This is a genomic window from Pseudomonas sp. NPDC012596, assembly GCF_042902325.1.
GTDB lineage: Bacteria > Pseudomonadota > Gammaproteobacteria > Pseudomonadales > Pseudomonadaceae > Aquipseudomonas.
The window spans coordinates 54,479-146,585 of the sequence record NZ_JBIBEB010000017.1 but is presented as its reverse complement, the minus strand read 5'-3'; the positions used below and the strand labels follow the sequence as shown (position 1 = coordinate 146,585).

At 59.2% G+C, this 92,107-nt stretch carries 85 protein-coding genes, 1 pseudogene and 2 riboswitches; of the genes and pseudogenes, 42 read left to right on the top strand and 44 right to left on the bottom strand.

From position 1 onward, the window contains the following. From ACFY68_RS20185 to gspG, 3 genes are all read right to left on the bottom strand, one after another. Nucleotides 1–230: hypothetical protein (locus tag ACFY68_RS20185; protein WP_387530872.1), on the bottom strand; the 230-nt coding region annotated here is incomplete at its 3' end. A gap of 18 nt (nt 231–248) precedes the next feature. Further along, complete coding sequence (locus tag ACFY68_RS20180) at nt 249–1,439, bottom strand: type II secretion system F family protein (RefSeq protein WP_387530869.1); 1,191 nt, start codon at nt 1,437–1,439, stop codon at nt 249–251. Nucleotides 1,440–1,450: 11 nt separating this feature from the next. Beyond that, nucleotides 1,451–1,876 (bottom strand): type II secretion system major pseudopilin GspG, encoded by a 426-nt coding sequence (gene gspG, locus ACFY68_RS20175; protein ID WP_346614303.1) that lies wholly within the window; start codon nt 1,874–1,876, stop codon nt 1,451–1,453. 192 nt (nt 1,877–2,068) lie between these two features. Between gspG and ACFY68_RS20170 the strand changes: the two genes are divergently transcribed. The 4 genes from ACFY68_RS20170 to ACFY68_RS20155 all read left to right on the top strand — a co-directional run bounded on the left by ACFY68_RS20170 (nt 2,069) and on the right by ACFY68_RS20155 (nt 7,394). After that, on the top strand, nt 2,069–2,662 hold the full coding sequence (locus ACFY68_RS20170) for a transglycosylase SLT domain-containing protein (RefSeq protein WP_346614302.1): 594 nt from the start codon (nt 2,069–2,071) through the stop codon (nt 2,660–2,662). Nucleotides 2,663–2,760: 98 nt separating this feature from the next. After that, on the top strand, nt 2,761–4,221 hold the full coding sequence (locus tag ACFY68_RS20165; protein ID WP_387530864.1) for a sensor histidine kinase: 1,461 nt from the start codon (nt 2,761–2,763) through the stop codon (nt 4,219–4,221). Nucleotides 4,222–4,504: 283 nt separating this feature from the next. Continuing rightward, nucleotides 4,505–6,001, top strand: a complete 1,497-nt coding sequence (locus tag ACFY68_RS20160) for a sensor histidine kinase (protein WP_387530861.1) — start codon at nt 4,505–4,507, stop codon at nt 5,999–6,001. Then, nucleotides 5,970–7,394: a sigma-54 dependent transcriptional regulator gene (locus ACFY68_RS20155; RefSeq protein ID WP_346614299.1), complete on the top strand. Its 1,425-nt coding sequence runs from the start codon at nt 5,970–5,972 to the stop codon at nt 7,392–7,394. The genes ACFY68_RS20160 and ACFY68_RS20155 overlap by 32 nt, the downstream gene beginning before the upstream one ends. A gap of 64 nt (nt 7,395–7,458) precedes the next feature. Here the strand turns inward: ACFY68_RS20155 and ACFY68_RS20150 are convergent, their stop codons facing one another. The 3 genes from ACFY68_RS20150 to ACFY68_RS20140 all read right to left on the bottom strand — a co-directional run bounded on the left by ACFY68_RS20150 (nt 7,459) and on the right by ACFY68_RS20140 (nt 9,853). Beyond that, nucleotides 7,459–7,761, bottom strand: coding sequence for a hypothetical protein (locus ACFY68_RS20150; RefSeq protein WP_387530885.1), 303 nt, complete (start codon nt 7,759–7,761; stop codon nt 7,459–7,461). Between the two features lie 87 nt (nt 7,762–7,848). Then, nucleotides 7,849–9,201: a GntP family permease gene (locus tag ACFY68_RS20145; RefSeq protein WP_387530858.1), complete on the bottom strand. Its 1,353-nt coding sequence runs from the start codon at nt 9,199–9,201 to the stop codon at nt 7,849–7,851. A 112-nt stretch (nt 9,202–9,313) separates the two neighbouring features. Continuing rightward, on the bottom strand, nt 9,314–9,853 hold the full coding sequence (locus ACFY68_RS20140; RefSeq protein WP_346614297.1) for a gluconokinase: 540 nt from the start codon (nt 9,851–9,853) through the stop codon (nt 9,314–9,316). 206 nt (nt 9,854–10,059) lie between these two features. Between ACFY68_RS20140 and ACFY68_RS20135 the strand changes: the two genes are divergently transcribed. From ACFY68_RS20135 to ACFY68_RS20110, 6 genes are all read left to right on the top strand, one after another. Continuing rightward, entirely contained in the window at nt 10,060–11,079 is a 1,020-nt protein-coding gene (locus ACFY68_RS20135) for a LacI family DNA-binding transcriptional regulator (protein WP_387530856.1), read from the top strand. A 190-nt stretch (nt 11,080–11,269) separates the two neighbouring features. Beyond that, on the top strand, nt 11,270–11,557 hold the full coding sequence (locus ACFY68_RS20130; RefSeq protein WP_387530853.1) for a helix-turn-helix transcriptional regulator: 288 nt from the start codon (nt 11,270–11,272) through the stop codon (nt 11,555–11,557). A gap of 228 nt (nt 11,558–11,785) precedes the next feature. Continuing rightward, complete coding sequence (locus ACFY68_RS20125; RefSeq protein WP_387530851.1) at nt 11,786–13,144, top strand: primase-helicase family protein; 1,359 nt, start codon at nt 11,786–11,788, stop codon at nt 13,142–13,144. Beyond that, nucleotides 13,137–13,595: a hypothetical protein gene (locus ACFY68_RS20120; RefSeq protein WP_387530849.1), complete on the top strand. Its 459-nt coding sequence runs from the start codon at nt 13,137–13,139 to the stop codon at nt 13,593–13,595. Before ACFY68_RS20125 ends, ACFY68_RS20120 begins: the two co-directional genes overlap by 8 nt. Before the next feature lie 113 nt (nt 13,596–13,708). After that, on the top strand, nt 13,709–14,821 hold the full coding sequence (locus ACFY68_RS20115; RefSeq protein WP_387530847.1) for a hypothetical protein: 1,113 nt from the start codon (nt 13,709–13,711) through the stop codon (nt 14,819–14,821). Nucleotides 14,822–14,875: 54 nt separating this feature from the next. Continuing rightward, complete coding sequence (locus ACFY68_RS20110) at nt 14,876–15,751, top strand: hypothetical protein (protein WP_387530844.1); 876 nt, start codon at nt 14,876–14,878, stop codon at nt 15,749–15,751. 45 nt (nt 15,752–15,796) lie between these two features. On the opposite strand, the gene ACFY68_RS20105 is transcribed toward ACFY68_RS20110, so the two are convergent. From ACFY68_RS20105 to ACFY68_RS20085, 5 genes are all read right to left on the bottom strand, one after another. Then, entirely contained in the window at nt 15,797–16,249 is a 453-nt protein-coding gene (locus tag ACFY68_RS20105; protein ID WP_387530841.1) for a hypothetical protein, read from the bottom strand. A gap of 3 nt (nt 16,250–16,252) precedes the next feature. Further along, nucleotides 16,253–17,218, bottom strand: coding sequence for a hypothetical protein (locus ACFY68_RS20100; protein WP_387530838.1), 966 nt, complete (start codon nt 17,216–17,218; stop codon nt 16,253–16,255). Then, nucleotides 17,215–17,817 carry a hypothetical protein gene (locus tag ACFY68_RS20095; RefSeq protein WP_387530835.1) on the bottom strand — a complete coding sequence of 201 codons (603 nt, stop codon included), beginning with the start codon at nt 17,815–17,817 and terminating at the stop codon, nt 17,215–17,217. The genes ACFY68_RS20100 and ACFY68_RS20095 overlap by 4 nt, the downstream gene beginning before the upstream one ends. Continuing rightward, nucleotides 17,814–19,103 (bottom strand): hypothetical protein, encoded by a 1,290-nt coding sequence (locus tag ACFY68_RS20090; protein ID WP_387530832.1) that lies wholly within the window; start codon nt 19,101–19,103, stop codon nt 17,814–17,816. The genes ACFY68_RS20095 and ACFY68_RS20090 overlap by 4 nt, the downstream gene beginning before the upstream one ends. 382 nt (nt 19,104–19,485) lie before the next feature. Then, the gene (locus ACFY68_RS20085) at nt 19,486–20,781 is read right to left on the bottom strand and encodes a tyrosine-type recombinase/integrase (RefSeq protein ID WP_387530829.1); all 1,296 of its coding nucleotides are present in this window, start codon (nt 20,779–20,781) and stop codon (nt 19,486–19,488) included. A 157-nt stretch (nt 20,782–20,938) separates the two neighbouring features. Between ACFY68_RS20085 and ACFY68_RS20080 the strand changes: the two are divergent. Both ACFY68_RS20080 and ACFY68_RS20075 read left to right on the top strand, forming a co-directional pair. Next, nucleotides 20,939–21,721: pseudogene (locus ACFY68_RS20080) on the top strand (PAS domain-containing protein); the annotation flags it as partial. Between the two features lie 42 nt (nt 21,722–21,763). Then, nucleotides 21,764–22,258, top strand: a complete 495-nt coding sequence (locus ACFY68_RS20075) for a methyl-accepting chemotaxis protein (protein ID WP_387530882.1) — start codon at nt 21,764–21,766, stop codon at nt 22,256–22,258. Here the strand turns inward: ACFY68_RS20075 and ACFY68_RS20070 are convergent. The 7 genes from ACFY68_RS20070 to ACFY68_RS20040 all read right to left on the bottom strand — a co-directional run bounded on the left by ACFY68_RS20070 (nt 22,233) and on the right by ACFY68_RS20040 (nt 28,769). Beyond that, a complete protein-coding gene (locus ACFY68_RS20070) occupies nt 22,233–25,508 on the bottom strand; it encodes a transporter substrate-binding domain-containing protein (protein WP_387530826.1) in 3,276 nt (1,091 codons plus the stop codon). The genes ACFY68_RS20075 and ACFY68_RS20070 overlap by 26 nt on opposite strands. 13 nt (nt 25,509–25,521) lie before the next feature. After that, nucleotides 25,522–26,136, bottom strand: coding sequence for a response regulator transcription factor (locus ACFY68_RS20065; protein WP_346614293.1), 615 nt, complete (start codon nt 26,134–26,136; stop codon nt 25,522–25,524). Nucleotides 26,137–26,360: 224 nt separating this feature from the next. Continuing rightward, complete coding sequence (locus ACFY68_RS20060; protein WP_387530822.1) at nt 26,361–26,603, bottom strand: DUF1272 domain-containing protein; 243 nt, start codon at nt 26,601–26,603, stop codon at nt 26,361–26,363. Nucleotides 26,604–26,669: 66 nt separating this feature from the next. Beyond that, complete coding sequence (gene cobM, locus ACFY68_RS20055) at nt 26,670–27,422, bottom strand: precorrin-4 C(11)-methyltransferase (protein ID WP_387530819.1); 753 nt, start codon at nt 27,420–27,422, stop codon at nt 26,670–26,672. 31 nt (nt 27,423–27,453) lie between these two features. Next, nucleotides 27,454–27,846, bottom strand: a complete 393-nt coding sequence (locus tag ACFY68_RS20050; RefSeq protein ID WP_387530880.1) for a cobalamin biosynthesis protein — start codon at nt 27,844–27,846, stop codon at nt 27,454–27,456. Between the two features lie 17 nt (nt 27,847–27,863). After that, nucleotides 27,864–28,574 (bottom strand): CbtA family protein, encoded by a 711-nt coding sequence (locus tag ACFY68_RS20045; protein WP_346614289.1) that lies wholly within the window; start codon nt 28,572–28,574, stop codon nt 27,864–27,866. A 9-nt stretch (nt 28,575–28,583) separates the two neighbouring features. After that, entirely contained in the window at nt 28,584–28,769 is a 186-nt protein-coding gene (locus tag ACFY68_RS20040; protein ID WP_387530816.1) for a CbtB-domain containing protein, read from the bottom strand. A 107-nt stretch (nt 28,770–28,876) separates the two neighbouring features. Beyond that, nucleotides 28,877–29,099: riboswitch (cobalamin riboswitch) on the bottom strand. Nucleotides 29,100–29,250: 151 nt separating this feature from the next. Next, a riboswitch (cobalamin riboswitch) is annotated at nt 29,251–29,462 on the top strand. Between the two features lie 99 nt (nt 29,463–29,561). Between ACFY68_RS20040 and cobW the strand changes: the two genes are divergently transcribed. From cobW to ACFY68_RS20020, 4 genes are read left to right on the top strand one after another with little or no spacing between them, the layout of a single operon-like run. After that, a complete protein-coding gene (cobW, locus tag ACFY68_RS20035; protein WP_387530813.1) occupies nt 29,562–30,632 on the top strand; it encodes a cobalamin biosynthesis protein CobW in 1,071 nt (356 codons plus the stop codon). Nucleotides 30,633–30,635: 3 nt separating this feature from the next. Beyond that, nucleotides 30,636–34,397 (top strand): cobaltochelatase subunit CobN, encoded by a 3,762-nt coding sequence (cobN, locus tag ACFY68_RS20030; protein WP_387530810.1) that lies wholly within the window; start codon nt 30,636–30,638, stop codon nt 34,395–34,397. Between the two features lies 1 nt (nt 34,398). Next, nucleotides 34,399–35,400 (top strand): ATP-binding protein, encoded by a 1,002-nt coding sequence (locus ACFY68_RS20025; protein ID WP_387530807.1) that lies wholly within the window; start codon nt 34,399–34,401, stop codon nt 35,398–35,400. Nucleotides 35,401–35,432: 32 nt separating this feature from the next. Further along, entirely contained in the window at nt 35,433–36,065 is a 633-nt protein-coding gene (locus ACFY68_RS20020; RefSeq protein WP_387530804.1) for a VWA domain-containing protein, read from the top strand. A 106-nt stretch (nt 36,066–36,171) separates the two neighbouring features. On the opposite strand, the gene ACFY68_RS20015 is transcribed toward ACFY68_RS20020, so the two are convergent. Continuing rightward, on the bottom strand, nt 36,172–36,438 hold the full coding sequence (locus ACFY68_RS20015; RefSeq protein WP_346614284.1) for a hypothetical protein: 267 nt from the start codon (nt 36,436–36,438) through the stop codon (nt 36,172–36,174). Between the two features lie 163 nt (nt 36,439–36,601). After that, a complete protein-coding gene (locus ACFY68_RS20010; RefSeq protein ID WP_387530802.1) occupies nt 36,602–36,787 on the bottom strand; it encodes a hypothetical protein in 186 nt (61 codons plus the stop codon). On the opposite strand from ACFY68_RS20010, the gene ACFY68_RS20005 reads away from it, so the two are divergent. Continuing rightward, nucleotides 36,782–38,107, top strand: a complete 1,326-nt coding sequence (locus ACFY68_RS20005; RefSeq protein WP_346614282.1) for a sigma-54 dependent transcriptional regulator — start codon at nt 36,782–36,784, stop codon at nt 38,105–38,107. The genes ACFY68_RS20010 and ACFY68_RS20005 overlap by 6 nt on opposite strands. Before the next feature lie 36 nt (nt 38,108–38,143). Here the strand turns inward: ACFY68_RS20005 and ACFY68_RS20000 are convergent, their stop codons facing one another. The 10 genes from ACFY68_RS20000 to ACFY68_RS19955 form a co-directional block, all read right to left on the bottom strand. Further along, the gene (locus tag ACFY68_RS20000; protein ID WP_387530799.1) at nt 38,144–40,345 is read right to left on the bottom strand and encodes an LTA synthase family protein; all 2,202 of its coding nucleotides are present in this window, start codon (nt 40,343–40,345) and stop codon (nt 38,144–38,146) included. A gap of 133 nt (nt 40,346–40,478) precedes the next feature. Further along, nucleotides 40,479–41,759, bottom strand: coding sequence for a hypothetical protein (locus ACFY68_RS19995; protein ID WP_387530796.1), 1,281 nt, complete (start codon nt 41,757–41,759; stop codon nt 40,479–40,481). A gap of 46 nt (nt 41,760–41,805) precedes the next feature. Beyond that, nucleotides 41,806–42,552, bottom strand: a complete 747-nt coding sequence (locus ACFY68_RS19990) for a hypothetical protein (protein WP_387530793.1) — start codon at nt 42,550–42,552, stop codon at nt 41,806–41,808. A 32-nt stretch (nt 42,553–42,584) separates the two neighbouring features. Further along, the gene (locus ACFY68_RS19985; protein WP_346614278.1) at nt 42,585–43,265 is read right to left on the bottom strand and encodes a C39 family peptidase; all 681 of its coding nucleotides are present in this window, start codon (nt 43,263–43,265) and stop codon (nt 42,585–42,587) included. Nucleotides 43,266–43,332: 67 nt separating this feature from the next. Then, a complete protein-coding gene (locus ACFY68_RS19980) occupies nt 43,333–44,829 on the bottom strand; it encodes a heme utilization protein (RefSeq protein ID WP_346614277.1) in 1,497 nt (498 codons plus the stop codon). A 49-nt stretch (nt 44,830–44,878) separates the two neighbouring features. Beyond that, a complete protein-coding gene (locus ACFY68_RS19975; protein ID WP_387530789.1) occupies nt 44,879–45,457 on the bottom strand; it encodes an adhesin in 579 nt (192 codons plus the stop codon). Nucleotide 45,458: 1 nt separating this feature from the next. Further along, the gene (locus ACFY68_RS19970; protein WP_346614275.1) at nt 45,459–45,896 is read right to left on the bottom strand and encodes a hypothetical protein; all 438 of its coding nucleotides are present in this window, start codon (nt 45,894–45,896) and stop codon (nt 45,459–45,461) included. 297 nt (nt 45,897–46,193) lie between these two features. Further along, on the bottom strand, nt 46,194–46,745 hold the full coding sequence (locus ACFY68_RS19965) for an AAA family ATPase (protein ID WP_387530786.1): 552 nt from the start codon (nt 46,743–46,745) through the stop codon (nt 46,194–46,196). Beyond that, the gene (gene pnuC / locus ACFY68_RS19960) at nt 46,742–47,320 is read right to left on the bottom strand and encodes a nicotinamide riboside transporter PnuC (RefSeq protein WP_387530783.1); all 579 of its coding nucleotides are present in this window, start codon (nt 47,318–47,320) and stop codon (nt 46,742–46,744) included. The genes ACFY68_RS19965 and pnuC overlap by 4 nt, the downstream gene beginning before the upstream one ends. Before the next feature lie 111 nt (nt 47,321–47,431). Continuing rightward, nucleotides 47,432–49,066, bottom strand: a complete 1,635-nt coding sequence (locus ACFY68_RS19955) for a methyl-accepting chemotaxis protein (protein WP_387530780.1) — start codon at nt 49,064–49,066, stop codon at nt 47,432–47,434. A 299-nt stretch (nt 49,067–49,365) separates the two neighbouring features. On the opposite strand from ACFY68_RS19955, the gene ACFY68_RS19950 reads away from it, so the two are divergent. Together ACFY68_RS19950 and ACFY68_RS19945 are read left to right on the top strand one after the other, a co-directional pair. Then, entirely contained in the window at nt 49,366–50,196 is an 831-nt protein-coding gene (locus ACFY68_RS19950) for an undecaprenyl-diphosphate phosphatase (RefSeq protein ID WP_387530777.1), read from the top strand. Between the two features lies 1 nt (nt 50,197). Beyond that, nucleotides 50,198–50,626 (top strand): DUF1294 domain-containing protein, encoded by a 429-nt coding sequence (locus tag ACFY68_RS19945; RefSeq protein ID WP_387530774.1) that lies wholly within the window; start codon nt 50,198–50,200, stop codon nt 50,624–50,626. 11 nt (nt 50,627–50,637) lie between these two features. Here ACFY68_RS19945 and ACFY68_RS19940 read toward each other — a convergent pair whose 3' ends face one another. The 9 genes from ACFY68_RS19940 to ACFY68_RS19900 form a co-directional block, all read right to left on the bottom strand. Then, nucleotides 50,638–50,997 carry an MmcQ/YjbR family DNA-binding protein gene (locus tag ACFY68_RS19940; protein ID WP_387530771.1) on the bottom strand — a complete coding sequence of 120 codons (360 nt, stop codon included), beginning with the start codon at nt 50,995–50,997 and terminating at the stop codon, nt 50,638–50,640. A gap of 135 nt (nt 50,998–51,132) precedes the next feature. After that, nucleotides 51,133–52,056, bottom strand: coding sequence for a LysR substrate-binding domain-containing protein (locus ACFY68_RS19935; protein WP_387530768.1), 924 nt, complete (start codon nt 52,054–52,056; stop codon nt 51,133–51,135). 365 nt (nt 52,057–52,421) lie between these two features. Further along, entirely contained in the window at nt 52,422–53,774 is a 1,353-nt protein-coding gene (locus ACFY68_RS19930) for an OprD family porin (RefSeq protein ID WP_387530765.1), read from the bottom strand. Between the two features lie 173 nt (nt 53,775–53,947). Then, nucleotides 53,948–55,102, bottom strand: coding sequence for an acyl-CoA dehydrogenase family protein (locus ACFY68_RS19925; RefSeq protein ID WP_387530762.1), 1,155 nt, complete (start codon nt 55,100–55,102; stop codon nt 53,948–53,950). Between the two features lie 73 nt (nt 55,103–55,175). Beyond that, nucleotides 55,176–56,525 carry an MFS transporter gene (locus ACFY68_RS19920; RefSeq protein ID WP_387530759.1) on the bottom strand — a complete coding sequence of 450 codons (1,350 nt, stop codon included), beginning with the start codon at nt 56,523–56,525 and terminating at the stop codon, nt 55,176–55,178. A 72-nt stretch (nt 56,526–56,597) separates the two neighbouring features. Then, a complete protein-coding gene (locus ACFY68_RS19915; RefSeq protein ID WP_387530756.1) occupies nt 56,598–57,443 on the bottom strand; it encodes a fumarylacetoacetate hydrolase family protein in 846 nt (281 codons plus the stop codon). An 18-nt stretch (nt 57,444–57,461) separates the two neighbouring features. After that, on the bottom strand, nt 57,462–57,674 hold the full coding sequence (locus ACFY68_RS19910) for an acetyl-CoA carboxylase biotin carboxyl carrier protein subunit (protein ID WP_387530753.1): 213 nt from the start codon (nt 57,672–57,674) through the stop codon (nt 57,462–57,464). 28 nt (nt 57,675–57,702) lie between these two features. Next, nucleotides 57,703–59,235 (bottom strand): acyl-CoA carboxylase subunit beta, encoded by a 1,533-nt coding sequence (locus ACFY68_RS19905; protein ID WP_387530750.1) that lies wholly within the window; start codon nt 59,233–59,235, stop codon nt 57,703–57,705. Next, nucleotides 59,232–60,008, bottom strand: coding sequence for an enoyl-CoA hydratase/isomerase family protein (locus ACFY68_RS19900; protein ID WP_387530747.1), 777 nt, complete (start codon nt 60,006–60,008; stop codon nt 59,232–59,234). Before ACFY68_RS19900 ends, ACFY68_RS19905 begins: the two co-directional genes overlap by 4 nt. 185 nt (nt 60,009–60,193) lie before the next feature. Between ACFY68_RS19900 and ACFY68_RS19895 the strand changes: the two genes are divergently transcribed. The 3 genes from ACFY68_RS19895 to ACFY68_RS19885 are packed head-to-tail and all read left to right on the top strand — an operon-like array spanning nt 60,194 to nt 62,948. Continuing rightward, nucleotides 60,194–61,585, top strand: a complete 1,392-nt coding sequence (locus tag ACFY68_RS19895; protein ID WP_387530745.1) for an acetyl/propionyl/methylcrotonyl-CoA carboxylase subunit alpha — start codon at nt 60,194–60,196, stop codon at nt 61,583–61,585. Nucleotides 61,586–61,594: 9 nt separating this feature from the next. After that, nucleotides 61,595–61,996 carry a cupin domain-containing protein gene (locus ACFY68_RS19890; protein WP_387530742.1) on the top strand — a complete coding sequence of 134 codons (402 nt, stop codon included), beginning with the start codon at nt 61,595–61,597 and terminating at the stop codon, nt 61,994–61,996. A 4-nt stretch (nt 61,997–62,000) separates the two neighbouring features. After that, nucleotides 62,001–62,948: a hydroxymethylglutaryl-CoA lyase gene (locus tag ACFY68_RS19885; RefSeq protein ID WP_387530739.1), complete on the top strand. Its 948-nt coding sequence runs from the start codon at nt 62,001–62,003 to the stop codon at nt 62,946–62,948. A 47-nt stretch (nt 62,949–62,995) separates the two neighbouring features. Here ACFY68_RS19885 and ACFY68_RS19880 read toward each other — a convergent pair whose 3' ends face one another. Continuing rightward, nucleotides 62,996–63,592 carry a TetR/AcrR family transcriptional regulator gene (locus ACFY68_RS19880; RefSeq protein WP_008089187.1) on the bottom strand — a complete coding sequence of 199 codons (597 nt, stop codon included), beginning with the start codon at nt 63,590–63,592 and terminating at the stop codon, nt 62,996–62,998. A gap of 34 nt (nt 63,593–63,626) precedes the next feature. Then, complete coding sequence (locus ACFY68_RS19875) at nt 63,627–64,394, bottom strand: SDR family NAD(P)-dependent oxidoreductase (RefSeq protein WP_387530736.1); 768 nt, start codon at nt 64,392–64,394, stop codon at nt 63,627–63,629. 265 nt (nt 64,395–64,659) lie between these two features. On the opposite strand from ACFY68_RS19875, the gene ACFY68_RS19870 reads away from it, so the two are divergent. From ACFY68_RS19870 to ACFY68_RS19855, 4 genes are all read left to right on the top strand, one after another. Continuing rightward, nucleotides 64,660–66,180, top strand: coding sequence for a class I adenylate-forming enzyme family protein (locus ACFY68_RS19870; protein ID WP_387530733.1), 1,521 nt, complete (start codon nt 64,660–64,662; stop codon nt 66,178–66,180). 8 nt (nt 66,181–66,188) lie between these two features. Next, the gene (locus tag ACFY68_RS19865) at nt 66,189–66,965 is read left to right on the top strand and encodes an enoyl-CoA hydratase/isomerase family protein (protein ID WP_387530730.1); all 777 of its coding nucleotides are present in this window, start codon (nt 66,189–66,191) and stop codon (nt 66,963–66,965) included. Between the two features lie 125 nt (nt 66,966–67,090). After that, on the top strand, nt 67,091–67,945 hold the full coding sequence (locus ACFY68_RS19860) for an acyl-CoA thioesterase (protein ID WP_387530727.1): 855 nt from the start codon (nt 67,091–67,093) through the stop codon (nt 67,943–67,945). Between the two features lie 114 nt (nt 67,946–68,059). Further along, on the top strand, nt 68,060–69,409 hold the full coding sequence (locus tag ACFY68_RS19855; RefSeq protein WP_387530724.1) for a carbohydrate porin: 1,350 nt from the start codon (nt 68,060–68,062) through the stop codon (nt 69,407–69,409). Between the two features lie 70 nt (nt 69,410–69,479). Here ACFY68_RS19855 and ACFY68_RS19850 read toward each other — a convergent pair whose 3' ends face one another. Beyond that, entirely contained in the window at nt 69,480–70,442 is a 963-nt protein-coding gene (locus ACFY68_RS19850; RefSeq protein WP_387530722.1) for a LysR family transcriptional regulator, read from the bottom strand. A 189-nt stretch (nt 70,443–70,631) separates the two neighbouring features. Here ACFY68_RS19850 and ACFY68_RS19845 point away from each other — a divergent pair, with 189 nt between their 5' ends. The 14 genes from ACFY68_RS19845 to ACFY68_RS19780 all read left to right on the top strand — a co-directional run bounded on the left by ACFY68_RS19845 (nt 70,632) and on the right by ACFY68_RS19780 (nt 89,175). After that, on the top strand, nt 70,632–71,138 hold the full coding sequence (locus ACFY68_RS19845) for a nuclear transport factor 2 family protein (RefSeq protein ID WP_387530719.1): 507 nt from the start codon (nt 70,632–70,634) through the stop codon (nt 71,136–71,138). A 38-nt stretch (nt 71,139–71,176) separates the two neighbouring features. Then, nucleotides 71,177–72,274, top strand: a complete 1,098-nt coding sequence (locus tag ACFY68_RS19840) for an alkene reductase (RefSeq protein ID WP_387530716.1) — start codon at nt 71,177–71,179, stop codon at nt 72,272–72,274. A 247-nt stretch (nt 72,275–72,521) separates the two neighbouring features. Further along, a complete protein-coding gene (locus ACFY68_RS19835; RefSeq protein WP_387530713.1) occupies nt 72,522–74,036 on the top strand; it encodes an aldehyde dehydrogenase family protein in 1,515 nt (504 codons plus the stop codon). A gap of 135 nt (nt 74,037–74,171) precedes the next feature. Beyond that, on the top strand, nt 74,172–76,556 hold the full coding sequence (locus ACFY68_RS19830; RefSeq protein ID WP_387530711.1) for a membrane-bound PQQ-dependent dehydrogenase, glucose/quinate/shikimate family: 2,385 nt from the start codon (nt 74,172–74,174) through the stop codon (nt 76,554–76,556). A gap of 391 nt (nt 76,557–76,947) precedes the next feature. Continuing rightward, nucleotides 76,948–77,424 (top strand): nuclear transport factor 2 family protein, encoded by a 477-nt coding sequence (locus ACFY68_RS19825; RefSeq protein ID WP_387530708.1) that lies wholly within the window; start codon nt 76,948–76,950, stop codon nt 77,422–77,424. Nucleotides 77,425–77,426: 2 nt separating this feature from the next. Further along, the gene (locus ACFY68_RS19820) at nt 77,427–78,500 is read left to right on the top strand and encodes an MsnO8 family LLM class oxidoreductase (protein WP_387530705.1); all 1,074 of its coding nucleotides are present in this window, start codon (nt 77,427–77,429) and stop codon (nt 78,498–78,500) included. Beyond that, entirely contained in the window at nt 78,490–79,218 is a 729-nt protein-coding gene (locus ACFY68_RS19815) for a hypothetical protein (protein ID WP_387530702.1), read from the top strand. The genes ACFY68_RS19820 and ACFY68_RS19815 overlap by 11 nt, the downstream gene beginning before the upstream one ends. 497 nt (nt 79,219–79,715) lie before the next feature. Further along, nucleotides 79,716–80,846 (top strand): efflux RND transporter periplasmic adaptor subunit, encoded by a 1,131-nt coding sequence (locus ACFY68_RS19810; RefSeq protein WP_387530699.1) that lies wholly within the window; start codon nt 79,716–79,718, stop codon nt 80,844–80,846. Nucleotides 80,847–80,856: 10 nt separating this feature from the next. Next, nucleotides 80,857–84,009 (top strand): efflux RND transporter permease subunit, encoded by a 3,153-nt coding sequence (locus ACFY68_RS19805; protein WP_387530696.1) that lies wholly within the window; start codon nt 80,857–80,859, stop codon nt 84,007–84,009. Further along, on the top strand, nt 83,999–85,423 hold the full coding sequence (locus ACFY68_RS19800) for an efflux transporter outer membrane subunit (RefSeq protein ID WP_387530693.1): 1,425 nt from the start codon (nt 83,999–84,001) through the stop codon (nt 85,421–85,423). Before ACFY68_RS19805 ends, ACFY68_RS19800 begins: the two co-directional genes overlap by 11 nt. Nucleotides 85,424–85,633: 210 nt before the next feature. Beyond that, nucleotides 85,634–86,848, top strand: coding sequence for an MFS transporter (locus ACFY68_RS19795; RefSeq protein WP_387530690.1), 1,215 nt, complete (start codon nt 85,634–85,636; stop codon nt 86,846–86,848). A gap of 443 nt (nt 86,849–87,291) precedes the next feature. Further along, nucleotides 87,292–87,441, top strand: coding sequence for a hypothetical protein (locus tag ACFY68_RS19790; RefSeq protein ID WP_387530687.1), 150 nt, complete (start codon nt 87,292–87,294; stop codon nt 87,439–87,441). Continuing rightward, entirely contained in the window at nt 87,432–88,166 is a 735-nt protein-coding gene (locus tag ACFY68_RS19785) for a glucose 1-dehydrogenase (RefSeq protein WP_387530684.1), read from the top strand. The genes ACFY68_RS19790 and ACFY68_RS19785 overlap by 10 nt, the downstream gene beginning before the upstream one ends. A gap of 88 nt (nt 88,167–88,254) precedes the next feature. Continuing rightward, nucleotides 88,255–89,175, top strand: coding sequence for a LysR family transcriptional regulator (locus ACFY68_RS19780; protein ID WP_387530681.1), 921 nt, complete (start codon nt 88,255–88,257; stop codon nt 89,173–89,175). Nucleotides 89,176–89,313: 138 nt separating this feature from the next. On the opposite strand, the gene ACFY68_RS19775 is transcribed toward ACFY68_RS19780, so the two are convergent. After that, entirely contained in the window at nt 89,314–90,414 is a 1,101-nt protein-coding gene (locus tag ACFY68_RS19775) for an alkene reductase (protein WP_387530678.1), read from the bottom strand. 190 nt (nt 90,415–90,604) lie between these two features. Between ACFY68_RS19775 and ACFY68_RS19770 the strand changes: the two genes are divergently transcribed. Together ACFY68_RS19770 and ACFY68_RS19765 are read left to right on the top strand one after the other, a co-directional pair. Continuing rightward, a complete protein-coding gene (locus tag ACFY68_RS19770; protein WP_387530675.1) occupies nt 90,605–90,928 on the top strand; it encodes a LysR family transcriptional regulator in 324 nt (107 codons plus the stop codon). A 313-nt stretch (nt 90,929–91,241) separates the two neighbouring features. Then, the gene (locus tag ACFY68_RS19765) at nt 91,242–91,574 is read left to right on the top strand and encodes a winged helix-turn-helix domain-containing protein (protein WP_387530672.1); all 333 of its coding nucleotides are present in this window, start codon (nt 91,242–91,244) and stop codon (nt 91,572–91,574) included. Between the two features lie 17 nt (nt 91,575–91,591). Here ACFY68_RS19765 and ACFY68_RS19760 read toward each other — a convergent pair whose 3' ends face one another. Beyond that, complete coding sequence (locus tag ACFY68_RS19760; protein ID WP_387530670.1) at nt 91,592–92,035, bottom strand: cupin domain-containing protein; 444 nt, start codon at nt 92,033–92,035, stop codon at nt 91,592–91,594. Between the last annotated feature and the right edge of the window lie 72 nt (nt 92,036–92,107).

Here is a 92,107-nt window from a genome sequence, read left to right as displayed (position 1 = left end):
CGCGAAGCGCCGCGCGGGCGGCGCTCGATCTCAAAGGCGCTGAAGATCCCAAGGCAAGCGCTTCGCGAAGCGCCGCGCGGGCGGCGCTCGATCTCAAAGGCGCTGAAGATCCCAAGGCAAGCGCTTCGCGATGCGCCGCGCGGGCGGCGCTCGATCTCAAGGGCGCTGTAGATCCCAAGGCAAGCGCATCGCGAAGCGCCGCGGCGCTCGATCTTGAGAACGAAAAACATTCCCCGGCGCGCAGACCTTCAATGAATACTCGATGCCAGCTCGAAGATCGGCATGTACATCAAGATCACGATCACCCCGATCAGCAAGCCGATAAAGGTCATCAGCAGCGGTTCGAACAGCTTCACGAACCACTCCACCCAGCGCCCGATTTCCTGGTCATGAAAATCCGCGCAGCGTTCGAGCATTTCCCCCAGGTTCCCCGATTGCTCCCCCGCCCGCAGCAGCCGCAGCGATACTGGGGTCACCAACTGCCCGGCCTCCAGTGCTTCCGACAGCGGCAGGCCTTCCCCCACCCGTTGGCTGGCCTGCGCCAGACCTTGCGCTGCGGCGCTGCCGAGCAGCCCGCGGGCCATGCCCATGGCCGTAAGGATGGGAATGCCGCCCTGCAGCAGAATGCCAAGCGAACGGTAGAAGCGCGCCAGCTCATACATCATCAAACGTTGATGCAAGGCCGGCATGCGCCGTATCTGGCGTGATACCCAACGCCGCAGTAGCGGGTTGCGACGCAGCAGCACCAGCGCACCGAGGGTGCCGGCCGTGGCCAGGGCCAGCGGCAATTGATGGGCATGCAGGAACATGCCGATCTGCATCAGCATGCGTGACAGCCACGGCAGTTCACTGCCCATGCCCTCGAACACCAGGCTGAAACGCGGCACCACATAGCCGAGCAGAAACAGCACCACGCCACCGCCGACCAACAGCAGCAGCATCGGGTACACCGAGGCGCCCACCAGCTTCTGCCGAACCAGGTCCAGCCGCTGGCGATAACCGATATAGCGGTGCAGGGCGTCACCCAAGGCGCCCGTGCGTTCACTGGACTGCACCAGTGCCACGTATAACGGCGGGAACACGCGCGGCTGCTGGGCCAGCGCCTGGGACAGCGAGCGGCCCTCGTACAGCTGGCGAACCAGCGCAGCCAGAACCTTGCGCGCGGCCCCGGGCGGGGCTTTTTCCGCCAGGCTTTCCAGGGCATCGATCAACGGCAAGCCCGCGTGCAGCAGCGTGGTCAGTTCCTGGCTGAACAACACCAGGTCGAACGCGGCCTGGCGGCGCCAGGCGATACCGCGCAGGGCGCCGCCGTGGCCGCGCACGCTGACTACCCGCAAACCTTGGCCCTCGACCTGGCGGCGCGCCTGCTCAGCGTCCTCGGCATCAATCTGCAATTGCACCACGCCCTGTCTGCCCAGGGCCTTGAGGCTGTAGCGCATGGCCGTGCTCCTCATTGCCAACTGTTGATTTCGGCGTTCTCACCGTCACCGCCGGGCTGGCCGTCCTTGCCCATCGACAGTAAGTCGTACTCGCCGCCGTTTTCGCCAGGCTGGCGGTAGATGTATGCCCGGCCCCATGGGTCTTGCGGCACCGCTTTCTGCAGGTAAGGGCCAGACCAGCGGGCCTCGCCGCTGGGTGCAGCCACCAGCGCCTGCAGGCCCTGTTCGCTGTTGGGGTAGTGGCCGACTTCCAGGCGGTACAGGTCCAGGGCCTTGCCCAGGCCTTCGATCTGCGCCCGGGCCACCTTGGCCTCCGAGCGGCCGAGCTGGCTGAAGTATTTGGGTGCGACGATGCCGGCCAGCAAGCCGAGCACCACCAGTACCACCAGAAGCTCGAGCAGGGTGAAGCCAGTTTGGCGGTTGGGTGTGCGCTGCATGGTGAAGCCCTCCTGCATGGGGGCATGCTTGCCCAGGGTTTGGCTGCTCCATGCAACAGCCGTGCACGTCTGCCTCGGGGCCTTGCGCCATGCGCCATGGCAAGCGGCACAGTGCTTGCGTCATCCCCGTAAAGCCCGGGTTTTCCGGGGCATTTCCCCCACATCGGGGGCACCGGCGGGGAGGCGACCGACATGCGTGGGATTATCCTGGGACTGATCTGGCTGGCAGGGGCAAGCGCCCAGGCCGACGTGTACATTTCCATCGATGCCAAGGGTGGCTACGTACTGACCAACGTCCACCGGCCCGGGCGCCACTATGAGCGGGTGATCAGCGAACCCCTTGCCCAGGCCGGCCCGGCCAATGCGCAGCTGATCACTGGTCGGCCGTACGCGGCCCTGGTGGCCACCGCGGCACGCAAGCACAACGTGCCGCAGGCGCTGCTGCATGCGCTGATCAAAGCCGAGTCCGGTTACAACCCCAAGGCGCGCTCGGCAGCGGGGGCGGTGGGGCTGATGCAGCTGATGCCCGATACGGCGAAGGAGATGGGTGTCGAAGATGCCCTGGACCCTGAAGACAACGTGCTGGGCGGCGCGCGCTACCTCAAACGCATGCTGACGCTGTTCGACAACGACATCACCCTGGCGGTGGCCGCCTACAATGCCGGCCCCGATGCAGTAATGCGCCGGGGGGCGGTGCCGCCGTTCGCCGAAACCCGGCGTTATGTGCCCAACGTGCTGCGCGAGTACCGCAAGTTGCAGGGGCTGGCGGCCGATTCGCCACTGTGACTGCAGGGCACCTTGCATCGGCATGATGGAAATCAGTGCCATGGTTTCCCCAACTCTGGGCTATACCCTTTGACAGGTGCTCAGCAGTGGAAGCCACCATGGACATCGCTCCCCGTACCGAGGTGCCAGAGGCACCTGCCGGCGCTGAAGCCGGCACCTCGCGCAAACCGTTCAACCTGCTGCGCTGGTACGCCTGGGTGAGCCTGGCCATCATCGTTTCGGTGGCGGCCGGGCTTGGGTTGATCTCAAGCCGTTTCATCATCAACGAAAGTGTCGAGCGCGACGCGCTGCTTACCGCCCAGTTCATCACCTCCATCGCCGACGCAGAAGTGCGCCATGTGTCGATCCCCAACGTGCGCACCATGGGCGAGCTGCTGGACCCACGCACTGACCGTTCCACCTTGCCAGGCGTGGACCCTGAAGCGCGGCGCAAGGCCCGTGGAGAATTTCTCGACCATATCGCCCACCTGCCGGACATGCTCCTGGCCAATATCTATGCACCTGACCGCACGGTGATCTGGTCGAGCAACCCGGCGCTGATGGGCAAGCTGATCGATGGCGATGACGACCTCGACCGGGCTTTCGAGTACAAGCAGCGGGTCTCGGCCAGTTACCACCCCTTCGAGCAGGCCCGCGCCGAGCAGAAATTCGTGACCCCACCCGAGCAGTTGTTCATTGAAAATTACATCCCGCTGTTCGACGCCGATGGCGAGCGGGTCACGGCCATGGTGGAGATCTACAAGGAGCCCCACGACCTGATCGTGCGTATCGAGCATGGTCTGGTGCGTATCTGGCTGGCGATGACCGTGGGTGCCGGGCTCGTCTATATCGGCCTTTACGGCATCATGCGCCGCGCCGCACGGCTGATGGCGGTGCAACAGAAACGTCTGATCAGCAACGAAACCTATGTGGCGCTGGGCGAGGTGTCCTCGGCCGTGGCGCACAGCCTGCGCAACCCGTTGGCGAGCATCCGCTCCAGTGCCGAGTTGGCCCAGGTGTTCGATGAGGGGCCCGCACAGCGCAATATCGATGAAATCATCATCCAGGTCGACCGCATGTCGCACTGGATTCGCCAACTGCTCCAGTCGCTGCGGCCATTGAACGATGAAGCGGTCGCGGTGGACCTGCACCAGGCCTTGCAGGAGAGCCTGCAGACCTTTGCCGCAGCACTGGCTCGCAGCGGCGTGACCGTCGACCTGCAACCGTTACCCGCAGTGCAGGTGCTGGGCCAGCCGGTACTGCTGCGGCAGATTTTCAACAGCCTGATCGACAACGCCCTGGAGTCGATGGAGCAAGGTGGCCGGCTGCGGGTGGCGGTGGTCAAGCAGGACCGTCGCAGCGTTACCTTGCGCTTGTCCGACACCGGCAGAGGCATGAATGAACGCCAGCAACGCATGGCATTCCGACCCTTTTTCACCACCAAACAAGGCGGGTTGGGGGTTGGGCTGGTGCTGGTGAGGCGCATCATGGAACGCTTCGGTGGGTCGGTGAGGTTGAGTAGCAGCGTGGGGCATGGCACGCGCGTTTCCCTCAACTTCAGACTGGCTCTATCTTCATAATTGTTATCAGGAAGTCTGTGTAATCAATTGATTAAAAAGGTTTATTACATGTTTGGGGTATAAAGACCCAAATGTGGGGGCTGTTTCTCGAATCCAGGTTCGAAGTGTTCTATAAGCAGCTGATATATATAGATATTGTATTTTCAGGTACCCATGGCTGGTTTTTTGCAGCGCTACCTAGGCGACAAATGGAGGCTGCGGGCTGGCTGGCGAAGTGCTATCAACTACGCACGGTAAGCCCACGGGTGCGACCTTGAACGCAATCTTGCGCGGGAACGAAGCGATGCAGACGCTGGAAACCGAATTCCCCGACAAGACCCCGGCACAGCCTGGCAGCGGCTTCGCTGCCCCGCTTCGCGAGTTCAACCTGCTGCGCTGGTTTTCGGTGATCAGCCTGCTGATCATTGCCTCGGTGGCAGGCGGCCTGGGTTACGTCTCGACGCGTTTCGTGGTGCGTGACAGCGTGGAGCGCGACGCCATGCTCACCGCCCAGTTCATCCAGGCCATGGCCCAGGCCGAGGTGCGCCATTCGCAGCTGCCGCCCGGCACCACCATGGGCGAATTGCTCGACCCACGGCTGGACCATCAACACCTGCAGGTCAGCCCCGCGCTGGCCGAGTCGACCCGCGTCGAATTTCTCGACCATGTCGAGCACTTGCCCGACACGCTGCTGGCCAACGTCTATGCCCGCGACCGTACCGTCGTCTGGTCGACCAACCCGGCACTGGTCGGCAAGCGCATCGCGGCCGATGGCGAGCTGGAGCATGCATTCCGCTCGCGCAAGGCGGTATCGGCCAGTTACCACAAGGCCGAAGAAGACCGCGAAGAGCAGAAGTTCCAGCGCGCCCCGCAGTACCTGTTCATCGAGAACTACGTCCCCCTGTTCGACAGCCAGGGCGAGCAGGTGATGGCGATGGTCGAGATCTACAAAGAGCCCCAGGACCTGATCCGGCGTATCCAGCGCGGTTACGTGCTGATCTGGGCCTCGACCTTGCTGGGCGGGGCACTTATCTACTTTGGCCTGTTCTGGATCGTGCGCCGTGCTGCGTCCATGCTGCGCCACCAGCAGGACCGCCTGGTGGCCAGCGAAACCTATGTGGCCCTGGGCGAGATGTCTTCGGCGGTGGCGCACAGCATGCGCAACCCGTTGGCCAATATTCGCTCCAGTGCAGAGCTTGCCCAGGAAATCGCCAACCCCCAGGCGCAGCAGAACATTGTCGACATCATCAGCCAGGTCGACCGCATGTCGCGCTGGGTGCGCGAACTGCTGGTGTCGCTGCGCCCCACCAGCGACATCGCCGAAGCCGTGGACCTGGTGGCAGCCATTGACGATACCCGCCAGGCCTTTGCCCAGCAGATCGAGCGCAACGGCGTGCGCTTCACCTTCGAGGGGCCGCAGGCGCAATGGGTGGCCAGCCAGCCGCTGCAGTTGTCGCAGATTCTCAACAGCCTGTTTTCCAATGCCATCGAAGCCATGCCAAGCGGCGGCCAGTTGCGTGCTCAGGTCAGTGTGCGGGATGGCCAGTGGGTCGACTTGCTGCTCAGCGACACCGGCAAAGGCATGACCAAGCAGCAGGAGCGGATGGTCTTCAAGCCGTTTTTCACCACCAAGCAGGGCGGCCTCGGTGTAGGCCTGGCGCTGGCCAAGCGCATCATGGAACGGTTCGGCGGCTCGGTCAGCCTGAGCAGCCGCGAAGAGGAAGGAACCCGCGTCAGCCTCACTTTCAATATTGCAGCGGGAGGGGAACATGGAGCACAGCATCCTGGTAGTCGAGGATGATGAAATCCTTGCCAACAACATTCGCACCTACCTGAGCCTCAAGGGCTTCGAGGTGACCGTGTGCAACAGCGCAGAGCTTGCGTTGGAGCAGATCAAGCGCATCCAGCCCGACGCGGTGCTCACCGACAACTCGCTGCCCGGCATGAACGGCCACGACCTGTTGCGCACCCTGGTGGCGCAGGCGCCGGAGCTCAAGGTGATCATGATGACCGGCTACGGCAACGTCGAGGATGCCGTGCAAGCGATGAAGGAGGGCGCGTTCCATTACCTGACCAAACCCGTGGTGCTCGCTGAGCTCAAGCTGACGCTGGAAAAGGCCCTGGCGACCGACCGCATGGAGCGCACGCTGTCGTTCTACCAGGAGCGCGAGGCGCAGAAGTCGGGGCTGCAGGCCCTGATCGGCGAGTCACCGGTGATGCTCACGCTCAAGCACACGCTGCGCCAGGTGCTCGATGCCGAGCGCCGCATGGCCAGTGACGACCTGCCGCCAGTGCTGGTCGAAGGCGAAACCGGCACGGGCAAGGAGCTGGTCGCCCGTGCCTTGCATTTCGATGGGTCGCGCAGCAAGGGGCCGTTCATCGAGTTCAACTGCGCATCGATCCCCGCCAACTTGCTGGAAGCTGAGCTGTTCGGGCATGAAAAGGGCGCCTTCACCGATGCCAAGGAGCGCCGTGTGGGGCTGGTCGAGGCCGCCGATGGCGGCACGCTGTTCCTCGATGAGATCGGCGAGATGGACCTGGTGCTGCAGGCAAAGCTGCTGAAGCTGCTGGAAGACCGCAGCATCCGCCGCATCGGCGCCGTCAAGGAGCGCAAGGTCGATCTGCGGGTGATCAGCGCCACCAACTGCAACCTCGAGCAGATGGTGCAGCAGGGCAAGTTCCGCCGAGACCTGTTCTTCCGCTTGCGCATCATTGCCCTGAAGGTGCCTCGGCTGTTCGCACGTGGGCAGGACATTCTGATCCTGGCCCGGCATTTCCTGGCCCACCACGGGCGCCGCTACGGCAAGCCGAACCTGCGCTTCAGCGCCGAGGCCGAAGCACTGATGCTAAGTTACAGCTGGCCGGGTAATGTGCGTGAGCTACGCAACATGCTGGAGCAGACCGTGTTGCTGGCGCCCAATGAAGTGGTGCAGGCGCATCAGCTCAACCTGTGCCTGACCTTGGTCGACGAGCCGCTGGCCCAGCCCACCGCCACACTGTATGAAATGCCGCGGCATGAACCGGAGCCTGGCACCAGCTTGCCGGACATGGAGCGTGACCTGGTGTGCAAGACGCTCGATCGCACCGATTGGAACGTCACCAAATCGGCGCGGATGCTCGGCCTTTCGCGGGATATGCTGCGCTACAAGATCGAAAAACTGGGGTTGACCCGGCCTGACAAACGTCAGTGGTGAGCGGTATCCGGTCGGGTTTAGTCCGGCCCCTTGGCGGGTGAACCCGCGAAGGGGCCGATGAGGTCTAACGCTGACCACCATCCGAGCCGGCACCGCCCTGGCCACCCGTGCCCTCCGAGCCCGTGCCATCCATACCCGGCAGGTCGCGGTTGTCATTCTGCCTGGCGGGCGGGCTTTCCGGGTCATTGCCCTGTATGCGCGGGTCGGTGTCCCGCGGCATGGGTTTTTCGATCGGGTTGAGGGTGCTGTCGACACCCGGTTTTGGTGCCGGGTTGTGCGGGTCGTCCGGGTAGGTCGGGCCGGTGCCAACCGCCAGGGCCAGCGGGGCGGCGAGCAGGGTGGCGAGCAACAAGCTGGTGCGGATCATCATGGGCAGGCTCCTTTGCGAGGGTAGGGCACGTATGTCTGTTCGGCCCTACCCGCCGCACCAAGGTGCCATTACTCCGATCAGCGGTCACACCACCGTCGACAGCGCCATGATGAAAATGATGCCGACCACCGACAGGATGGTCTCCATCATGCTCCAGGTCTTGAAGGTTTCGGCCACCGTCATGTTGAAGTACTGCTTCACCAGCCAGAAACCGGCATCGTTGACGTGGGACAGGATCAGCGAACCAGCGCCGGTGGCCAGCACCAGCAGTTCCCGGTTGACCCCGGGTACCAGGTCGATCACCGGTGCGACGATGCCTGCACCGGTGATGGTCGCCACCGTCGCCGAGCCCGTGGCAATACGGATCACCGCCGCCACCAGCCAGGCCAGCATGATCGGCGAAATTTCCGCCTGCACCGCCATCTGCCCGATCACGTTACCGACACCGGTGTCCACCAGCATCTGCTTGAAGCCACCGCCAGCGCCGACGATCAACACGATGGCTGCGGTGGGTGCCAGGCTCTGGTCGAGCATCTTCATGATCTGCTGGCGGGTGAAGCCACGCGCCGAGCCGAAGGTGTAGAAGGCCAGCAACAAAGCAGCGAGCAGGGCGGTGATCGGGTGGCCGATCAGGTCCATCCACTGGCGCACGATGTGTTCGGCTGGCAGCACCACGTCAGCGAAGGTCTTGAGCAGCATCAGTGCCACGGGCAGCAGTACTGTGACCAGGGTGATGGTGAAGCTCGGCAGGTTGCTCTGATCGGACTCCTTGGCAATCTGGTCCATCAGTTCCTGCGACGGGTTGCCGGGGATGTAGCGGGAGATGAAGTTACCGAACAGTGGGCCGGCAATAATCGCCGTAGGCAGCGCCACCAGCAGGCCGTAGAAGATGGTCTTGCCGATGTCGGCCTTGAAGATGCCGATCGCCAGCAGCGGGCCTGGGTGCGGCGGCACCAGGCCGTGAACCACGGAAAGCCCTGCCAGCAGCGGGATACCGATCTTGATCAGAGATACCCCGGAGCGCCGGGCGACGATGAACACCAGCGGAATCAACAGCACGAAGCCGATTTCGAAGAACAGCGGGATGCCCACCAGAAACGCGGCGAACATCATCGCCCAGTGCACGTTCTTCTTGCCGAAGGCGCGGATCAGGGTTTGCGCGATCTGGTCGGCGCCGCCGGAGTCGGCCATCAGCTTGCCAAGCATGGTGCCCAGCGCGAGGACGATGCCGACGAAGCCGAGCACGCCACCAAAACCGTCCTGGAACGATTTCATGACCTTGGCCACTGGCATGCCGGACGTCAGGCCGAGAAAGCCCGCAGCAATGGTCAGGGCAACGAAGGGGTGGACTTTGAAATGGGTGATCAGCAGGATCAGCCCGATGATGGTTACCAGGGCGTCGAGCAGCAGGTAGGTATCTGTAGCCAGTCCGAACATGGTTTTAAGGCCTCGGTCTTATCGTTGTTTTTGGCGTTGCTTTTAATTGAACTTTCGCCGTTTCAGGGCGTCGAGACAGCGCTGTCTTTGGTGAGCCGGATAAACCGCCAGGTCAGGCGGTCCGCGCCAGGTTCCGCTCACCGCAGGGCTTTAGCCAGGCGTCTACCGACTCGGCCAGCGCTTCGATGGGCAACGTGGCATCCAATGGCAGCGTCAACGGCTCGCCATGGGGGGACTCGAGGGCGGCGAACTGGCTGTCGATCAGGCTTGCCGGCATGAAGTGGCCAGGGCGTGCGAGCACGCGCTTTTCAGCTTCGGCAGGGGTAAGCTCGAGGAACACGAACACCAGCCCCGGCATTGCCTCGCGCAGGGTGTCGCGATAACGGCGCTTGAGGGCCGAACAGGTGAGGATCGGGCGCTCGCCATCCTTGACCGTGGCCTGCAGCTCCTGGCCGAGGCGCACCAGCCAGCCGGCTCGGTCGTCGTCGTTGAGGGGGGTGCCAGCACTCATCTTCTTGATGTTTTCGGCAGGGTGAAACGCGTCGCCTTCGATCAGGCGGCCGCCGCTTCTGGCGGCAATGGCAGCACCGACGCAGCTTTTGCCGCAACCGGCCACGCCCATCACCACAATGGCGGACAGGGGAGAATTCATCAGTACCTCCTGCGGGGCGAGGTAGCGCTGTCTCGTCGTGGACGAAAGGCTACTCCCCGGTGTTATTGATCTTGTCGTTACGCAGTATGGACGCTTGGCAGAAGGCGTGTAGCGGCCACCACCAAAGATTACATTGCCTGCGTCCTGAGACAGCGCTACCTTAGTGGCCGTTCCCCTCCCATGCAAGTAGTAAAATTACAACATTCATGTCCCGATCAGGCTCCCGCACTACCGGCCGTCCCACCCTGGCAGAAGTCGCCAGGCTTTCCGGGGTTTCCCCGATTACCGCCTCCCGCGCGCTGCGCGGCGTCAGCACCGTTGCCCCGGAATTGGTGGAAAAGGTGCTGGCCGCTGCAGCCAGCCTGGGCTATGTCGCCAACCCGGCCGCCAGGGCGTTGGCTTCTGCACGTAGCCAGTCGGTGGTGGTGCTGATACCGTCGCTGTCCAACCAGCTGTTCATCGACACCCTGGAGGCCATCCACGATGTCATGCGCCCCCGCGGGCTCGAAGTACTGATCGGCAACTATCACTACGATATCGACGAAGAAGAAAACCTGATCCGCAACTACCTGGCGTACCAGCCGTGCGGCATGCTGCTGACCGGCTTCGACCGCAGCGAGGCTTCGCGGCAAATGCTGACGGCCAGCCGCGTGCCCTGCGTGCACATGATGGAGCTGGGCGGCGAGGCGGGTGCGTTGTCGGTCGGCTTTTCCCAGCAGCAGGCCGGCCGCGCGGCGGCGCAGCACTTACTCGAGCGTGGCCGGCGGCGCCTGGCGTTTATCGCCGCGCAACTCGACCCGCGCGTGATGCAACGGGCCGAAGGCTTCCGTCAGGCTTTGGCCGAGGCAGGCTTGGCCGCGACCGAACTTGAAATCCTCTCGCCGCAGCCCTCGTCCATCGCACTGGGCAGCGAGTTGTTCAGCCAACTGCTGGCGCAGGCGCCGGATGTGGACGGCATTTTCTTCTGCAACGACGACCTGGCCCAGGGCGCGGTGCTGCAGGCGTTACGGCAGGGGATCGAGGTGCCACGCCAGGTGGCGATGGTCGGTTTCAATGATTTGCCGGCATCAGCGCACATGGTGCCGCGCCTGACCTCGATCCGTACGCCACGGGCTGCCGTTGGTCGGGGCGCGGCACACGCGTTGCTGGCCTTGCTCGACGGCAAGCGCGTGTCCACCGAGCAGCAAGACCTTGGGTTTGAATTGATGGTGCGCGAGAGCTCCTGACTTTTCTTTGTCACTAATGACTAAGTGATATCAGTTTGCTTGCACGCTTTCGGCGCCGATCTATGCTCAGGAAACCCCGCGCACAAAGGACCCCGGCGCCATGTTCGACTTTCATCGCGAGTGAGGCACAAGCAAAGGCGGCCTCTCTAACGCGGTACTCCCACTTTAACATGCCATCTCACGAACCCCCATGCATATCACCCTGGGAGTGTCCGAGATGAGCAACCCAAAAAACACTTTGCAAACCCCACCCGTCCTCATTCCTTGGGAAGAGGGCAAACGCCTAGTCGGCGCGTCGTCTGATACCACCATGTACAAGTACATCGCCATGGGGTTTCCGGGGCCTCTGATGGTCGGGCCGCCTCGCGCTAACGGCGCCTCAGGCAAACGCATGTTTGTCAAAACTGAGGTGGACGCCTGGCTGGCAGACCGGATCGCGGAACGCGATGCAGTATATGGCCGTGTACAGCCAGCCTGAAAAAAGAAAACCCCGCACAGGGTACGAGCCTGCCGGGGCGGAGGGGATTACATTATGATTTCCAGTATATCGAGCAGCGCCAGCACTGCAAGTGCTTACTTCGCCGGGCTAAGCACCGTTGGCTTTGGCACAAATCCACCCGCGTCCGCACAGTCTGCGACACCAATTCAACAGGGGCGCCCCAAAACTGGTGCTAGGCAAGTAGGCGCCGAGAATGGCAAGAAGGCTGTGACCATAGACAATGAGTCTCGGGAGCTGCTGAAACAAATCTCCCAAGATTTCGTCATGTTCACTGGGGCCTCGGCACCACTGGCTTACCGCATCGAGACAGGCACCAAACTGAGCAGAGAAAGCTTCGTCCTGTTCTGTAATAAACACTACGGCAACGTGTCTTTTATCAACGAGGTAGGCACGGAGGTGGACCGGGCGTCCGCTGGGGATATCTGGTGGAAGTGGGACGATAACAGTCGGCGTGTGGTTGACACTGTCGTCATGGAGCCAACATCTACGCCAGAGCACGAAGGCGTGCCGGAGGTGTACAACCGCTGGTACACCCTGCGCAAAACCATGGCCATACCGAACTATGACGCCGCCAAGGAGGACGTAGCACCGTTCATTAACCACCTGATGAGCATCAGCGACGGCGACCAGATCGGCGTCATGTACTTCCTGAACTGGCTGGCACAGCTCTACCAGTTCCCCGATACCAAGATCCCTGTAGCCATCATGCTCTACAGCCAGTTCGGCGGCGTGGGCAAGAACCTTGTGCAGAAACTACTTTGCAAGGTGTTCGGCAAACCGCTGGTGTCCGGGGTATCAGGCAAGCGCTTTCAGTCCAATTTCATGGATGCCATCGAGCACAAGCGCATCATCTTCATCAACGAGCTGGCACGCTCCGACCGGGCCGATGGGTACGAAGACTTCAAGACCCAGGTGAGTGAGCCAGAAACCCAGTTCGAAGGCAAGGGCCGGGCAGCCCGAGAAGTCAAGAACATCGCCCACTACATCATCACCACCAACAACATCGACGCGCTGCCGCTGATGCAGAACGACCGTCGTATCGCTGTGCTGATGACCGTCAATCCGCCGCTTGAACCCGGCTACTACGATGATCTGGTCGAATGGATAGATGGGCCAGGCGCGGGCATTGTGGCCAACCTGCTGCGCACTTGGCAGTTCCCGGCAGGTTGGAACCCATACGCTCCAGCACCACAGACCATTGCAGCGCTGACCGTCCAGAAGGAAGCTCGGAACGGCCTCACTACTGTGCTGGACGGATTGATTGAGGAATGCCTGCCGCCATTCGACAAGGACATTGGTCGCACGATGCACCTGTGCGCGCAGCTGTCCACCTTGTATGGCAATTCGTTGCTGAAGGGTATGGCTGTGAACAACAAGACATTGCCCAAGGCACTGGAGGCGCTGCGCGCAGTCAAGATTGGCTCGGGAACCGCAGCGGAGAATAACGCATGGTGCTGGCGTCGGCATGATCGATGGGCCGGCGTCCGACTCAAGGACTGGAAAGCCTACTTGGATGGCAAAGCAACATCCCCTGTACCAGACACTGAGGGTGCCGATCATGAATGACGATATCGCACGCCACTTGGAAAGTATGATGGCCGCGATGCGCTATAGGGGCGCATCTAACATCTGCAAAATCAGACTGGCCAAGAACATACTTGGGCTTTGCGACTCGTCTGTGCGAGCGCAACGGTATGCCTCCGAAGCACGAAGGGTATTAGCCGATCTACAAGGTGGCGCAGATCAGTTAGCTCAAGCCTGTGCAAAGCTGCGCCAGCTCAAGCACCAACTGGGCCTGCGCCATCTCTTTGGCATTCAATTGGACGTGACTGGTCCGAACGACCACCGTTGGCTGGAGCAGACCCTGTGCCCGCAGCCTGTCGATATCCAGCTGGAATGGCTCGACTCGGCGATCAGTCGAGCGCAACGGGTCACTGGCAAGCTACCAGAGCACCTTGGTACCGCCGATGTGCTGACCGCCCTGTGGGAAGCGCTGGAGCGAGGTCACGCTGCATAGCTGCGCGGGCGTAGCCAAGCCTCCCTGACTGTAGTAGCGTTCTGCCCAAATTAATGGAGGATCCGGACTACAGAAGGATCCACTTGATCAGCATGTTGCTCAAGAGACTATCTATGGACGAAGAACTACAAAAGATTCTTATAGTGGCAAATGAAACAGAGGCTATGGCAGATCGTTTCAGAAGTCTGTTGGGCGACACACCCGTGCAAAAGGACCTGAAAGCAGCGTTCGAGACCTTGTTCCAGCATTTGAATCTTCTCGCCGACGCGTATAACGCTGGGAACATGGAGGCGGTACTTCTCCATGCACGAACAGCCGGTGTATATGGGGAAGCGGTAGGGCATGAATCCTCTAAATTAAGCAATAACGATTTTAAGGCAGCTGGAAGGAGACTTCTTGAAAAAGCCGTTGAGCTTAGAATTACCGTAGAATCAAGCCCCCTTGGCTTAGCGCCCCTTCAAAAAATCAAGAGCTCCACTCAAGAGGCTGCATCGCAAAAAGCCGATACCATCAACTATAGCAACGACGGTACAAGACTTAAGGCTTTTATCGACGAACAAGAGAGGCATGATCAGCGAGTCAAGAAACTTTTGAATGAAAATGAGTTGCGAATTGCCAGCCTAACGAGTCGCCTTGAAGATCTCGAAGGAGCTGCGCAAGGAGAGATCGACAAAATTACTTCGACCTATGCGGATGCACTTCGGGAAGTCGGAGTAAAAAAGACGGAGATTGATGGCATACTCGGCCATGTCTCAGGCAGGGCAATCGCCGGCGACTACGAAAAGAGTGCTGCTGAGGAAAAGAAAATGGCTGACCGCCTGCGTTTTTGGTCCTTAGTGTGCATGGTTGTGATAGCTCTATGTTTGATCTATACGCTGATAGGGCATTCGAGTAATTGGCAGGAGTCATTATTCCGCGTTTCCCTGACTTTTTTGCTTTCCGTACCAGCAGCATACCTTGCAAGGGAATCGGCTAAACACCGGGAGCAACAATATCAACACCTGCAAACATCACTTGACCTAAAAGCTCTTTCGCCCTTTGTAGCATCTCTCCCAGACGAGGAGCAGCACAAAATCAAGATCGCTATTGCCTCGAAAATTTTTGCTGGCAGGGATTTTTCCAAGGTCGGGGCCGATCCCTTCCCGATTAATACACAAGAAATAATCATGGAGTTGCTGAAGAAGGTAGAAGTCTCGAAGACCAAGCCGCAGAAAGCATCGGAGTGACACGACAACGACAAGGGCGTTGCTGTGTGCCACGGATAGAGCAAAGGGGTTGCAATGGCGGGTTTGTGGGAACCGGTGGGTGGTGTGTTCTGGAGCACTCCACCTGTAGTGCCGGATGAAGGCTGGGTCTATGGGCCGCCGACCGTTGCGTTGCTGGTCGCAGCCGTAGTTACGGGAGTGGTGCTTGGGCGCATGGTCAGAAAATATCGTGGGCAGGAAGACTGGCACGTACGGCAGCATATAACAGAGATTGGTGGCGCCCTCACTCTTATCTACTTAGTCAGTATCGGAGAGCTGACTTGGGGTCGCATCGACACATTGGGAAGCATGCCCCTCAATGAGGTGGGCGACTTCCTCGCCGGTGCCTTCGGCCCTGTGGCGTTCCTCTGGCTGGTCTTGGGCTTCCTGCAACAAGGGGAAGAACTACGTATGAGCACCAAAGCGCTCAAGGATCAAGCCGACGAGCTCAAGAAAACAGTTGAACACCAAGCCACTATGGCAAGCGTTGCAACCAAGCAGATCAAAGCACAGGAAGCAGCTTTAGAGCTACAGATGCAGGAAGCTGAGCGGGTCGGGCGCGCCAATTTCACCTTCGGTAATACTGGTGCTCGCAACGGAGCAACATTCGCAGGTACCTGGAGCGGCATGACCCTCAGAATTTCCCCTTCAAGTGCTCCTGCTTATGATGTGAAAGCTACGTTTGTTCCACCAATTGGCGATAGCAGCACGGTTACATTTGATGCGATTAACGTCGATAGCAATGGTCATATACAACTCAGATACATTAACCAGGCTGAGGATGTATCTGGAGTACTGACCGTTTCTTACAAAAGCAATGATGGACTGCAGCGGCAGGAAAGGTTTGTCTACACCATCTCTAGCACTGACCGATGGGTGAGAGTCATAAAGCGTCTATCAGACCGGGAGTAAGCCTGGGCGCCGATCATGGCGCCCTTTTCAATTGTGCCCGGCGCCTCAGTGGTCGTTCGCTTGTTGCCTACCTAGAACGCAACCCCGCTGCCTTGCATCAGGCTGTATGCCAACCGCTGCGTTACTGCACCACTTGCGCACGCGGTCGACCACCGTGTCAGTGCACCCCAGCTCGGCGCAGATGGCGGTAACGCTTTTGCCGACGTTCCATAGCTCGATGATCGCCGCGTCCAGTGGCAGCGGATCGGCGTACGGCACCAGTGGTTCCCGCTTCGGTGTAGGCGTCCGCTGGCCGCCCTGGTAGGTGATACCGAGTTCAGCCAGCATCGCGCTACGCATGTCGTCGGGGGACAAGCCCTCGGCCACGGCATCAAGGGCACAGCGTATACCCCTGACAATCGCCCTGCGCTTGGGGCGCAGTTCCATCGGTGCCTGTTCTGCGACCATCTGCAGCTGCTCCAACAGCCGCTCAGCCTGTGCTTCGGTCAGCGAGTTCATGGCTCACACCGGCATCTGCGTGGCACCACGCCGCATCGACTCAAACATCTGGTCGAACTCGTCCTGCGGCATGCTCGCAATGTCCTTGGCAGTCAGTCGGCCCCGCTGATCTGGGGCGCGTCCTGCGGCTGGCACAGTAGACAGGCTGGTGGGCGGTGCCTTGCGCTCTTGCCCTGGCACACGCTGACCAGACGGCACAAAACCGAGCTGCTGCGCGAGGTTCCAGATGGTCCGCGCTGGTGATTCGCCCCGAGACACATGGTCGCGCATAAACTGAATGACCGCTGCGTTTTTCGTCTGCTCTAGTGCCTGCGGGTCGGCGTACGGGTGCAGCTGCCGCATGCGCTCCATTGCCAGCCGGTTCACATGCTCACATGCCTCGTCGTAGTGGCTGCCGACTTCGGCGCGCATTTCGTCTTCCGCCGACGAAATAGCTGGCGCCATCGCCGTGACCTCCTGTTGCAGCTGTGCTGAGAACTGCGCCACACGCTGCTGTGTTTCCAGCTGGTTGCGCATCTGACCAAGCTCGTTTGCCATCTGCGCCTTGACGGCGTTCAGGTGGCCTTCGGGGTCATCCTCAAACGCCGGAATCTGTGCTTCAAGCTGGGCCTGTTGCTGCTGCGCGAGGAACGCTTGCACCTGCTGCTGGTAGGCCTGCAACTGGCCGAGCTGCTGTTGCAACTGTGCGGCCTGATCCTGCGCTTCCTTGCGGCGCATGCGCTCTTCCTGCAGGGCGCCCAGTGGCACAGACTTGTTCTTGAGGCCGGTGGGGTCTACCTGCTCGGCGTCGTCTGGGTCATCGTCATCAGCCAGATGTTGGTCACGCTGCTGGGCGTGGTCGGCATACGCGTCCAAATCATCAGCCAGTCGATCCGGCACAACTTGATCGAGCCCGGCGTCATCGCTGATGCCGGTGGTGCCAGTGGCCTGCGCAGCGAAGGCTGCAACATCAAAGGTTTCGTCACTCATTTCGATTTACCTTTCAGGGATGCGACCGGGCCCGGCACATCGACGGGCGTTTTCTTCTCGCAGGGTGCAACGACGGTGCCCGGGTAGCGCGCAACCAGATCGTCGTGGGCGCGCTGGTTGGCTTGCGCCTGACGCTCTTTAACGGCATCGCGCAGCTCGCGGGCGATCTTGGCTTGCAGTGCCGCTTCCTTGAGGCGTGCACGGTAGCGGTCCATTTCCTCGGCGGTGATCGGCTCGCGGTTGATGCGCGTGGAATCCCAGCCGACAACCGCGCCATGACGCACAGTTACGCGCTCAGCGATCTGGATCCGCTTCGCCCAGAGTAACGCCAGCCCCTCGGCTTGGTGCACAGAGCGGGCGTTCTTCTGCGTGGGGACCTCGGGGCAAAAGTTGCTGACATCCACCAGTGGCTTGTCGAACTGTACGACGTACTCCCGGTAGGCTCCGGCCACCACCACACCGTCCTCGTTCTTTGCCTCTGGACGGCGACTATCAGCGGCGACAGGTACAATTTTGACCCGACTCAGGTCGATGTTGTGTAGCTCGCACTCGTGGCGCAGCTGGCTGAGCCGGCTCACATCAAAGTTCACGTCGTTCATTTCTTGGATACCTCAATGTTGTTGCTGCCCTTGAGGCGGTCGAGCGGTCCGCGTTTTCCTGCTACCACCCACGGGATCATGGCGACCTTGACGGCACTGCGAACCCGGCTGGTGAGTTTGTCCAAGGTTTCCCGGCGCTGGTCGTCGTCCATGCGTTGCCAGGCTGTACTACGCATCAGTTTGGTGGCTGCGCGGTGGATCATCTGGCCGGCCACCTGGTTGCGCTCATACACCTGCTCCGGCGTCATGTCGCGGCGCTGCCCCTTGTAGGAGAAGTAGTCCTGTTGCCTACCGGGCGCCCAGCCAAGGCGAGCGGCTTCTATGCGCACAGGGTCGTCGCTGGGTTTGCTGCGGGTGATTGGCCCGAAGCCATGCCACTGGCGTTCGTTCTCTTCCATTGGTGCGCCGAAGTGGTCCAGCTTGATCGGCAAGGATTCGCGCAGGAACGGCGTTCTGTACTTGAGCTGGTCGGTGAAGCTCTTGAAGTCCGCCTGCCGCTTGTAGTCGTCGCCAATACGGGCGGCTTGTGCGCCAATAGTCCAAGGGTTCGCCAGCGTGGCCCCGGTGCTGTTCACCCAACCGGCGCCGTACCTGTCAGGGTCTGCAATTGCCTGCACAGCTTTTGACAGGCCCTGCAGCCATGTCTTCGACAAGAAGTTGCCGGACAGGGCCTTGGTGAACGCGGCGGCTGTGGTGTCGCCATCCTTGTAGTTCTGGTACACGTCGGCACTGATACCGAACAGCGTTGCTAAGGGCTCAATACGGGCGAAGGAATACCACTCGCCATTGATCTTGATAGACAGCGGCTGGTTCCCGGCAGCGAGCCATGCCCGGCGCTCAGTATCGTCGCTTGGGCCTGCACCAGTCAGTACGCCAGCGGCGGCCCCCATAGCACCGAGGGAGTAGACCAGTGAACCTATTGCCTGCCGTGCCAGTACCTGCTCATGGGCAGCACCGCCAGTGCCAGAGGCCTTGCGTGAATCCTCAAACAAGTAGGTCAGCAACGGGGTGTGCTTCACGTTGTAAGCGAGGATCTTGCCGGGCGTCTTCACGAACGGTGCGACCACGTTGCCTACCCCAAGGGGGATCCTGTTCTTGGCACCGTTGAGCATGTTGATGACAGCGCCGGACTTGTCGGTAAAGGTCTGGAACTCGGCAGCAGCGCGGGCGCCTTCCTTCATCTTGTCGGTGGGGTTGGCCACCAAATCCTTAACCCGGGCACCGAGGGCATCGCCTTTCAGGCCTTCACCGACTGCGGTGCGGTAGGCCAGTGAGTAGGTTTCCATGCCGGCGTTGATCGACTTGAAGAAGGCGTCGGCAGCGCCGAGGGCGCGCAGTGGTACACCCCAATACTTTTGACCAAGGAAGTCACTTCGATAAACATCTCTGATTATCTTATCAAACATATCAAAAATAAGTAGAAGTGCTGTGCTAGAGCGGCTGCGCCCCTTGATATGTTGTGCCTAAGATCGCATCACTTGATGCCTTTACCCCATCAAGAATCTCAGAGCAGGCGTAAATTGTATTCCGACACGGCTTAATAACTAAGTTTTAAGTCTAATTTTACATAAATATTTAAGTTAAGGGCTTGGCTTCCGAGCTTGTGGGGTGTAGCACCACGCTACGCCAATGCTGCGGCCCGAAATCCATCTTTAGTCTGCTGTGTTTCTACCAATTCGCGTCGTAGGCGGGGTTGTAGTTGTTTAGCGTGCCGTGCTCTGTAACTTCGCTCCACAACCCCTCTATGTAATCGGCCCAGCGTTGTAGCATTTCACGTCGTTGCGGCAGGTACGCCGCTCGGTCGTAGGTGGCGCCAAGTGTGCCTGGCATCTTGTGTCCCAGGTGTAGATTCATGATGATCCGGTCCAGCCCCAGAACTTCACCGCCTATCGAGAGCAGGGTGGCGCGAAACCCATGGGCGGTCAGTTCGTCGCTGGTGTAGCCCAGGGCGCGAATCTGTCGGAGCAACGACACGGAAGCGATAGGGCGGCCGGCTCGCTGCGGGGAGGGGAGCACCCAGCCAGTAGGCACAGTTGGTTTGACGGGCTGGCCGAATGGGGTCGACAGCTGTGCAATCTGGCCTCTTGTCTGACGTTCCTGGAGTAGGCGCAATTGGCCGATGGCCTGGTCGGGCAGCATCACGACGTGGTCTTTGTGGGTCTTGGTCATCCGATAGCGCCATTCGCCTTTATCCAGGTCCAACTGCTCCCATCGCATGTGCGTCAGTTCAGCCGGCCGGGGCGCCAAGAGCAGAGCCAGCCACAGCGCCGAGACGACCGTACTGCTGTTTGTATTGTGCAGGCGACCGATGAATTCCTTGAGTGCGTCGACAGTTTCTATCGCCGCGTGGTGCACGGTTTTCGGGCGCTTGACCAGGTTGATGCGGCGGGCGGCGATGTTCTCCTTGAGTACGCCCAGGTCGATGGCGTATTCGAGTATGCCGCGCACCACATTATGTGCCTGCTTGGCGACGGCGGGGTATTGGTCCAGGCCCAGAATTAGGTCGCGCAGCTGGATGTACTGCAGGCGGTCGACCTGGGTGCTGCCGAGGCGCGGCAGAATGTGGTTGTTCAGCACCGAGCGGTAGCCGGCCTGGGTCTTGGCAGCCTTGTCCGACTTGTAGATAAGCCAAAGGTCCGTGACCCGCTGGAACGTCCACTGCTCCTTTTCCAGCTGTGCGGCGATGCGTTCCTTCTTGGCAGCCAGTGGCTTGACGCCTTCGGCCACCAGGGTGCGCGCTTCCTGGCCCAGTTCGCAGGCCCTGGCATGGCTGATATCGGGAAACTTGCCTATCGTGTAAAGGCCGCCGACGCCATGCAGGCGATACCGCAAGCGCCAGACCTTGGCAGTGGGGGTGACATGCAGGAAGACGCCCGGCACTGAGCCTACAGGGTACTTGCCAGGTGTGGTGATATCGCGGGCGTCGGCATCGCTGCTGACCCGTTGTTTCTGGTCTTGAGGCACTGGTGGTATCCGCGTCTGGAGCTGGTATGAAAATGTGCTGAAATACTACCACGGAAACGAGATATTCCGCTGGACAAGTGCGTATATTGGAGTATCTTGGATTCACCAAGCGCCATAAATCAAGGGTTTTATGGGTGGTTAGGGGAGCAGCGACAGGATGTTCGATTTCCATCGCAAGTCAGATTTGATCGAAATTCAGCGCACTCGCCAAGCCCTTGCCGAAGCCCAGGCAAAGCTCGCGGCGATCAGCCGTTCCATGGCAATGATCGAGTTTGCGCCTGATGGCACGATCCTCGACGCCAATGCCCATTTCTGCCAGACCATGGGTTATACCGTCGAAGAATTGCGCGGCAAGCACCACCGGCTGTTCTGCGACCCGGCCTACGTGAAAACGGCCGAGTACCAGCAGTTGTGGCGGGAGCTGGGGGAAGGCAAAGCCATCAGCGGGACATTCGAACGTATCGACAAGGCGGGCCGCGAGGTGTGGCTCGAAGCCAGCTACATGCCGGTGCGTGATGAGCTGCAGCACGTCACCAGCGTGATCAAGGTGGCGTCCGATATCAGCCAGCGGGTAAAGGATGAGCACGAAAGCCAGAGCCTGCTCAAAGCCATCGGCCGCTCCATGGCCGTGGTCGAGTTCAACCCGCAGGGGCGGGTGATCAAGGCCAACCAGAATTTCCTCACGACCATGGGGTACCGCCTGGAAGAGGTAGTTGGCCGCCATCATGGGCTGTTCTGCCTGGCGCATGAGCGCGAGTCGGCCGGGTACCGCGAATTCTGGGCGTCGCTGAACCGCGGCGAATACCACTCGCATCGCTTCGAGCGGGTCAACAAGCAAGGCCAGACGGTGTACCTGGAGGCTTCCTACAACCCGATCTTCGACAGCAAGGGCCGGCTTTACAAAGTGGTCAAGTTCGCCAGCGACATCACTGCGCAGGTCAGCACTCAGCAGAGCGCGGCCGAAGCGGCGCATGCCAGCTCTGTGCAGACCGACGCCTGCGCCCGCAAGGGTACCGAGGTGGTGCAGCAGACGGTGCAGGTTATCGAACAGATTTCCCAGGAGCTGAATGACGCGGCGCGCAGCATCGATGCGGTCAGTAAACAGTCGGATGTGATTGGGCAGATCGTTTTGACTATCCGCGGCATCGCCGACCAGACCAACCTGCTGGCCTTGAATGCCGCCATCGAGGCGGCCCGCGCCGGTGAGCATGGTCGCGGCTTCGCCGTGGTCGCCGACGAGGTGCGCAGCCTGGCTGCAAGGACCAGCAAGGCCACCTTGGAAATTGTCGATGTGGTGCGGCAGAACCATGACCTTTCGCTCACCGCAGTGGCCAGCATGCAGTCGAGCCTGACGCGTACGGGGCGAGGCGTTGCCTTGGCGAACGAGGCCGGCACGGTGATCATGGAAATCCAGCAGGGCTCACGCCACGTGGTCGATGCCATCAGCCAGATCAACTCGACGCTGCAATTGCACTGAGGGCATCCGCCAGTTCGCGCTGCAGGGCCTGCAGGCTGGTTTTAAGCCGCAACTGCAGCGCGTCGGTCGGCAAGCCCTCGGCCTGGGCTTGTTCGATGGCTTCGCAATCGCGCACTACCGCGCGCACCTTGAGCATTTTGGCGCCGCCCTTGATGCGGTGGGCCACCGCGCGCACCGCGTCGCGGTCCGGTGCTGCGCCCAACGCATGCAGCGCGGCCAGGTCTTCGCTGGCGCTTTGCGACAGCTGCTCGAGCAGGCGCCGCACCAGTTGCTCGTCGTCCTGGGTGAGGTGGCGCAGCTCGTTCAGGTTGAAACCGCTCCCACTTGGCACACATGCAGCAGCACCGGGGTGGGCCTGCGGTAGATGGGCTGCGAGGGTGCGCAGGCCGAGTGGCTTGAACAGGCAATCGTCCATGCCGCTGGCGAGGCAGCGCTCGCGCTCCTCTGCTTGAGCATTGGCGGTAATCCCGAGAATCTTGCAGGCGGGCAGACCAAGCGCCTGCTCCTGCTGACGAATCCTGCGGGTCAGGTCGTGGCCATCCATGACCGGCATGCTGCAATCGGTGATCACCAGGTCGAACGCTGCTTGCTGCCATTGATCCAGAGCCGTTTGGCCGTTTTCTGCCAAGGTCACCCGATGGCCCAAGGTGGTCAGCTGTTTTTCCAGCAGCAGCAAATTGGCGGGGTAATCATCCACCACCAGGATGTTCAGCGGGCCGTGTTCGCCTTCCTGGGCCGGCGTTTCGGCCTCGGCGGGGGCGGGCGCTTCGCTGGCGGGAGGTCGAAGTTCGACCAGCACCTTGGTACCTACGCCTTCGACGCTTTGCAGGCTCAGTGTGCCGCCCATCAGCTCGGCCAGGGTCCGGCTGATGACCAGGCCCAGGCCTGCGCCTTGGCGTGCCCGCGGGCCTTGCGCCTGGGCGAAGGCACTGAACAGCCGCGCCTGGTCCGCCGGGCCAATGCCAATGCCGGTGTCGCGCACGCTCAGCTCGACCAGCACGGCATTGCCTGCGGTTGCCGGCTGAATCACCAGGCTGGTTTGCACCTCGCCGCGGTCGGTGAATTTGATGGCATTGCTCAACAGGTTGGAAAGAACTTGCTTGAGCCGCAGGGCGTCTGCCAGTACCCAGGCGGGCGCGTCAGGCAATTCACTCTGCAGGCGTAGGCCCTTGGTTCGTGCATTGCCCTCGAAAACCCTCAAGGTGCTGCGTACCAGTTCAACCAGGTCGGTAGCCGCCGGTTGCAGGGTCATATGGCCGGATTCGACGCGTGAGATATCCAGAATGTCGCCGATCAACCCCAGCAGGCCAATGGCCGAATCGTGCGCGGTCTGCAGCGCCAGGACGTCGCAGCGCCCGGCTCGGCCGTCTTCGAGCGCCAATTCGAGCAGGCCGATCACCGCATTCATGGGGGTGCGGATCTCGTGGCTCATGGTTGCCAGGAAGGTGCTCTTGGTATGGCTCGCCTGCTCTGCGTCGTCTTTCGCCTGGCGCAGTTGTTCGAGCAGCCCGCGGCTCAGTGCCAGCTGCTCCTGCAGCGCGCGTTGGGCTTCTGTGCGCTGGTGGATGAGCTTGCGCAGGTAGCTGTTCCAGAACACCACGCCGGCCAGCACCAGTGCAGACAGCACCAGTACCTGCAGCGCCAGCGTACGGTAATTGCGCCATGGGCTGTCGCTGACCAGGCTGCTGGTGCGCCATCGGTTGATCAATTGGTCCAGCTCCTCGGGCGGGATGCTCAGCAGGGCCTTGTCGAGGATGGCCTGCAGTTGCGGTTGGCCGGGGGCGACGGCGAACGCTGCCATGGCCGGGTTTTCGCCGAGCACACTGGCAATACGCAACTTATCCTTGAAGACGTGGTTGATGTAGTACGTAGCATTGATGTGGCTGCTGTAGGCGACGTCAGCGCTGTCGTTGGCCACGGCTTCCATGAGCCTCAGGGGGTTGTTCACCTCGACGACCTTGGCCTCGGGGTAGCGGCGCTGCACTTCGGCGCGCAAGGGGGAGCCACGCACTACGGCAATGCGCTGGCCATCAAGGTCTCTGGCTTGCACTTGCCACCCCGCCTGGTTGCGCGTTACCAGGACCCGCGGGCTCACCAGGTAGGGGCGGGTATAACGCAGCTGGGCCGCACGCTGCGCGCCGTAACCCAAGGCACCGATCATTTGCGCCTCGCCACGTGCCACCTGCTCGACCATGGTCTGCACGGCATTGCGCTCGATGAACTTGAACTGCAGCCCGGTGCGCAAGCTGATCCGCTTGAGCAGGTCGATGGTAATACCTGTCGGTTGCTGGCGGGCATCGTTGAAGGTCAGCGGGGCGAGTGCCGTGTCGATCAGTACGCTGACCGTCGGGTTGCGATCGATCCAGGCCTGCTCTTCAGCGCTGATCGCTGACAAGTGACGCTCGAGCAGGATGCTGGTGTTGCCGCTGCTCCAGCGGCGCAGGATGCTCAAACGTTCACTTTCGGTGATCCTCGCCAAGGCTGTATCGACCAGGCGACGAAGGCGTGGGTTGTCACTGGCCAAGGCGAAAGAGAAACTGCCGGGAGGCACCTGGCAGAAATGGTCGATTCTCACCAGGCCCTGGTAGCTTTTGCCGATGAGATAGTCGGTACTGATGGCATCGCCCAGGTACGCATCCGCATCGCCCATCTCAACCGCGGCCAGGCCGGCCAGGGTAGAGCGATAGAAACTCAGCTGAGCCTTGGGGTAGCGCGCGCGGACCGTTTCGCCCGGCAAGTAATGATCGACCATTGCCAGGCGCAGGCCGGCGAGGTCTTTGTCGTTTTTCAGGGTGCGCCCTTCGCGGGTAACGATGACCGGCAAGTCGTCGGCGTAGGGCAGGCTCAGGCTTAGCTGGGCATCGGCGGCTTCGAAGCCGTTGGAGCTGCCCAGTAAGTCGATCTTGCCATCACGCAGGGCAGCGATCGCCTCATGGCGGTTGGAAAACCGCCTGACTTCGATCGATATGCCCAGTTGCTCGGCAATCAGCCCGGCATAGTCTGCGCTGAGGCCTTCATAGTCGGCCTGGCTGATGTTGATATCGAACGGCGGGTAATCGGGGCGGGAGCTCCCCAGCAGCAAAACCTTGCGTTGCTGCAGCCATTGCCGGTCTTCGCTGCCCAGTTGCAGCGGTGGCGCAGCACTGATGGAGCGCGCCAGCAGCTGCCGTGGCTCGGCGTCGGCGAGGGTTGCAGGTGAGCAGCAGAGCAGGCCGATGGCCATGAGCAAGCCTGCCAGCGAGCGTTTCATGGCGATTGGGTGCCTACTTGACGTAGTTGCGCGTGGCCAGGTCAACCATTTCCACCAATGATTCAGTCTTGAGCTTGTCCATGATCCGTCCACGGTAAGTGCTGATGGTCTTGGCACTGAGGTTCATGCAATGGCCAATGTTCTTGTTGTTCTCGCCACGAGCCAGGCGCCGCAGTACCTCCATCTCGCGGTTTGACAGGCTGCCCAGCCGCGCTGCCTCGCTTTCCAGCGAATTGCTGTTGACCGACATCTGCGGAAAGGTTGAATAGCCTTTCACCAGCGCCTTGAGTGCAAAGACGACAGCCTCGAGGTCTTCATCCTTGGTCACGAAGGCGCCAATGCCGGCGTCCAGGCAGCGGCGTACGTACAGGTCGGTGGCTTGCCCGGTCAGCACCATGATCCTTGGCACTTTGGGTAGCTGCTGCAGGCGCTTGATCACCTCCATGCCATCAAGCCCCGGAAGCCCGATGTCCAGTACCACCACATCCGGTTGCAGGTTGCGTGCTACCTGGCCAACTTCACTCCCATTGTCGACCTCACCGATAACTTGAAAGCGCTCGCGCTCAAGCAACATGCGCAGCGCGAAGCGGACGGTAGAGTGATCGTCGACGATCAGCACGGTTGTCATGAGGAAAACTCCTGTCGAAATGTGGTCCGTTTCCCGGGGTTGATCAGGAATACGTCTGCAAGGTCTTTCTGCAGCGCAGCACGATACTTCCATTCCGACGCCTTGATAATGGCGAGTATAGATCTGTTGACTAAGCGGGCTGACTTTGTTGAAAAATCCTACAAAAACGGCGGAGGGCGGGCATCGTCAGGGGCATTTCGACGCTGCCTGCCCTCGGTAGCTGCTTATGCGCAGGCGGCGTGAGGCTTCGACACGCGCTGGGTGGAGGCGGGGTTGTTGCTGAGTGCCTGGCCGACGCGCGGTGGGCGGGCCAGCAACTGGCCGGCGCAATTTGGGCAGCGGCCCTGGAAGCGGGTTTCGGCACAGTTGCGGCAGAAGGTGCATTCGAACGAGCAGATCAGCGCTTCAGGGCTGTCGCCCGCAAGATCAATGTCGCAGCATTCACAATTGGGGCGTAGCTCGAGCATGGGCGTGACTCCGGTTCGCGCAATGGAACCTGGAGTCTGCTACGGCCCCTGTCGGGTTGGCAACGGTCAATCACCCGGGCGATAGAGGTGTGCGTGCCCTGCGCGGTACAAGGCTGACGCGGCGAACGGCGCGTCCCCGAGCACGTGGCCGACGAGGATCAGCGCCGTGCGGCGAAAGCCCTTGGCGGCCACCTGTTCGACGATAGTGCCAAGCGTGCCGCGGGCCCAATCCTGGTCCGGCCAAGTTGCACGGTGCACCACGGCGACCGGGCAGTCGAGACCGTAATGGGGCACAAGTTCGTCGACGATACGTGCCAGGTGCTTGACCCCCAGGTGGATGGCCAAGGTACTGCCATGGCGCGCCAGGTCGCTCAGTTGTTCGCCTGCAGGCATGGGTGAGCTGTCGCCGTAACGGGTGAGAATCACCGTTTGCGCGACCTCTGGCAGGGTCAGTTCGCAGCCCAGCAATGCGGCGCTGGCGGCGGTGGCCGTAACTCCGGGGATGATCTGGTAGTCGATATTCAGCTCGCGCAGATGGCGGATCTGTTCCCCGATGGCGCCATACAGGCTGGGGTCGCCACTGTGTACCCGGGCCACGTCCTGGCCTTTTATATGGGCCGTGTGCATGGCCTCGATGATCTGGTCCAGGTGCAGTTCGGCACTGTTGATGACTGTCTCGGCCTGATGGCCCTCGAGCACTGCCGTCGGCACCAGAGAGCCGGCGTAGATGATCACCGGGCACTGACGGATCAGGCGTTGCCCCTTGACCGTGATCAGCTCGGGGTCGCCGGGGCCGGCGCCGATGAAGTAGACCGTCATGAAGATTCCTTGCAGGTAATGGATGTAGCGATTATCCGCCGCAGGCGAGGGCGAGGGTAGCAGGGCCAAGCGATCGCCGCGTCACCTGGAGCCTGGCGTTGCCGTGGTCGAGGTGCGCGAGGGCCAGGGCCGCACTTTCCGCGACACCCCAACAGCCGCTGTGGGCGTGGGCCAGCGCAGAGCGATGGCTGAGCAGGGGCTCGAACGGGTGCAGCTGGCTGGCGGTGAACAGCTTCAACGGTAAGCCGTAACGTTTGGCGAGTTGTTGCAGGCCTGGCTCGTCGGCCTTCAAATCGATGCTGGCAATGCCGCGCAGCGCTGCCAGCGCCAGGCCGTGGCTTTCCAGGGCCTGACGCAGCAGCGTGTCGAGCACGTCCACCGGGCAGCCCCGGCGGCAACCAAAGCCGGCGTACAGTGCCGGCAGTGGGTGCTGGTTTGCCATCAGGCGTGGCTGGAGCGGCGGTACAGCCAGGCGCTGAGCAGGCCCAGGGCCAGCCAGAAGGCGGCATTGGTTACCCAGGAAGCGATCTTGAACTGGGTTTCCAGGGCCTCAGGGGCCAGGCTTTGGTGGACGTCGGGTTGCGGAGCACCGATCACGTGGGGTACTGCCAGCAAGACCACGCCGATCACCTTGAACAGCCAATGCCGGGCGAACACCAGCAGCGCCAGCCCCAGCCCGGTGGCGGCAGCGGTGCCGATCCACCAGCTTTGGCGCTGGCCGAGGTCGGCGGCGGCGGTGCCGGGTAGCTCCGGCGGCAGGCCCAAGGTGGGCGCCAGGCAGAACACGGCGAAGCCGGCCAGCCCCCAGAGCGCACCTGTGCTGACGCGGTTGGGTTCACGCAGGCTGTAAAGCGCAGCGAGGATCAGGGCAAAACCGACTGCGACGACCAGGTTGCCACCGGTGGTGGACAGGATGCGCTGCCAGCCGTCTTCTGGCGACCAGGCCTCGGCGCTGTGTTCATGACCTGCTGCATGTTCGTGGGCAACGGCCGCTTCGCCGTCATGGCTATGGTGCTCGGCGGCGGGGGCTGCCGATTCGTAGGTTTCGGCCTGGAGGATCAGCGGGGCGACCCAGAAGCTTTGCAGCAGGGTCAGCAGCAACGCTGCAAGCAGGCCGCTGAACCCGGCGGTGCGGGCAATGCGCTTGATCATGGGGCGGTCTCAGTGGCAGGGGAATGCGGCGCTGTGGCGGGTGTCGTGGGCGGCGTTGTGCACGGCTTCGATGTGCGAGAAGCCGGCGAAGTAGATCAGGCACAGGCCGAGCAGGCTGGCGCCGGCGGCGATGATGACGCGCTGGCTGAGGGTAACGGGGGTGGCGATGGTGTGTTTGGCGCTGGTGATGGGCATGTCGCGTTCCTCTGCTTTGCTTTTTATAGGGGCAACGGGGCACAGGCGAGCGCGACAGCCCCGGGCGTGGATGGCCCAGGGGAATGCGACAGCGCCCGCCCACCGCGGGGTGTTCATGAACGCCAGGCCGGTCTCCGGGCTTGCGAGGAGGAGCAGGGCTCCTGTGAACGCGTCACCTTCCCATGCCGTACTGCCTGGCACAGTGGTCTAGACGCTTCGCTCGCTTACCGTTGCGGGGGCAGCACCGGAGTTGTCGGGCCCTGGTCGGGCCTGCGACGCACCGGTTTCCCGTTTCACCCCCGTGGGGGCACCTGAACGCAGGGTGTAAGGAGAGCACGGGGCAGGGGTGGCGTCAATTGGTTGATGGGGTTGGGGGGAGGCGGGTGGGGCGCGAAGGGGGTTCCTTGAATGCAGTGGCGGTGCTCGGTCGGGAGGGTGCCACAAATCTCAAGCCATGAGTTGACCACCCGCCACCCCCCGCGTAGCCTTGCCGCTTCGAGGTTCTTCGGCCAAACCGAAGCTAAGACGGGAACGCGGTACAAGCCGCGGCTGCCCCCGCAACTGTAAGTACCGGCAACGGATCGACACAGCCACTGCGCCCAGGCGCGGGAAGGCGTCATCCCGCCAGGCCCTTGTCTGATCAGGGCCTGAACGGTGCAAGCCAGGAGACCTGCCTCGCAACGATTTCGACTTTCAACCGGGCGGGGTGATCCGGTGGCGAACGAGCCCGGCCGGCCTGGCCCGAGGCTTTCGTCCCGCATGCCCGCGCCATCCTGCCAAGGGCAACGCGACATGAAAACACTGGCCAAGCTCCCCGTCACAATCGTCACCGGCTTCCTCGGCTCTGGCAAGACCACCTTGCTCCGGCACATGCTCGACAACGCTCAGGGCCGTCGCATCGCGGTCATCGTCAACGAGTTCGGTGAGCTCGGCATCGACGGCGAAATCCTCAAGCAGTGCAGCATCGGCTGCAGCGAGGAAGAGGCCAGCGGCCGTGTCTACGAACTGGCCAACGGCTGCCTGTGCTGCACCGTGCAGGAAGAGTTCTTCCCGGTGATGCGCGAACTCGTGGCCCGCCGCGGCGACCTCGACCACATCCTCATCGAAACCAGCGGCCTGGCCCTGCCAAAACCGTTGGTACAAGCCTTCCAGTGGCCAGAAATCCGTAACGCCTGCACCGTCGACGCGGTAATCACCGTGGTCGACAGCCCGGCCGTGGCCGCTGGCACCTTCGCCGCCTACCCCGACCAGGTCGACGCCCAGCGCAAGCTCGACCCCAACCTGGACCACGAATCGCCGCTGCACGAACTGTTCGCCGATCAGTTGGCCAGTGCCGACCTGGTGGTCCTCAACAAAGCCGACCTGATCGACGCCGAAGGCCTGGCCAAGGTGCGCGCCGAAGTCGCCGAAGAACTGCCGCCTGCGGTCAAGGTGATCGAAGCCAGCAGCGGCCGCCTGCCGCTGGACGTGCTGTTGGGTGTTGGCGCTGAGTCGGAAGCGCACATCGATGGCCGTCGCACCCACCATGACTCCCACCATGACGGCGACGACGATCATGATGACCACGACCATGACGCCTTCGATTCCATCTCCATCGACCTGCCAGAAGCCGACGAAGCCCTGCTGCTCGACGCCCTGACCCAGCTGGTAGTGGAGTTCGGCATCCTGCGTGCCAAAGGTTTCGCAGCCATCCCCGGCAAGCCGATGCGCCTGCTGGTCCAGGGCGTCGGCACCCGTTTCGACAAGCACTTCGACCGCGCCTGGCGCGCTGGCGAGCCGCGCATGACGCGCCTGGTACTGATTGGCCAGGACCTCGATGCCGCGCAACTGGAAGCGCGCCTGCGCCAAGCCCTGGGCGCCTGACCCATGCACCTGCTGCGGACCCAGCCCGGCGGCTTCGTGCCGGACGACAGCATCGCCGACCTCGGCCAGACTCCCGCCGAGCTGGTGATCCTCTGCAGCGGCGACTCGCACCTGGCACTGCTCGCCGAAACCGCCGAGCAACTGCCAGACGACTTCCCCAGCCTGCGCCTGGCCAACCCCATGCAGGTGCAGAACCATGCCTCGGTCGATCTGTATATCGACGAGGTACTGCGCCATGCCAAGGTAATCCTGGTGTCGTTGCACGGTGGGGTCGGCTATTGGCGCTATGGCGTCGAGCAGTTGGTCGAGCTGACCGCGCGCGGCGTGCAGCTGATCCTGGTGCCGGGTGACGACCGCCCGGACCCTGAGCTCACCGGCCTTGGCACCGTCACCGGTGAACCGGCCGAGCGCCTCTGGCACTACCTGCGCCAGGGTGGCAAGGCCAATGCCGTCAACCTGTTCAAGTGCTTGGCCAACCAGTGGCTGGGCCGCGATTACAGCTGGGATGCGCCGCAGCCGCTGCCGCGCACATCGGTCTATCACCCGGCCAACCCCGCGGCGGCCCTGGAAGACTGGTACGGCGAGTGGCGTCCGGAATACCCGGTGGCGCCGCTGCTGTTCTACCGTTCGCACCTGCAGGCGGCAAACACCGCGTTCATCGACGTGTTCTGCGAACGCCTGCAGGCATCAGGCCTCAACCCGTTGCCGATTGCCGTCGCCAGCCTAAAGGAAAGCGCGTGCCTGGAACAGGTCGAACGCTGGCTGGACGACGTTGGGGCCGAGGTGTTGATCAACACCACAGGCTTTGCTCTGTCCAGCCCGGAGCGCCCCAACCTGCGGCCGTTCCGCCGAGACATCCCGGTGCTGCAGGCGATCTGCGCGCAAGACAACCAACCCGGTTGGGAAGCCAGCGAGCAGGGCTTGGGTGCCCGCGACCTGGCCATGCACATTGCCTTGCCCGAGCTGGACGGGCGCATCATTACTCGCCCGGTAAGCTTCAAGGACATGGCCTGGCGCAGCGAGCGCAGCCAGTCCGATGTGGTCTGCTACCGCGCCCACCCCGAGCGCATGGACTTCGTAGCCGAGCTGGCAAGGCGCTGGGTCGAGCTGGCGCGCCTGCCCAACGGGCAGAAACGCGTGGCGCTGGTGCTGGCCAACTACCCAACCCGTGACGGGCGCATCGGCAATGGCGTCGGGCTCGACACCCCCGCAGCCGCCCTGAACATTCTCAAGGCGCTGCGGGCAGAAGGTTACCCGCTCGACGAACTCCCCGGCAGTGGCACGCAGCTGATTCACCAGTTGCTCGGCGGCGTGACCAACGACCTCGATCACCTCGACCAACGGCCCTGCGCGCAGAGCCTGAGCCTGTTGGATTATCAGGCCGCCTTCGCGCGGCTGCCCGCCGCCAACCAGCAAGCGGTGCTGGAACGTTGGGGCCCGCCCGAGCAAGACCCGATGTACCGCAGCGGCCGGCTGATGGTGGCTGGCCTGCGTTTTGGCCTGACCTTCGTCGGCATTCAACCTGCGCGCGGTTATCAGGTCGACCCCAGCGCCGTGTACCATGACCCCGACCTGGTACCACCACACGGCTACCTGGCATTCCATTTCTGGCTACGCCATGCCTTTGCTGCCGATGCGGTCATCCATGTTGGCAAGCATGGCAACCTCGAGTGGTTGCCAGGCAAGGGCGTGGGCTTGTCCGCCCAGTGCTGGCCAGATGCGCTGCTGGGCCCATTGCCAAACATTTATCCGTTCATCGTCAATGACCCGGGCGAGGGCGCCCAGGCCAAGCGGCGCACCCAGGCGGTGATCATCGACCACCTGATGCCGCCGCTGACCCGTGCCGAAACCTACGGCCCGCTGCGCCACCTGGAGCAACTGGCCGACGAGTTCTATGAAGCGCAGATGCTCGACCCACGGCGTGCCCGTGAGTTGCAGCGCGACATCCTTGAGCTGGTGAAGGCCAACCACATCGACCGCGAGTTGCAGCTGGAAGGCCAGCTGGATGATGCTGCCGTGTGGTTGCCGCGCCTGGACACCTACCTGTGCGACCTCAAGGAATCGCAGATTCGCGATGGCCTGCACGTGTTCGGCGAGTCTCCGCAGGCACGCCTGCGGATCGATACCTTGCTGGCCCTGCTGCGCGTCGAGCGCGCAGATGGGCGCGGCGGCAACGCCAGCTTGCTGCGCACGCTCGCCAAGGCTTTGGCGTTAGGCTTCGACCCCTTGGACTGCGACCTCGGCCAAGCGTGGGAAGGGCCATGTCCCCCCCTGCTGCAAGCCATCAGCCAAGCGCCGTGGCGCACCTTCGGTGATAGCCGCGAGCGTCTTGAATTGTTGGCGTTGCAGGTCATCGAGCAAGCCTTGAACGGCGAACTGCAACTGCCCGCCGAGGCGCAATGGCAGGCGGTACACGAGGTGGTCCAGGCCTTGCGCGAGCAGGTGGCACCCAACCTTGACGCTTGCGGGCCAGCAGAAATCAACGGCCTGCTCGCAGCCCTGGCGGGGCGTTTCGTGCCGGCAGGCCCCAGCGGCGCACCCAGCCGCGGCCGCCTGGATGTACTGCCCACGGGCCGCAACTTCTATACCGTGGATGTACGCAACCTGCCCACCACCACGGCCTGGCGCCTGGGCTTTGCCTCGGCGAACCTGATCCTCGAGCGCCATTTGCAGGACCATGGCGACCACCTGCGCCAGCTCGGCCTGTCGGTGTGGGGCACGGCGACCATGCGCACCGGCGGTGATGACATCGCCCAGGCCATGGCGCTGATGGGGGTAAGGCCGGTGTGGGCCACCGGCAGCCAGCGCGTCGACGATTTCGAGATCCTGCCACTGAGCCTGCTCGACCGCCCGCGGGTGGACGTGACCTTGCGCGTCTCGGGTTTTTTCCGCGATGCGTTCGGCAACCTGATCCGCCTGTTCGATGCAGCGGTGCAGGCCGTGGCGGCGCTGGACGAGCCGGATGACCTCAACCCCTTGGCCGCGCGCGTGCGCAGCGAGCGTGAAACGCTGCAGGCGCAAGGTGTGCAAGCCGAGCAGGCCGCACGCCAGGCCGGCTGGCGGGTATTCGGTGCCAAGCCCGGCGCGTATGGTGCCGGGGTGCAGAATGCAATCGATGGCCGCCTGTGGCACATCCGTGAAGACCTGGCCGAGGTGTACCTCAACCATGGCGGCTACGCGTATGGCGCCAGCGACGAAGGCACCCCCGCGCGGGCCCAGTTCGCCCACCGCCTGGGCCAGGTGCAGGCGGTGCTGCAGAACCAGGACAACCATGAGCACGACCTGCTCGATTCCAACGATTACTACCAGTTCCAGGGGGGCATGCTGGCGGCGTCCGAGACCTTGTCCGGCGAGCGGGTGGCCAGTTATCACGGCGATCACAGCCAGGCCGACCGGCCGCGTATTCGCACCCTCAAAGAGGAATTGAACCGCGTCATTCGCGCCCGCGCCCTCAACCCCAAGTGGATCGACGGTGCCAAGCGGCATGGCTACAAGGGCGCGTTCGAGCTGGCGGCCACAGTCGACAACCTGTTTGCCTTCGACGCCACCACGCACCTGATCGACGACCATCATTACCAGTCGCTGGCCGATGCCTATGTGCTCGACCCGGCGACGCGCGACTTTATGCGCGAGCACAACCCCGAGGCCTTGCGTGACCTCACCGAGCGTTTGCTGGAGGCCCAGCAGCGCGGGCTCTGGGAAGCCCCAGGTGAATACCGGGAGGCCTTGGAGGAACAGCTGCTCGACGGCGAGGAACAGGCTTGAAATGAGTGAACCCGTACAGTTTCCCCTGGCGGCCGTGGTCGGCGCCGACGACCTCAAGCTGGCCCTGTGCCTGACCGCCATCGACCCGAAGATCGGCGGCGTGCTGATCGAGGGCCCACGCGGCATGGCCAAGAGCACCGTGGCCCGTGGCCTGGCCGACCTGCTTGGCGAGGGGCCGTTCGTGACCTTGCCGCTGGGCGCCAGCGAAGAGCGCCTGGTCGGCACCCTCGACCTCGATGCAGCGCTGGGGCAGGGCAAGGCGCAGTTCTCGCCGGGGGTGCTGGCCCAGGCAGATGGTGGCGTGCTGTATGTCGATGAGGTCAACCTGCTGCCCGACACCTTGGTCGACCTTTTGCTGGACGTGGCTGCCAGCGGCACCAACCGGGTTGAGCGTGACGGTATTTCCCATCGGCACAGTGCGCGTTTCGTGCTGATCGGCACCATGAACCCCGAAGAAGGTGAGTTGCGCCCGCAGCTGCTCGACCGCTTTGGCCTGAATGTGGTGCTCGAAGGTTTGCCGGCACCAGAAGCGCGTCAGCAGATCATTCGCCGTCGCCTGGCTTTCGACACCGACCCGCATGCGTTCTGCGAGCAATGGGCCGCCGCCCAGGCGCAACTGCGCGAACGCTGCCAGGCGGCCCGCCAGGGCTTGGCGGCCATCGCCCTGGACGACCAGGCCTTGGCCTGGATCACCGAGCGTTGCTATGCCGCCGGGGTCGATGGCCTGCGTGCCGACCTGGTCTGGTTGCGCGCCGCCCGCGCGCATTGCGCCTGGCGCGGTGGTGAAGTGATCGAGGAGGGCGATGTCGATGCCGTGGCAGAGTTCGCCCTGCGTCATCGCCGGCGTGCGGCGCCAGAAGCCGCTCCACCTTCAGCGCCGCCTGAGGCGGGCGGCCACGATGCGCCCAGCCAGGGCGGGCAGGGCGATTGGGGGGCGCTGCCCGCGCAACCGGTGGCCAGCGGCGCCAGGCGCGAGGTGCCGAACTGGGCAAAAAAGCCCTGAGCATCCGCCCTGCGGGCAAGGTGGCGGATGCCATGCCGCGTGTCGGCAAACTGGCCGGTAGCAGCCGCGGGCGCGTACGTGCAGCGCCGGCTGGCCGCGTGGCCTGGCTTGCCACTTTGCTCAAAGGGCGGCCGCGGCAGCGCCAGGACCTTTGCTGGCAGCAGCGTCAGGCCCAGGCTACCGAACTGTGGCTGGTCATCGTCGATGCTTCGGCGTCCACTCGCCGCTATCAGGCACTGGCACACAGCAAGGGGCTGTTGGCCGAAGTGTTCGACCAGGCGTATCGCCAGCGTGCCCGCCTGGCGTTGCTGACCGCCAGCGGTGCCGGCCCGCAGTGGCAGCGCCATGGCCTGAAAGCCTCGGCAGCTCTTCAGCCGTGGCTGCAAGCCCTGGGCGCGGGTGGCGGCACGCCGTTGATTGCAGCGTTGGAGCAAGCCCGGCACTGGTTGCTGGCGCGGCACAAGGCCCACCCTCAAGAGGTGCAGCGCTGCCTGGTATTCACCGATGGCCGCCTGCAGCGCTGGAATGCCTTGCACCCCATGCCGTGTGCCACGTTGTTGGTGGACATGGAATTGGCGCCGGTTCGGCTGGGGCGCGCGCGGCAGTTGGCCACACAGTTACAGGCCGAATATCAGCATCTTGAACAATTCAGGATAAAAGACTGAAGGCGAGGGTGCGACACTATGTCGCAATGGCAAAAGTTGCCGAAAGGCTGATGGCAAAGTTACACAAGTGCGTGCTGGGCACGCACTTGCAGGCTAACTACCGCTATTACTTCGGCATCGACCAGGGCTGCAGGTCATAGCCTTTCTGGCACAGTTCGGCGCGCACTTCCTCGATCAGGCTAGCCCACTGCGCAGGGTCGGAGTAGATGCGCGAGGACACTTGTTTGCTGCCGATGCGGGTGTTGGTCCGGTCGACCACTGCCAGGCTCAGCTCACCCGTACCGTTGGGTGCGTCCCAGGCAACGCACTGGAAAGGTTCGAAGGCGTGGTCGGCGATCAGCAGTGCTTCGTTGACACGGAGCTGGGCATTCATGGTTCGGTCTCTCTATGGTCCCAAACATCGAAATTCATGTCCGCGTTACTGCAATGGCGCTTCAGGTAATCGCGATCTGCAGTGCGGGGTTATTTGTACTGATGCTCCCTGTTGGGGGTGGAGTCACACAATCACTGTAATTTTTTAACTGTGAAACATTTTTTTAATGTCCTGCGCCGCCTGTGACGCTGATTAAATTGAAAAATTCCCGACTGGCGTAGTGGCCAAACAATTCGGCAGACAGACGGTAGTGGGCGCCGTCAGGTTCGTTGCTACTGTTAAGCAGGCGCCGCAACTTACTGTTTTCACGTAAAAAACCACAATTTGGCGCCAAGGAACGGTCATGCACGAAACCGCCTCCCTTCGTCGCTTGCTCATCGTCGACCCCTGCGACGATTGCCACCGCTTGCTACCGGGCCTTGAGAGTGCCGGCTGGGACGTCCACAGCTGTAGCCTGGACCTGGCGCTGGAGCACCGCTGCGATATCGGCCTGCTGCGCCTGCAGGAGTCGCACCTGCGTCACCCCGACGCGGTAAAAGACATGATCAAGCGCAGCAATACCGAATGGATCGCCGTGCTCAATGCCGAGCAATTGCGCATGCAGAATGTCGGTGACTTCGTCTGCGAGTGGTTCTTCGATTTCCATACCCTTCCGTTCGACGTCTCCCGGGTGCTGGTGACGCTGGGCCGTGCTTTCGGCATGGCGCGTTTGCGCGGCAAGGGGGCGGTGCCTGTCGATGGTGTGGAAGACGAATTGCTGGGGGACAGCCGGCCGATTCTGGAGTTGCGCAAACTGCTGGGCAAACTGGCACCGACCGAATCGCCGGTGTTGATCCGCGGCGAGAGCGGCACGGGCAAGGAGCTGGTTGCACGCACCCTGCATCGCCAGTCGCAGCGCTGCGAAATGCCGTTCATCGCCATCAATTGCGGGGCAATCCCGGAGCACCTGATCCAGTCCGAGCTGTTCGGGCATGAAAAGGGCGCGTTCACCGGCGCGCACCAGCGCAAGGTGGGGCGTATCGAAGCCGCTCACGGTGGTACGCTGTTTCTCGATGAAATTGGCGACTTGCCGCTGGAGTTGCAGGCTAATTTGCTGCGTTTTCTGCAAGAAAAACACATCGAGCGGGTGGGCGGCAGCCAGCCGATACCCGTGGATGTGCGGGTGCTGGCGGCAACGCACGTGGACCTGGAGCGGGCCATCGAGCAAGGGCGATTTCGCGAGGACCTGTATTACCGGCTCAACGTGCTTCAGGTGGTGACAGCGCCACTGCGCGACCGCCATGGCGACCTGTCGATGCTGGCCAACCATTTTTCCCACTTCTACAGCCTGGAAACAGGGCGCAGGCCACGCACCTTCAGTGATCACGCCCTGGCTGCCATGGGCCGGCACCACTGGCCGGGCAATGTACGCGAGCTGGCCAACCGGGTGCGCCGCGGGCTGGTGCTTGCCGAGGGGCGGCAGATCGAGGCGCAGGACCTCGGCTTGCACGTGCTGGAGCAGGAGGAGCAGCCCTTGGGTACGCTGGAGGACTACAAGCACCGGGCTGAACGCCAGGCGCTGTGCGATGTGCTGGACCGGCACAGCAACAACATGAGCATTGCCGCGAAGGTGCTTGGGGTATCGCGGCCAACGTTCTACCGGTTGCTGCACAAGCACCAGATCCGCTGAAACCGTGGCCCCGTGAGGGGCCAGTGCTGCGAGCGTTCAGCTCGACTGGGCTATGTGCCCGTCCGACAGCTCCTCGACCGACTCTTCTTCGTCCGGCAGTGCCGTGATCACGCTGAAATCGCTCACCTCGACCTCACCACCGCCATACCCCAGCAAATGGAAAGAGAACGCTTTGCGCACGGTCGGGTTGTCGAAGCCAAATTCCATTTCCAGCGGCTCATCGGCGGTCACGCGAATCTCGTCCGGCAGCCCCAGCGGCACATCCTGCTCCAGTTCCTTGGCCTTGAGTTGAATGTAGGCGGCATGCTGCGGGTCAAGTACCCGCACCTTCACCCGTACACGCGTCCGAGAGCCCTCGGGCATTTCCAGGTACTGCGCGCCAATCAGGTTGTCGGCCCAGTCGTCGTTGATCTGCGCCTGCAACTGGATGGCCGAGGGGCCACCGAACTGGTAGCGCAGGTTGAGCGGGGTTTGCAGCAGGGACTGGTCGAGAACACCGGCGAGGGCGCCGAGCTGTGGGCCAAGGTTGCTGTCGCCGGCGCCCAGGTACTTGGCCTGGTCAGCGATGAACCCTTCGCTGGCATAACGGCGGCAGCGCTGCTGGAAGTCGCACTCGGTAAACACGCCCTGGCCGTTGTGGTAACGCAACATGCCATTGGTGTAGGAAATCATCTCCCGGCCGGTGTCGTAGTCGCGGAACATCGAGCGCCCGGCCAGCGCCACCGGCATCGGCAGGGCAAAGTAATCGAGCAGGGAGTTGGCCAGGTCCACGTGGCCGTAGGTACCGCGTTTGATGTGCGGCAATTGCGCCTGCTCCGGTGCCAGGGTCAGGTTGAACCCCCAGGAGGAGGCCAGGCGTACGCCATCGATACCATGGGACTCGTCCGACGTCACCACCACCAGGGTGTCCTTGAGCACGCCCTGGCGCTCCAGGTTGTCGAGGAACGCGCCGATGGCGTCGTCCAGGTACGCCACGGCTGCCTGCTTGGGCGTGGCGTAGCGATCCAGGTAGTCTGCAGGCGCCGAGTAAGGCTGGTGGGTGCCCACGGTCAGCAAAGTGAGCATCCATGGGCGCTCCTGCTGCCTGAGCTGGCCGACATAGTCCAGCGCGCCTTCGAAGAACGCCCGGTCATCCTTGCCCCAGGGGAATTCCAGGTAGTTGTCGTTGCTGAACCACTCAAGGCCATGCACCGAGTCGAAGCCGATGTGCGGCATGATCCGGTCCTTGGCCATGAAGCGCAGGCCCGCACCCTGCAGGTAATGCGTGGTGAAGCCGGCCTGGCGCAGTTGGGCAGGCAGGCAGGCTTGGTTGCGCTGGTGCTGGGTGAGCAGCTCCATGCCCTTGGGCGTGCCGTTGGCCAGCTTGTCGTAGTCGCCGCAGAGCATGGCGTACAAACCGCGGATGGTCTGGTGGGTATGCAGCACGTAGTCCGGGGTGTTCATGCCGCGCTCGGCCCAGCGGCTAAGGTTAGGCATCAGGTCTTCGTCAAAGCGGCTGTGCAGGGCCTGGCGGTTGGGCCGTACATAGGCGCCGGGGATGCCTTCGACGGTGATCACCAGCAGGTTACGCGCATTGCCGGGGCCAGCGAGCAGCCGCTGGCCATGCAGGTCGGGCTGGGTCAGCCCGGCGCTTGGCAGCGGTGTAACGGGTGGCGTCTGCCCGGCCCAGCCCAGTGCCTGCTGCTGCAGGTCGGCGACGCCGGCGGACAGTAACTGGTGCGCAAGGTTGTATTGCCGCCACTGGTCGGCATCGGACGGCGCCAGGTGCTGGCTACCCCAGTGCACGCCAAACAGCGCCAACGGGATGGACAGGGCTTTCAGCCCGAATGCGGCGCCACGCTGGCCACGGCTGCGCCAGGCAGCCAGCGCCCAGGCCAGCAAGCCTGCACCCAGGGCCCAGGGCAGCCAGGCGTGGGCCAGGCCACCGCCGGTGGAGTTCTCCATGAACTGGGGGTCGAACAGGTAGCCCAGGTCGGCACTGTTGGGCAGCCGCCCGACCGCACTCACCAACTCGGCCGATGCCACCCACAACGCGGCCCATGCCACCAGCACGGGCAGGGCCAGCCACAGCGGCCGGCGGTGCAGAAGCAGTACCAGCAGGCTGCCAAGCGCGAGGTCCGACACATAGCCGAGCGGGTTGGACCAGCCCAGCAGGGCGCGCGCAGCCAGTGGAACCACCAGCACCAGGGCTGCCAGGGCGACAAGCCGGGTGTGCGAGGGGCCAAGCAGGTTTTTCACGAAAACTTTCCTTAATTGCCGTTAAAACGTCACAAATCTGTGCGCGATGATAACAGGCTGGGGGTCAGGAAAGCGGTGGGCTACAAGGTTGGTTACCAAAAGCCGGGCCCGCGCGGGCCCGGGCATCGAGCGGTCAGAAGTAGTAGGGGAATTTCAGGCTGAAGGAAAAGTCTGGCGCGTCGTCGGTCAACCCGATGGACAGGTTTGGCACGATGGTCAGGTTGTTGGAGGCCGCGAAGGTCATGCCGATGTTGAAGTTGGCGGCGTTGTAGTCGCTGTTGGTGATCGATTGCCAGTCGCCGCCGTCGGGTTTGATCTTGCTCTTGCGCGAGAACTGGTCGGTGACCGAGAACGACATGCTCATTTTTTCGTTCAGGGCGAATGCGATACCGCCACCAATCTGCCAGGAATCACCCAGCTTTACGTCGCCTGGCACCTTGGTATTGACCGTAGGGCTGATGTCGCTGAACGAGTCTTCCATGTTGTAGGTGTAGGACAGGCTGCCGAACAGCACGGCCGGGTCGAACGTCTTGACCAGCGAGATGCCCGGTGTGATTGCCCAGACACCGTTACCGGTCGGGAGGTCTTCAGGCACGGCGAGGTTGTCGTTGCCGGCCACCTGGATCAGCTTGATGCCATACGGGTCCTTGCCGGTTGGCGCCTTGACGCGCAGGGTGGCGACAGCGTCTGGCCAGTTTTCCGACTCGTCGATGAACTTGTAGGCCACGCCGAAGTTGACGTCGCCGATGGTCGGGTCGCGGGTGACCGTACCGTCCGAACTTGCCCCGGCAGCGCCGCCGGCACCGCCGGAGGAGTAGGTCGATTCGCGGTAGACAATGGGTACGTTAATATCGAACTGCCAGCGCTGGTCGACGTTGTAGCGTGCGGTCAGGTCAAGCGTCCAGTTGTCGGCCTTGATGCGGTCGATGTTGATATTGCCGAGGAAAATCGAGTCGAGCGCGAGGAACCCGTTGAGGGTCAAGGCGCGCGTATCGTAATGGGTGTAGGTCAGGCCGGTTTCGACACTGAACTTGCCGCCGCCGAAGAAGCCGCTGGCTTCGTCGTACAGGTTGGACACGCTCTGCGCCGGCTCCGAATTGTCCTGCAGCGATTGCCCATACGAGCTGCCGGTGGTGCCTGGCGCGCCGGAGGCCACGGTCTGTGCACCCTTGACCCCTTCGGCGGGCGATTTGGTCAGGCGTTTCGGTGCGGGCGCTGGCGGTGCCTCTTCCACCTGCTTGAGCCGTTGTTCCAGCACCATCAATGCATTCTGTTGGGCTTCGTAGCGCTGTTTCAGCGCGATGAGTTCCTGTTTGAGTTGCTCGACCTGTGGGTCGGTTGCCGCCTGTAGCAGAGTGGCCGGGGCCAGGGTTGTCAAACAAACGATAGCTCTGAGCGTCAACAAACGGTGCATGGATTAGCCGTCCCTTCTGACTACATACGATGAGACTGAGCGTAGATCAGTATCCGAGATTGCGAAGGCCTTTGAGCTGGTCAAGGTTGGTGCCCACCGATCCGGCCGTGGGCGCGTTGTCACGCAGCACCACATTGAGCGACGTCAGGTTGCTGACGCGGTTGCTGGCGCCCAGCAGGGTGGTGTTCTGCATCAGCCCACCTTGCCCCAGGCGCTGCAGGGTGCTGCCCTGGTTGTCGCTGGCGACGATACTCAGTTGCACCCCCGTGCCGCTGGACGAAACGCTCAGCGAGCCTGCGCCATTGGCACCGACCAGCGTTGAGCCAGCCGCCAGGGCCTGGCCCTGGGGTTGCGTCGCCGGCGCCTGGTTGGCCTTGGTTACATTGATGTCGACATTGTTATGGGCGGTGTTGTAATCGCCGGCAGCCCGCACCACCTGGGTTACCCCTTCGGTGGTGTTGAGGCCGCTGCCCCCTGTGACGGTACCCGTCCCGGCGCTGCTCGATTGCGCGCCGCCACTGCCTTTCTCATTGATCATCGACACATAGAATTGCGGCTTGATGGTGGTTTGCTGAACCTGCATGGCCGACGTTGCGCCGATCACCTCACCATTGGCGTTCTGCCAGGTGCTGGTCATGACGATGCCGAAGCTGACGATGCGCCCGGGCATCACGTAGCGCCCGCGCAGGTTGGCCAGCTCCTGGTCCTTGAGTTCGATCGGTTTGAACGTTTGTGCCTGGGTCGGCAGGCTGGCAGCCATGCAAAGGGCGGCCAGCCAGATAGAAGTCTTCATGGGATGCTCCCGGAGCGTCTTGCCCGCAGTCATTAGAAGAAGTCGCTTTGGATGAAGCCGAAGTCCATCAACTCGGCGTCCTGCACCGGGGTGAAGTTGCTGACGCGGTTCTTGGCGCTCAGCGGCAGTGGCGGGTCGAGCAGGGCGTTGGCCTTGTCGTACCCTTGGCCGATGACGGCAAAGATGATGCCGTTCCAGCCTTTGACGAAGTCATCGAGCTTGAAGCGTTTGTGGCCGAGCACCGGGTCACCGATGTACACCCAGCCTTTGTCGACCTTTTGCATGACCACGAAGTGCTTGTAGCCGCGGATGTCCATCAACACCACCACGGGGATGCGGATGCTGTGCAGCGTGTCAGGGGCCACCTTGTAGCCGCGTGCGCGCATGCCAAGGCTTTCCACGTAGCGCTTCATGTCGAGCATCGAAAAGCCCTGCGTGCGGACCAGGTCCGGGTCGGCGTGTTCCAGCATGCCTTCGATGATCTGATGTTCGTCAACGTCAAGCCAGTAGGCTTGGCGCAGGATGGTTGCCAGCGACGCTGCGCCGCAACTGAAGTCGGTTTTCTGCTGTACCAGGTCGGCGAACTTGCGCTCGCGGATGCTCTGGATGGGCTTGTAGATCACCGCGCCACCGGGCAGGACGGACAACGGCATCTGGGCTGCTTCGCTCACACTGGCCATGCACAGCAAAAACGCCAAGGCGATAATGCGCATGTTCGACGCCCCCCTGCTTTTCTTGTTAGAAAGAGGCCCCCCGAAGGGGGCCCCCAGGCCGCAGTTGTTACATCGAGGTGTTGGAGATGGCCAGCGAGTTGCTTTGCTGGTTGCCTACACCGGCTGCCACGTTGACGCCCAGGTTGCCGCTGCCGCCATTCACCGAGCCACTCAGGGTTGCGGTGTTGGTTACAGGGTTGGCCCAGCCGGTCGGGGTCAGCACTTGGAACGACACGGTGTTGCTCAGGGCAAACTCGCTAGACTCGCTGAAGCTCTTCGAGATGCTGTCCGACGATTCGGATGCTTTCTCGCCAGCTTTCTCGTAGGCCGAAGCGCTCGCCTTTTCCCATGCCGAGGCGTTTGCCTTCTCGTACGACGTATCGCGAGCCTTGTCATAGGACGAGTCGCGGGTACGGTCATACGAAGAGTCGTACGCCTTGTCGAAGGACGAGTCGAAGGACTTGTCGAACGACGAGTTGCTGGCCGACTCGTGCGAGCGGTCGATCGATGCATCCAGCGAAGCGCTGAGCGATGCGTCGAAGTCGGAGCTGCGCGAACGGGTGAAGTTGCCGAAGGTTTGCGACGACGATGCACTGCCGTTGGCACTGGCATCGAGCGAAGCATTCAGCGAAGCGCTAGACGAAGAGCTGTGGTCGCGGCTGGCCGAACCACTGGCATCCCAGCTGTTGGAGCCACTGGCGGTCATGCTGTTGGTGCCGCTGGCGCTGCTGCTGTTGGAGCCGCTGGCGGTCATGCTGCTAGACCCGCTGGCGCTGCTGCTCTTCGAACCGCTGGCGCTGTTGCTGTTGGAGCCAGACGCGCTGTAGCTCGAGCTGGAGCTCTTGTCGACGCTTGCATCGTACGCACCGCTACGCGAGGCCGAGCCACTCGAAGAAGTGGTGAAGGTCAGGGTGTCGAGGGTGTAGGTGCGGTCGGCACGGTTGTTCACTTCCAGGCCAGGGCCGTTCTGGTCGGCCGAAGCGGTGGCGCTCGAGTTACCGATACCTGCGGCATTGTTGGCGATTGCCATGGTATTTTTCTGCTGGTTCAGGTCGCCGCCAGCAATGTTGATACCAATGTTGCCGCTGCTGCCGTCAGCCGAGCCGCTCATGACCGCAGAACTTTGCGTCGACCAGTTGTTGACGACGTTGTTGTTGCTGCGCTGAACCACCTCGGCGCTGGCGGTGGCGGTGCCGAAGACGAAGCTGTTGTCGATGTCGGCGTTATCGGACGAGGTGTTGGCGATGGCCGCGGCGTTGTCCTGCTGGTTGCCGTTACCGGCCGCCACGTTGACGCCGACGTTGCCACTGGCACCCGCGCCGGAGCTGCTCATTTCGGCTTCGTTGATGGTGCCTTCGTTGCGGATGGAGTTACCCGTGCTCCGTTGGGAATCAGTAGCTGTGGCATTGGCGTTGGTATAAACCGCCCTGTCCATCTGCTGGTGATTGTTGTTGTTATTGTGGCCGTGGCCACCGCGTCTATCGTTCTGATCCGCTTGTGCAGCAACAGCCATGACCGCAGCAATTGCGAAAACCAGAGGCTTGATTGCCATCGAGGGTTTCATGGTGTTTCTCCGTCTTCTTTAGGTTAAGTGTTGTTCTTACCTGTTTGGGTCAATTGGCGACCCGTACGCTCAGGGTGTTTGCCGTCTGGTTGCCCACCCCGGCGCTCTGATTCAGCTGGATTACCCCGCGGCTACCGGTGAATGCCTGGTCACCGGTGGTGACCTGGCGATAGCCGGGGGAGGTGTCAGCTGGATCTGAGCTGTTGATCAGCGCCACGTTCTGCTGCAACAGGACGCTGTCATCGATGCTTTGTGGTTGTGTACTGAGGCTGATGCGCAGGGCGTTGGCCTGCTGTGTGCTGGCGCCGGCGCTCTGGTTCACGCCCAGTGCGCCACTGCCATGGCTGAAGGCGTCGCCCTGGATGCTGGCACTGGCGCCGATGTTGGGGTCGACGATGGACTGCTGGCGTTGGCGGATCTGCGTGCTCGCAGCCGCTTCGCGGCCGGTGGCGATCGCCCGGGCATTGGCCTGTTGCTGCAGGTCGCCCGCGGCCTGGTTGACGCTGAAGTTGCCTTGGTACTGGGCGCCGGAACTGTCGATGTTGGCGCTGTTGATCACGGGAACGGGGGATTGGGCGAGGGCCGATGCACTGCACAAGGTGGCGAGGATTAACAGCGTCTGCCTCATCTCATTTGCCTCCGGTCAGGATCTGCAGAGGCGCAAGGCCGCGCTGAACGCTGGAGTTGACCATGTTGGAGATACCGTTGCCCGAGCCAGTGCCACGCCCGGCTGCCATGTTTGGCAGCTGGTTCTGGTTGCTGATGTTGCCGCCCAGGTTGTCGGTCTGTTGGGTGATCAGCGAGGAGATCCCGGTGCCGCTGGTGATGTTGGCAAAGTCGCCATCACTCAGTTCGGTGCTCTGCTTGAGCACGTATGCGGACGGGTTGGCGTTGGCGGTGGTGGGGTAGGGGTCGGGTGCCAGGGGCGCACGGGTGGCCATGCGCGGTTGCACATCGCGGGTGATCACGATGATGCCGTTGTCGGCCTGGACCGGCAGGCTCAAGCCTGAGCCCACTACACAACCCACGAGCACCAGGCGAGCGATGCCTTTGTCCAGTTTCCTCACGACGGCGATTCCTTCTGCGAGCGCTGGCGTGGTGCAGCGTTGCGAGGAGGAGAGCACGAGGCGTGCCGCTTTTTAGAACTGCTTTGATATCAGCAAGTTGCGCCAACTACCTGGGGGCGGTGGGAAATTGTTGTATCAGCGCTGAGACAGATTTCGCTGCAATTGAGGTTTTGCCCGTTATGCACGTTGCCCGAGGAGCATTTCCCGGCAATGTCTCATCCGCTTGACACTCGCCCCGCGATTGCCGAGGAAGCCCGCAAATACGGGGCTCCAGTCGCTATGGGGTGTGTCAGCGGTTTAACACTCGGTGGCACATTCCGGGATTTTTCCCTCCAGCAGGCGCTGTACGGCGCGCAATGCTGCCGCGCTGCGCCGTGGCCAGTCGCCGTCAATGATCTGCAGCTTCTGCCCATGGCCTTGCAGCCAATGCAGGCTGTCATCGAAGAACCTTTGACGGTCAGCCAGGGCAGGCTGGCAGCGCTGGGGGTCGGCCACCCAGCTTACGCCCTGCGGGCTAAGCAGCAAGTGCAGGTCGTACGGGCGTGACAGCAGGGCCTCTTCCAGCCAGGGTGGGCAATCCTGGAACAGCGCGCGGCTCCACAGCATGTTGCTGAGCAGGTGGGTGTCGAGGATCAGCAGCTGCGGCGCTTGCGCCCGTGCCTGGTCTTCCCAGGCCAACTGCCCAAGGGCGATGGGGGTGATGTCGGCGTAGCAGGTGTCACGGCATTGCTGGTCAATGAAATGCCGCACGTATTCGCCGACCACTACACCGCCGAAGTGTGCCTGAATCTCGCCACTGAGCCAGCTTTTACCGCTGGATTCGGGGCCGCACAGCACCACAACCTTCATGCCTGCACCTTGCTTGCCTGCAGGGCCGGGTCACGGCGCCACTCCCGCCAGCCGCGCACGGCAATTAGGGTAAGCACGGCGAAGAAGCCCGCCGTGAAGTAAAGCTGCTGGTGCAGGTACTGGCCGACATAGACCACATCCACCACCATCCACAGCGGCCAGCATTGCACGCGCTTTTGCGCCATCCACAGTTGCGCGACCAGGCTGAAGCCGGTCAACGTGGCGTCGAGCCAGGGCAGGGCGGCATCGGTCCAGTGGGCCATGGCCGCGCCGAGGGCGACGCTGATCACAACGCCTGCGGCCAGCCCGGTGAACACCGCCTGGGTAGCCAGGCGTGACACCACGCGCGCGTCCTGCGCTCGGCCGGGGCGTTTCCACTGCCACCAGCCGTAGAGTTGCAGCACGGCGTAGGCCAGCTGCAGCAGCATGCCCGAGTACAGCTTTACCTCAAAGAACAGCCAGCCATAAATAAGCACCATTACCAGACCGATTGGCCAGCACCAGGCGTTCTGTTTGACGGTGAGCCAGACGGCGGTGACGCCAAGCACGGCGGCGATGAGTTCGAGGCCGGACATCGGCGATCCTTGGAAAGGGGAAGGGCCGCGATTGTAGCCTGTAGGCGCGGCCTTGTGTCGCGAAAGGGCCGCTGCGGCCGCCGCAGCGGCCAGGCCTACAAGACGCGCGCTTTAAACTTTGAACTGCCTCAGCAACAGCTCCAGCTCCTCACTCAAACGGCCCAGCGCCACGCCGGCGTCACTCGACTGGCGCGCCGCATCGGCGGTTTGCTGCGACAACCCAGCCGTGTCCAGCACATTACGGTTGATCTCCTCGACCACATGGGACTGTTGCAGGGTGGCGCTGGCGATGGTGGCGTTGAGCAAGGTGAGGTTGTGCAGGGCCTGGCTGATGGCATCCAGGCTGGAACCGGCCTCGCGGGCCTGTTCGACGGTTTGGCGCGACGCCTCGCTGCTGGTATCGATGGCCCTGACCGCTGCGTCCGACTGCCCTTGCAGGTGCTCGATCATGGTATGAATTTCGGCGGTAGATTGCGCAGTGCGCTGGGCCAGCAGGCGCACTTCATCGGCTACCACCGCGAAACCACGGCCCTGTTCGCCCGCGCGGGCCGCTTCGATGGCGGCATTGAGTGCCAGCAGGTTGGTCTGCTCGGCGATGGAACGGATCACATCGAGCACCCCGCCAATCTTGGTGCTGTGCCCGGCCAGTTCGCGGATCACCTGCACGGCCTGGTCGATGGTCGCCGAAAGCCGGTCGATCTGTTGCAGGCTGCCGTGGATAGCCTGCTGGCCATGCTCCACCTGCTGCTGCGCTGCACGCATTTCGCCGGCGGCCTGTTCGGCGGTCTTGGCCACGTCCTGCACCGCATAGGTGACTTCGTTGACGGCAGTGGCCACCTGGTCCATCTGCATCGACTGCTGCGCGCTGCGCTGTTGCGCCGCTCCGGCATTGTCACCGACACGCCCGGCCGATTGCGCCAGCGAATGCGCCGCGCCCTGCAACTGGCCGACCACACCCTGCAGCTTGCCGTTGAAGCGGTTGAAATGCTCACCGAGGTGAGTGATTTCGTCGCGCCCATGCGTATCCAGGCGCCGGGTCAGGTCGCTTTCGCCGCTGGCGATGTTGCCCATGGCCTGCACGGCGTCCTGCAATGGCTGGGCAATGCTGCGGGCGATCAGCATGACCACCAGCGCCATCAGCACGGCGATACCCAGGCCGGCCAGCGAGGCGTCGCGCAACTGGCGGGCGAACTCGGCCTGCACGTCGTCGATGTACACCCCAGAGCCGATCACCCAGCCCCAGGGCTTGAACAGTTGAATGTACGAGGTCTTGGCCACGGGGTCGCTGGCACCGGGTTTGGGCCAGCGGTAGTTGACCGGGCCAGCGCCCTGGCTGCGGGCCAGGGCGGCCATCTCGTTGAACACGGCAAAACCGTCGGGGTCGCGAATGGCCGAAAGGTCCTGGCCGTCGAGCTTGGGGTTGGCCGGGTGCATGATCATCTTCGGCCCCAGGTCGTTGATCCAGAAGTAGTCGTTCTGGTCATAGCGCAGCGCTCGCACCACCTGCAGGGCCTGTTGCTGGGCGGCCTCGCGGCTGAGCGTGCCGGCGGCCTCAAGGCCCTGGTAATAGGCCAGCACACCGGCCGCGGTCTGTACCACATGGCGGGTTTTCTCGGCCTTGGCCTGGTACAGATCGCCATGGATCTGGCGCAGCATCAGCAAGCCCAGCACCACCAGCATCGCCACGGCCACCAACAGGATCAGCCATAAACGGCGGCTGATCGACATCGACCTCAAGGTCTTCATGAATAGCACTCCGCATTGTTCTTGTTATCAAGGTGCATCCAAGCATGCTTTGGCGGTGCTCCCTAGCCGACTTATGGCTAAGTGCCATTTATTGCCTGATCTGCCAAATACCGCACAAGCCATTGCAAAGCCGCTCTGTTAGGATTTCGGCCGTGCAAGATGAAACCTTTAGGGCACGTGAACTTTTCTACTGGCGTTGGTCCCAACAGTCGCTGTAAAAATGCCGCGCCGCGTGCGGCAATCAAAAGCAAATCAAGAATAAGGGGCCTGCAAGCAGCAGCGCTCCAACCGGGGGAATGATGGATTTTTGGACTGCCTTTCAGGCAATCATCTTGGGTGTGGTCGAGGGGCTGACAGAGTTCTTGCCGATTTCCAGTACTGGCCACCAGATCATCGTCGCCGACCTGATCGGTTTCGGCGGCGAACGCGCCATGGCCTTCAACATCATCATCCAGCTGGCGGCGATCCTGGCGGTGGTGTGGGAGTTTCGGCGCAAGATCCTCGATGTGGTGTTCGGCCTCACCAGCCAACCCGCGGCGCGGCGGTTCACCGGCAACCTGCTGCTGGCGTTCATGCCGGCCGTGGTGCTGGGCGTGCTGTTCGCCGACATGATCCATGAATACCTGTTCAACCCGATCACCGTTGCGACCGCGTTGGTGATCGGCGGGGTGATCATGCTCTGGGCCGAGCGTCGCAGCCACCGTGTAGACGTTGACCACGTCGACGACATGCGCTGGTCGCATGCCCTTAAGATTGGTTTCGTCCAGTGCCTGGCGATGATCCCGGGGACCTCGCGCTCCGGCTCGACCATCATCGGCGGCCTGCTGTTCGGCCTGTCGCGCAAGGCGGCGACGGAGTTCTCGTTCTTCCTGGCGATGCCGACCATGGTCGGTGCAGCGGTGTACTCGGGGTACAAGTACCGCCATCTGTTCGAGCCGAGCGACCTGCCGGTGTTCGCCCTCGGTTTCGTGACGTCGTTCATCTTCGCCATGATTGCGGTGCGCGCGCTGCTCAAGTTCATCGCCAACCACAGCTACGCTGCCTTCGCCTGGTACCGCATCGTCTTTGGCCTGCTGATCCTCGCCACCTGGCAGTTCGGCTGGGTCGACTGGTCGACGGCGCACGGCTGACATGGCACGCACGCAAACCGCACAGCGGCCCGCCGCGCGCAAGGAGGAGGGTGTACGCAATGTGCGCCTGAAGCTGCTGGTGCTGGGGCTGCTGTGCCTGCTACCGCTGGTGGGCGCTGCGCAGATGGCCTGGAGCGGGCAATCGTGGCTGCCGCTGGCCGTGTATCCGGCAGTGAGCCTGATCACTGTCCTGCTTTACTGGCAGGACAAGCACCAAGCCCGTACCCAGGCCTGGCGCACGCCAGAGAAGGCGCTGCACGCCAGTGAGCTGCTGGGCGGCTGGCCTGGGGCCTTGGTAGCGCAGCAGCTGTTTCGGCACAAGACCCGCAAGCTGTCGTACCAGCTGATGTTCTGGGCGATTGTGCTGCTGCATCAGCTGTTCTGGGTGGATCACCTGCTTCTGGGCGGGCGATATCTCGCGTTGGGTTGATGGCCTGCGGCTTACAGCAGCAAGCCTGCCTGCAACCGTTTCGGTAGCCGTCGCACCACCAGCTGGTGCGAGCGCTGCAGCAGGTCGCACAATTCTTCCCGGGCCATGGGGTAGGGCGGTGCCATGCTGACCCACCGCGCCCGCGCCAGGTATGGCGCCGGGCGCACGCCAGGGCGGTCGCAGTAGCCCAGAAACAGCTCATCGGCCACCTTGAACGACAACCCCGCACCCGCCAGGTCAAGCACCGCGAACATCTTGTTGCCGGCCACCGAGAACACCCGGATGCCGCCCCATTTGTAATCTTCCCGCGCGCCAGGCAGGCCCAGGCAGAACGCCGCCACCTGCTCTTCGGTCATCTTCTGCTTAGACATAACGCTCTCCACACGCCTCGAACGACGCTGCCAGGTGGTCGATCCACACCCGCACCGCCGGCAGATAACCGCCCGGTAATGACCAGTCATTGAATGAATTCACGATAGCTGACGAGTAGGTGCTGGTAGAGTCACCTAAAGCGGCCGGTCACCGCAACGATCGAACGCGTGTGCCAAATGATCCAGCCATGCCCTGACAGCCGGCAACACTCCACGCCTGTGCGGATAGACCGCCTGGAGCCAAGCAGGAGCACAGCGCCATTCGGGGAGCATGCGAACCAGCTTGCCGCTGGCCAGCTCGCTTTCACAATGCATTAATGGCAAAACCGTAAACCCCAGGCCCGCCAACGCTGCCTCTTTACGCATTATGAAATCTTCCACGCCCAAACGGGCCGGCATGGCGATCTCGTAACGTTCGCCAGCATCATTAAACAAGCGCATTCTGGCCAACCGATCAGAATCTACTGCCCCCAGGAATGGGAGACCCATCAGCTCTTTAGGATGTAAGACAGGGTGAGCGGCGAGAAAGTCTACGGAGGCAACAACCTCTGTACGGGCCTCGCGTAAGCGCTTGGTGACAAGGTTTGGTTCCTCATCCTCTACTTCGCGAACGCGAAGTGCTACATCAATACCTTCATTGATCAAGTCGACACGCCGATTCACCAAAAGCAGATCGAGCTGGACATGGGGGTACTGCGCTAGGAAATCACAGACCAAGGGATTGAGAAATTGATTTGCTAGCCCGACTGGGCTGCTCACCCTGAGAGGACCTCTCGGTTCACTGGTTGCGCTAGCAATCACCTCATCAGCTTGCTCTGCTTCCAAAAGCATTGCCTGGCAGTGGCGAAGGTACCGTTCACCTAGCGCAGTGAGCTGCAATTTGCGTGTTGTTCGTTGGAGGAGGCGAGCGTTTAGCCGCTGCTCCAGTTCTGCAATTCGCCGGGACAGCCTGGATTTCGGAATACCAAGTAGGCGACCTGCGGCCGCGAAACCGCCAGCCTCCACGACCTTCGCGAAATAAAAGAGATCGCTCAAATTTCGGGGATCACCAATGGGCACTTTGGAATACCTTATGAAGCAAGGGGTGAATGCATGGAGTCGCGTCCATTATGCCTGAGCTCACTAGGCTTGTGCTCACCCCAACCCGGTAAGCCAGAAAGCCTGGCAATTTCAGACATTCCGGCAGGTCTTTTTGTTGGAGCGCCACGCGGCACTAACAGCCGCCTTTGGTAGAAAATTACAACAGCTTGATATTGGCGGTGCTGCTGCCAGCTGCTGGGAACATGACAACTGAGAGTACAAACACAGCGAAAATGTGGTGCGATTATTTCCGCGACCTCCCGGTGAGCAGACCTGATTATCTAGGTACGCGTCAGCGTGATCACAGGAGAACCATAGGAATTGGCCGCCTTTGCGCCCATTTTTCAAAAGACGTTGATGGGAAACTCTGAAATGACTCTGATTTCGTTGATGTCGAGGTAGCGATAACCGCTGGTTGCGCGATGAGTCGACTGCCTGAGCCGGAAGGCCATATCTTTAGCTGGGCCAGACTGAATCACATAGCGGATGTCGAAGTTTCGCTCCCAGTGCTTATTGTCTTTATCAGTGTCGTAGATGTGCCGAGCGGTATAGTAGGGGTTATTGCTATGAGAATTGTCCATGTTGTCCCCCCTGACGTACCTTGCCATAAATGACAGCCCAGGTATTCCTTTTGCTGCGAAGTCGTAGTCATAGCGCAGCTGCCAAGAGCGTTCATTTGCTTCGGTGAAGGTGGCATATTGAACGGCATTGCCGATCGTAATGGTTCCACCCATGGTGCCGAAGCCGATCCAGTCCAGAGGTTCATCTCCGTTAATCTGCTGATGAATCAAGGAAAAAGTATGCGCCCCAGTGGTATATCCTGTTGAAAGTGACCATGCCGTATTGTTGATTGGGCCGGCAAGGCTGCGCCCGTAATCCAAAGTTCGATAGATGTTAAAGTCGAATGCAACGCGTTTACCGGGATCGATTACATAGGTGTATTTCGTGTTGGCGTAGTATTGGTGCCAGGCATTTCTAAGCTGCCCAGCATAAAACGCAAATGACAAGCTGTCGTTCTGGTAGCGGCCACCAACCAAACTCGCAGAATCGTAGGTGATCGCCGTACCACCTCTGCGAAGCGCATAGTCAGTTGTGAATTTGTCGTCGCTGTTGGATGAGTCAACTCCGGTCTGTTTAGTGTAATGCCCTGCCTCAAAGGCAAAATGCGCGAGGTCATTGACGTCGAGTTGCAATCCAGTGGCTGCGCTGGGAAACAGGCGCACCGTATTGACTGCCAGCACTGGCGTCATAGGCATCAGCTCACCATATTTCAAGGTGCTTTTAGATGCGCGGAGCTTCAAGGCTCCCCCAATCCTTGAGTAAATATCACCTGGTTTCCCATCGCTGTCGATGGGTACCAGGCGCAGCCCAGCAGTGCCTCCGCCGCCATCCAGTTTCAAGCCCAGCACTGCATTGGCATCGACTCCCAATCCTATGAGGCCCGGTGTATACCCCGACTGGTAGTCCAACAGAAATCCTTGAGCCCATTCCTGCGCATAGCCGTTCCTCTCACTGGCTGGTTTGAAGGCATTCGTGCCAGTTGCGCTGGAACTGCTATTGCGAAAATCACGGTGGAAGAAGAAATTTTTGTTGGTGATTTTCAGCTTGGAGTCTTCGATCAAAGAGCCCGTAGCCGCGTTTGCTTGCAATGCAATCGCGCAGACGGAGCCCAATACCATTGCACTTTGGCGAGGCATGATTGTACCTTCCTTATTGTTTTTGTTGGAATAGGTAGCGCGCTGTATTTTATAAGCGTTGTTGCGCTCTAGTCAGGTTTAATTTTCAATATGAGAGGGCAAGAGCGACTATGCAAACCTGCCTTCTTATTACTGCTCACTGGCTGGCGGTCACTGTCAGCTTCGGCAGTGGCTTAGAATGAACGTGGCAATTCGAGCCAGCGTTCCCCAAGGAGGTTTGCCAACATGTCGTCGGTCAAGGGCGCGAAAGAGTAGAGACGGATATCGCGGTAGTACCGCTGCATTGGGTATTCGAGATCGAAACCGGCGCCGCCCATGGCTTCCATGCCGACCCGCACAGCGTCATTCGCCGCTTTATTCGCGGCGAGTTTGGCAATGGCGCTGGGAACTTCGATGTTCGCGTGCCCCTGTTCCTCAGCGATTGCTGCCATCTGAGTGGTCAGCCAAGCCTGCTCGAGCGCGACCCCCGCATGCACGAGGCGATGCTGCAGCGCTTGGAACTGACCGATTGGACGACCGAATGCTTCGCGATCCTTGGCATATTCGACAGCGAGTTGCTGTGCGCCTCGTCCGATGCCTGTAGCCACCGCGGCGGCGTTCAGACGTTCTGAATTGAGCGTGTTCAACACCTGAATGAAGCCTTGGTCGACTTCGCCGAGTACGGCTGTTTCGGCGAGACTCACGTCGTCGAAAGCTACAGAACAGGTGTCGTAGCTGTTGATTGCAAAAGTGTTGATCTCGGTGGCCGATACACCTGGGGCTGTTTTGTCGACCAAGAACATGGTGACCCCGCGGGAGCGATGATCGCTCGTGCGGGCCAGCACGATGAGCAGGTCGGCGTGCATAGCGCCACTGATCCAATATTTACTGCCTATCAGTCGCCATCCTTCGTCTACACGCTTGGCCTTCGTCCGCATCGTTTGGAGAATGTCGGTACCTCCACTTTCTTCCGTAAGACAGAACGATGCTTTGATCTCGCCGGCGCAAAGCCTGGCTAGATACCGGTCTTGCTGTTGCGGGGTGCCGTACTGGCGAAGCAGGCGGGTGGCCATGAACTGGACGACGCCAAAAACCGCCATCGATGTGGCCATGCGGCCGAGGGTTTCCAACGTTAACACCTGCAGCTTCGGGGTTCCGCCGGCTCCACCACATTCCTCCTCGATACCAACACCCCATACACCTAGCTCGGCTAAAGCCTTGTGAAGCTCAAAGTCGAACATTTTCGCGTTGTCGAGTTTCTGTACGTGCTCCACGGGTGCCACCCGTTTGATTGTTCCTTCAACCGCATCGCGGTACAGCTGCTCTTCTTCAGAAAGATGCAAGAACATCCGTGTCTCCTTCGGTCGTTTTAGTTGGTGTAATCGAACTCGGGCCTTGAGTCCGGTCGTTGGAGGGACAACGTTACTCAGGCTTGCCTACGGCCAGGGCATGCTTGGGCATGAGCGTAAGCATGCAGACGGCAGCAATTACCATGATCAGGCTGATTGCGTACATGCCGGCGTGGTCTTTGCCGGTCAGGTCACGAGCCACTCCGATGATGGAGGGAGCAGCGAACCCACATAGCGAGCCCAATGAGCTCACCAGGGCGATGCCTGCCGGCGCACTTTTGCCCTTCAGGTAGGTGGCCGGGATAGCCCAGCACACGATGATTGCGCCGCTAAACCCGAACGCCGCCCCGCCCAACAAGGCAAGGGACAAGGGCAGGGAGGTCGACAAGGTGGACAGGGACAGCATCACAGCACCGAACAGAATGCTAATGCAGTAATGCAGTCGTCGTTCCCTGCGCAAATCAGAGCTTCGACCGATCATGATCATGCCCAGTGCGGCGCATGTGAAAGGAATCATCGCGTAAAGCGAGATGTGGGTAATGCTTGAAACACCCAGTTTCTGAATGGTGGTTGGAAGCCAGAAATTGAATGCGTAGGTACCCAGTGCAGAGCTGAAATACAGAAACGCCAACACGTACACTTTAGGGTCAGTCAGGGCACTGAAAATCGCCTCGCCGCTGTGCGGGTTGACCTTCTCAGGATCCAGTGTCGCGCGGTCTCGGGCCATCAGTTCGGTATGCAGGGTCTTTTCGTCTTCATTCAGCCAATGAGCCTGCTGCGGCCTGTCGCATAGCAGAAGAAAGCATGCGATCCCGATGAAGATAATCGGTACTGCTTCCAGCAGAAACAGCCAGCGCCACCCTGCTAGCCCCGATACACCGTTCATGGACTCCATGATCAGCCCCGAAATCGGGCCTCCGAGGATCGGCGCGACGAGTGTCGCGAGCAGCAAAGTTCCGGTAACACGCCCCCGCATGTAACTGGGGAACCAGTAGCTCAGATAGAGGATTACGCCAGGGAAGAACCCCGCTTCGAAGATGCCGAGAAGGAGGCGCAAGATGTAGAGCTGCTGGGCGGTGGTCACCATCATCGTGGCGGCCGACGCGAGGCCCCACAGCACCATAATCCTGGTCATGGTCTTGCGTGCACCGATCTTGTCGAGCAGCAGGTTGCTTGGGATCTCAAACAGTGCGTACCCGATGAAGAAAATTCCGGCTGCAAAGCCATATTGGCCTTCTGTCAGCCCCAGATCGGGAAGCATTTGCAACTTTGCATAGCCGATGTTGACTCGGTCTAGGAAAGCGAAGATGTAGGCCAAAAAAATTAATGGAATGACACGCAGTGCTATCTTTTTGAACAGCATTCGGTTGATAGCGGATGACCCTGGATGGCTCCAGGTAGAAGCATCAATCGTCGATTTCATGGTGAGTCCAGTGTTGTTATTGTGCGGACTTCGAATGAAAGGCGCGCGTGGACGCCTTTCACCATTTAGGTCTTACTCGGCATTGACGGTATTTTTCAGTGTTCCGATTCCCTCCACTTCCACTTCAACAACATCACCAGGTTTCATCCAGAGCGGCGGAGTTCTGAACGCGCCTACGCCGCCGGGGGTTCCAGTTGCAATCACATCGCCAGGCAGCAGCTCAGTGAAGGTCGAGATGTACTCGATCAGATCCGGAATCTTGAACAGCAGGTCATCGAGGCCTTCACGCTGTACCACCTCGCCGTTCAGGCGGGTTTCCAAGGCAAGACTGTTGATGTCGGTAATTTCGTCCGTGGTGACAAGCCAAGGGCCGAAGCTTCCGCTACCAACAAAGTTTTTGCCGGCGGTGAATTGCAGGGTGTGTTTTTGCCAGTCACGGATAGAGCCATCGTTGAACAGGCTGTAACCTGCGATGTGCTCCAGAGCGTTAGCCTTGGAAATGTGCCGCCCGGCCTTGCCAATTACGATGGCCAGTTCGCCCTCAAAGTCGAAGGCGGTGGAAGCCTTAGGCAGAATCAGCGGCTGATCGTGGCCCACCTGGGCGCTCGCAAATCGAGTGAAGAGGGTGGGGTACTTTGGCACCTCCCGTCCGGTTTCAACGATGTGCTTGAGGTAGTTCAGGCCGACGCACAAAACCTTGTCCGGGTTTGGAATAACCGGAAGCCATTGTACCTGCTGTACGTTCAAGACCGGGGCGTCACGCAAAGAGGCGAGTTCGGCCAGACCCTCCCCGGAGTTCAGCAAGGATCGTAAATCGGCGTAGCGATGACCGAGCACTGCGCCGGCGTCCGAGACGGTGTCGTCATTGACGACACCGTACGAACTGCGCCCGTCATGGATGAAGGAGGCAATTTTCATGGACAGTATCTCTCAGGATTATCCAAGGATGATGAGGACGTTCCCGTCATCGACGGTATCGTTCTCGGCGACCTTGATTTCTTTAACGATGCCGGAGTCATCGGCCTCAACAGGAATCTCCATCTTCATGGACTCCATGATGATGACCTCGTCGCCGAAGTTGACCTCTTGACCGACCTGGACGTTGATCTTCCAGATGTTGCCGGCCATCGGAGCTTTGATTTCGCTCATCAGCTAAATCCTTTCTAATTGTCTGGGGTTAAACCGGATAGATGCCGTTGCGGCGATCGATCCGTGGAATCTCACGGCGGCTGTACAGGGCGAAGCGCTGGATCAGTTCATCACGCAGGTCATCGGGATCGATGACTGCCTCGAAGGAGAATTGGTCAGCGGGATCAAAGGCGTTGATGTCCTTTGCGTACGCCTTCTGCTTCTCATCGATGAATGCCGCGCGCGCCTCGCCCTCCATCGCTTGGATCTCGTTGTAGTGAATAGCGTTGATTGCAGCCTCTGGGCCCATCAGGGCCGGCATGGCGCCTGGCAGTGCCAACTGAGCATCCGGCATGGTTGGCCCGCCGGACATACCCAGGTAACCGCCGCCATAACCCTTCCGAACCATGACGGAAATGCGTGGGACTTTTGCCTCGCAGACTGCATGCAGCAGTTTGGCGCCATGGCGGATGATGCCGGCCTTTTCTACAGCGCTGCCGATCATGTAGCCGCTGATGTCCTGCAGGAAAAGGAGCGGAACGTTGAATGCGTTGCAAGCCCAGATAAAGCGGGTTGCTTTGTCGGCGCTGTCGTTGAACAACACACCGCCTTTGTTCTTCGAGTTGTTCGCGATGATCCCTACTGGTCGGCCGCCCAGGTAAGCAAAGGCGGTGTAGATCTCTTTGGCAAACAGGGCTTTCACTTCGAAGATCGAGCCTTCGTCCACGAGTGATTCCACCAGTTCCTTCACGTCAAACGGACGGTTTTGGTCGGGTGGAACAATTTCGGTGATCGAGCGCTTCGAACCGGGCAATTTTGGTTCCCGCAGCGGCGGCAGCTGACTGTTATGGCTCGGGAAGAAACGCAGGTAATCCGCGGCGGCTTTGAGCGCTTCTTCTTCGTTCTGCGCGAGGTAGTCACCCAGGCCACTCATGGCACAGTGCATGCGTGCGCCGCCCATCTGCTCCTCGGTTACTTTTTCACCGATGGCCGCTTCAGCCAAGCGTGGCGAGCCAAGGTAAGCGGTAGCTTGCTTGTCGACCATGATGACCAGGTCGCACAGCGCCGGCACATATGCGGAGCCGGCAGGAGAGGGGCCAAACATCACACAGACTTGTGGTACCACGCCCGAAATCTGCACTTGGGTGTAGAAAATATTGCCCCAGGCGATACGGCCCAGGTAGCAGTCGAACTGGCTATCGATGCGTGCGCCGGCGCTGTCCACCAGGTAGATGATGGGCATTTTGGCGTCGACGGCAATTTCTTGCATGCGCACGATTTTGCGGAAGGTGTGATAACCCCAGGTACCGGCTTTGACAGTCATGTCATTGGCAATGACCGCGACTTCCTGGCCATTGATCTTGCCGATCGCGGTGACCACAGCATCACCTGGCATGCCGCGGGAGGCGCCAACCAGCAGCCCGTCCTCAAGGTATTCGCCATTGTCGAAGAGCATGTTGAGGCGATCGCGAACCAGGATCTTGCCCTGGGCTTGATGTTTTTCTTTGGCTTTGTCGGAACCACCAGCGCGCGCGATTTCGACGCGACGTTGCAGTTCTTTCACATTCTCGTAACCGCTCATGCCTTCACCTCTTTTTTGGCAAAAAATTTCTCGATACCACGTCGCAGCTCTTCGGAGCACATGAAGGCAGGGCGCAGGCCGCGGGCCAGCTCCAAGCCTTCGATAAGGCCAACGGATGAGATTTTGTTAAATGCGTGCTTGCCGCGGCGGACAGTGGCCGGCTCCAGGTGCGTGAAACTTTTCACCTGTTGGTCTACCAGGGCGTCAATCCCATCAGCCGAAGCGACTTGGTTTACCAGGCCCATGCGGTAGGCCTCTTGCGCATCGATGGTGCGGCCGGTCAGCGCCAGATCCAGCGCATGACGATCTCCCAAACGGCTCAGAAGCGCCGGAAGGATGAATAGAGGGAAGAGACCGATCTTCACTTCAGGCGAGCCGAACTTGGCGCCTTCGGTGCAATAAGCGAAGTCGCACGCGGCTACCAGGCCGCACGCCCCGGCCATTGCCGGGCCAACCACGCGAGCGATTACTGGCTTGCTAAGGGTTGGAATCACACTAAACAGACGTTGCCATGGCTCGCCTGTTTCCCAAAGTTGAGTACCACCCGCGTCGACAGTCGAAAGGAACTCGTCGAGGTCACCGCCGGAGGAAAAGCAGTCGCCTTCACCTGTGATCACAATGACTCGAATGTCCTGTTCACCATCCAGCTTCAGCAAGGTGTCGACCAGCGCGCTGGCAGTGGCGGTGGCGATCGCATTTCGCTTGGTAGGGTTGCTCAAGATGATGGTAGCCCGGGGGCCTTGGCGCTCGACCAGAAGCTGCGTTGTGCTCAAGGGATTCTCCTTTTTTGTTTTACTAACCGTTGTTAGTTTTCGAGAATATAGCTAGGCTTTGTTTCCAGCACAAGCCTGGCTGCATTTTTTCCGATATCTACCAAATTGGCCCGTACATAGGGCTTGTAGGCGGAATGGGTGTAGTGCGGCGGGTGACTTACAACTGTTAGTTTTAGGAGATGATCGTGACAGAACAAAAACTACTGATCGCGAATCGCGGCGAGATTGCCTGCCGTGTGATTCGCTCCGCCAAGGCTCTCGGAATTCCTACCGTTGCGGTGTACTCCGAGGCAGATGCTGATTCTCAGCATGTGAAGGCTGCTGATGAGGCTTTTCTGATTGGCCCGTCCAAAGCGGCGGAAAGCTATCTAGATGCGGAGAAGGTACTGCGTGTAGCTAAAGAAAACGGGGTGACGCTGGTTCACCCCGGGTACGGCTTCCTCTCCGAGAACACCGACTTTTCCGACGCTTGCGCCGCCGCCGGCATTACCTTCATTGGCCCAACCGCCGAAGTCATTAAGGCGATGGGCGATAAGCAGCGCTCTCGCCACTTGGCGATCAAGGCGGGTGTCCCAGTTCAGCCGGCTGCTGAAAACGTGACTGCAGACGATCCCGAAGCATTGGTGAATGCCGCGCGGGTTGTGGGATATCCGCTGTTGGTGAAAGCGTCCGCCGGGGGAGGGGGGATTGGCTTGAAGCCTGTGCACTCGCCAGCCGACCTCGTGGATGCTGTGGCTGCTACTCAGCGGATGGCAGAGCGTGCATTCGGTGACGGCACTGTGTTCCTGGAAAAGCTGATTGAGAGTGCGCGGCACATCGAGGTGCAGATATTCGGGTTCGGCAATGGTGAGGCGGTACACCTTTACGAGCGCGATTGCTCGATCCAGCGCCGCTATCAGAAAGTGTTGGAGGAGTCCCCTGCGCCGAATGTGCCAGCCGAGGTTCTGGCGCACATGGCTGATGCAGCGGTGAATCTGGCTAAGCTGTGCCGCTACGATGGCGCCGGCACAGTCGAATTCCTGTATGACGAGAAATCGAAATCCTATTTCTTCCTGGAGATGAATACGCGAATTCAGGTTGAGCATCCGGTCACCGAAGCGGTGACCGGCGTCGACTTGGTTGAAGCGCAGATTCGTCACGCGCTGGGCGAAGATGTTGCCTGCGAGCTGACGCAGCAGTCGATTCAGCGCAATGGACACGCCATCGAGGCACGGTTGTACGCTGAGTCGCCGGAGAAGAAATTCATGCCTGCGCCTGGCCTCATCGAAGAGCTGGAGGTGCCTCAGGTCGAGGGCGTACGGATCGATGGTGGTTTCGTTGCGGGTGATCGAATCACTCCGTTCTACGACCCGATGATCATGAAGATCATTGCTCACGGCAAGGATCGTGCGCAGGCGATTAGGCGTCTGGAAAAAGCGCTGACCGAACTCAAAATTGCCGGTCTCAAGACGAATCGCCACTTCTTGCTTCGCGTACTGGCTGAGCCAGCGTACCTGGAGGCGAAAGTCCACACCCGTTTCATCGATGAGCACAGCGATAGTCTCTTCGCAGTTGCCGCTGAACAGACAGTTCAATAGGAGATAGCCATGGCTGTTACCACCCCAAACGTGCCAGGAATCGAAGGTCTGTCGGAGCTCGCCTCGCGGTACATCAATGTTGAGTCGCTCCCTTGGAAACCCACCCCAACGCCCGGGATCGACATGAAAATCCTCCTGCAGGACAAAGAGAGCGGCCTGCTCACGGCGCTTTTCCGCTGGGCGCCTGGTACGCGCCTGCCGCTGCATGAGCACGTCGAGGTTGAACAGACCTACGTGCTAGAGGGCAGCATCGTCGACGACGAGGGTGAGGTAGTTGCCGGTGACTTTGTCTGGCGCCCGCGCGGCAATCAGCACCTGGCCCGCTCGCCGAATGGCGCGCTGGTGCTTTCCTTCTTCCTTCGCCCGAACAAGTTCCTGGAAGGCGAACACGCAGGCCAGAATCTGGAGTAATGAAATGAGTGACCTCCCCAAGAAAATTTGGATCAATGAAGAAGGGCCTCGTGAAGGCTTCCAGATCGAGGCGAATCCCATTGCGCTCAAGCGCAAGGCTGAGCTGATCGAAGCGCTCGCGGAAACCGGGTTGAAGCAGATCGATTGCGTTTCGTTCGTGAACCCCAAACGTGTTCCCGGGATGGCGGATGCCGATGAGTTGGCTGCCGCCATCCGCAAGAAGCCGGGGGTGCGCTATACCGGTCTATGGTTGAACCAACAAGGGCTGGAGCGCGCTTATAATTCTCAGCTCGATATCATTGGTGCAATTCGGGTTACGGCGTCGGAGAGTTTCTCTGTCAACAACACCAACAAGAACATTCAGCAAACGCTGGATGAGCAGCGCGCTTGGTTGAAGTCGTATGCCGAGCATGACGTCCCGGTCGAGTGGGGCTACGTCATGACAGCGTTCGGGTGTAACTACGAGGGGTATATGCCGATTCCGCAAGTCGTGCGGATGGTTGGCGAGGTGCTGGATCTTGCTGATGAAGCCGATGTGCAGCTAAATGGCGTCTACTTAGCTGATACCGTGGGTTGGGCTAATCCGCTGATGATGGAAAAAACCATCGGCGCGGTGCGAGAGAAATGGCCTGATCTTCCGTTGGCCCTCCACCTCCACGATACCCGTGGTACCGGGCTTGCCAACGTCTATGCTGCGCTCAAATTAGGCGTGGCGAAGTTCGATAGCTCTTGCGCGGGGTTGGGCGGCTGCCCATTCGCGGGACACCGCGGCGCCGCCGGAAATATCTGCACTGAAGACTTGGTGTTCATGTGTGAAGAGATGGGGATAGAGACCGGTGTTGATCTAGACGCCCTGATCAAAGTTGCCCATCTGGCCGAAGACATTTTCGGTCGACAGCTGCCGGGTAAGGTAATGCACGGCGGTAGCCTGAATCGGTACAAGAAGACTTAAACCTTCCAGGTACAGAAAACCCACCATCGCAGGTGGGTTTTTTTACTTTAGGTGGACTTGAATCCGACCATCCTTAGCGACAACTCGATGTGTTGTCGCGCGAGCTCTTCAAGCCCGAGCTTTCCACCAGGCTGATACCAGGTACAAATACCGGTCAGCATGGAAATCAGTGCTTTGGTCGTCAGGTTGCAGTCCGATACATTGAAAATACCCTCTTGCACCCCATCCTCGATGATCTGCCGTACCCGTCGCTCGTACTCGGAGCGAAGGCGGGTCACCATCCGGTAATTGTCCTCATCGAGGCTGCGAAGCTCCATGTTACCGATGAAAACCTCTTTGCGGCGGGCGGTATGAAAATGCAGATGCACACCGACCATTGCCTCAAAACGCTGATAGGTAGTGGGCTGAAGATCCACCTTTTCGGTGAACTCCATCAGCAGGTCGCGCATCACGGCCTTGAGGACCGTGGCCAGGAACTCTTGCTTGTTGCTGAAGTAGTTGTAGAGCGAGGCAGCTTTGATACCCACCTGCTCTGCAAGTGCCCTAAGCGTCATCGCCTCGTAGCCATAGGTGGCAATCAAGTCCACGCCGGCAGTGTGAATGGCTAATTCGGTGACTTCTCGTTTCGCGCCTACGGGTCGCATCAGGTAAATGTCTCTATCAGGGAGGGAGGGCGGCTCAGCGGGTCAGATAACCACCATCCACAGGAACCATCGCGCCAGTAATATAACTTGCCAGGTGCGAGGTCAAGAACACTGCCGGCCCAACCAGTTCGTGTGGTTCGCCAGTGCGTGCCATCGGGACATGGCTGAGGAAAGCTTGCAGCTTGCTGTTGTCTTGACGGGTCTCTTCTGACATCGCTGTCGGGAAAGAGCCTGGTGCAAGCCCATTCACGCGGATGCCGTCTGCGGCGAGCTCGGATGCCAATGCTTTGGTGAATTGCAAGACCGCGCCCTTGGACGTCACGTAACTCGACAGGGAAGCCAGGCCGGAAGTGAAGCTGTGAATGGAGCCAATGTTGAGAATGGAGCCTTTCGTTGCTTTCAAATGGGGCAGAAATGCGTGAGTCGTGTTGAACATGCCCGTAACGTTTACAGCAAGGGTTCGACGCCACTGCTCGGGGCTCTTGTCGCTGGCAAATGGTGCGCGGAACAGTAGCCCTGCATTGTTGATGAGCACCGTGATATTGCCGACCTCGCGCTTAACATGGTCAGCCAGAGCGCGGCAGCCTGCCTCGTCGCATATGTCCAAGGGGAATGCGTGGGCTTTACCACCATTGTCGGATATGGTTTTGGCGGTCGCTGACGCAGTGTGCAGATCAATATCGGTTACGATCACGGTAGCACCCGCAGCTGCAAAGCCATGGGCTAGAGTGGCGCCATTTCCTCGCCCACCTCCTGTGATCAACACGATTGCATCGTCAAGGCGCAGTGACAGGTCGAACATGATGAATCCTCTCTTGTTTTTGGAATAGGAAACTAACGAACGTTATTTTTAGCGCCTTTTGCTTGAAATACAAGGGCTACAGCCTTATTCAGCCTGGTTTTTCACCCTGCCCTCAGCGCATTTGCAGGCAATTTTGTTCTGAAAAGCCTCGTTCTCCCCTCTTGCAAACTAACGCAGGTTAGTTATTCTGAGCGTCCAGACAGCTCGGATGCGACGTGGGTCTCCGCGTGCCAGGGGCTTCAAAACAATTACAAGAGGAATTTTCATGTCTAGCCGTATGCTGCTGGGTGGTCACATCACCCATAACGCCAAGCGCTTCCCCGACAAGGTCGCCCTCATTGACAAGGGGGGGCGCACTACCTACGCCGAGTTTGAAGTCGGTTCAAATCAGGTTGGCCACGCACTTCTGGCCAAGGGGGTAGGCCATGGCGACAAGGTAGCGTTTCTTGCCAGCTCCAGCCGTGAGTGGGTGGAAGCGTTCTACGGTGTCGTCAAGATCGGCGCCGTTGCGGTTCCTTTGAATTACCGAGAGACGCCTGAACAGATTTTGATGATGCTCGAGGACAGTGGCTCGAAGGTCTTGTTCGTTTCCGACCAGCACGTCGAACCCTTTGGCTCGCTGCTTGAATCTCTTGCCCTGCCCGTGTTGAAGCTCGAGTCCTTGGATGCCTTCAAGGGCCCCAGCAGTAACTTGCCGCACACCGCCGATGCCCTCAGTGAACATGACCCCGCCGTGATTCTCTACACAGGGGGAACGACCGGTCGTTCCAAAGGGGTATTGCTGAGTCACTCCAATCTTTTCTGGAACTCCCTCAACGAGATCATCGACACCAATATGGAGGAGGGCGACAACACGCTGATCGCCACCCCTTTGCATCATTCCGCAGCCCTCAATTGCTGGCTGCTACCGCACCTCTATCTCGGTGCTACCGCCACGTTGTTGGAGAAGTACGCAACTGAGGAGGTCTTGCGTGTTATTGATAGGGAGCGTGTCACCAACACATTCATGCCCCCCTCCCTCGCGCGCGAGTTCGTGCTTCACCCATTGGCGAAAGAGTTGGATATAAGCTCGATGTCTCGGTGGTATGTCGGCAGCGGCATTCTGACCGCGAACGACAGAAGCGCAATGAAGGCGTGCATTCCCGGCGTGAAGATCTTCTATCAATACGGTCTTACTGAGGCTGGCCCGATTGCCACCGTGTTGAAAGAGGAAGACTACGACCGCGCCCGCGGTTCCATCGGCCGAGCATTCCAGAATGTGGAAGTGGCCATTTTCGATGATCAGGGTAACGTCGCACCGCCGGGTGAGATCGGCGAGATCGTACTGCGTGGGCCGACGATCATGCTTGGCTATCACAATCGCCCGGACGCGACCGCTGATGCCATTGATCAAGATGGCTGGCTGCATACGGGTGACCTTGCCCATATGGATGCGAACGGCTTCGTGTACTTCTACGACCGCTTGAAAGACATGATCAAGACCGGCGGGCTGAACGTCTATTCGCAAGAGGTGGAGGCGGTACTCGCCAAGCATGAGCACGTGCGCGAGGTTGCAGTGATCGGCTTGAACAATGAGCGCTGGGGAGAGGAGGTCACCGCGATCATCGTCCTGCATGAAGGGGTTGCCGGCAATGCTGAGCACCTTGTCGCTCACGCCCGTGAGTACCTTGCCAGTTATCAACTACCTAAGCGCGTCGAATTCATCGCTTATGAGGAAATGCCGTTCAATCACAACGGAAAAATTCTGAAGCGCGAACTCCGTCAACGTTTTGAGCCCCAGGGCTGAGGGTTACCATGGCAATCGAATTCGAAAAGCAAGGTCGTGTGGCATTGGTGACCATCAATCGTCCCCAAGCGATGAACGCCATTGATCTGAACACGCATTTAGCCTTCCGGGAGATCTGGGCAAGGATCAACCAGGATGACGACATTCATGTGGTCGTGCTCACCGGCGCCGGCACCAAGGCATTCTGCTCAGGTGCAGACATTGGAACGTTCCTGCCATACCTGCGCGAGCGAGCAGTGAAAGAAATCGATGACGGCGATTTCTGCGGTATCAACCGAGGCTCGCCGACGACCAAGCCGATTATCGCTGCCATCAACGGTCTGGCTTATGCGGGTGGGCTTGAACTTGCCCTGGCCTGTGACCTGCGCATTAGCGTGGACTATGCGAAGTTTGCACTCCCTGAGCCTCGCTGGGGCGTGATTGCTGGTGCTGGCGGCGTTACTCGCTTGTCGAGGGTCATTCCCAACGCATTGGCGACTCACATGGTGCTGACTGGCGAGCCCATTTCGGCTGAGCGAGCACTGGCAGAAGGCCTGGTCAGCGAGCTCACGAGTTCGTCGAATCTCTTGGCTCGGGCCTTGGAAATTGCTCACAGCATTACCAGAAATGGCCCCTTGGCTGTTCGCGCGTCTCTGCAGGTGATCCGCCGCGGCGCTGACTGCGGGTTGGATGCTGCGCTGGAATTGGAGCGTACAGCGTTCCGCCGAATTCTTCTGAGTGAAGATTTCAAGGAAGGCATTGCTGCTTTCACAGAAAAGCGCGAGCCCGTTTACAAGGCGCAATGAGTTCGGATTGTAAGCTGTGTTGCATGGACGGCGGATAGGCGGATGGGGGCTTTCGCGAGGCAGTCGTCTCGCGGATAACCAACCACCGAAGCTGTTCATGCACACGCTTTGCGAGGCGAGTGTAGATGAGCACACCGGCACAGAAATTAGCCGCCATTTTCGCGTTGACGGAGGTGGAGGCCAATGTTTTTAGAGGCGAGAGTCAAGACCTGCGGTTACCTCAGCTTTTTGGGGGGCAGGTCTTGGGTCAGGCTTCAATGGCTATGACGCGAACCGTCCTGGCGGACAAACGGCTGCATTCTCTCCACGGCTATTTTGTTCGCCCCGGGCGCGCCAATGCGCCTGTGATGTACGAAGTTGAAACTGTCCAGGATGGTCGAAGCTTCTGCCGAAGGCGTCTGACAGCCTGGCAAGACAGCAAGGTTATTTTCGTGGGGGATGGCTCGTTTCATGTCGTAGAGGACGGGATGCATCACCAGCGTGATGTCCCTGTGGTTCCGCCCCCGGAAACATTACCGACCGAGCTTGAGCTGCTAGCGGGCGACACCGATCTGATGGCTGAAATCCGATCTCGTTACGAGGTGGCAGATGCCATTGAAATTCGCCCGGTTGAGCCAATTGATCCCAGCAGCCCGACTAGGCATGCGCCGAATAAGAGCTTCTGGTTCCGAATCGGTGAAATCGGTACTCAAGATGCGGACGTGCATCGCAGCCTCTTGGGTTACGCCAGTGATACTGCATTACTGATCACGTCGCTGCTGCCCCATGGTGTATCGGACATGCAACGGGACATGCGGGTGGCGAGCCTTGATCACGCCATCTGGTTCCATGGGGATTGCATTGTGGACGACTGGCTCCTGTATGTCACAGACAGTCCGTGGAGTGGTGCCGGAAGGGGCCTTGCACGCGGGTCGATATTTGATCGTCAGGGGCGCTTGGTCGCGTCAGTGGCGCAAGAGGGGCTTATTCGCAAACTCTAGATTGCTCTAACAGCGGCCAGGCAATTTGGGGCGCTGTTTTCATTACAATATGCTCTTCTGACTTCAAAAATAATAATTGGCATCTGCGGGATGTCATTAAAGAAGGGAAATAAAATGAAGTTTACTTCTGCGCCTCACAGTGTGTGCGCAAGTGCTGCCTGCGTGTTGCTTTTTTCTCATCCGAGCATTGGCTGTGCTGCCGATTCGAATGCCTCACCCTGGATGGGTGGGGATTGGAATGGAGTCAAGAGCGGCTTACATGAGCGTGGCTTGGACGTTGATGTGAATTATCGGAGTGATAGCTCATTTAATGCCCGTGGGGGTTTTAATAAGGATAAAAAGCTTGCGTACGCTGATCAATACATGGTTTCAGTTAGCGCGGATCTCGACAAGCTGTTTGCTCTGCCGTCATTTAAGTTTGTCGTGACCCTTATCGATCGTAATGGTGAGGAGTTAGCTAAAGAGCGATTGACCGATCCACGATCAGGCTCTTTGACCCAGACACAAAACGTATATGGGCGGGGTAGCGTTACTCGGTTGTCTCAGCTTTATCTTGAAAAGAGCCTGAGTAAGCCTAACTCGTTTTTCCGAATGGGCCGCTTCGGCCCTGAAGCGTTTGGTCAGTTTGACTGTGATTTTCAGAACCTGATTTTCTGTGGGAACTCGGGCGGCAATTGGCACGGTGATGATTGGTACAATTTTCCTATCGGCCAGTGGGCTGCCGCCGTCAAGTATCAATTGCTCGACGAGTTAGCTTTTCAAGCGGGTTTATTCGAACAGAATCCGACTCTTTTAGAGAATGATAACGCCTTCAAAATGAGTATGAGCGGAGCGGACGGGGCTCTCATCCCAGTCGAGGCTATCTGGACACCGAAAAGCGCGCTGTTTGGTCTTCCAGCCGAACTGAGGGTAGGCGCTTTCTATAACACCACTGATGCAGACGACCTCCGCTACAACGATGATGGCCAAGAACATGCGCTTGAGCCCGATGCCCGCTATCGCTCGCACCGTGGCCGCAAAGGCTGGTGGTATGTTGCAAGGCAAACGGTAGGGTACGTCGCTGATGACCCACTTCGCCAGATCGAGGTGTTCTCAGAAGGGTTCTGGAACGATCGCGAAACCGGCTTCGTCGCCAGGCATTACAACATCGGACTCATCATCAATGGCCCATTCTCTGCCCGGCCTAATGACGCCGTGGGGCTGGCGGTTGGTGGCTTAAGTGTCGCCTCGAATGTCACAGAGCATCAACGTCACATGAACATGTACAACCACCTCACGGATTACGATGATCCGCGCTACACGCCAATACAAACGGATGAGTACAGCAGTGAGATCTATTACGGCGTAAAAGTGACAAGCTGGCTAACGGTGCGTCCCAACCTGCAATACATCGTCCATCCAGGGGCAGTGGAGAAGGTAGACAATGCCTTTTTGCTTGGCCTGATGGTCAGAGCGAGTTTCTAACGTTGCGCTTGAGCAGAGGTGAGTCAGGGTAGCTGAGCGCGGTTCGCGCCAGGTTGCCCTGTCTCCAGTATCAATTAGCCCCGGTGTGAGCGGCTTGGTGCAAGTGACTCAAGAAGCTCTGAAGTTCACGGCTCCTGCCCATTCCCTTGCGCAGGATGATGCCATAGGGCGGTAATCCTTCAATGACATGGCCCTTCAGTACGGTGACGAGACCTGTTCGAACGTGGTCATGAATCACGGCTTCGCTGAGCACCATGACCGCATCTGTAAGCTGGACAAGCTGGAGCATCGCCCAGATCGAGGAGCACTCGATCGTCTTTGACGGAGGCAAGAGATCTTGATCAGCCCACCAGCGTTCCACGGCTTTGCGACCTGGGCTTGCCGCGGGCTGCAACAGCCACGTCCATTTCTGAATGAGCTCCTCCATCTTCGCAGGTGAGTGGGTTGCAAGGGGGTGCCCACTTCGAACTGCCATAACCAGACGATCATTACCAAGCGGTTCAAATTCAAACCTGGAGCGGTCGCTCGGAGTGCCAAGGCGCGCAATAGCGACATCCAAGCGCTCCTGCTCAAGCATTTCGATTAAAAGATCGCTGGTGTCGCTCATCATCCTGATACCCAGGTGAGGCGAGGCACTCTTCATGGTGGCGATGGTTGATACGACTCGGTCTAGCGCGCTTCCCATCACAACCCCAACAGCTAGATGACCGTACCCTCCCTCGGCCCTGGCCGTCAGATCTTCTACACAACGATCAAGGCTATTGAGCGCTGAGTGGGCAAATTTCAAAAGCTCTTCGCCAACGGGAGTGGTCACAACGCCTCGGGGTTGCCGCTCAAACAGCGCGCAGCCAAATGCATCTTCCACTTCTTGCAGCATGCGGGTGAGGGTGGGTTGAGACATATTGAGGGTCTCGGCTGCTCTATGCAGGTTCTGGCAGTTGCCAAGGGTCACCAGCATGTGCAGATGTCGATACTTTAACCGCTTGAAGAGGCTGTAGGTTTTTGGGTTCGGGCTAGCAGCTGAAAGATTCATGGCATTCTGATATTTGTATTTGTGATTCGTTTTACGTATCAATAAAGCAAAAAACTCTATTAGTCAAACATCGCAGGGGTGGCTAGGGTTGCTAGGCGCTTCCGGTCTGCTCCGTCAAGCCGTGGGCCAAACGCGTTGATCAAGGATGCACATTGTTGGATTGCCAATAACAACAAGGAAACGCCACCTATGTCGCCAAAACACTTTAGTCTCGAGCAGCGTCTTGAACGGCTCGAAGACCGCGAGAAAATCAAAGCACTGAAATTTCTATATGCCCACCATTTAGATAATGGTTACGACCCTGAAAAGATCGCCGGGCTCTTTGCCGAGGACGGGGAGTGGATTATCAAAGGTGTGGGTGGTGATGTTCGCGGCCAGGGTGCAATCAAAGAACACTGCAAGAATCTGAGTCGTGGTATTTCGTGGAGTCAACACGACATATTCGCACCGCGTATTGAACTCAGCGCCGAAGGTGATCGAGCTGTCGCTCACTTCAACCTTGTCTGTTTGCTGACCATGCGAAACGAAAAGGTCGCTTGTGAGGCCGAGGCGTTCTTGCTCGCCGGCAACTACACGGATCATCTGGTTAAAGTGAACGGTGAATGGCTCTTCCAGTCCATGACGGGGACTATCGAGCAGTCGTCACCCTGGACGAAGGGCTGGGTTGAAGCGCCTTTCAAAAAAGAGTCTTGGTAAGCCTCGCTTACCCTTGGATGAATTCGCTGAGGTATAAGATGACGCTGTTAACTCCATATGATCTCGCTGGCACCCCGTTGACCTCCCGTGTCGTCATGGCGCCAATGACCAGATCAAGGGCCAAGGACACGGTGCCGAATGCCAGTACCGCTGAGTACTACCGTCAGCGCGCTGGTGCAGGATTACTCATCACTGAGGGGGCTCAGATTTCTCAAGAGGGCCAGGGGTACCTATTTACCCCCGGTATCTTCTCCCCGCAGCAAGTGGCGGGCTGGAAGAAGGTCACCGACGCAGTTCACGAACGGGGCGGTAAGATTTTCATCCAGCTCTGGCATGTCGGTCGGATCTCTCATACCTCCCTACAGCCTAACGGGGACAATCCGGTTTCTTCGGTTGATACCTTGGCAGAGAACACCACATGCTACGGTTACAACGCCGATGGAGAACCGGGTCAGGTTCAAGTCACAAGGCCACGAGCTCTGCCAACGGCAGAGGTTGCTCGGGTGTCGCAAGATTTCGTCGAGGCAGCTGAAAATGCGATCCTCGCAGGTTTCGATGGAGTCGAGATCCATGGTGCTAATGGCTACATCTTTGAGCAGTTCATCAATGGGGGATTGAATACTCGCACTGACCAGTATGGCGGTAGCATTGGGAACAGGTTGCGATTCCTGCTTGAGACAGTCGATCTGATCTCCGCCGCGATCGGCAGCCACCGCGTTGGGCTACGGGTGGCCCCGTTTGGTCGCTTGTCTGCTATGCCAGCATTTTCCGATGAGCGCGAAACGTGGTTGGCCGCTGCTGCCGCGCTGAGCTCGCGAAAACTTGCGTACCTCCACCTTAGCGACCAAGACTCCCTTTGTGGAAACCTGATGAATCGTGACTTTCTACGAGAGTTCCGAAACGCCTACGAGGGTACATTGATATTTGCCGGCTCGCTCACCCAGGAAACCGCGCAAACTATGCTTGAGGAAGGGCTTATAGATCTCGCTGCTTTTGGACGTCCGTTCATTTCTAACCCTGATTTGGTTGATCGATTCAGGCGGGGGCTACCGCTCACTCCCTTTGATCGGGCCACTTTCTACGGGGGAGGAGATGAAGGGTACATCGACTATCCGCCTTACGGTGGGCACGACTGACGAGCGAATGTCTCAGGCTGCGTAGGCCTAAGAAAAAAGGTGGTGGTGCCTTATGGCCCACTGCCTTTTTTTATTTTCGAGGGCTCCCATTCTTAGCATCGTGGGGTAACTCCAGCGATTCGTTTTGTGTATCGAACTTGGCACTTTTTCCATTGGTCAAGCATCGCAAGATTGTTTAGGTTCGGTAGCGGCACCCACATTACAACATGAGGTTTCCTTGAATCCTCTAGAGCCGGAGCAAGACGCTATGCCTGCGCAGAACTTGATCGACCTTTCACGTCCAGACATTACGGCTGAGACCACAAGCTTTTTGGGAAAAGCCCATCGACTCTTCATTGGTGGGCAATGGAGTGACGCCCTGAGCGGTGAGAGAAGAAAGGTGTTCGACCCCGCCACTGGAATGATCATCGCCGAAGTGGCTGATGGTGATCAGGCGGACGTGGAGAAGGCGGTTCTCGCCGCTCGCAAATCTTTCGATACTGGAGCTTGGCGCAAGCTTTCTGGGTCGGAGAAAAGCAAGGTGCTTTGGCGAATTGGAGAACTGATCGACAAATATTCGCAGGAGCTTGCGGAGCTCGAGGTACTTGATGAAGGCTCCCCCTACGGAATCGTCAAGGACGCTTACGTTCGCAATTCCGCGGAGCATTTCCGCTACTACTCGGGATGGTGCACCAAGCTCAATGGCTTGTCGGTGCCGGTGGGGCTGACCGGCGAGTGGCATGCGTACACAACCCATGAGCCTGTGGGGGTTGTCGGCCAGATTATTCCTTGGAACGTCCCTCTGCTGATGGCCGCATGGAAGCTGGCGCCTGCGTTGGCTGCCGGTTGTTCGATCGTGCTCAAGCCTGCTGAGGACACGCCGTTGACTGCTCTGCGCCTGGCGGCTATCTGCGAGGAGGCCGGCTTGCCCGCGGGAACGTTGAACGTCGTCACGGGCGATGGCCGTTGTGGAGCTGCACTGGTTAACAGTCCACTGGTGGATAAAATTGCGTTCACAGGTAGTACTGCCACTGGTAAAGCTATCGCAGCCGCGGCAGCTAAGACTCTCAAACGCGTGACGCTGGAGCTCGGTGGTAAGAGCCCTGTGATCGTGTTCCCTGATGCGGATTTGTCTACCGCGATACCGGGTGTTGCTCAGGCCGTCATGCTGAACAGCGGCCAGGCATGCACAGCGGGTTCGCGGCTCTATATCCATGAAGATGTTTACGACGACGTAATCAATGGAGTTGCAGAGTTCGTTTCCCAGATGAAGCTAGGTCATGGACTGAATCGCGCCACTCAGCTGGGCCCACTGATTTCCCAGCGCCAGCTTGGACGGGTAAGCGAGCTCGTTCGCGCGGGAGTTAGTGAAGGGGCGAGAGTCGTCTGCGGGGCGAGTGAAATTGGCGGGGACGGCTACTTCTACAAGCCAACGCTATTGGCCGATGTCAAGCCAGGCATGACGGTTTACCGCGAAGAGATTTTCGGCCCAGTAATTTCTGCGATGAAGATTTCGAACCAGAGCCTGGACGACCTTGCCCGCGAAGCCAACAACACAGAGTACGGGCTAGCTGCCAGCATCTGGACTCAAAATGTCAGCCAGGCGCATGCGCTCGCAGCGCGTATCCGTGCGGGGATTATCTGGGTGAACAGTCACAACCAGATTGATCCTTCGCTGCCTTTCGGTGGTTTTAAAGAGTCCGGTATCGGCCGAGAAATGGGGCTCAGTGGGCTTGAACACTACACCGAAACCAAGTCGGTAGCAGTTCTGCTCAAGAGCTGATGCAGCTGGCGGTATTCGAGAAAGAGAATAACGACTAGACGGCGACCTGCTCCAGGCCTCATCGCTTCGGCGGCGAGTACTGGAGCCATAGCTGCGTACGCTTGTCAGCGCGAAAAAAATAATAGGTGCGCAAAAATGCAATTTCAGAAAGATGTCACTGATGAAGTGAATTCCCGAAACCTGTCTCAATTACCGCTCTGGTTAGGAGGGGTACTCCTGCTGCTCGCACTGCCTCTTTTGGCTGGCGGCCTGTATCTCGCCTGGCTGGGCGGTTCATTCTTTTACCTACTCACCGGCGTGATCCTTACGGTCTCCTCGTATGGTTTCTTCAAAAGAAGGAAGCTAGGCGTCTGGGCTTATCTGCTACTGACTACCGCAACGATTCTGTGGTCAATTTATGAAGTAGGCTTTCAATTTTGGCCTTTGGTGCCAAGGCTGGCGGGCATTCTGCTTGTACTGGTTCCTGTCTGCCTGTTGGCTTCCAAGGTAGGCTTTGAACGCAAAAAGGCGGCCTGGGGAGGGGCAGCAGGCCTGACAGCCGTTGTGTTGGTTGCCGGCTTCGTTGCTATGTTCTTCCCTCACGGCGTGATCAAGGGGGCGGCGCGTCCACCATTGGTTGGCGGGGCTCCAGACTCGGCAGTGAATGGTAACTGGCAGCATTACGGGCGCACCCCGACAGGGACGCGTTTCGCACCGCTTGAGCAAATTACGCCTGAGAACGTGTCCAGCCTGGAAGTCGCATGGACGTTCCGTACGGGTGAGATTGCAGACGTCGGTTCTGAGAACCAGAACACGCCCGTACAGGTCGGTGACACGCTCTTTATCTGCACACCGCTGAACAAAGTGTTTGCAGTCGACGCCAATACCGGTAAGGAAATCTGGCGATACGATGCGAAGGTGGAAAACCTCAAGGTCTGGAACCGTTGCCGTGGCGTCAGTTATTACGATGCGACTGAAGTCTCGGACTCTGTGCGGAACGCTTCGGCTGCTGTGCAGGATTGTCCCCAGCGTGTGATCCTCTCGACGCTGGACTCACGATTGATCGCCCTGGATGCCAAAACCGGTCAGTTGTGCCAGAGCTTCGGCAGCAACGGTCAAGTCAATCTGCAAGTAGGTATGGGGGAGGTCAAGCCTACGTATTACATGGGCACCTCTCCAGTAACGGTTGCAGGCAATCTGCTGGTGGTTGGTGGCTGGGTGTATGACAACCTGGAAACTAATGAGCCCTCGGGGGTTATCAGGGCCTTCAATGCGGCCACCGGGGCATTGGAGTGGGCGTGGGATCTCGGCAACCCATCTATCACGAAGTATCCGCCGGAGGGGCAGACCTACACCCGCGGTACACCCAACATGTGGTCTACGGCCGCCTACGATTCAAAGCGTGGCCTGCTCTTCATTCCGCTGGGGAACTCAACACCCGATTTCTGGGGTGGCCATCGTACGGATGCTGCGAATCGCTACGCTTCGTCGGTTGTGGCTCTCGACTACAAGACTGGGCGTGAGCGCTGGGCTTACCAGACCGTGCACCATGACATCTGGGACTACGACATCCCTGCACAACCTGCCCTGTATGACGTTCCGGACGGTAAGGGCGCAAGCGTCCCTGCGCTGATCCAGACAACCAAGACTGGCAACATTTTCATGCTGAACCGGGAGACGGGGAAGCCGATTGCCGATGTCGTCGAGCGCGGGGTTCCTCAGCAGGAATTGGCCGGAGATAAGACCGCTCCTACCCAACCCTATTCAGTGGGTATGCCCTACATCGGTCAGGAGAAGCTTAGTGAGTCCGACATGTGGGGAGCGACCATTTACGATCAGCTCCTGTGCCGAATCCAATTCAAATCCTTGCGCTACGATGGTGCGTTCACGCCTCCAGGTACCACTGCAAGCTTGCAGCATCCCGGCAACTTTGGAGGGATGAACTGGGGGAGTGTGTCGATCAATGAAGATACCGGGACAATGGTCGTCAATGACATTCGCATCCCGCTTCGAGTGCAGCTTGTACCTAGCGAGCATCACGAAATTGCCGGCAATGGCAAACCGCATTCCGAGTTTGCTCCCATGCGCGGGACGCCTTTTGTGCTGACCAACTCGTCGTTTGTCTCTCCCATCGATGTGCCATGCCAAGCTCCACCTTACGGCACCGTCACTGGTATTGATTTGAATACTCGCCAGATCATCTGGCAGCGGCCTGCTGGCACTGTTCAAGACACGGCAATCGCTGGAGTGAAAGTCCGAGCACCTTTTCCGATCGGTATGCCGACTATCGGAGGTACCGTTTCCACCAGGTCTGGTCTGGTCTTCTTCGCAGGTACTCAGGACTATTTCCTGCGTGCATACGACCAGTCGACGGGTGAGGAGCTCTGGAAAGCACGCATGCCCGTGGGCTCACAGGCTACTCCGATGACATTCGTTTCTCCGTCGAGCAACCGGCAGTTCGTTGTGATCAGTGCTGGAGGGGCACGGAGCTCCATGGATCGAAGCGATATGCTGATTGCCTACGCGCTTCCTAGGAAGTAGAGATAGATGACAGTCCACTCCTTTTCAGGGGTGGACTTTCCGCTGCAATCCCCCTCAGTTTGCGCGCGCCTGGGAAGCCAGGACTAGCCACCCCTCGTCATGCAGACGACCTTGCGTCGTCCTCCACTTCATCATGAAAACCCAGGCGCCCAGTCTGTGAGCCTCAGCAGGCGATTCGATCCTGTGATTCTCAAATGCCTGGAATAAAAGCCTGATTATCTTTTGCCTTTTGCTAATTAAAGTAGGGGCACTACAGATTCGAGCGGGTCTGCAGAAGGCTAGGTACCTATAAGTACCGCCATCTCCGGCACCCTGAGCCGACGAGGTTCATCATGCATTTGGATCGAAATCTCGCGTTATTTTGTCAGTTCTAATTTCCGAGGAATTAACCATGGACAGTGCTACCCAACGTCTCCTTGATCGTGAAGAAATCCGCGACCTCAGAATCCTTTATGCCCATCACCTGGACAGCAACAATATCCAGGCACTTGACCAGGTTTTTTCGGCTGATGCAGTGGTAGAGGTCACTGTCGGAAAGATGGATGGGATTGATGCGATTCGCGCCGGGCTGAACGACGCGTTCAAGCTTTACGATCGTGATCTGCAGGGTAGCTACCCCTTCATGCACGCGATCACTAACCACTGGATCAAGTTGACCGGGCCTGATACTGCTGAGGGGCGTTGCTATCTCATCGACTTCGAGACGGCTTCGAAGCCTGATCCAAACCCGTTACTGCTTCTGGGGCTTTACGCCGATGAGTACAAGCGAATCAATGGCGAGTGGCGCATTACGCGTACTCGATTAGAAGTCGTATGGCCTGATCGCAGCAACGCTGAGCAAGTGTCCGGCCAAATGGAAGGAGCGTGAATATGAACACGCCATTGAAGCTGAGCATTCTTGACTATTCCCCAGTTGATGAGGGGCTCCTCCCTGTCGATGCGCTGGCGGCTAGCGTGCGCCTGGCTCAGTGCGCGGAGGAAAGCGGATTCAAAAGGTTCTGGGTCTCGGAGCACCATGGTGCTCCAGCGACGGCCAGTAATTCCCCTGAAATCCTCATGTCGCGTGTCGCATCGGCAACCAAGAGGATCAGGGTCGGTTCTGGTGGGGTACTGCTACCCAACTACAGCAGTTTGAAGATCGCAGAGAATTACCAGTTGCTTGAAGCGTTGTTCCCTGGCCGTATCGACCTTGGTTTCGGTCGTGCCCCTGGGGCTGACAGACGTACGAGCAGGGCGCTCAATGATGAAAAAAGCGAGTCGATCCCATATGGCCGCAAAGTTGCCGATTTGCTCGGGTTCGTGACCGGTAACCACACGCCCAACTCGCGTTATGAGGGCATGCGCGCTCAGCCAGAAACCCGCGACAGGCCTCAGCCCTATGTTTTAGGCGCTTCGGGCGCAACAGCGGAAGTCGCTGCGCAAGCCGGCTTGGGGTTCACCTTCGCCCATTTCATCAATCCTCGAGGCGATGGGCCGCATGCAGCAAGTGCGTATCGCCAGGCCTTTAAGCCGACTGACTTTTCAAATTCACCTTCAGTGGTCGTAGCGGTCTTTGTGGCTGTCGGAGAAACGCCAGAAGAGGCGAAGGATTATGCTGCTGCCTTCCACCTCTGGCTTACCTATGCGGAAAGCGCGAGCCCTTTCGATCGGGTGCCATCGATCGAGACTACGCGGGCACATCGCTGGTCTTCGGATGAGCTAGCGATCCGAGAGCGCAACAAAGGGCGGCTCATCTATGGGACAGCTGATCATGTCGTAGCTCAGCTACGTGAGCTGGCGGGTGCCTATGGTACTGGTGAGGTCATGATCAACCTCATGATGCCAGGTGAGACATCCAGGCTGAACGCTTTGACCAGCATCACCCATTCGTTGAAAAAAAGTGAGGGTGTGAGTGCAACGCTCGCTCAGGTAGTTGAACCCGAGGAGAAAGCGCATGACGCCTGAAATCCACTCGACTGAAGCCATCTCCCGATCAAATCACATAGCGTTGCATTTGGCCCATCGTTGGTTCGCCTTCCTGGAAGCGCCCGGAGGTGACGTCCATGACCACCTGAAAATCTTCCATCCGAACATTCTTCTATCCGGTCACCGGATGAAGCATATTTTCGCCCATGATCATCAGTCGCTTGCGGCCTGGTTCGCATCGATACCGGATGTAATTAGCTCCCATCACATCATCCACTCAAATTACTCGACTGCAGAAAATGGCGATGGCTTGCTGAATATGGTTGTCGCTTACCAAGCTCCAGGGCCATCGGGAATGCAAGGCTCGATCATCAGCTATGAAACGCGAATTGATTTCTCGCCGAGTGTGCCGTGCTTTATCGCTCTAGACAAAACGCCGATTCTCTCGAACAGAAGGTCAAGCTACGAAACCTCATGGTCGACCAATCGTGTCCTTGCGCGCGTTCATGCAGAACTTGGAGGACTCACAGGAGCAAGCGATTCAGTCCGGCGTGCTTTTGGAAATGAGGTGCATCAACTCTCTGCCCGGGTCGCCGCATCGGAAGGAAGTTCTGCATACGATGCGGTTGTGAGCGCCATCATTGGTGACCCAGCATTAATCCGCGTGCTAAAGCTTCGTCTTATTGACGATGTCGCGCAGTCGATGCCGTCGATTGAGGCCGTTGAGGTCATCGAAAATGGTGAACTGCCTATCTGAAAACAATCCAGCCTCTTTGGCTCAGCCGCGGGTTAGGAGAGGTTTGCGTCGCGATACGATCTGAGTGGACAGCAGCCACATTTGAGTCTTAACGACTCATCGGTAGCGGTCATGCACCACGCTGTCCAGAGCTTCGATCCTAATACTCCCTTCACACCCCGCACACATCCCGATTTCTTCAACCAATTCGGAACAGGGCAAGCGCCTATAACCCCGCGTCTCTGCGCACCCTGCCTCTCATTATGCTCAAGCGTCTCCACGCACACGGAGTCATGCCCGATTTTTATATTGGAATCCAGGGATGAAATGACTGGAATTTTATCTGATTAATCAAAATCAGGACGAGGCTTAGAATCCCCTCCAAGCGATGGCGCCTGGATTCAGTCCTGTCGACATCATCATTCGCACCAAATTTCTACATGACCGTCTAGGCGAGCTTGGGCTTCAAGGCTTGTGCTTGCACGCGTGTGTGCAAGCGGTTACGTAGCGGAGTTTCTATGAACAAAACATTTTCTAGGGCCGCGTTAGGGATCTTGCCCCTTTCTGCAGCATTACTGCTGGCGGGCTGCAATTACGCGGAGGATCAAGACGCGAATCCGACAGCATTAAAAGTTGGTTACTACGAAATCCGGGAAGCTCCGCTGACTTTGAGTACTGATCTCCCTGGGCGCACATCGGCGTTTCGCGTCGCTGAAGTCCGTCCGCAAGTTGCGGGCATCCTTGAGCGCCGGTTGTTTACGGAAGGCAGCGAGGTCAAGCAGGGCCAACAGCTTTACCAAATCGACCCGCGCACATACGTAGCCCAACAAGCTCGGGCTGAGGCCAATCTTCGCAGTGCCCGCAACCTTGCCGAGCGTTACGAGCGGCTACTCAAAGCCCGTGCTGTGAGCCAACAGCAACATGATGATGCCGTTGCAGCGTGGCAGCAGGCTGAAGCGGATAAGCGCGTGGCCGATATCAATGTCCAATACACCAAGGTGCTCTCGCCTATCACAGGCCGTATAGGTCGTTCGGCTGTTACCGAAGGTGCGCTTGTGACCGATGGTCAAAACAACGCCATGGCAACGGTGAACCAGCTCGATCCGATCTATGTCGATGTCACGCAACCCATCACCCGCATCCTTGCGCTCAAGCGTGCACTGAAGTCGGGTGATTTGAAAGCCTCCGGCACTGACCAGGCTGAAGTTAGCCTGACCTTGGATGACGGCAGTGCCTACCCGCTTTCCGGCACCTTGAAATTCTCCGAAGTGAGCGTTGACCAAGGCACCGGCTCGGTGACATTGCGCGCTGTTTTCCCCAACCCTGAACGTGCTCTGTTGCCAGGAATGTTTGTGCATGCCCAAGTGAAGGAGGGAGTGCGCGAAAACGCCATTCTGGTTCCTCAACAAGCCATCGTCAGGGACAGTCGGGGTGTCGCGACTGCATGGGTGATCACTGCTGACAATCGTGTAGAACAGCGCGACCTCGAGACCGTGCGAACGGTAGGGAACGCCTGGCTGGTAGACAGTGGTGTAAGGGCAGGTGAGCGGGTTATTACCGAGGGGCTGCAGTTCGTTCAAGCGGACTCGGTCGTCCAAGGGCAGCCTGCATCTAACGTCCACGTGAACACCGCTTTGACGGCGAACTAAGAGGTCGACGATGTCTCGTTTCTTTATTGATCGGCCAATTTTCGCCTGGGTGATCGCGCTTGCGATCATGCTCGGTGGAGCACTGGCGATCCACAGCCTTCCTGTCAATCAATATCCTGATATAGCGGCTCCGGCCGTCCAGATTACCGTAACCTACCCAGGTGCCTCTGCGCAGACCGTACAAGACACTGTGGTGCAAGTCATTGAGCAGCAGTTGAACGGCCTCGATGGCCTGCGCTACATCAGCTCAGCAGCGAACAGCGACGGTAGTGTTGAAATCACAGTGACTTTCGACCAGGGCGTCAATCCTGATATCGCGCAGGTTCAAGTTCAGAACAAGCTTCAGCTTGCGACGCCTAACCTGCCAGCAGAAGTGCAGCGGCAAGGGATCCGCGTGGTGAAGTTCCAGGTGAATTTCATGCTGCTGGTCAGCATTTATTCGAAGGATGGAAAGCTGAGCTACGGTGACCTGGGCAACATCGTCGTGTCGAGCTTCCAGGATCCGCTTTCCCGTACCCAAGGGGTGGGCGACTTCTTTGTCTTTGGCTTCCAGAATGCGATGCGGATCTGGCTTGATCCAGCCAAGCTCAATAGCTACCAGTTAATGCCGAGCGATGTCACCGCCGCTATCTCGGCGCAGAACGTCCAAGTCTCGTCTGGAGCTATTGGCGGACTGCCGACGCGCAAAGGTGTTGAACTGAGCGCGACGGTGATCGGTAAAACCCGGTTAAAAACGGCTGATGAGTTCAAGGAGATTTTGGTCAAGGTGCAGCCGGACGGTTCTCAGATTCGCTTGAAGGATCTGGGGGAAGTGGTGCTGGGCAATGAAACCTACTCCTACGACGTCAACTACAACGGTAAACCTGCAGCCGGTATTGCGTTGCGCTTGGCCACCGGCGCGAACATGCTGGAGACCGTCGCACGCGTAAAAAATACTGTCGACCAGCTTAAACCTTACCTGCCGCCCGGCGTAGAAGTAGTTTACCCCTACGACACCAGCCCCTCGGTGAAAGCCTCGATCGACTCGGTGGTGCATACCCTGTTCGAGGCAGTCGTTCTGGTGTTTCTGGTCATGCTGCTGTTCTTGCAGAACATGCGTGCGACCTTGATTCCAACCCTGGCGGTGCCGGTGGTGCTGCTCGGTACCTTTGGCGTGCTGTACGCCTGTGGGTTCACTATCAACGTGATGACGATGTTCGCCATGGTTCTGGCGATCGGGCTTCTCGTGGACGATGCCATCGTGGTCGTGGAAAACGTCGAGCGACTGATGGAAGAGGAGCACCTGTCGCCACGTGACGCCACCTACAAATCGATGAAGCAAATCTCCGGAGCGCTCGTAGGCATCGGCTTGGTGATTAGTGCCGTATTCATGCCGATGGCTTTCTTCGGCGGCTCCGCAGGGATCATCTACCGACAGTTTTCCATCACTATCATCACCGCGATGGGGCTCTCTGTCCTGGTCGCGCTGGTTTTCACCCCGGCACTCTGCGCAACCATGCTCAAGGCTCATGCCGGTGGTCAGAAGAAGCAAACAGGTTTCTTCGCTTGGTTCAACCGCGTCTTCGAACGAAACACTGATCGCTATGCGTCTTCGATTTCCAAGATCCTGCGCAACCCCAAGCGTACCTTCGTGATTTATGCATTGCTGCTGCTCGGCGTCATCGCCATGTTCAGAAATCTGCCGTCTGCATTCCTGCCGGATGAAGACCAAGGATTGTTGATTGTGCAGATTCAGACACCGCCTAACAGCAGTGCTGAACGCACCCAGACGGTCATCGATAAAGTTCGGACGTATCTGTTGGAAGAGGAGAAAGAAGGTGTCGTCTCCGCGTTCAATATCAGTGGCTTCAACTTCGCTGGCCGCGGGCAGAACTCTGCTGTGATCTGGGTGCGACTGAAGCCGTTCGAGGAGCGTACAAAAAGTGAAAACTCAGCCTTTGCCATTGCTCAGCGGATCACGCGCTTTGCCAGCACTGTCCGGGATGCGAATGTCGTATCAATCGTCCCTCCTGCCATCATGGAAATGGGCAACGCCACGGGCTTTGACCTTTTTCTTCAGGACAACGGTGCTCGAGGGCATGCTGCGCTGATGGAGGCTCGCGACCAGTTGCTCAAGCTGGTGGCCAAAGAGCCTGCACTGGCCATCGTGAGGCCTAACGGACTCGCTGATGAAGCTCAGTACCAAGTGACCATTGATGATGAGAAGGCGCGGGCACTGCAGGTTTCGATCGAGTCGATCGATGACACGATGTCTGTTGCTTGGGGTTCCACTTACGTCAACGACTTCATCGACAAAGGGCGTGTGAAAAAGGTTTATGTCCAGGGAGAAATGGACGCTCGGATTTCGCCTGAAGACTTTGACAAGTGGTACGTTCGAAATGCGGCTGGGCAGATGGTGCCATTCTCCTCGTTCGCCAGTGGTCAGTGGGTCTACGGCTCGCCCAAGCTGGAGCGCTATAACGGCATCCCTTCTGTTGAGTTACTGGGTCAGCCAGCGCCTGGCTACAGCACAGGTGATGCCATGGCAGCGATTGAGCGGGTCGCTTCGCAGCTGCCGAATGGCTTTGGAGTGTCCTGGACTGGTCTTTCTTATGAAGAACGAGCAGCAGGTTCCCAAGCGACGACACTCTATGTGCTCTCACTGATGATCGTATTCCTCTGCCTTGCCGCTCTGTATGAGAGTTGGTCGGTGCCAGTATCGATCATGCTCGTCGTGCCGCTGGGGGTGCTCGGGGCGGTCGCTGCAACGCTGGGGCGAGGTCTGTCCAACGACGTGTTCTTCCAGGTCGGCATGTTGACGACCATGGGGCTTGCGGCGAAGAACGCCATCTTGATCGTCGAGTTCGCTAAAGACCTCTACGAAAACCAGGGCCGTACCTTGGTACAGGCTGCAACCGAGGCAGCTCGTCTGCGACTTCGTCCAATCATCATGACTTCTATCGCATTCGTGATGGGTACGCTGCCTCTTGCGCGCGCCTACGGGCCTGGCAGTGGCAGCCAGCATTCGATTGGTACCGCGGTGGTCGGGGGTACGCTCGCGGCAACATTCTTGGCCATTTTCTTCGTGCCGTTGTTCTACGTGGCAGTGACAAAAATGTTCAAGTCCAAGCAACGTGGGGCTGTACGCGTAGCTACCCCTGAGGGAGCTCAACATGACGCATAAACCTCTACTCTTGGTGTTGGCGATGACTTTGGGTGGTTGCAGTCTGATCCCCGATTACCAACGTCCCGAGGCGCCGGTTCCCCATACATTTCCTGAGGGCGCCGCGTATGCGGCCCCGTCTTCAGGAAGCCTGGCGAAGATCGACTGGAAAACCTTCTTCAAAGATCAAGCTTTGCATGAACTGGTAGATTTGGCTCTGTCCAACAATCGCGACCTGCGCAAAGCGGCACTGAGTGTTGACGCATACCGCGCGCAGTACCGCATCCAGGGGGCGGCGCTGCTGCCTGAGATTGAGTTTGACGGGCGCACTGGGCGCTCCCGAACCCCGGGTGACCTTTCAACAACGGGTCAACAAACCACAGCGGGAGATAACAGTCTTCAGGTAGGGCTAATGAGCTACGAGCTGGACGTTTGGGGCCGCGTACGTAGCCTTGATCAGAATGCGCTGGAGACGTATCTCGCGAGCGAAGAAACGCAACGGAGCGTGCAGTTGGGCTTGGTCGCCAACGTTGCGATCGCCTATTTTACATGGCGCACTGATCAGCAGCTTCTGGAGGTTACGCAGTCGACACTGCAAAACTACCGGCACAACCTGGATCTGGTACAAGCCAGCAGCGAGGCCGGTACTGCATCGGATCTCGATGTGCGTCAGGCAAGGACACTCGTAGACAGCGGGCGCGGGCAGGTACACGCATTCACCCGTCAGGTTGCCCAGGACGCAAATGCTCTGCGGCTTCTGCTGGGGACGAACATTCCGGCCAAACTGAGCGGTGTGGATCTGGATGCAGCCTTACTCGCAGACATACCAGCAGGGCTGCCCGCGGAGCTGATACAACAGCGTCCAGACATCCGTGCCGCCGAGCATCAGCTGCGCGCGGCCAATGCAAATATTGGCGCTGCCCGTGCGGCTTTTTTCCCGAGTATCACGTTGACGGGGGGCGCAGGGACTGCCAGCAGTCGACTGAGCGGCCTGTTTGATTCAGGTTCGCAAAGCTGGAGCTTCGCCCCTCAAATCAATCTCCCCATTTTCAATGGCGGGCGACTCAAGGCGAGTTTGGACTACGCGAAAATCCAGAAAGATATTGGAGTTTCGAACTATGAGTCGGTTATCCAGACCGCCTTCCGCGAAGTGGCGGATGGCCTGGCTGCGCTAGGAACTTGGGGCGAGCAGATAGAGAGCCAGCGTGACCTGGTGCGCACCGCCGAGGAGTACAACCAGATGGCGCAGCAGCGCTACGACGAAGGCGTGGATAGCTACTTGGCTTTGCTTGATGCCCAACGTCAGCTCTTGTCGGCAAGGCAACGACTGTTGACCGATCACCTTGCTCAACTCACGTCCCAAGTCCAACTGTACAAAGCGCTGGGGGGAGGGTGGTCTGATATCTCCCATAAACCGCCTGTAGCACAGCAGTAAAACTCCCGATTTCCTTTGGTGGGAGTCTCTTTAAGGCGCCAAGGGGCGCCTTCTTTTTTGCTCTCATTCGCCAGGATAAACCGTCGCTGCCCCCCGCCTGGAAGAAGTTGAGTGCGGGTTCAAGGTTGCAGAATTAACCTTCAGGCTAATGCTTAGCAGGCTAAGCATCGGTATAGTCAATGCATCTCCGACTAGCGAAGTGGTTAACCCGTGTCTACAAATCACTCTTTGGCTAACGCTCGCTTGCTTGTTTCCCTGGCCATTTTGAGCGCGCTCGTAGGCAGTACAGCTCCATCCCCCTTGTACGGTCTTTATCAAGCGAACCTGCATTTCTCGTCGACAACCCTGACCTCGCTTTTTGCCGTTTACGCCATCGGCGTCTTGCTCGCGTTGGCAGTCCTGGGAAGGCTTTCCGACCGATTGGAGGATCGCCGCTTTGTATTGCTGCCGGCACTGTTTGCGGTGGCTGCAGGGTCATTGGTGTTCGCATTTTCTACGGAGCTTCATGGGCTCTTTCTGGGACGCTTTTTGGCGGGGGTAGGGACGGGTGCACTTACGGGGAGCGCCAATGCGGCGCTCGTAGGTTTTGATGCTCAAGACCGCAAGCGGCATGCAGCGGTATTGGCCACCGTTTCTTTCACATCCGGCGCAGCTTTGGGGCCCGTTCTGAGCTCAGCTGCCATAGCCGTTGATTTTTACCCTACGCTCAGTCCTTTTGCACTTAACGCTTGCCTGGCCATGTTGACTGCAATTGGATTGTGTCGCGTGCAATGGAGCGAGGAGGTTGTTCATCACGCTGCCAAAGTAAGCGACGCAAGCGTGCGCTTGACCCTCGACGAACAAATGAGAGGGAGCTGGCGGACGTTCACTCGGATTTCATTGATCCTGGTGGTCGCATGGTCAGTGGGATCGGTTTTCGTCGCGCTAGGGCCTTCGATGATCATCAGCACGTTGACGGAGGTCTCAGCGCAAAGCCATGCCTCGGCCGGTTTACTTGTGACCGCGTTCCAGGCGACAGCGGGGATAACGCAATTTTTCTGCCGACGCATCAGGCCTGAAGTCGCGATGAGAAGTGGTGGGGCTTTGATATGCGCAGCGTGGGTGGGGTGCCTGGTCGCCCTGTGCGTACATCTGCCATCCATCTTCGTACTCTTTACTGTGCTGGCAGGGGTGGGATATGGCGCTACGTTCGTGGGCGCAATGGGTGTTTTTACATCGCTTGCTCCTGGTACTCACAGAGCCGCTTTGGGATCGCTTTTCTATCTCGCGGGATATTTGGGGAGTGCCATCGGCATCATCGGTATGGGCGCGGCGGTGGATGCATTAGGTATGGAGAAGGCTTCAGCGGTAATGCTGGTGGTGGTCGCCATGTCGCTGGGGTATCTGTTAGTGGGCAAGGCCAGGGTGGTAGTGCCTAAGGAGTAGCCCGCCGCTGCCCTTCAGGGCAACGCCGTTGAGGCATGTAAACCTTACATGGCTAGAGGGGCACGGCTCCCGCGCAATGGCTGAATTTTGCGCGTCAGCAATGAAATGATCATTCTCTTGTCTCATTACATCAGATCACGGGTGTGCCGTGATGTGTTTTGCGAATCGATTTCAACTATTTTTCTATTGGTTAACCTTCGCAATCCTGTCTAGTTTCGTAAGCGGCCCCAACAACAACAAGACGCTTCATTGAAGCCTCGCAAGCCGGAGCAACACGCTATGCTTACGTAAATATTCAATATCAATTCCCGCGCCACCCTGTCAGGGTCTTAACGCTTGGCGACCTCGCTAATGTCCTCCGGCCTGTCGTGACTCAACGGCGTGAGGCCTTATTCACTCGCTGAATACGCTGGAACCTGCATATTAGACGCAGGATTGATCTGATGCGTATCACCTCATTTAAAGTCCGTCGTAACGATTCCTCTGTTGCTACAAGGCGAATTGCTGGGCGGATTGGTCGCGGCATCAAAGCAATCAAAACGTTTTTGTTGAATTTAATAGATTGGAAGGGAGGCGATAGTTTATGGACGTGAATGACAAAGTGGTATTGATCACGGGGGCTGGTCAGGGCATGGGGGCGGAGGAAGCTGTTGCCTTCGTCGCGGGGGGAGCGAAGGTTGTGTTGGCTGATGTCCTCGACGACCAGGTTCAACAGGTTGCCAGCGAACTCGGACGCGATGCTATTGCGGTGCATCTCGACGTGCGGAGTACTCAGGAATGGGAAGGGGCCGTGGACACAGCCAGGAAACGATTTGGGCGCATTGACGTGTTGATAAACAACGCAGGTATCCTTCGCTTTACGCCAGTTGATGAATGCTCTGACGAGGAGTGGGAACTCGTAACCTCAATCAATCTTAGTGGTACGTTCAAGGGGATACGCGCCGTAGCGCCCGCTATGAAGGATGGGGGAGGCGGTTCAATTATCAATGTGTCATCGACCTCCGGGCTCAAGGCCTTTTCTTCGGTTCCCGCCTATGTCACATCGAAATTCGGTGTCCGCGGCCTCACAAAGGCAGCCGCACTAGACCTTGCCCCTTACAACATACGTGTGAATTCGATCCATCCCGGCAATATCCAAACGCCAATGATCGACGGGCTTTACCAGGCGTTTAAACACGTCCCCATGAATCGTGCGGGCCACCCATCAGAGATCAGCAACTTGGCTTTGTTTCTGGCTAGCGATGCAAGCTCTTTCAGTACAGGGGCTGAATTCATCGCCGATGGTGGCGAAACCGCTGGGCTGCCAGCACTGTTTTAAGTGCTTTATCACTCAAGGGCTGCGGATTCCTGTACAATTTCGCCATTAAGGCGCATGAACTCAAATCATTTCAGCTCAGGGTTCCATAATGGCGGTTAACACGTTTGACGGAATCAGGGAGTTTGTCACCTCAGCTCAAACGCTCAGTTTTACCGCTGCAGCGCTGGAGCTTGGAGTCACCAGCTCTGCAGTAGGTAAAAGTGTTACGCGCCTGGAGGCCCGCCTCGGAGTGAAGCTTCTGCATCGCACCACTCGGCGTCTTATATTGACGAGTGAAGGAGAGGCATTTCTCGCCAGTTGCCTTCGGGCAATTGACGAGCTGGCAGAGTCGGAAAGCTTCCTTACTACCGGTCAGCAGGAGCCCGTTGGTCGGCTACGAGTAGATCTACCCGCTGCGTTTGGCCGCCGGCACATTTTGCCCACACTGATTGATCTTTCGGTTCGATATCACAAGCTTGATCTGTCAGTGAGCTTCAGTGAGCGGCTTGTCGATATCATCAATGATGGGGTCGACCTGGTGGTTAGGATTGGAACGCTTAAGGATGACGGTGAGATTGTCGCGCGAAAGCTCGGTAGCCAGAGCTTGCTGATTTGCGCCACACCCGATTACCTTGAGCGGCGCGGTGTCCCGCAGAGCCGAGAAGATTTACTCACCCACGACTGTATAGTTGGCTGGCGAAACGGCACCCGAAAGACCTGGATGCTGCTGGATGATAAAGGGCATGTCAGCGAGCAAGAGGTGTGCGTTAAGCACGAGATGGGTGATGGAGAAATGTTGTTGGAGATGACACTTGCGGGGGGAGGGCTGGCGCAACTTCCAACCTGGCTCGTTCAAGATCAGATCGAGCAAGGACTCTTGATTCCTGTCCTTCAGCAATATGAGGGGGCTGAAATGCCAATCCATGTCATCTGGCCGCGGACACGCTACATCCAGCCCAAGGTACGGATGATCGTCGATGCGCTACTCGAACTCGCTCAACGGCAATCGAAAGTTTTCCGCCCTGACTGATGATCTGTGACTTCATAGATGAAAAGGCGACCCCACGTCGAGGTCGCCTTTTTGTCATCGCGCAGTGTGCTTGCTGGCCAGCGTATACGACCATCGGCTTGACTCTCGACTCAGGCAGCTTCAGCGCGCAGATGCACCTCAGGCGGGGTTGTAAAATGGATAATCTACATATCCCTTTTCACCGCTGTTGCCGTAGAACGTCTCCCGGTCAGGCGTAGCAAGCGGCCATCCATTCTTCATGCGCTCAACCAGATCAGGGTTGGCGATGAAGGGACGGCCGAAGGCAATCAAATCGAGCTCGCCCGCCTCAAGAGCGGCTTCAGCGGAGTCACGGTCAAACCCTCCCGCCGCGATGAGCGTGCCTCGGTATGACTCTCTGAAATTCTTGGCGAACCCCTCAGGCATCCGTTCCGCACCGATGGTCAGCTGGTCGCTCAAATGCACGTAAGCAATGTTTCGCTTTTGCAGTTCGGCCGCAACCGTTACCCAGGTCTCGGCTTCATCCTCGAATGGGGCCATGTCAAAAAGCCGTCCGAATGGGGAAATACGTACGCCCACCTTCTCCCGGCCAATCCCCGCCGCGACTGCATCAATGGTTTCCAGAAGAAGCCTGATTCGATTTTCGATCGAACCACCATACTCATCAGTACGGTCGTTCACGGTTGGGTTGATGAACTGCTCGAATAGGTATCCGTTGGCGCCATGTATTTCGATACCGTCGAATCCGGCTTCCATAGCCCTGGATGCGGCACGGACGAAATCAGATTTGATGTCAGCAATTTCAGGGACTGACAGGGCACGTGGCTTACTGGCTTGGATCGGGCCAGGCTGATGGTTTTCATCGTAAGCGTAAGCGTTGGAGTTAGCTGCCAGCTTGGCGCTCGAGGAGACAGGCGCCTCACCGTTGGGTTGCAAGCTGGTGTGTGATACCCGGCCCACATGCCACAACTGGGCGAAAATGCAGCCTTGTTCCTGGCGAACGGCTGCGTTGACCCTTTTCCATCCTTCGACTTGTTCTTGCGTATACAACCCAGGGTTGAACAGGTAACCCCGACCTTGCATGGAAACGGGTACACCTTCGGTGACGATCAGTCCGGCACCTGCGCGTTGCTGGTAGTACAACACAGTCAGGTCATCGGGAACTGTCGTTTCAGCGCGCGCGCGCGTCATGGGCGCCATGACCACGCGGTTCTTCAAGGTGATGCCTGACAAGGTATAGGGCGTGAAAAGCATGCTCATTAGGATCTCTCTAGGGAGCGCTCCGATGCGCTGATCAGGGGAATATACGCGGGTTATCCTTACTGATAACTGCGCCCAGATTCCAGGCATTATGGAATCCGCTTCCACAATAAGGCGTTGTACTGCTGGTTCACCGCCTGTAGCCTGAAATGCGGTGCATATCGTGCCGTCCTGATTAGAACCGCCGCCTGTGAGGGGTGTTCGATTGCCTACTGTGCTTACCGATTTTGATCCGATCCGCCTGCGTTGCATTGACCTTAATAAGTTGGTCGTTTTTATGGTTGTTCACCGTTCGCAAAGTGCGAGCTGCGCAGCGCTCACGCTCGGTGTCACTCAGCCTGCTATTAGCAATACCCTAAGGGATTTAAGAACATTTTTTGGTGACGAACTTTTTGTCCGGCGAGGCAGGCAGTTGCACGCCACTCCGCACGCTAACGCGATTGCCGGGTATCTCGAGCGCTCGTTGAACCTATTGGGTGAGGCATTAGGTAAGTTCTCAGCCTCACCTCGCTGAATGCGCCACCCAGTGGCGCTCCCCAACGCCATCCCCAATCGTTCCCGTCTCACGGAGGTGATTCAGTACTTCCAAGCGGTATCTTCATGGTCATGTGAAGTTCCGGTGGTATGCCAGGTTACGCCTGAGTGATTCATAAAGTGAATCGCCCAAGCGAATTTTTGCAATAGTTGCACATGGCTGATCGGGGTATTGTCGGTTGCATCACACCTCGGGTAGTGCGTCTGCGGTCAGCGAATGTTTGTTAGCGGTTCGTTTCGATGAACGCTTGTAGGTCGTGAGTATGTGGCGTAACTGCCGGTGATGGGATTGCATGAGAGCCATACCTCCTACCATGAATGATCTTGCTTACGCTGACCTGAACCTGAATGCCCTTAAACGAGAGGCGATCTGCAAAAACAAGCGTGTTACAGTCAAGGGTACCTCCTTCCGATTGCTCTCGCTTCTAGTGATTAACGCCAATGATATTGTCAGCCGCCAAAGTATCTTCAAGGATGTGTGGGGGGTTAACTTCGACCCGGGAACCAAACGCATAGAAGTGCAGCTCAACTATTTACGTAAAACCTTGAGACTATTGGGTTCCACTGCTGTCATCGAAACTCACCGTGGTAAAGGCCTCAGGTTGTACTCAGCGTCGCTGGAATAGATGAACGCGCTGCCACCTCAGTCTTTTTTCGCGGGGCTGCCCAGGAAGACGTCATCACTTACAGGCTCAAGCCAGTCCACTGCCTTCCCATCCAACAACTCATTTATCGCGATGTGCTGCAATGCCGTGGTGTCGGTCGCACCGTGCCAATGACGTCGGCCACAATTGCACCAGATAAGATCGCCGGTGCGGATCTCGGTCTTTGGCCCATCCTCGCATTGCGTCCAACCTACGCCATAAGTGACCAGCAAGGCTTGGCCGAGAGGGTGGCTGTGCCAGTGAGTACGAGCCCCCGGCTCAAAGTTAACCACTGCAATACCAATGCGAGCAGGGGCTGGGGCGGTGAAGACGCGGTCAATGCGCACGCGCCCGGTAAACCAGTCAGCAGGCCCTTGGATTGCTTTGGTCGAGCCAGCACGGTGAATTTGCATGTCAGCGCTGGGAAGACTGTTATCTGTCATGGTGGTCAAACCTCTCGAAAACGGGTTGAGACAACTGTACCGTCCGCGATTTAATTGGAGAATTAGCAAAAT

Excerpts from the sequence above, each read along its gene's own strand:
- ACFY68_RS20155 (WP_346614299.1), top strand. The coding sequence starts at position 5,970 with ATGGAGCACAGCATCCTGGTAGTCGAGGATGATGAAATCCTTGCCAAC.
- ACFY68_RS20170 (WP_346614302.1), top strand. The coding sequence starts at position 2,069 with ATGCGTGGGATTATCCTGGGACTGATCTGGCTGGCAGGGGCAAGCGCC.
- ACFY68_RS19975 (WP_387530789.1), bottom strand. The coding sequence starts at position 45,457 with ATGAGGCAGACGCTGTTAATCCTCGCCACCTTGTGCAGTGCATCGGCC.
- ACFY68_RS20025 (WP_387530807.1), top strand. The coding sequence starts at position 34,399 with ATGAGTGAACCCGTACAGTTTCCCCTGGCGGCCGTGGTCGGCGCCGAC.
- ACFY68_RS19825 (WP_387530708.1), top strand. The coding sequence starts at position 76,948 with ATGGACAGTGCTACCCAACGTCTCCTTGATCGTGAAGAAATCCGCGAC.
- ACFY68_RS19965 (WP_387530786.1), bottom strand. The coding sequence starts at position 46,745 with ATGAAGGTTGTGGTGCTGTGCGGCCCCGAATCCAGCGGTAAAAGCTGG.
- ACFY68_RS19845 (WP_387530719.1), top strand. The coding sequence starts at position 70,632 with ATGTCGCCAAAACACTTTAGTCTCGAGCAGCGTCTTGAACGGCTCGAA.
- ACFY68_RS19915 (WP_387530756.1), bottom strand. The coding sequence starts at position 57,443 with ATGAAAATTGCCTCCTTCATCCATGACGGGCGCAGTTCGTACGGTGTC.
- ACFY68_RS20005 (WP_346614282.1), top strand. The coding sequence starts at position 36,782 with ATGCACGAAACCGCCTCCCTTCGTCGCTTGCTCATCGTCGACCCCTGC.
- ACFY68_RS20135 (WP_387530856.1), top strand. The coding sequence starts at position 10,060 with ATGTCCCGATCAGGCTCCCGCACTACCGGCCGTCCCACCCTGGCAGAA.
- ACFY68_RS20090 (WP_387530832.1), bottom strand. The coding sequence starts at position 19,103 with ATGGAAACCTACTCACTGGCCTACCGCACCGCAGTCGGTGAAGGCCTG.
- ACFY68_RS20105 (WP_387530841.1), bottom strand. The coding sequence starts at position 16,249 with ATGAACTCGCTGACCGAAGCACAGGCTGAGCGGCTGTTGGAGCAGCTG.
- ACFY68_RS19955 (WP_387530780.1), bottom strand. The coding sequence starts at position 49,066 with ATGAAGACCTTGAGGTCGATGTCGATCAGCCGCCGTTTATGGCTGATC.
- ACFY68_RS19780 (WP_387530681.1), top strand. The coding sequence starts at position 88,255 with ATGGCGGTTAACACGTTTGACGGAATCAGGGAGTTTGTCACCTCAGCT.
- gspG (WP_346614303.1), bottom strand. The coding sequence starts at position 1,876 with ATGCAGCGCACACCCAACCGCCAAACTGGCTTCACCCTGCTCGAGCTT.
- ACFY68_RS19815 (WP_387530702.1), top strand. The coding sequence starts at position 78,490 with ATGACGCCTGAAATCCACTCGACTGAAGCCATCTCCCGATCAAATCAC.
- ACFY68_RS19860 (WP_387530727.1), top strand. The coding sequence starts at position 67,091 with ATGAGCACACCGGCACAGAAATTAGCCGCCATTTTCGCGTTGACGGAG.
- ACFY68_RS19865 (WP_387530730.1), top strand. The coding sequence starts at position 66,189 with ATGGCAATCGAATTCGAAAAGCAAGGTCGTGTGGCATTGGTGACCATC.
- ACFY68_RS19990 (WP_387530793.1), bottom strand. The coding sequence starts at position 42,552 with ATGAAGACTTCTATCTGGCTGGCCGCCCTTTGCATGGCTGCCAGCCTG.
- ACFY68_RS20020 (WP_387530804.1), top strand. The coding sequence starts at position 35,433 with ATGCCGCGTGTCGGCAAACTGGCCGGTAGCAGCCGCGGGCGCGTACGT.
- ACFY68_RS19880 (WP_008089187.1), bottom strand. The coding sequence starts at position 63,592 with ATGCGACCCGTAGGCGCGAAACGAGAAGTCACCGAATTAGCCATTCAC.
- ACFY68_RS19995 (WP_387530796.1), bottom strand. The coding sequence starts at position 41,759 with ATGCACCGTTTGTTGACGCTCAGAGCTATCGTTTGTTTGACAACCCTG.
- ACFY68_RS19805 (WP_387530696.1), top strand. The coding sequence starts at position 80,857 with ATGTCTCGTTTCTTTATTGATCGGCCAATTTTCGCCTGGGTGATCGCG.
- ACFY68_RS19950 (WP_387530777.1), top strand. The coding sequence starts at position 49,366 with ATGGATTTTTGGACTGCCTTTCAGGCAATCATCTTGGGTGTGGTCGAG.
- ACFY68_RS19980 (WP_346614277.1), bottom strand. The coding sequence starts at position 44,829 with ATGAAACCCTCGATGGCAATCAAGCCTCTGGTTTTCGCAATTGCTGCG.
- ACFY68_RS19905 (WP_387530750.1), bottom strand. The coding sequence starts at position 59,235 with ATGAGCGGTTACGAGAATGTGAAAGAACTGCAACGTCGCGTCGAAATC.
- cobN (WP_387530810.1), top strand. The coding sequence starts at position 30,636 with ATGCACCTGCTGCGGACCCAGCCCGGCGGCTTCGTGCCGGACGACAGC.
- ACFY68_RS20070 (WP_387530826.1), bottom strand. The coding sequence starts at position 25,508 with ATGAAACGCTCGCTGGCAGGCTTGCTCATGGCCATCGGCCTGCTCTGC.
- ACFY68_RS19945 (WP_387530774.1), top strand. The coding sequence starts at position 50,198 with ATGGCACGCACGCAAACCGCACAGCGGCCCGCCGCGCGCAAGGAGGAG.
- ACFY68_RS20115 (WP_387530847.1), top strand. The coding sequence starts at position 13,709 with ATGGACGAAGAACTACAAAAGATTCTTATAGTGGCAAATGAAACAGAG.
- ACFY68_RS19835 (WP_387530713.1), top strand. The coding sequence starts at position 72,522 with ATGCCTGCGCAGAACTTGATCGACCTTTCACGTCCAGACATTACGGCT.
- ACFY68_RS20060 (WP_387530822.1), bottom strand. The coding sequence starts at position 26,603 with ATGCTCGAGCTACGCCCCAATTGTGAATGCTGCGACATTGATCTTGCG.
- ACFY68_RS20015 (WP_346614284.1), bottom strand. The coding sequence starts at position 36,438 with ATGAATGCCCAGCTCCGTGTCAACGAAGCACTGCTGATCGCCGACCAC.
- ACFY68_RS19940 (WP_387530771.1), bottom strand. The coding sequence starts at position 50,997 with ATGTCTAAGCAGAAGATGACCGAAGAGCAGGTGGCGGCGTTCTGCCTG.
- ACFY68_RS19760 (WP_387530670.1), bottom strand. The coding sequence starts at position 92,035 with ATGACAGATAACAGTCTTCCCAGCGCTGACATGCAAATTCACCGTGCT.
- ACFY68_RS19920 (WP_387530759.1), bottom strand. The coding sequence starts at position 56,525 with ATGAAATCGACGATTGATGCTTCTACCTGGAGCCATCCAGGGTCATCC.
- ACFY68_RS20095 (WP_387530835.1), bottom strand. The coding sequence starts at position 17,817 with ATGAACGACGTGAACTTTGATGTGAGCCGGCTCAGCCAGCTGCGCCAC.
- ACFY68_RS20120 (WP_387530849.1), top strand. The coding sequence starts at position 13,137 with ATGAATGACGATATCGCACGCCACTTGGAAAGTATGATGGCCGCGATG.
- ACFY68_RS19800 (WP_387530693.1), top strand. The coding sequence starts at position 83,999 with ATGACGCATAAACCTCTACTCTTGGTGTTGGCGATGACTTTGGGTGGT.
- ACFY68_RS20165 (WP_387530864.1), top strand. The coding sequence starts at position 2,761 with ATGGACATCGCTCCCCGTACCGAGGTGCCAGAGGCACCTGCCGGCGCT.
- ACFY68_RS20100 (WP_387530838.1), bottom strand. The coding sequence starts at position 17,218 with ATGAGTGACGAAACCTTTGATGTTGCAGCCTTCGCTGCGCAGGCCACT.
- ACFY68_RS20065 (WP_346614293.1), bottom strand. The coding sequence starts at position 26,136 with ATGACAACCGTGCTGATCGTCGACGATCACTCTACCGTCCGCTTCGCG.
- ACFY68_RS19985 (WP_346614278.1), bottom strand. The coding sequence starts at position 43,265 with ATGCGCATTATCGCCTTGGCGTTTTTGCTGTGCATGGCCAGTGTGAGC.
- ACFY68_RS20145 (WP_387530858.1), bottom strand. The coding sequence starts at position 9,201 with ATGTTCGGACTGGCTACAGATACCTACCTGCTGCTCGACGCCCTGGTA.
- ACFY68_RS20040 (WP_387530816.1), bottom strand. The coding sequence starts at position 28,769 with ATGCCCATCACCAGCGCCAAACACACCATCGCCACCCCCGTTACCCTC.
- ACFY68_RS19850 (WP_387530722.1), bottom strand. The coding sequence starts at position 70,442 with ATGAATCTTTCAGCTGCTAGCCCGAACCCAAAAACCTACAGCCTCTTC.
- ACFY68_RS19830 (WP_387530711.1), top strand. The coding sequence starts at position 74,172 with ATGCAATTTCAGAAAGATGTCACTGATGAAGTGAATTCCCGAAACCTG.
- ACFY68_RS19775 (WP_387530678.1), bottom strand. The coding sequence starts at position 90,414 with ATGAGCATGCTTTTCACGCCCTATACCTTGTCAGGCATCACCTTGAAG.
- ACFY68_RS19870 (WP_387530733.1), top strand. The coding sequence starts at position 64,660 with ATGTCTAGCCGTATGCTGCTGGGTGGTCACATCACCCATAACGCCAAG.
- ACFY68_RS19885 (WP_387530739.1), top strand. The coding sequence starts at position 62,001 with ATGAGTGACCTCCCCAAGAAAATTTGGATCAATGAAGAAGGGCCTCGT.
- ACFY68_RS19765 (WP_387530672.1), top strand. The coding sequence starts at position 91,242 with ATGAGAGCCATACCTCCTACCATGAATGATCTTGCTTACGCTGACCTG.
- ACFY68_RS20110 (WP_387530844.1), top strand. The coding sequence starts at position 14,876 with ATGGCGGGTTTGTGGGAACCGGTGGGTGGTGTGTTCTGGAGCACTCCA.
- ACFY68_RS19820 (WP_387530705.1), top strand. The coding sequence starts at position 77,427 with ATGAACACGCCATTGAAGCTGAGCATTCTTGACTATTCCCCAGTTGAT.
- ACFY68_RS19875 (WP_387530736.1), bottom strand. The coding sequence starts at position 64,394 with ATGTTCGACCTGTCACTGCGCCTTGACGATGCAATCGTGTTGATCACA.
- ACFY68_RS19930 (WP_387530765.1), bottom strand. The coding sequence starts at position 53,774 with ATGCCTCGCCAAAGTGCAATGGTATTGGGCTCCGTCTGCGCGATTGCA.
- ACFY68_RS20180 (WP_387530869.1), bottom strand. The coding sequence starts at position 1,439 with ATGCGCTACAGCCTCAAGGCCCTGGGCAGACAGGGCGTGGTGCAATTG.
- ACFY68_RS20130 (WP_387530853.1), top strand. The coding sequence starts at position 11,270 with ATGCATATCACCCTGGGAGTGTCCGAGATGAGCAACCCAAAAAACACT.
- ACFY68_RS19890 (WP_387530742.1), top strand. The coding sequence starts at position 61,595 with ATGGCTGTTACCACCCCAAACGTGCCAGGAATCGAAGGTCTGTCGGAG.
- cobW (WP_387530813.1), top strand. The coding sequence starts at position 29,562 with ATGAAAACACTGGCCAAGCTCCCCGTCACAATCGTCACCGGCTTCCTC.
- ACFY68_RS19925 (WP_387530762.1), bottom strand. The coding sequence starts at position 55,102 with ATGTTCTTGCATCTTTCTGAAGAAGAGCAGCTGTACCGCGATGCGGTT.
- ACFY68_RS19910 (WP_387530753.1), bottom strand. The coding sequence starts at position 57,674 with ATGAGCGAAATCAAAGCTCCGATGGCCGGCAACATCTGGAAGATCAAC.
- ACFY68_RS19790 (WP_387530687.1), top strand. The coding sequence starts at position 87,292 with ATGCGTATCACCTCATTTAAAGTCCGTCGTAACGATTCCTCTGTTGCT.
- ACFY68_RS20150 (WP_387530885.1), bottom strand. The coding sequence starts at position 7,761 with ATGATCCGCACCAGCTTGTTGCTCGCCACCCTGCTCGCCGCCCCGCTG.
- cobM (WP_387530819.1), bottom strand. The coding sequence starts at position 27,422 with ATGACGGTCTACTTCATCGGCGCCGGCCCCGGCGACCCCGAGCTGATC.
- ACFY68_RS19840 (WP_387530716.1), top strand. The coding sequence starts at position 71,177 with ATGACGCTGTTAACTCCATATGATCTCGCTGGCACCCCGTTGACCTCC.
- ACFY68_RS19855 (WP_387530724.1), top strand. The coding sequence starts at position 68,060 with ATGAAGTTTACTTCTGCGCCTCACAGTGTGTGCGCAAGTGCTGCCTGC.
- pnuC (WP_387530783.1), bottom strand. The coding sequence starts at position 47,320 with ATGTCCGGCCTCGAACTCATCGCCGCCGTGCTTGGCGTCACCGCCGTC.
- ACFY68_RS20140 (WP_346614297.1), bottom strand. The coding sequence starts at position 9,853 with ATGAATTCTCCCCTGTCCGCCATTGTGGTGATGGGCGTGGCCGGTTGC.
- ACFY68_RS20160 (WP_387530861.1), top strand. The coding sequence starts at position 4,505 with ATGCAGACGCTGGAAACCGAATTCCCCGACAAGACCCCGGCACAGCCT.
- ACFY68_RS20045 (WP_346614289.1), bottom strand. The coding sequence starts at position 28,574 with ATGATCAAGCGCATTGCCCGCACCGCCGGGTTCAGCGGCCTGCTTGCA.
- ACFY68_RS19785 (WP_387530684.1), top strand. The coding sequence starts at position 87,432 with ATGGACGTGAATGACAAAGTGGTATTGATCACGGGGGCTGGTCAGGGC.
- ACFY68_RS19810 (WP_387530699.1), top strand. The coding sequence starts at position 79,716 with ATGAACAAAACATTTTCTAGGGCCGCGTTAGGGATCTTGCCCCTTTCT.